At 69.6% G+C, this 93,960-nt stretch carries 89 protein-coding genes (1 of these 89 running past the window's edge); 30 read left to right on the top strand and 59 right to left on the bottom strand.

Annotated features, from left to right (window positions below):
- Positions 1-1,359, top strand: a 1,359-nt coding sequence (locus tag CQ042_RS04850; protein WP_105669219.1) for a thiamine pyrophosphate-dependent enzyme, incomplete at its 5' end; no start/stop codon positions are given.
- A 52-nt stretch (positions 1,360-1,411) separates the two neighbouring features.
- Here CQ042_RS04850 and CQ042_RS04845 read toward each other — a convergent pair.
- Together CQ042_RS04845 and CQ042_RS04840 are read right to left on the bottom strand one after the other, a co-directional pair.
- On the bottom strand, positions 1,412-2,806 hold the full coding sequence (locus CQ042_RS04845; RefSeq protein ID WP_105669214.1) for a dihydrolipoamide acetyltransferase family protein: 1,395 nt from the start codon (positions 2,804-2,806) through the stop codon (positions 1,412-1,414).
- Positions 2,806-4,992, bottom strand: coding sequence for a thiamine pyrophosphate-dependent enzyme (locus CQ042_RS04840; RefSeq protein WP_105669213.1), 2,187 nt, complete (start codon positions 4,990-4,992; stop codon positions 2,806-2,808). The genes CQ042_RS04845 and CQ042_RS04840 overlap by 1 nt, the downstream gene beginning before the upstream one ends.
- A 120-nt stretch (positions 4,993-5,112) precedes the next feature.
- On the opposite strand from CQ042_RS04840, the gene CQ042_RS04835 reads away from it, so the two are divergent.
- The 3 genes from CQ042_RS04835 to CQ042_RS04825 are packed head-to-tail and all read left to right on the top strand — an operon-like array spanning position 5,113 to position 7,717.
- Positions 5,113-5,661, top strand: coding sequence for a VOC family protein (locus tag CQ042_RS04835; RefSeq protein ID WP_105669211.1), 549 nt, complete (start codon positions 5,113-5,115; stop codon positions 5,659-5,661).
- A complete protein-coding gene (locus CQ042_RS04830; RefSeq protein ID WP_105669209.1) occupies positions 5,658-6,332 on the top strand; it encodes a GntR family transcriptional regulator in 675 nt (224 codons plus the stop codon). The genes CQ042_RS04835 and CQ042_RS04830 overlap by 4 nt, the downstream gene beginning before the upstream one ends.
- Positions 6,329-7,717: an NADP-dependent succinic semialdehyde dehydrogenase gene (locus CQ042_RS04825; protein ID WP_105669208.1), complete on the top strand. Its 1,389-nt coding sequence runs from the start codon at positions 6,329-6,331 to the stop codon at positions 7,715-7,717. Before CQ042_RS04830 ends, CQ042_RS04825 begins: the two co-directional genes overlap by 4 nt.
- 55 nt (positions 7,718-7,772) lie before the next feature.
- Here the strand turns inward: CQ042_RS04825 and CQ042_RS04820 are convergent, their stop codons facing one another.
- The 17 genes from CQ042_RS04820 to CQ042_RS04740 form a co-directional block, all read right to left on the bottom strand.
- The gene (locus CQ042_RS04820; RefSeq protein ID WP_219844807.1) at positions 7,773-8,549 is read right to left on the bottom strand and encodes a FadR/GntR family transcriptional regulator; all 777 of its coding nucleotides are present in this window, start codon (positions 8,547-8,549) and stop codon (positions 7,773-7,775) included.
- 85 nt (positions 8,550-8,634) lie between these two features.
- On the bottom strand, positions 8,635-10,284 hold the full coding sequence (locus CQ042_RS04815) for an amidohydrolase (RefSeq protein WP_181157440.1): 1,650 nt from the start codon (positions 10,282-10,284) through the stop codon (positions 8,635-8,637).
- A 25-nt stretch (positions 10,285-10,309) separates the two neighbouring features.
- Positions 10,310-11,341, bottom strand: a complete 1,032-nt coding sequence (locus CQ042_RS04810) for an ABC transporter ATP-binding protein (protein WP_105669205.1) — start codon at positions 11,339-11,341, stop codon at positions 10,310-10,312.
- A 3-nt stretch (positions 11,342-11,344) separates the two neighbouring features.
- Complete coding sequence (locus tag CQ042_RS04805) at positions 11,345-12,337, bottom strand: ABC transporter ATP-binding protein (protein WP_105669203.1); 993 nt, start codon at positions 12,335-12,337, stop codon at positions 11,345-11,347.
- Positions 12,334-13,224 (bottom strand): ABC transporter permease, encoded by an 891-nt coding sequence (locus CQ042_RS04800; RefSeq protein WP_105669202.1) that lies wholly within the window; start codon positions 13,222-13,224, stop codon positions 12,334-12,336. Before CQ042_RS04800 ends, CQ042_RS04805 begins: the two co-directional genes overlap by 4 nt.
- Complete coding sequence (locus tag CQ042_RS04795; protein ID WP_105669200.1) at positions 13,224-14,180, bottom strand: ABC transporter permease; 957 nt, start codon at positions 14,178-14,180, stop codon at positions 13,224-13,226. The genes CQ042_RS04800 and CQ042_RS04795 overlap by 1 nt, the downstream gene beginning before the upstream one ends.
- Positions 14,177-15,832, bottom strand: a complete 1,656-nt coding sequence (locus CQ042_RS04790) for an amidohydrolase (protein WP_105669199.1) — start codon at positions 15,830-15,832, stop codon at positions 14,177-14,179. The genes CQ042_RS04795 and CQ042_RS04790 overlap by 4 nt, the downstream gene beginning before the upstream one ends.
- 22 nt (positions 15,833-15,854) lie before the next feature.
- On the bottom strand, positions 15,855-17,474 hold the full coding sequence (locus CQ042_RS04785) for an ABC transporter substrate-binding protein (protein ID WP_105669198.1): 1,620 nt from the start codon (positions 17,472-17,474) through the stop codon (positions 15,855-15,857).
- 137 nt (positions 17,475-17,611) lie between these two features.
- Positions 17,612-18,472: an enoyl-CoA hydratase/isomerase family protein gene (locus CQ042_RS04780; protein WP_105669197.1), complete on the bottom strand. Its 861-nt coding sequence runs from the start codon at positions 18,470-18,472 to the stop codon at positions 17,612-17,614.
- Positions 18,473-18,523: 51 nt separating this feature from the next.
- Complete coding sequence (locus CQ042_RS04775) at positions 18,524-19,429, bottom strand: NAD(P)-dependent oxidoreductase (protein ID WP_105669195.1); 906 nt, start codon at positions 19,427-19,429, stop codon at positions 18,524-18,526.
- Positions 19,430-19,487: 58 nt separating this feature from the next.
- Positions 19,488-20,837 carry an amidohydrolase family protein gene (locus CQ042_RS04770; protein WP_105669194.1) on the bottom strand — a complete coding sequence of 450 codons (1,350 nt, stop codon included), beginning with the start codon at positions 20,835-20,837 and terminating at the stop codon, positions 19,488-19,490.
- Positions 20,838-20,994: 157 nt separating this feature from the next.
- Entirely contained in the window at positions 20,995-22,350 is a 1,356-nt protein-coding gene (locus CQ042_RS04765) for an amidohydrolase family protein (RefSeq protein ID WP_105669192.1), read from the bottom strand.
- Between the two features lie 14 nt (positions 22,351-22,364).
- The gene (locus CQ042_RS04760; protein ID WP_181157439.1) at positions 22,365-23,990 is read right to left on the bottom strand and encodes an ABC transporter substrate-binding protein; all 1,626 of its coding nucleotides are present in this window, start codon (positions 23,988-23,990) and stop codon (positions 22,365-22,367) included.
- Between the two features lie 127 nt (positions 23,991-24,117).
- Entirely contained in the window at positions 24,118-25,749 is a 1,632-nt protein-coding gene (locus tag CQ042_RS04755; protein WP_105669189.1) for an ABC transporter substrate-binding protein, read from the bottom strand.
- A gap of 263 nt (positions 25,750-26,012) precedes the next feature.
- Positions 26,013-26,639, bottom strand: a complete 627-nt coding sequence (locus CQ042_RS04750) for a DUF1684 domain-containing protein (protein ID WP_105669187.1) — start codon at positions 26,637-26,639, stop codon at positions 26,013-26,015.
- Positions 26,636-27,475 (bottom strand): sugar nucleotide-binding protein, encoded by an 840-nt coding sequence (locus CQ042_RS04745; protein ID WP_105669186.1) that lies wholly within the window; start codon positions 27,473-27,475, stop codon positions 26,636-26,638. The genes CQ042_RS04750 and CQ042_RS04745 overlap by 4 nt, the downstream gene beginning before the upstream one ends.
- Positions 27,476-27,523: 48 nt before the next feature.
- Positions 27,524-27,985 (bottom strand): MarR family winged helix-turn-helix transcriptional regulator, encoded by a 462-nt coding sequence (locus CQ042_RS04740; protein ID WP_105669185.1) that lies wholly within the window; start codon positions 27,983-27,985, stop codon positions 27,524-27,526.
- 115 nt (positions 27,986-28,100) lie between these two features.
- On the opposite strand from CQ042_RS04740, the gene CQ042_RS04735 reads away from it, so the two are divergent.
- Positions 28,101-29,297: an MFS transporter gene (locus CQ042_RS04735; protein ID WP_105669184.1), complete on the top strand. Its 1,197-nt coding sequence runs from the start codon at positions 28,101-28,103 to the stop codon at positions 29,295-29,297.
- Positions 29,298-29,332: 35 nt separating this feature from the next.
- Entirely contained in the window at positions 29,333-30,295 is a 963-nt protein-coding gene (locus CQ042_RS04730) for an NADP-dependent oxidoreductase (protein ID WP_105669183.1), read from the top strand.
- Positions 30,296-30,377: 82 nt separating this feature from the next.
- Here the strand turns inward: CQ042_RS04730 and CQ042_RS04725 are convergent, their stop codons facing one another.
- Positions 30,378-31,130, bottom strand: coding sequence for an IclR family transcriptional regulator (locus CQ042_RS04725; protein WP_181157438.1), 753 nt, complete (start codon positions 31,128-31,130; stop codon positions 30,378-30,380).
- Positions 31,131-31,226: 96 nt separating this feature from the next.
- Here CQ042_RS04725 and CQ042_RS04720 point away from each other — a divergent pair, with 96 nt between their 5' ends.
- From CQ042_RS04720 to CQ042_RS04705, 4 genes are all read left to right on the top strand, one after another.
- On the top strand, positions 31,227-32,408 hold the full coding sequence (locus CQ042_RS04720; RefSeq protein WP_105669179.1) for an aminotransferase class V-fold PLP-dependent enzyme: 1,182 nt from the start codon (positions 31,227-31,229) through the stop codon (positions 32,406-32,408).
- Positions 32,405-33,148, top strand: a complete 744-nt coding sequence (gene pepE, locus CQ042_RS04715) for a dipeptidase PepE (RefSeq protein WP_105669177.1) — start codon at positions 32,405-32,407, stop codon at positions 33,146-33,148. Before CQ042_RS04720 ends, pepE begins: the two co-directional genes overlap by 4 nt.
- Positions 33,148-34,092 (top strand): DUF1177 domain-containing protein, encoded by a 945-nt coding sequence (locus CQ042_RS04710; protein WP_105669175.1) that lies wholly within the window; start codon positions 33,148-33,150, stop codon positions 34,090-34,092. The genes pepE and CQ042_RS04710 overlap by 1 nt, the downstream gene beginning before the upstream one ends.
- A 67-nt stretch (positions 34,093-34,159) precedes the next feature.
- Positions 34,160-35,794 carry an OPT/YSL family transporter gene (locus CQ042_RS04705; protein WP_105669173.1) on the top strand — a complete coding sequence of 545 codons (1,635 nt, stop codon included), beginning with the start codon at positions 34,160-34,162 and terminating at the stop codon, positions 35,792-35,794.
- 69 nt (positions 35,795-35,863) lie between these two features.
- Here the strand turns inward: CQ042_RS04705 and CQ042_RS04700 are convergent, their stop codons facing one another.
- Both CQ042_RS04700 and CQ042_RS04695 read right to left on the bottom strand, forming a co-directional pair.
- Positions 35,864-36,514: an MIP/aquaporin family protein gene (locus CQ042_RS04700; RefSeq protein WP_105669171.1), complete on the bottom strand. Its 651-nt coding sequence runs from the start codon at positions 36,512-36,514 to the stop codon at positions 35,864-35,866.
- A gap of 152 nt (positions 36,515-36,666) precedes the next feature.
- Positions 36,667-38,280 (bottom strand): acyl-CoA dehydrogenase family protein, encoded by a 1,614-nt coding sequence (locus CQ042_RS04695; protein ID WP_219844806.1) that lies wholly within the window; start codon positions 38,278-38,280, stop codon positions 36,667-36,669.
- Between the two features lie 112 nt (positions 38,281-38,392).
- Here CQ042_RS04695 and CQ042_RS04690 point away from each other — a divergent pair, with 112 nt between their 5' ends.
- Positions 38,393-39,781 (top strand): APC family permease, encoded by a 1,389-nt coding sequence (locus CQ042_RS04690; RefSeq protein ID WP_105669169.1) that lies wholly within the window; start codon positions 38,393-38,395, stop codon positions 39,779-39,781.
- Positions 39,768-40,031, top strand: coding sequence for a multidrug transporter (locus tag CQ042_RS04685; protein WP_105669167.1), 264 nt, complete (start codon positions 39,768-39,770; stop codon positions 40,029-40,031). The genes CQ042_RS04690 and CQ042_RS04685 overlap by 14 nt, the downstream gene beginning before the upstream one ends.
- Positions 40,032-40,064: 33 nt before the next feature.
- On the opposite strand, the gene CQ042_RS04680 is transcribed toward CQ042_RS04685, so the two are convergent.
- The 3 genes from CQ042_RS04680 to CQ042_RS04670 form a co-directional block, all read right to left on the bottom strand.
- Complete coding sequence (locus CQ042_RS04680; protein ID WP_105669165.1) at positions 40,065-40,640, bottom strand: isochorismatase family protein; 576 nt, start codon at positions 40,638-40,640, stop codon at positions 40,065-40,067.
- A 74-nt stretch (positions 40,641-40,714) separates the two neighbouring features.
- Complete coding sequence (locus tag CQ042_RS04675; protein ID WP_105669163.1) at positions 40,715-41,731, bottom strand: magnesium and cobalt transport protein CorA; 1,017 nt, start codon at positions 41,729-41,731, stop codon at positions 40,715-40,717.
- 37 nt (positions 41,732-41,768) lie between these two features.
- A complete protein-coding gene (locus CQ042_RS04670) occupies positions 41,769-43,055 on the bottom strand; it encodes a serine hydrolase domain-containing protein (protein WP_105669161.1) in 1,287 nt (428 codons plus the stop codon).
- Between the two features lie 97 nt (positions 43,056-43,152).
- Between CQ042_RS04670 and CQ042_RS20670 the strand changes: the two genes are divergently transcribed.
- Positions 43,153-43,482, top strand: a complete 330-nt coding sequence (locus CQ042_RS20670) for a DUF2470 domain-containing protein (RefSeq protein WP_105669299.1) — start codon at positions 43,153-43,155, stop codon at positions 43,480-43,482.
- 72 nt (positions 43,483-43,554) lie between these two features.
- Positions 43,555-44,202 (top strand): heme oxygenase (biliverdin-producing), encoded by a 648-nt coding sequence (locus CQ042_RS20665; RefSeq protein ID WP_105669159.1) that lies wholly within the window; start codon positions 43,555-43,557, stop codon positions 44,200-44,202.
- Positions 44,203-44,243: 41 nt separating this feature from the next.
- Here CQ042_RS20665 and CQ042_RS04655 read toward each other — a convergent pair whose 3' ends face one another.
- Positions 44,244-45,629 (bottom strand): ATP-dependent RecD-like DNA helicase, encoded by a 1,386-nt coding sequence (locus tag CQ042_RS04655; protein WP_181157451.1) that lies wholly within the window; start codon positions 45,627-45,629, stop codon positions 44,244-44,246.
- 114 nt (positions 45,630-45,743) lie between these two features.
- On the opposite strand from CQ042_RS04655, the gene CQ042_RS04650 reads away from it, so the two are divergent.
- Positions 45,744-46,814 (top strand): hypothetical protein, encoded by a 1,071-nt coding sequence (locus CQ042_RS04650; RefSeq protein ID WP_105669155.1) that lies wholly within the window; start codon positions 45,744-45,746, stop codon positions 46,812-46,814.
- 21 nt (positions 46,815-46,835) lie between these two features.
- On the opposite strand, the gene CQ042_RS04645 is transcribed toward CQ042_RS04650, so the two are convergent.
- From CQ042_RS04645 to CQ042_RS04635, 3 genes are all read right to left on the bottom strand, one after another.
- Positions 46,836-48,770 (bottom strand): cytochrome c oxidase assembly protein, encoded by a 1,935-nt coding sequence (locus CQ042_RS04645; protein WP_105669297.1) that lies wholly within the window; start codon positions 48,768-48,770, stop codon positions 46,836-46,838.
- A 165-nt stretch (positions 48,771-48,935) separates the two neighbouring features.
- Positions 48,936-49,223, bottom strand: a complete 288-nt coding sequence (locus CQ042_RS04640) for an HU family DNA-binding protein (RefSeq protein WP_017203554.1) — start codon at positions 49,221-49,223, stop codon at positions 48,936-48,938.
- Positions 49,224-49,387: 164 nt separating this feature from the next.
- Positions 49,388-49,987 (bottom strand): TetR/AcrR family transcriptional regulator, encoded by a 600-nt coding sequence (locus CQ042_RS04635; protein WP_105669154.1) that lies wholly within the window; start codon positions 49,985-49,987, stop codon positions 49,388-49,390.
- A gap of 153 nt (positions 49,988-50,140) precedes the next feature.
- Here CQ042_RS04635 and CQ042_RS04630 point away from each other — a divergent pair, with 153 nt between their 5' ends.
- Entirely contained in the window at positions 50,141-50,968 is an 828-nt protein-coding gene (locus CQ042_RS04630) for an alpha/beta hydrolase (protein WP_105669152.1), read from the top strand.
- A 190-nt stretch (positions 50,969-51,158) separates the two neighbouring features.
- On the opposite strand, the gene rpsN is transcribed toward CQ042_RS04630, so the two are convergent.
- From rpsN to CQ042_RS04590, 8 genes are all read right to left on the bottom strand, one after another.
- Positions 51,159-51,464: a 30S ribosomal protein S14 gene (rpsN, locus tag CQ042_RS04625; RefSeq protein ID WP_017829734.1), complete on the bottom strand. Its 306-nt coding sequence runs from the start codon at positions 51,462-51,464 to the stop codon at positions 51,159-51,161.
- Between the two features lie 3 nt (positions 51,465-51,467).
- The gene (gene rpmG / locus CQ042_RS04620) at positions 51,468-51,638 is read right to left on the bottom strand and encodes a 50S ribosomal protein L33 (RefSeq protein WP_017203558.1); all 171 of its coding nucleotides are present in this window, start codon (positions 51,636-51,638) and stop codon (positions 51,468-51,470) included.
- The gene (rpmB, locus tag CQ042_RS04615; protein WP_017203559.1) at positions 51,638-51,874 is read right to left on the bottom strand and encodes a 50S ribosomal protein L28; all 237 of its coding nucleotides are present in this window, start codon (positions 51,872-51,874) and stop codon (positions 51,638-51,640) included. Before rpmB ends, rpmG begins: the two co-directional genes overlap by 1 nt.
- A gap of 141 nt (positions 51,875-52,015) precedes the next feature.
- On the bottom strand, positions 52,016-52,726 hold the full coding sequence (locus tag CQ042_RS04610) for a DNA-3-methyladenine glycosylase (RefSeq protein ID WP_258132031.1): 711 nt from the start codon (positions 52,724-52,726) through the stop codon (positions 52,016-52,018).
- A 145-nt stretch (positions 52,727-52,871) separates the two neighbouring features.
- Positions 52,872-54,788 carry an Ig-like domain-containing protein gene (locus CQ042_RS04605; RefSeq protein ID WP_258132026.1) on the bottom strand — a complete coding sequence of 639 codons (1,917 nt, stop codon included), beginning with the start codon at positions 54,786-54,788 and terminating at the stop codon, positions 52,872-52,874.
- Positions 54,778-55,587, bottom strand: a complete 810-nt coding sequence (locus CQ042_RS04600) for a TIGR03943 family putative permease subunit (RefSeq protein WP_105669148.1) — start codon at positions 55,585-55,587, stop codon at positions 54,778-54,780. The genes CQ042_RS04605 and CQ042_RS04600 overlap by 11 nt, the downstream gene beginning before the upstream one ends.
- Positions 55,588-55,591: 4 nt before the next feature.
- Positions 55,592-56,632 (bottom strand): permease, encoded by a 1,041-nt coding sequence (locus CQ042_RS04595; protein ID WP_181157437.1) that lies wholly within the window; start codon positions 56,630-56,632, stop codon positions 55,592-55,594.
- Entirely contained in the window at positions 56,629-57,045 is a 417-nt protein-coding gene (locus CQ042_RS04590) for a Fur family transcriptional regulator (RefSeq protein ID WP_045263847.1), read from the bottom strand. The genes CQ042_RS04595 and CQ042_RS04590 overlap by 4 nt, the downstream gene beginning before the upstream one ends.
- Before the next feature lie 278 nt (positions 57,046-57,323).
- Between CQ042_RS04590 and CQ042_RS20270 the strand changes: the two genes are divergently transcribed.
- A complete protein-coding gene (locus CQ042_RS20270) occupies positions 57,324-57,917 on the top strand; it encodes a CAAX protease (protein ID WP_146115343.1) in 594 nt (197 codons plus the stop codon).
- Positions 57,918-57,943: 26 nt separating this feature from the next.
- Here the strand turns inward: CQ042_RS20270 and CQ042_RS04575 are convergent, their stop codons facing one another.
- The 7 genes from CQ042_RS04575 to CQ042_RS04545 form a co-directional block, all read right to left on the bottom strand.
- Positions 57,944-58,804 carry a metal ABC transporter permease gene (locus CQ042_RS04575; protein ID WP_105669291.1) on the bottom strand — a complete coding sequence of 287 codons (861 nt, stop codon included), beginning with the start codon at positions 58,802-58,804 and terminating at the stop codon, positions 57,944-57,946.
- Between the two features lie 14 nt (positions 58,805-58,818).
- Positions 58,819-59,652 (bottom strand): metal ABC transporter ATP-binding protein, encoded by an 834-nt coding sequence (locus CQ042_RS04570; RefSeq protein WP_105669142.1) that lies wholly within the window; start codon positions 59,650-59,652, stop codon positions 58,819-58,821.
- On the bottom strand, positions 59,649-60,707 hold the full coding sequence (locus CQ042_RS04565) for a metal ABC transporter solute-binding protein, Zn/Mn family (protein ID WP_105669140.1): 1,059 nt from the start codon (positions 60,705-60,707) through the stop codon (positions 59,649-59,651). Before CQ042_RS04565 ends, CQ042_RS04570 begins: the two co-directional genes overlap by 4 nt.
- Positions 60,708-60,762: 55 nt before the next feature.
- Entirely contained in the window at positions 60,763-62,454 is a 1,692-nt protein-coding gene (locus CQ042_RS04560) for a glycoside hydrolase family 13 protein (protein WP_105669138.1), read from the bottom strand.
- A gap of 86 nt (positions 62,455-62,540) precedes the next feature.
- Positions 62,541-63,419, bottom strand: a complete 879-nt coding sequence (locus CQ042_RS04555; RefSeq protein ID WP_105669136.1) for a carbohydrate ABC transporter permease — start codon at positions 63,417-63,419, stop codon at positions 62,541-62,543.
- A complete protein-coding gene (locus CQ042_RS04550) occupies positions 63,419-64,354 on the bottom strand; it encodes a carbohydrate ABC transporter permease (protein WP_258132025.1) in 936 nt (311 codons plus the stop codon). Before CQ042_RS04550 ends, CQ042_RS04555 begins: the two co-directional genes overlap by 1 nt.
- Positions 64,351-65,670, bottom strand: a complete 1,320-nt coding sequence (locus CQ042_RS04545; protein ID WP_105669134.1) for an ABC transporter substrate-binding protein — start codon at positions 65,668-65,670, stop codon at positions 64,351-64,353. Before CQ042_RS04545 ends, CQ042_RS04550 begins: the two co-directional genes overlap by 4 nt.
- Positions 65,671-65,770: 100 nt before the next feature.
- On the opposite strand from CQ042_RS04545, the gene CQ042_RS04540 reads away from it, so the two are divergent.
- The gene (locus CQ042_RS04540; RefSeq protein ID WP_105669132.1) at positions 65,771-66,991 is read left to right on the top strand and encodes an ROK family protein; all 1,221 of its coding nucleotides are present in this window, start codon (positions 65,771-65,773) and stop codon (positions 66,989-66,991) included.
- 202 nt (positions 66,992-67,193) lie between these two features.
- Here the strand turns inward: CQ042_RS04540 and CQ042_RS04535 are convergent, their stop codons facing one another.
- From CQ042_RS04535 to CQ042_RS04520, 4 genes are all read right to left on the bottom strand, one after another.
- The gene (locus tag CQ042_RS04535) at positions 67,194-68,540 is read right to left on the bottom strand and encodes a dihydrolipoamide acetyltransferase family protein (RefSeq protein ID WP_105669130.1); all 1,347 of its coding nucleotides are present in this window, start codon (positions 68,538-68,540) and stop codon (positions 67,194-67,196) included.
- A 28-nt stretch (positions 68,541-68,568) separates the two neighbouring features.
- On the bottom strand, positions 68,569-69,534 hold the full coding sequence (locus tag CQ042_RS04530; RefSeq protein ID WP_181157449.1) for an alpha-ketoacid dehydrogenase subunit beta: 966 nt from the start codon (positions 69,532-69,534) through the stop codon (positions 68,569-68,571).
- Positions 69,535-69,545: 11 nt separating this feature from the next.
- Positions 69,546-70,688 carry a thiamine pyrophosphate-dependent dehydrogenase E1 component subunit alpha gene (locus CQ042_RS04525; protein ID WP_105669126.1) on the bottom strand — a complete coding sequence of 381 codons (1,143 nt, stop codon included), beginning with the start codon at positions 70,686-70,688 and terminating at the stop codon, positions 69,546-69,548.
- 116 nt (positions 70,689-70,804) lie between these two features.
- Complete coding sequence (locus tag CQ042_RS04520; protein ID WP_105669124.1) at positions 70,805-71,872, bottom strand: histidinol-phosphate transaminase; 1,068 nt, start codon at positions 71,870-71,872, stop codon at positions 70,805-70,807.
- 82 nt (positions 71,873-71,954) lie between these two features.
- On the opposite strand from CQ042_RS04520, the gene CQ042_RS04515 reads away from it, so the two are divergent.
- From CQ042_RS04515 to CQ042_RS04505, 3 genes are read left to right on the top strand one after another with little or no spacing between them, the layout of a single operon-like run.
- Positions 71,955-72,161, top strand: a complete 207-nt coding sequence (locus CQ042_RS04515) for a ribbon-helix-helix protein, CopG family (RefSeq protein WP_055866625.1) — start codon at positions 71,955-71,957, stop codon at positions 72,159-72,161.
- 3 nt (positions 72,162-72,164) lie between these two features.
- Complete coding sequence (locus CQ042_RS04510; RefSeq protein WP_105526034.1) at positions 72,165-72,545, top strand: type II toxin-antitoxin system death-on-curing family toxin; 381 nt, start codon at positions 72,165-72,167, stop codon at positions 72,543-72,545.
- A gap of 34 nt (positions 72,546-72,579) precedes the next feature.
- On the top strand, positions 72,580-72,984 hold the full coding sequence (locus CQ042_RS04505; RefSeq protein ID WP_105669122.1) for a phage holin family protein: 405 nt from the start codon (positions 72,580-72,582) through the stop codon (positions 72,982-72,984).
- 9 nt (positions 72,985-72,993) lie between these two features.
- On the opposite strand, the gene CQ042_RS04500 is transcribed toward CQ042_RS04505, so the two are convergent.
- Genes CQ042_RS04500 through CQ042_RS04485 form a run of 4 tightly spaced genes read right to left on the bottom strand, consistent with a single transcriptional unit; the run spans position 72,994 to position 75,225 of the window.
- Positions 72,994-73,395, bottom strand: coding sequence for a PIN domain nuclease (locus CQ042_RS04500; protein ID WP_181157436.1), 402 nt, complete (start codon positions 73,393-73,395; stop codon positions 72,994-72,996).
- Complete coding sequence (locus CQ042_RS04495) at positions 73,392-73,610, bottom strand: type II toxin-antitoxin system VapB family antitoxin (protein ID WP_105669118.1); 219 nt, start codon at positions 73,608-73,610, stop codon at positions 73,392-73,394. The genes CQ042_RS04500 and CQ042_RS04495 overlap by 4 nt, the downstream gene beginning before the upstream one ends.
- Positions 73,611-73,648: 38 nt before the next feature.
- On the bottom strand, positions 73,649-74,965 hold the full coding sequence (locus CQ042_RS04490; protein ID WP_105669116.1) for a hypothetical protein: 1,317 nt from the start codon (positions 74,963-74,965) through the stop codon (positions 73,649-73,651).
- The gene (locus tag CQ042_RS04485) at positions 74,962-75,225 is read right to left on the bottom strand and encodes a hypothetical protein (protein WP_105669114.1); all 264 of its coding nucleotides are present in this window, start codon (positions 75,223-75,225) and stop codon (positions 74,962-74,964) included. Before CQ042_RS04485 ends, CQ042_RS04490 begins: the two co-directional genes overlap by 4 nt.
- Positions 75,226-75,431: 206 nt before the next feature.
- Between CQ042_RS04485 and CQ042_RS04480 the strand changes: the two genes are divergently transcribed.
- Positions 75,432-75,881 carry a low molecular weight protein-tyrosine-phosphatase gene (locus tag CQ042_RS04480; RefSeq protein ID WP_374954460.1) on the top strand — a complete coding sequence of 150 codons (450 nt, stop codon included), beginning with the start codon at positions 75,432-75,434 and terminating at the stop codon, positions 75,879-75,881.
- Positions 75,882-75,904: 23 nt separating this feature from the next.
- A complete protein-coding gene (purB, locus tag CQ042_RS04475; RefSeq protein ID WP_105669112.1) occupies positions 75,905-77,287 on the top strand; it encodes an adenylosuccinate lyase in 1,383 nt (460 codons plus the stop codon).
- Positions 77,288-77,362: 75 nt separating this feature from the next.
- Here purB and CQ042_RS04470 read toward each other — a convergent pair whose 3' ends face one another.
- Entirely contained in the window at positions 77,363-78,730 is a 1,368-nt protein-coding gene (locus CQ042_RS04470; RefSeq protein WP_105669286.1) for an alkaline phosphatase family protein, read from the bottom strand.
- 370 nt (positions 78,731-79,100) lie between these two features.
- Between CQ042_RS04470 and CQ042_RS04465 the strand changes: the two genes are divergently transcribed.
- Positions 79,101-81,308 carry a PQQ-binding-like beta-propeller repeat protein gene (locus tag CQ042_RS04465; protein ID WP_181157434.1) on the top strand — a complete coding sequence of 736 codons (2,208 nt, stop codon included), beginning with the start codon at positions 79,101-79,103 and terminating at the stop codon, positions 81,306-81,308.
- On the opposite strand, the gene CQ042_RS04460 is transcribed toward CQ042_RS04465, so the two are convergent.
- Positions 81,298-82,299 (bottom strand): Lrp/AsnC family transcriptional regulator, encoded by a 1,002-nt coding sequence (locus tag CQ042_RS04460; RefSeq protein WP_105669109.1) that lies wholly within the window; start codon positions 82,297-82,299, stop codon positions 81,298-81,300. The genes CQ042_RS04465 and CQ042_RS04460 overlap by 11 nt on opposite strands.
- Before the next feature lie 169 nt (positions 82,300-82,468).
- Here CQ042_RS04460 and CQ042_RS04455 point away from each other — a divergent pair, with 169 nt between their 5' ends.
- From CQ042_RS04455 to CQ042_RS04435, 5 genes are read left to right on the top strand one after another with little or no spacing between them, the layout of a single operon-like run.
- Complete coding sequence (locus CQ042_RS04455; protein WP_181157433.1) at positions 82,469-83,845, top strand: ABC transporter substrate-binding protein; 1,377 nt, start codon at positions 82,469-82,471, stop codon at positions 83,843-83,845.
- The gene (locus CQ042_RS04450) at positions 83,842-84,801 is read left to right on the top strand and encodes a carbohydrate ABC transporter permease (protein ID WP_105669107.1); all 960 of its coding nucleotides are present in this window, start codon (positions 83,842-83,844) and stop codon (positions 84,799-84,801) included. Before CQ042_RS04455 ends, CQ042_RS04450 begins: the two co-directional genes overlap by 4 nt.
- Complete coding sequence (locus CQ042_RS04445) at positions 84,798-85,667, top strand: carbohydrate ABC transporter permease (protein WP_105669105.1); 870 nt, start codon at positions 84,798-84,800, stop codon at positions 85,665-85,667. Before CQ042_RS04450 ends, CQ042_RS04445 begins: the two co-directional genes overlap by 4 nt.
- Positions 85,664-87,052, top strand: a complete 1,389-nt coding sequence (locus CQ042_RS04440; protein ID WP_105669103.1) for a Gfo/Idh/MocA family protein — start codon at positions 85,664-85,666, stop codon at positions 87,050-87,052. Before CQ042_RS04445 ends, CQ042_RS04440 begins: the two co-directional genes overlap by 4 nt.
- Positions 87,049-89,241 carry an alpha-N-acetylglucosaminidase gene (locus CQ042_RS04435; RefSeq protein WP_105669101.1) on the top strand — a complete coding sequence of 731 codons (2,193 nt, stop codon included), beginning with the start codon at positions 87,049-87,051 and terminating at the stop codon, positions 89,239-89,241. The genes CQ042_RS04440 and CQ042_RS04435 overlap by 4 nt, the downstream gene beginning before the upstream one ends.
- Here CQ042_RS04435 and CQ042_RS04430 read toward each other — a convergent pair.
- The 3 genes from CQ042_RS04430 to CQ042_RS04420 form a co-directional block, all read right to left on the bottom strand.
- Positions 89,192-90,625 (bottom strand): MFS transporter, encoded by a 1,434-nt coding sequence (locus CQ042_RS04430; RefSeq protein WP_105669099.1) that lies wholly within the window; start codon positions 90,623-90,625, stop codon positions 89,192-89,194. The genes CQ042_RS04435 and CQ042_RS04430 overlap by 50 nt on opposite strands.
- Before the next feature lie 76 nt (positions 90,626-90,701).
- Entirely contained in the window at positions 90,702-91,070 is a 369-nt protein-coding gene (locus CQ042_RS04425; protein WP_105669097.1) for a hypothetical protein, read from the bottom strand.
- Positions 91,067-91,717 (bottom strand): acyl-CoA synthetase, encoded by a 651-nt coding sequence (locus CQ042_RS04420; RefSeq protein ID WP_105669095.1) that lies wholly within the window; start codon positions 91,715-91,717, stop codon positions 91,067-91,069. Before CQ042_RS04420 ends, CQ042_RS04425 begins: the two co-directional genes overlap by 4 nt.
- A 305-nt stretch (positions 91,718-92,022) precedes the next feature.
- Between CQ042_RS04420 and CQ042_RS04415 the strand changes: the two genes are divergently transcribed.
- On the top strand, positions 92,023-92,946 hold the full coding sequence (locus CQ042_RS04415; RefSeq protein ID WP_105669094.1) for a hypothetical protein: 924 nt from the start codon (positions 92,023-92,025) through the stop codon (positions 92,944-92,946).
- Here the strand turns inward: CQ042_RS04415 and CQ042_RS04410 are convergent.
- Positions 92,934-93,773 (bottom strand): sulfurtransferase, encoded by an 840-nt coding sequence (locus CQ042_RS04410; RefSeq protein ID WP_105669092.1) that lies wholly within the window; start codon positions 93,771-93,773, stop codon positions 92,934-92,936. The two genes, CQ042_RS04415 and CQ042_RS04410, sit on opposite strands and share 13 nt — an antisense overlap.
- Positions 93,774-93,840: 67 nt before the next feature.
- A protein-coding gene (locus CQ042_RS04405) for a zinc-dependent alcohol dehydrogenase family protein (RefSeq protein WP_105669090.1) crosses the window boundary here: on the bottom strand, positions 93,841-93,960 show its 3' portion. 900 nt of this gene lie beyond the right edge of the window; 120 of the gene's 1,020 nt are visible here — the last part of the coding sequence; its start codon lies beyond the right edge, outside the window — the gene reads right to left on this strand; the stop codon is at positions 93,841-93,843.

Here is a 93,960-nt window from a genome sequence, read left to right as displayed (position 1 = left end):
CTGTCGACCGCCTGGGCGACGAACTCCCGGGTGCTGCTCCTGTGCGGACAGATCCCGACGACCTCCTACGGGCGCGGCAACGGCGCCCTGCACGAGATCCCCGACCAGAGCGGCATCCTGCGCTCGCTCACCAAGTGGCACGCCCGCGCCCGCAGCACCGAGGAGATCCCCCGGCTGGTGCACGAGGCGATGCGGCAGCTGCGCTCCGGGCTTCCGCGCCCTGTCGCGCTGGAGATCGCGCCCGATCTGCTCTCCGCAGCGCGGGAGGCCCTGCTGGTCTCCACACCCGCCGCGCCCGCGCACGCACCACTCGACCCGGCGGCGATCGCCGTGATCGCCACGGCGCTCCGCGATGCCCGGCGACCGCTCATCTGGGCCGGCGGTGGAGCCCGCGGTGCCCGCGCGACCGAGGCCATCCTGCGCCTCTCGCGTCTGGTCGACGCTCCGGTGGCCATGTCGATCAACGGTCTCGGCGCGATCCCCGGCGATGACGAGCGGGCCGTCCCGCCGCTCGCCGGGCGCGCGCTCGCCGAGGAGGCCGATGTCGTGCTGGTGCTGGGCAGTCGCTTCATGAAGCTCGAACAGCAGGTGCCGGTCGCCGCGGGGGCCCGCGTGATCCTCGTGGATGCCGACCCCGAAGCGTTCCGCGAGCCGAGGCGTCCGTGGCTGTCGTTCCTCGCCGACGTCGGTGTCGCGGCGGCGGGGATCGCGGATCTTCTCGCGCAGGAGGACCCCGTCGAGCGGCGCGAAGCTCCGCGACGTGCCGCGTCCGCACGCGCCGACGCCGATGCGCGCCTGCACGCGCTCGAGCCGCAGCGGAGACTGCTCGACGCGATCAGACGGGCGCTCCCGGAGGACGGCATCATGGTCGGCGAGTACACGCAGATCTCCTATGCGGCACCGCTGTTCTTCCGCTTCCCGACGCCGGAGAGCAACATCACCCCCGGTTACCAGGGCACGCTCGGCTACGGGTACGCGACGGCACTCGGCGCGAGCGTCGGAGCGCCCGGCCGCCCCGTGGTGTCGGTCAACGGCGACGGCGGGTTCGGTTGGAACCTGTCGGAGCTCGCCACCGCACGGCATCACGGCATCCCCACGATCGCGATCGTGTTCGACGACGGGGAATACGGCAACGTCGCACGCGACCAGAAGGCGATGTTCGCCGGGAGGACGGCGGGCACCGCCCTCACCAACCCGGACTTCGTGGCTCTCGCCGACGCGTTCGGCGTCTCCGCCTCGCGCGCCGAGACTCCCGACGAGCTCGAGAGCGCGATCAGGGCGGCCATCGACGCCGGCGGCCCCGCGCTGATCCACGTCCCGGTCGGCCCGTTCGCCTCACCCTGGCCGTTCCTGCTGTGACGAGGCTCCCGACCGAGGCCGCACCTCCTGGCGGCCTCGGTCGGGCGAGGGGTCAGTCGACCAGGATGCGCATCGGATCCTCGATGATCGCGGCGAGCGCGGCCATCCACTGCGCCGCCACCGCGCCGTCCAGCACCCGGTGATCTCCGGACAGCGTCACCGACATGACGGTCGCGATCGCCAGACCGCCGTCACGGACCACCGGCTGCGGTGTCGCGGCTCCCACGGCGAGGATCGCGGACTGCGGCGGGTTGATGATCGCGGCGAACTCGTCGATACCGTACATCCCGAGGTTCGAGACCGTGATCGTCCCGCCGTCCAGATCTCCCGGTTGGATGCGTCCGCTGCGCACGCGCTCCACCACCGCGACGGTCTGGGCGGCGAGCGCACCGACCGAGAGGCTTCCGACGTCGTGGAGCACCGGGGTCATCAGCCCCCCGTCGAGAGCGACGGCGATGCCGACGTCGACCGTGCGGAATCTCCGGATCGCCCCGTCGATCCAGATCGCGTTCGCCTCGGGAACCGCGCGGTGCGCGAGGGCGACCGCCTTCACGATCAGATCGTTCACGGAGACGCGCGCGGTGCGGTCGCGGTTGACGTCCGCCCGCAGTGCCAGCAGTGCATCGATCTGCAGTCGTCTGGTCATGTAGAAGTGGGGCACGGACGACTTGCTCTCGGTGAGCCGTCGCGCGATCGTGCGCCGCATCGACGACGCCGGGATGTCCTCGTAGCCGCCGCGGCCCCCCGCGGTCACGGTGGCCGTGGCGACCACCGCGGTCGGGTCCGGCGCGGCGGCGACCGCAGGCGCCGAGGCGGCGGTCGTCGTCTCGGGCGGCGCGAGGACGGGGCTCGGGACCGGATCGGCGGTCGGGGCCGGCAGCCGGTCGAGGTCCCGTCGGACGATGCGCCCCTCGGGGCCGCTTCCCGCGACGGCGGCCAGGTCGATACCCCGCTCCGCGGCGAGGCGGCGGACCAGGGGCGTCGCGAGCCTCCGTCCGCCGATCGCCGGGAGGGACGACACCGGGGCGGAGGGCGGAGCGGGCGTCGGGGCGAGCGGTGCCGCGACCGGCTCCGCATCGGCTGACTCGGCAGCGCCGGGTTCCGCGGCAGCGCCGGGTTCCGCGGCAGCGCCGGGTTCCGATGCAGTGCCGGGTTCCGCGGCGATCCCCGCCTCGGACAGCAGGAGCGCGAGTTCCGCGTCCCCCTCCCCCGGGCCGAGGATCGCGACGATCGGCGAACCGACCGCGAGGTTGTCCCCCTCGGGGGCGAGGAGCCGCGCGATGCGACCCTCGAACTCGGAAGCGAACTCGACCACCGCCTTGTCGGTCTCGATCTCGGCGAGGGGATCGCCGACCGCGATCTGCGTGTCCTCCGTGACGAGCCACGTCTGGATGGCCGCTTCGAGGGCCCCGGCGAGGACCTCTGGCATGCGCACCAAGACGGCCATCAGCGCGCTCCGATCTCGCGGGCGATGCGCTCGAGCGCATGCACGATGTCGGACGTCTGGGCGATCGCGGCCGCCTCGAGGACCCGGGAGATGTTCGGTGATGCCTCCTGGCCGGTCACCCGCTCGATCGGATGGTCCAGCCAGTCGAACAGGCGCCGCTGCAGCTCGTCCGCCAGCCACCCGCCGTAGGAGGTGCCGATGGCTCCCTGCTCGACGATCAGCACGGCGCCGGTCTTGCGGACGCTCCGCTCGATCGTCGCCCAGTCGAGCGAGGCGCGATCCAGCCAGCGCAGATCGATCAGCTCGGCGTCGACACCCGATTCGGCGATCGCCTGCTCGGCCTTCCCGGTCATCGACAGGTAGCTGATCACCGTGACCTCGGACCCCTCGCGGCGCACCGCGGCCGTGCCCGGCGGGATGATGTAGTCCAGGTCGCCCTCCGGCACGCGATCGGCGGTGCCGTAGAGGTCGACGTGCTCGATCACGAGCACCGGATCGTTCAGGGCCAGTGCGGCGTTCATCAGCCCGACGTAGTCGGCAGCGGTCGACGGGGCCACGATGCGCCATCCGGGGCTCGTGGCGAAGATGCCGGCAGGGTCCATCAGGTGCTGCTCGCCGTAGCCGGTGCCCATCGCGATCTTGGTGCGCAGCACCAGCGGCACGTCGTTGTCGCCGCCGAACATGTGCCTGGTCTTGCCGATCTGGTTGAAGACCTGATCGGCGGCCACCCAGAGGAAGTCCGGGTACATGAACTCGACCACCGGACGGAATCGTCCGTCCAGGGCGAGGCCGCCCCCGATGCCGGCGAAGGCGTTCTCGCTGATCGGAGTGCCGAGGATCCGGTCCCCGTACTTGCGGACCAGGCCCTTCGTCGCCCCGTTCGTGCCGCCGTTGAGACGGTGCACGTCCTCACCGAGGACCACGATGCGCTCGTCCTCCTGCATCCGCCGGTCCATGACGCCGGCGACCGCGTCGATGAACTTCAGGTCGCGCCAGCCGCCGGTGTGCCGGATCGGATCCTGGGCGTCGAGGCCGTCGAGCTCGGAGCCGTCCCCGCGCAGCCCGTGGTTCACCGTGGCGGGGTCGGGCCAGAGGTTCGCCCGGATGCGCCGCTTGCCCGGCTCACCCGGAACAGGTTCGAGGAGCTCGGACGCGATACCGGTCAGCGCCGAGGCCGCCTGCTCCCGCATGCTGTCGGCCTCGGCGGGCGAGAGGATGCCGGCGCGGCCGAGTTCCCGCTCCATGCGGGCGATCGGGTCGCGATCGCGCCAGGAATCCTCCTCCTCCTTCGTGCGGTAGCCGAAGGCGCTGCCGGGGTAGGGGCCGTTCTGGTGGAAGTACCGGTACACCTCCGCCTCGATGACCGCCGGCCCTTCGCCGGAGCGCATGCGCTCCGAGGCTTCGAGCGTCGCCAGGTGCACGGCGAGCGGGTCCATGCCGTCCACCCGCCACCCGGGGATGCTGAAGCCCTGCCCGCGCACGGCGAGACGCTCGTCGGCGGAGGATTCACGCACGTGGGTCGACACGGCGTAGAGGTTGTTCTCGATGAAGAACCCGAGCGGGAGCTTCCACGCCGCCGCGATGTTCATGGCCTCGAGCACCGAGCCGATGTTCGCGGCACCGTCGCCGAAGTACGTCATCGTGAGGTCGCCGGTGCCGGACCGGCGTTGGGCGAGCGCGTTGCCGGCCGCGAACGGGACGCCGCCGCCGACGATGGCGTTGGTGCCCAGCGCACCGGCCTCGAGCAGCTGCAGGTGCAGCGATCCGCCACGCCCCTGCAGGTAGCCGGGGGCGAGTCCGAGGATCTCGGCGAGCGTGCGGTAGAGCACTTCCCGCACGTCCGGGGTGACCAGGGCCTGTGGATCCAATGCGCCGCCGCTGACGTGCCCGATCACCTTGGCGAGGAACTGGTGGTGGCCGCGATGCGACCCGTTGACCCCGTCCGCCGATCGCAGCGAGGCGATGGATCCGACCGCGCCGCCTTCCTGTCCGATGCTGGAGTGCGCGGGACCGTGCACCAGCGACTCGCCGGCGAGCTCCAGCACCGTCTCCTCGAACGCCCGCACCAGTCGGAGCTGTCCGAGCATCGTCAGCAGCAGCCCGGGGTCGGCCGCCTTCCAGTCCGCCGGGGTGCTCTGCAGCTCGATCCAGGGCACGTTCGTGTCCAGCCGCTTCCTCTTCGCCATGGGCCTCTCGTCTTTCTCGGAGTCGTCCTCGACCCCATGAATGAATCCAATTACGGACTTGTCGGGATCATTGTGCCCCAGATCTAGCGAATTGGCTATGCCACTGGATACAATCGAGCCATGACCTCCCCACCCCGGCCGGGGATCCCCGGCCTCCGCGGCACCGAGCACATCGGCTTCACCGTTCCCGACCTCGACGAGGCCGAGAGGTTCTTCGTCGACGTGATCGGGTGCGAGCTCGTCTACCGGCTCGGGCCCTTCGTCCACGAGGACGACGACTGGATGCGCGAGCGCATCAACGTGCATCCGCGGACGATCATGCGGGAGCTGCGGTTCTTCCGTTGCGGCCACGGACCGAACTTCGAGATCTTCCAGTTCGAGCCGGCGGACGGACAGAACCCGATCCCGCGCAACAGCGACATCGGCGGCCATCACCTCGCCTTCCAGGTCGATGACATCGACGCGGCGGCGGCGCATCTCCGGCGCCGCGGTGTGCGCGTGCTCGGAGACGCGCCCTGGGCGAGCTCCGGTCCCAGCGCAGGTCAGCGGTGGCAGTACTTCCTCTCGCCCTGGGGGATGCAGCTCGAGCTGGTGAGCTTCCCCGACGGCAAGGCGTACGAGGCGAGTTCGCCGGTGCGGCTGTGGCAGCCCGATCGGCCGGCCGAATGAGCGGGAAGCACGGCGAGGCGGCGATGCGCATCGCCGCCGAGCTGCGGCGATCGATCCTGGCCGGCGAGTACGAACCCGGCGACCGCGTGCGACAGGAGGAGCTCGCCGAACGGCTCGGCGCCAGCAGGGTGCCGGTGCGGGAGGCTCTGCGAACCCTGTCCGCGGAGGGTCTGGTCACGCTGGTCGCCAACACCGGCGCCTGGGTCTCCGAGCTGACGGCGGCGGAGTGCGACGAGCTGTATCGGATGCGCGAGCGCGTCGAGCCGCTCCTGCTCGAATACAACGTCCCCCTGCTGACGGCGGGCGACCTCGACCGGCTCGCGGATCTGGCGCAGCGGATGCGCACGGTCGGCGACGTGGAGGAGTTCCTCCGCCTGGACTGGGAATTCCACTCGCTCACCTACAGCCGCGCCACCACGAGCGTGCTCGACGCCACGGTGCAGCAGCTCTGGAACCGCACCCAGCACTACCGGCGGGCGTTCGTACGGCTTTCCGACCCGCGCGACGACCGGAGCATCCACCTCGAGCACGAGCTGCTGGTGGAGGCCCTGCGCCGTCTCGACGCCGAGGAAGCCGGCTCCGTGCTCCGCATCCACGTGCGTCGCACGCGCCTGGAACTGGGGCAGCGCCCCGAGGTCTTCACAAAGAACGGACGAGGAGGAGCAGCATGACGATCGCCACCGTCAACCCCGCCACCGGCGAGCTCATCGAGGAGTTCATCGCGCACGGCCCCGACGTGATCGATGCACGGCTGGCAGCCGCGACGGAGGCGCAGCGCGAACTCGCCCGCGCCTCGTTCGCCGAGCGCGCGGTCTGGATGAAGCGCGCCGCCGACATCCTCGACGACGACCAGGAGATGCTGGCGCGTCTGCTCACGCAGGAGATGGGCAAGACCGTCGCCTCCGCCCGTGCCGAGGTCGCCAAGTGCGCCTCCTCGCTGCGCTTCTACGCCGACCACGCCGAGGGGTACCTCGCACCGACGACGCTCGACGACCCGCAGGCCGCGGGGGCGGTGCGGGCCGGGACCGTCTACCGCCCGCTCGGCGTCGTGCTCGCCGTGATGCCCTGGAACTACCCGCTGTGGCAGGTCATCCGCTTCGCGGCGCCGGCGCTGATGGCCGGCAATGCCGGCCTGCTGAAGCACGCCTCGAACGTGCCGCAGTCGGCGCTCTACCTCGACACCCTGTTCGGACGGGCGGGGTTCCCGGAGGGTGCGTTCCGCACCCTGCTCATCCCGTCCGGTGCGGTGGAGGCGCTGCTCGCGGATCCCCGCATCGCCGCCGTCACCCTCACCGGCTCGGAGCCTGCAGGACGCGCGGTCGCCGCCACGGCGGCCGCGCACATCAAGAAGTCCGTGCTCGAACTCGGCGGCTCCGACCCCTTCATCGTGATGCCCAGCGCCGACCTCGACAGGGCGGTCGCGGTCGCGGTCACCGCACGCACGCAGAACAACGGCCAGTCCTGCATCGCGGGCAAGCGGTTCATCGTGCATGAGAGCATCCACGACGAGTTCCTCGAACGGTTCACCCGTGCGATGTCCGCGCTGGTGCTCGGGGACCCCGCGGAGGAGACCACCGACCTCGGCCCGCTCGCGACCGCGTCGGGACGCGAGGAGCTGGCCGCCCTGGTCGACGACGCGCGCGCCCGAGGGGCCGTCGTCCATACGGGCGGCAGCACTCCCCCCGGCGCCGGCTGGTTCTACCCCGCCACCGTGCTGAGCGGGATCACTCCCGAGATGCGACTCGCGACCGAAGAGGCCTTCGGCCCGGTGGCGACCGTGTGGTCCGCCACCGATGTCGACGACGCGATCCGGCTGGCCAACGCCACCGACTTCGGCCTCAGCTCCGCGGTGTGGACCGAGGACGAGGACGAGCGCGCCCGCTTCATCGACGAGATCGAGGCGGGGGCCGTGTTCATCAACGGCATGACCGCCTCCCATCCGGCGCTCCCCTTCGGAGGGATCAAGAACTCCGGCTTCGGACGCGAGCTCGCCGCCGAGGGCATCCGCGAGTTCTGCAATCTGAAGACCGTGTGGGTGGGGGCATCCCCGGCATGACGAAGGACCGCGACGGGAGGCGCTCGCCTCCTCGTCGCGGTCGGGGGGGATCGGATCAGGGGTGCGACGCCGCCGCGAGGTGCTGGGACATCACGTAGTGGTGGTGCAGGACCGCGACCTTGCCCGCCTCTTCATCGCGGTTGCGCATGGCGGCCACGATCGGATCGTGCAGCGCCGCCATCGCCGAGACCTCGGTGCTGCGCAGCCACCGCGGCGTCGTCTCCTCCTGGATCCAGGTGCGGTACTCGTAGTTGATGAGCGTGGCATGGACGCTCTCGAACAGCGAGGCCAGATAGGGATTGTGCGAGGCGCGGGCGACGGCGGCATGGAAGTTGGTGTCCGCGCTCATCCAGGCCGCGGTGTCACCGGCGGAGTCGCGCAGCTGCTGCAGAGCGAGCTCGCACTCGACGATCTCCTCTTCGAGGCACTCCTCGATGGCCCGGGTGATGCTCATCGTCTCGAGCCACAGGCGCAGATCAGCCAGGTGCTGCACCGAGCTCTGATTCAGCTCGAGCATGAGGTCGACCGACGCCGCCAGCCCGTCCTCCGGGCGACGGGTCACGTAGGCGCCGGAACCGCGACGCGACTCGACCAGACCCTTGGTGACGAGGATGCGGATCGCCTGGCTCACGGTCGGCCGGCTGGTCTGCAGCGCCTGGGCGAGATCGCGCTCCGAGGGCAGGCGCGCGCCCGCCTCGAGGTCTCGCGAGACGATCAGCTGCTGGATCTTCGAGGCGATGTCCTCGGCGGCGCTGCCGCTGTCGGACAGCGTCGGGACGATGCTCGCCATCGCCGTCATCAGCTGTTCGATGGACTCATCCTTGGATCTCACGTGTTCATCCCTCCCCGGCGGTATCCGGCCAGCGTATCCGTGAACGCCTCGACTCCGCGTGATATCGGCTGCGGCCCGGTGATCGTCAACGGAGCGCCCCCGACTCCCACACCGTGACGCCGCCGAGCAGCGTGAGGTCCGAGGTGATCAGATGGATGCGGTCAGCCGGCACGTCGAAGTAGTCCGCGGAGAGCACCGCGAGGTCGGCGAGCTTGCCCGGCTCCAGGCTTCCCCTGTCCTGCTCCTCGAACGTGCTCCAGGCCGCCTGCAGCGTGTAACCTCGCAGCGCCTCGAGCCGGGTGTGCAGGTTCTCCCCGCGCAGGGTCTCGGTGCCGCGCACGGTGAGGCCGGTGACGAACCACTCCAGGCTGACGAACGGGTTGTAGTTCGCGACGCGCATGGCGTCGGACCCCAGCGCGAGCGGGATCCCCGCGTCGAGGAGCGCGCGCACCGGCGGGGCGGCGGCGATCCGCTCCTGCCCCCATTGCGCGATCGCGGCCTCACCGGACAGCCGCATCAGGGACTGCATGCTCACCCCGGCCCCGAGACGGCGGAATCGGGGGATGTCCTCCACCTTCACCGGCTCGGCGTGCACCATCATCCAGCGCAGCCCGTCGATCGGATGCTGCTCGTGGACCTGCTCCCACACGCGCAGGGCGAGATCGTAGAAGTCGTCCGAGTGCACGTGCAGCTGCACCGTCCACCCGCGGGCGGCCGCGTCCGCGAGGATCTGGCGCATCTCCTGCTCCGCGCCCTCCGAGATGTCGCCGGAGATGCCGAACCGATCGTGGCTCCGCCACAGGATCACCTCCCCGAGACCGGCCACCCGCAGGATCCCGTCGCCGAACCCGGGCTGCTCGAATCGGATGTACCCGGCGAAGTCCGCCTGCTCCGTGCCGTCCTGGGTGGCGTGCTTGAACAGCCGGATGCGCGTCTTGAGCAGCCCGCGCCGCCAGGCCGCGTACATCGCGCCGTAGGACTCCGGACCGGAGTTGACGCCGCCGCCGTCGACGACGCCGGTCATGCCGAGGCGCGCGAACTCGGTCGACAGCGCCGCGGTGGAGGCCACCTGCTCCTCGAACGTCGGGGCCGGGAGTTGGCGATAGAACCAGCTCATCAGCGCGATGCCGAAGCCGCGGCCCGTGAGCGCGCCCGTCTCGTCCCGCTCGAAGTGCCCCACCCCCGCGGTGCGCTTCGCCTCGGCCTCGACCCGGGCGACGACCTCGTCGTCGAGCGCCATGCGCTGCATGGCGAGGGTGTTGAGCTGGGCGTACTCGTAGCGCGTCTGCACGTAGACCGGATGCTCCGGCGCGGCCGCATCCAGCTCCGCCCTGGTCGGCCCGCGCCCCTGCGGGAACTGGCCGTCGTGCCATCCGCCGACCACACGGATCCAGGTGCCGGCCGGCTGACGCTCCGCCTCCGCGCGGACCATCGCCAGCGCCTCGTCGAGGTCGTAGACGTTCTCCCAGCGCAGCTCGTCGTTCCAGGTGCGTCCCGCACGCAGAGCGTGGATGTGCCCGTCGATCAGCCCGGGGATCACCCGGCGCCCGCCCAGATCGACCACTGCGGTGGCGGGCCCGGCCAGCGCCTGGATCTGCGCGGTCGAGCCGACGGCCGCGATCCGGTCGCCGGTCACCGCGAGGGCCTCGGCCTCCTGCGGCGTCGAGGTGCCGTCGGCGAGGGTGGTGACCTTTCCGTTGACGAGGATGGTGTCGGGGTGCAGCAGCGGGCTCATGGGGTCCTTTTCGAGTTCGGCGAGGTCAGGCGACCGCGGAGGCGACGGGCAACGGGGGACGCGTGCCGTCATCGGCGACGAGGTGGCAGGCCACCTCGCTCGTGCGACCGCTGTCGCGGGTGACGGTGCGCAGTTCGGGTGCGGTCGTCCGGCACAGCTCGGTGGCCAGGGGGCACCGGGGATGGAAATGGCATCCGGACGGCGGATCCATCGGCGACGGGATCTCCCCCCGCAGCGGGATCCGCTCCCGCTCCCGCTGCTCGACGGGATCGGCCAGCGGCGCGGCCGCGAGCAGCACATCGGCGTACGGATGCAGGGGTCGCTCGAAGAGGTCGCGCCGGTCGGAGACCTCGACGATGCGTCCCAGATACATCACCGCGATCCGGTCGGCGAGATACTCGATCGCCGAGAGGTCGTGGCTGATGAACAGGCAGGCGAAGCCGAGGTCCTTCTGCAGATCGGCGATCAGGTTGAGCACGGAGGCCTGCACCGACACGTCGAGCGCCGAGGTCGGCTCGTCGGCCACCAGGAGGTCGGGGCCCGCCGCGAGCGCCCTGGCGAGGCTCACGCGCTGCCGCTGCCCCCCGGAGAGCTCGTGCGGGAAGCGCGCGGCGGTGTCCGGCCGCAGTCCGACCTGTTCCAGAAGCTCGTGCACCCGCTCCTCGACCTTCGCGGAGGGCACGATGCGGTGGATGCGCAGCGGCTCGGCGATCGCGCTGCCGACCGTGCCCCGGGGGTTGATCGAGGAGCCCGGGTCCTGGAACACGATGTTGAACCTCTTGCGGAGCCGCCGGAGCCGCCGCCGTGACAGCTTCGACATCGCGACGCCGTCGATCTCGACCTCGCCCGCGGTCGGCTTGATCAGCGACACGACCATCTTCCCGATCGTCGACTTGCCGGAGCCGGACTCTCCGACCAGCCCGACGATCTCGCCGCGGTGGATGGTGAGGTTCACGCCGTCGACGCTGCGCACGGTTCCGCCGTGCACGCGGTAGTGCTTGACGAGGTCCCGGACGACCAGGACCTCCGGGCGGTCGTCGGTGGTGTTGTCGGCCATGGGTCAGGCCCCTTTCTGCAGGAGAGCGCCGGACTGCGGATGCCAGCAGGACACCGAGTGCCCGGCGCCGTCCACGGGTTCGTGCACGGGCCGCGCCTCACGGCACAGGTCGGTGGCGAAGGCGCACCGGTCGGCGAACGAGCACGCGGTCGCGACGGCGCGCAGCACCGGCACGTTCCCGGAGATGCCGCGCAGGCGATCGGTGGTGGCATGCTGCCCGCGCTGCGGGACGGCTTCGAGCAGCCCGCGGGTGTACGGATGCGTCGGGTGCTCGAAGAGCTCGACGACCGGCGCCTGCTCGATGCTCTTGCCCGCGTACATCACCACGACGCGATCGGCGATGTCGGCGACGACCCCCATGTCGTGGGTGATGATGATGACCGCCATCCCCAGCCGGTCGCGGATCTCCTTCAGCGTCTCGATGATGCCGGCCTGCACGGTGACGTCGAGTGCCGTCGTCGGCTCGTCGGCGATGAGCAGCTGGGGGTCGCAGGCGATGGCCATCGCGATCATCACGCGCTGACGCATGCCGCCGGACAGTTGGTGCGGGTACACGCCGAGCCGCTCGCGGGCCGCGGGGATGCCCACGATCTCCAGCAGCTCGACGACCCGTTCCCGCGCGGCGCGCTTCGACATGCCGAGGTGCTTGCGCAGCGTCTCGGCGACCTGCGTGCCCACCGTCATCAGCGGGTTGAGCGCGGTCATCGGATCCTGGAAGATGTAGGCGATGTCGCGTCCGCGCAGTTCGCGCAGCTTCGACTCGGAGACGTCCAGCAGGTCGGTCCCCCGGTAGCGCACGCTGCCGGTCACGTCTGCGCCTTCGGCCTGCAGACCCAGCAGGGACAGCACACCGACGCTCTTTCCGCATCCCGACTCCCCCACGATCGCGAGGATCTCGCCCTCGCGCACCTCGTAGTCGAGCCGGTCGACGGCGACGACGGGTCCGGCCGCCGTGTCGAATGTGACACTCAGCCCTTCGACCTCGAGCACGTTCATCGTCTGCGTCCCTTCGGGTCCAGGGCGTCGCGCATCGCGTCGCCGAAGAGGTTGAATGCGAGGGTGATGAGGATGATGGTGAGTCCGGGGAAGACCGCCATCCACGGTCCGGTCTGCAGGAACGGCTGCGCGTTCGACAGCATGGTTCCCAGCGAAGGAGCCGGCGGGCGGATTCCGAGTCCGAGGAACGACAGCGCCGCCTCGCCCAGCACGGCGTGCGGGATCGACACCGTGATCTGCACGAGGAGGGCGCTCGAGGCGTTCGGCAGGATGTGCCGGAACAGCACGCGTCCGTCGCCCGCACCGGCCGCGACGGCGGACTGGACGAAGTCGAGTCCGCGCAACCGGAACACCTCGCCGCGGATCACGCGGGCGAATCCGGGGATGCCGCCGACGGCGAGGGCGATCATGGCGTTGGTGGCGCTCGGTCCCAGGATCGCGGCGAGCCCGACCGCGAGGATCAGGTTCGGGAACGCGAGCATGACGTCGAGGAAGCGCGCGATGGGCGAGTCGAGCTTCGGGTAGTAGCCGGCGATCAGTCCGAGCGGGACGCCGACGAGCGCGGCGAGGAGCACGGACAGCAGGCCGATCTGCACGGAGGCGCCGATGCCGTACATCACGCGCGAGAGCTGATCGCGGCCGAGTTCGTCGGTGCCGAACAGGTGGGCGAACGACGGGGGCTGCAGCAGCGCCCCGAAGTCGGTGGCCTCCGGCGAAGCCGGCGCGATGATCGGGGCGAGCACCCCGATCATCACCATGAGGATCGCGAGGATCAGCCCGACGAGTCCCGAAGGACGCTGCAGTGCGGTGCGCAGGACCCGCCAGCGCGCCGCCCGCTTCGCCCGCGCGGGTGCGACGGGGCGGGGAATGGGTGTGGTCAGGCTCATCAGTGGGCCTCTCCTCGAACGCGGATACGGGGATCGATGACCGAGTAGACGACGTCGGTCAGCAGGTTGATCAGGATGTATCCGGCCGCGACCACCAGGATGACCCCCTGGATCAACGGATAGTCGCGGGTGAAGATGGCATCGAGGGTGAGCTTGCCCAGGCCGGGGATCACGAACACCTGCTCGGTGACGACGGCACCGGAGATCAGGAAGCCCAGCTGGAGGCCGATGATCGTGACGACCGAGATGAGGCTGTTGCGCAGCGCGTGCCGGAACACGGTCTCCCCGGGCGCGAGCCCCTTGGCCTTGGCCGTGCGCATGTAGTCGGCGCTGAGCGATTCGAGCATGGCCGCTCTCGTCTGCCGGATGATCACGGCCGCCATGCCGGTGCCGAGGATGATCGACGGCATGATCATGTGCTCGAGGTTCTCGTAGACGCTCTCCGACATCGGGACGAAACCGGAGGCGGGGAGCCACCCGAGAACGACCGAGAACAGCAGGATCGCCATGAGGCCGAGCCAGAAGCTGGGGACGGACAGTCCCAGCAGGGCTGCGGCGTTGACGAGCCACTCGGCGGGCTTGCCCTGGCGCACCGCCGCCAGGATCCCGAACAGGATGCCGACGACGACCGCGACGATCATGGAGAGCAGCGCCAGCTCGACCGTGACCGGGAGGGCTCGACTGATCACCTCCGTCACAGGGACGCCGCTGGAGGTGGAGCGGCCGAGGTCGCCCTGGACCAGCTGTCCCAGATAGCGGACGAACTGCACGGGCAGCGGCTGATCCAGACCGTAGAGCTGGCGGATCGCCTCGATCGAGGCGGGGTCGCCGTCCTGCCCGGCCATCGCCGTCGCCGCGTCGCCGGGCAGTGCCCGGACGCCGAGGAACACGACGACGACGGCCAGCAGGAGCGTGATCAGCGCCTGGCCGGTGCGGTTGAGGATGAAGCCGATCATCCCTGCCCCGGCTCGGCTGCGGGCACGAGGCCCTCGGGGTCCCAGATCGGCTCTCCGCTGAGCAGTGTGAGCGCGGAGGTGATGTGCCGCACCTCCTCCACCGGAATGGTGAAGTAGTCCGCGGAGAGCACGGCGAGGTCGGCGAGCTGACCGGGGACGAGACGTCCGCGCAGGTCCTCCTCGTGTGTGAACCAGGAGCCGCCGTGGGTGTAGCCGCGCAGGGCCTCCTCCCGGCTGATCAGGTGCGGGGCGAGCAGCGTGGGCGTTCCCGTCACGGTCAGCCCCGTGAGGAACCACTCCAGGCTCGACCAGGGGTTGTACGAGGCGACGCGCATGGCGTCGGATCCGAGGGCGACCGGCACCCCCGCGTCGAGGATGTCACGGAGCTCGGGCGAGCGGGCGACGCGCTCCTCGCCCCACACCGCGATCGCCTCTTCGCCGTTCAGGCGCAGCAGCGACTGGAACATCATGCCGATCCCGAGCCGCTTCAGACGGGGGATGTCCTCTGCGTACGTCGACTCGGCGTGCACGAACCCCCAGCGGAGCTCGTCGATCGGCGTCTCGGCGTGGATCTCGTCCATCACGTCGAGCAGACGCAGGAAGTACTCCCGCTGGTGCACGTGCACCTGCACGGCGAACCCGGCCTTGGCGAAGGCGTGCAGATAGGCCTTCGTCTCCGACATCGCCTGATCGGAGATGTCGCCCGGCTCGGCGATGCGGTCGTGCGAGCGGTACAGGATGACCTCTCCCATACCGCTGACCCGCAGCAGGTCGTCGCCGAAGCGCGGGTGCTCGAATCGCACGTAGCCGGCGTAGTCGTCGTCCTCCGTGCCCTCGGCGGTCGCGTGCTTGTAGAGGCGCACCCTGGTCTTGAGGTCGCCGCGGCGCCAGGCCTCGTGGATGGGGCCGTACGCACTCGGGCCGGTGTTCACGCCGCCGCCGTCGATCGCGCCGGTCATGCCGAGACGCGCGAACTCGATGGACAGCGCCGCGGTCGATGCGGTCTGCTCCTCGAAGGTCGGGGCGGGGAGCTGGGAGTAGAACCAGGTCATCAGCTTCATGCCGTCGCCGCGCCCGGTGAGGGCACCGTCCGCATCGCGCTGGAAGCCCTGCGGGTCGGGGCTGGCGGCGACACCGGCCTCGTCGAGACCGAGCTCCTCGACCCCGCGGGTGTTGAAGACGGCGTAGGTGTACTGCATCTGCACGTACACGGGGTTCTGCGGGGCCGCCCCGTCCAGTTCTTCCCGGGTGGGACCGCGCCCCCCGGCGAACTGGCGCTCGTCCCATCCTCCGATCACGCGGATCCAGCGTCCCGGTCCGATCTCGGCGGCCCGTGCGGAGATGGCGGCGAGCCCGTCGGCGAGGTCGTACACGTCCTCCCAGCGCACCTCGTCGTTCCAGGTGCGTCCGGCGCGGACGAAGTGCACGTGCGAGTCGATGAGACCGGGGACGACCCGGCGTCCGTGCAGATCGACGACGCGCGTGGCCGCTCCCCGATGCGCCTGCATGGCCGCGTCGCTTCCGACGGCGAGGACCGATCCCCCTCGAATGGCGATCGCGGTGGTCTCGGCGGGAACCGCGTCGTCCGAGCTGAGTGTGCTGATGAGACCGTTGCGGAGGATGAGGTCGGCGTCCGGAACTGCGGAGGTCATGGTCTTGGCCTTTCTGAGGGGGTTATTCGGAGAGGAATCCGGCGTTGCCGACGACGACGCTGCCGTTCGGACGGAAGCGGACGCCGGTGACGGATTCGCCCATGCCGACGATGTTCGTCGGGCGGATCAGGTAGATGAAGGGCATGTCCTCGTCGAGGATCTGCTGGATCTCGTCGTACGCGTCGATCCGGGCGTCCTGATCGCTGCTGGAGCGGGCGTCGATGAGCAGCCGGTCCACCTCGGGGTCGGAGTACTTCGACATGCTGCGGGGGCTGTCGCTCATCGCGAAGAGGCTGATGTTCGCATCCGGGTCGATCCGGCCCGACCAGGTGTTCATGTAGAGCTGGAAGTCGCCGCCGTAGCCGCGGTCGACGGTCGTGGTCGACTCCTGCACGTCGAGCACGATCTCGAAACCGGCCTCGGCGGCCATCTGCTGGATGACCTCGCCCATGCGCCGGAACTCCGGCTGCTGGTTCATCATCAGCTCGACGCGGATGGGCGTCTCGACACCGCTCTCGGCCACCAGCCCCTTCGCCTTCTCGATGTCGGGCCCCGGGCAGGCGAGCGTGGTGTCGCTGGCCAGAGGGCTGCTCGGAGCCATGAATCCGCAGGCGGGTTCGAACGCACCGCTGAAGACGGCCGCGTTGATCGCGTCCCGATCGATCGTGAGCGCGAGCGCCTGCCGGAGCGCGGCATCCGCGGCGACGGGCGAGTCGATGTCGGCGGCATCCCCGGGTGCGCCGCCCACATTCCCGACGTTGAACTCGAGGTTGTAGTAGCCGATGCTCGGGAACTGCTCGACCACCACGTCCGACGCCGGCTCCAGGACCGCGAGCGAGGTCGCGTCCGCCTTCTCCATGACGTCGATGTCGCCGGAGAGGAGGTTGGTCGCCCGCACGCTGGTGTCGGGGATGATCTTGTAGATGATCTCGTCGAGGTGCACCTGGGCGCTGTCGTAGTACTCCTCGTCGGCCAGGAGTGTCACGCTGTCCTGCGCGACCCTGGTGCCGAACTCGAAGGGACCGACGCAGACGGGGTGCTGTTCGAAGGCGGCGGCGTCCTGGAAGGCCGTCGGCGAGAGCATGATGCCGGCGCGATCCGTGAACATGACGTCGAAGACGCCCTGCGCGACGGGCTCGTCGAGGTGCATGCGCACGGTGTGGTCGTCGACGACCTCCACGCTCTCCAGCGCGTCGAGCTCGTTGGTGCGCTGGGATCCCTCGGCAGTGAGGTTGCGCTCCAGCGTCGCCTTCACGGCGGCGGCGTCGAAGGGGGTGCCGTCCTGGAAGAGGACGCCTTCGCGCAGCGGGACGGTGACCACGGTGCCGGTCTCGTCGAATTCGGGCGCCGCGGCGGCGAGCTGCGGATACACCACCCCGTCGGCGTCCACGTTGTAGAGCAGCTCGCACATCGTGTTGTAGATGGTCACGGAGGTGAAGGTCGAGGCGAACGTCGGATCGAGATTGCCCGGTTCGGCGTGGATGCCGACGCGGAGGGAGCCGCCGTCGACGATCTCTCCGGCGGCGGACGTCGTCTGCGGCGTGTCCGCGGCGGGTGTGCATGCGGTGAGCGCGAGCGCGCCGGCGGCGATGACGGCGAGGGCGCTGACCCGGTGGGGGGCGCGGGGTGCGGAAGCGGACATGGGGACTCCTGAAGCGTCGTTGCTGCGGGACGTGAAAGCTGTGGGGGACGGGGATGCCGTACGGAGTGCTCAAAGTGGCATAGCCACTATAGGACGCCGGGGTCCCCGCGTCAAACGCGCGGGACCCCGGCGCGGGGTCAGTCGAAGTTGTTCCGACGGCCCTCGCGGACGTAGGTGCCGTTGCCGGCGATGTGATCCTTCGAATGGATCGACGCCTGCTTCGCCAGGTGCCCGAACATCTGGATGCCGAAGCCGCCGTCCAGGTCCTCCAGCACGCGCCGCTTCCACGGACGCCGGATGATCTGCGTCGTCAGTCGGCGCGTCACCCTGGGCTGCTTCATGATGTGGTCGGCGATCCGGAAGGCGCGCTCGCGCAGAGCCTCGCGCGGAAGGATCTCGTTGACCATCCCGTACTCGAGCGCCGTCGGCGCGTCGATCGCCTCACCCGTCAGCAACGCATACGCGGCGCGCTTGGTGCCGAGCAGCTCCTGGAACGCGTTGTGGATCCCGTCGCCGGGCACCGAGCTGATGTCGTAGTGAAGGTCGTACAGACGAGCCTCCTCCGCCATCAGGGTGATGTCGCACATCAGCACGATCTCGGAGTGGAAGCCGTGGCCGTTCAGGATGCCGATCGTCGGGATCTCGAAGTCGTTGACCAGCGAGCTCACATTGATGCGCCCGTCCTTGTACGCGTACTCGTACGCCCAGTAGGGAAGGTCCTCCTCCTCGAGGGCGAACCCCTCCGGATCCGAGTCCATCATGAACTCGTCGCCGGTGCCGGTCAGGATCATCAGCTCGTTCTTCGGATCCGAGGCGACGATCTTGAGCATCTGTCCCAGCGCGCGGTGATTCTGCACGCTGAGCTGCACCGGCCCGCCGAGGGTGTGCAGCTGGACCCAGATCACGCCGTCGTCGCGGCGCTCCATGTGGAAGAAGTCCTTGAACTGCTCGCTGTAGTCCTCGAACCGGGGAGGATCGACGAATTCCTGCAGTGACATGTGTGTTCCTTTCGATTCACGCGCATCGCGTCGTCGCGGTGCGCACGGAGGTCAGTCGCCCTGGGGCTCCAGGTGCATGCCGCTCGAAGCCGCCTGCACCTCGAACAGCGACAGGAAGTCCTTGTCGCGGTAGCCGCGGCCGATCGCCGCCTGGATGAGCTGCAGCACGCTCGCGGCGAGGGGCATCGTGACCTCTTCGGCGCGCGCGGCTGCGAGGCCGAGATCGAAGTCCTTGCGCAGGAGCTCCGTGGTGAACGTCGGCGTCCAGTCCAGCGACAGCATGTCGGCGGTGCGGCGCGTCACCCACGGCGTCGCCAGCACGGTGTTGTTCATGAACTCGAGGAAGGCCGCACGGTCCACCCCCGACTTCTCGGCGAGGGTCGTGACCTCGCTGATGGACTGCACGATGAGCCCCAGGTACAGGTTGTGGCAGATCTTCACCAGACGCGCCTGCTCCTGCTCACCCGCGTAGACCGCGGCCTTGCCGATCGTGGCGAGCACGGGCTCCGCGCGGTCGAAGACCTCGCGCGGCCCCGAGGCGACGAACAGCGCCTCTCCCCCCTCGACCATGTGCGGGTTGCCGCTCACCGGCGAGGCGAGAAAGCCCACGCCGGCCTCGTTGACGGCTGCACGCACCGCGGCGGAGGCCTCGGTGTTCACCGTGGAGCAGTCGACGATGATCTGCGGCCGGTCCTCGGCGGAGAGCAGGCCGCCGTCGCCGAGGACGATCTGCTCGAGGTCCTTCGGCGTCGAGACCATCACGAAGACGATGTCGTTCTTCGCCAGATCCTGGACCGTGTCGGCGACGGTGGCGCCCTTGTCGACCAGGGCCTCGGCCTTGGACCGGGTGCGGTTCCACACGTCGACCGCGTAGCCGCTCTCCAGCAGGCGGGTGATCATCACCGAGCCCATCCGGCCCGCGCCGAGCCAGCCGATGGTGGGTCTGTTGTCAGTCATCTCTTGTTCTCCTTCAGGATGCGGTCGTGGTGTCGGGGGAATCGTGGGGCGAAGCCGGTCAGGCTGCGCCGTGCAGCAGGGCGAGGGCGTTTCGGCGCACGCGGCGCCCGGTCTCGCGCAGCTCGTCGTCGTCGATGCCGACGAGGATGCCGTCGCGCTTGCGCACCTCGCCGCCGATGATCACGGTCTCGACCTGTTCCGCCGGTGGTGCTCCCAGCACCAGATAGGCGGCGGGATCGGCGAGTGCGCCGTCGACGTCGCGCGGCCGGATCACGACGAGGTCGGCGAGAGAGCCGACCTCGACCGTGCCGAGCCTGTCGCCCAGCCCGATCCCGTGCGCACCACCGACGCTGCCGGCGCGCAGCACGCCCTCGAACGTGAAGGTCGGAGGGTCCAGTTCGGCGTTGATCGGCATCCGCACCGCATCGCGCAGCTCCTGGCCGTCGTGATACGTCACGGCCAGGAAGATCGACTTGAGCTCGGCGCGGAGGTCGAGCGGCGTGAACAGCGCGCTGTCGACGCCGAAGCTGACCCGCACGCCGCGCTGCACCCCGCGTCTGGTCGGCGTCATCGAGCGACCGGAGAGCATCTCGGCACCCGGCGTCACCGAGAGCACGGTGCCGGTCTCCGCCATCGCGTCCAGCTCCCGATCCGTGATCGCGTTGGAATGCCCGGACACGATGTCCGGACCGAGCAGGCCGCGCGCATGCAGCCGGGCGATCTCGCCGGCGACGTTCTGGTGGAACGTCATCCGCGCGCCAATGGATCGGGCGAACTCGATCTCGGAGACGAAGGTCTCGAAGAGGTCGTCGCTGGGCGTGGGGAGACCGATGCCGATGTCGACCAGGGCGGAGTCGGCGACCTTGGGCTGGGCGCGCAACGCGACCAGGCCGTCGAGACGTCGCCGCCGCGCCTCCTCGAAGTCCGCCCGCTCGGGCGGCGCGTTGGTGCCGTAGTGGACGACGGTGCGCAGCCCGGCACGCAGGTGCGCGTCGACGGCGGCCTCCAGATGATCGGTCGAGGCGTTGGAGCCGTGCAGGAAGTCGACCGCTCCGGTCACGCCGTGCGCGATCATCTCGTACGCGGCGGCGAGCGCGGCGTCGCCGGTGTCCTGCGGCGTGTAGCCGTCGCGGATCCGGTGGAACACCCGCAGGTAGTTCTCGCCCCATTTGCGCTGCATCTCGGAGCGCATGGCGTACTGCCAGGTGTGGATGTGCGTGTCGACGAGCCCGGGGGCGACGATGGCGTCGTGCGCATCGATCACCTCCGCGCCGGCGGTGTCGAGGTCCGTACCGATCGCGACGATCCGATCACCCTCGACACGGACGTCGGTCCCCCGACGCAGCGTGGACTCGTCATCCAGGGTGACGACGTCTCCGCCGCGCAGCACGATGGCCTGTGCACCCATTCGGCTCTCCTCTCCTCTGCCTCCTCGGAGATCCCGAGGGGCGCATCGATGAAGGCCGGGGCCGACATCATCGTCTTGTCCTGCAATCGTGTCACAGTTGGCTTAGCCACAATAGTAAGTGGCTAAGCCAACTGGAGTCAAGCGCCGCGTGTGCGGATCAGGACTCCTGGAGCACGCGCATCGCCCGCTGCCGCGCGCGATGGTTCATCTCGGCGAGCTCCTCCGGGTCGATCCCAAGGAGCTTCCCGTCGCGCTTGCGCACGACGCCGCCGACGATCACCGTCTCGACCTCCTGCGCCGGCGGTGCCCCCAGGAGCAGGTGGGCGGTGGGGTCGTCGAGCGCCGGATCCGGATCGGCCGGGCGGATCACGACGACGTCGGCGAGCTGGCCGACCCGCAGCTCGCCCAGTTGCCCCTTCCGGCCGATGGCCTGGGCGCCGCCGACCGTGCAGGCCCGCAGGACGTCGTCGTAGTCGACCGTCGCCGGATCGAGCTCCGGGTCCACCGGCATCCGCAGCCCGCGGTAGACGTCGTCCCCGTCCAGCGTCGTGAGCGAGTTGAACACCGCCTTGAGGTCCGTCCGCAGGTTCAGCGGCGTGAACACGGGTGAGTCGACGCCGAAGGCCAGCTGCACCCCCTGTCGGAACGCCTTCCGGGTGGGCATCATCGACTTGCCGGAGAGCGACTCCGACTGCGAGGTCACGCTCATCACCACGCCGGCCTCCGCCATCCAGTCGAGCTCGCGCTCGCTGATGGGGTTGGAGTGCACGACGACCAGATCGTCGCCGAGCAACCCCTGCCGGTGCAGGGCGGCCACCTCGCCGTAGTCGTTCTGGTGGATCGTGATCATCATCCCGCGCTCCCGGGCGAACGCGAACTCCTCCGTGACGCGCTCCATCCGCTCCATGGCCGGGTTCAGCGACGCGAGCACGATGTCGAGCGTCGAGGACTCCACGACGCGAGCGTCGGCACGGAGCCGGTCGATGTCCGCCAGTCGGCCGGCACGCGCCTTCTCCCGGTCGGCTTCCGGCCGATCGGCGCTCATCGTCATCGAGTAGCCGAGGCCGATGCGCATCCCGGCGCGGCGGTGCGCATCGATCGAGGCATCCAGGTGCTCCGGGGTCTGGTTCGCGCCGTGCATGTAGTCCAGGGCGCTCGTGACTCCGAGATCGAGCATCGCGTACGCGGCACCGAGCGTGGCGTCATAGGTGTCCTGCGGCGCATAGCTCGGCCGCATGCGGTAGAGCTTGTCGATGTATTCGGCACCCCACTTGCGATAGAGCACCCCGCGCCAGGGGTACTGCCAGAAGTGCAGGTGCGAATCACTCAGGCCCGGCGACACGATCGCCCCGGCGGCGTCGATCACCTCGGCGCCTCGGGCGTCGAGGTCGGGTCCGATCTCGGTGATGATCCCGTCCTCGATGCGCACGTCGGCGCCGCGGTGCACGGTGCGCTCCGCATCGAAGGCGGCGACGTGTCCGCCGCGGATCAGGAGGGAGTTCTGCTCGGTCATCGTCGTGCTCCTTCTCACTCGGCCAGGTATCCGGCGAACGCCGGGGCCGGGGCACCGGTGAAGCGGAACTCGAGCCCGCCGATCGTGTCGCTGTAGGCGTTGATGTGCTGCGGGCGCAGCAGGAAGACCAGCGGCATGTCTTCGCGGAGGATCGCATCGATCTCCGCGTACAGGGCGGCGCGCTTGTCCTGGCCCACCTCGGACCCGGCCTCCGCGAGCAGCCGATCGACGTCGGCGCTGGCGTAGCGCCCGTAGTTGGAGGGATCGGTGCTCTGCACGAAACGGCTGATGGTCGGATCGGCCCCGCCCGTCCAGGTGCCGAGATAGATGTCGAAGTCTCCGTCCTGGATCATCGAGATGGATGCCGTCGACTCCTGCGGGTTGAGCTCGAGCTCGAAGCCGGCTTCCGCCACCATCTGCTGCACGGTCTCCGCCATGCGGCGGTACTCCGGGGAGTTCGAGAACACCAGGCTGGCCTTGATCGGCAGATCGACACCCGACTCCTTGAGGAGCTTCTTCGCCTCGTCCAGGTCGGCCGGGGCGCACTCGAGGGTCGACGCGGTCGCCAGCGCCTGCTGCGGGGCCATGAACCCGCAAGTCGGCGTGTACATCCCGTTGTAGACGATCGTGTTCAGCGCGTCGCGGTCGATCGCGAGCTCGAACGCCTGGCGGACCTTCGGGTCCTTCACCCACGGCTTGTCGAGCTCCCCCGCGGGCTGGGAGGCGCCGGCCGTGTTGCCGAGGTTGAACATGAAGTAGTCGTGCCCGGTGCTCTGCTGCGTGTGCACCTCGACGCCGGGGGTCGTCTCCAGGGTCGCGGCGTCGATCGTCGACACACGGTAGATGACCTGGAGGTCTCCCGAGCGCAGGTTGGTGGTGCGGACGCTGGAGTCGGGGAGCACCTTGTAGACGATGCTGTCGAGGTGCACCTCGTCGGCGCGATAGTAGTTCGGGTCCTTGACGAGGGTCACGTTGTCCTGCGCGACGCGGCTGTCGAAGGCGAACGCTCCGACGCAGACCGGATGCTGCGAGAACGCGTCGTCCCCGGCGGCGAGCGCGGTCGGGGAGAGCGGGATGCCCGTGCGGTCGGCGAACGTGTCGTAGAAGGCGCCCTCGGGCATCGGCGAGTCGAAGGTCAGGGTGACGGTCGTGGCGTCGACGGCTTCGACCGCCGTGAGGTTGGTGAGGTCGATCGCACGCTGCGAACCGGGAGCGGTCTGATAGCGCTCGAGCGTCGCGGCCACCGCCGCGGCGTCCATCGGGGTTCCGTCGGCGAACGTCACGCCCTCGCGCAGCGTGACCGTGGCGACCGTGCCGTCCTCGTTGAAGGAGACGGGCTCCGCGGCGAGCTGCGGGAAAGCCGCGCCGTCCTCGTCGTACTGGAAGAGCCGGTCGCACATGGACTGGTAGATGATCGAGCTGGTCAACGTCACCGCGAAGGTCGGATCCAGGTTTCCCGGGTCCCCGGAGACGCCGAAGTCGAGGGTTCCTCCGTCGGTGAGCTCCGCATCGGCCGACGGAGCCGGCTTCGCGGCGGCGTCCGCGGCGGTGCAGCCGCTGAGGGCCAGGAGTGCGACGATGGCACTGCCCCCGATCGCGAACGCCCGTCGACTTCTCCGGCTGTGACTGTGGTGGAACATCTGTGTTCTCGCTTTCCGGGTGACACCCGAGGCAACAATTGGCTTAGCCATTAATGTACACACTCTTCTGCGTACGCAGAAGAATGACCGGAGGGGTGGCTGGAGCACGCGCACCCCTCCGGAGCTTTCACTCGCCCGTGTCGACGTATCCGGCGAAGGCGGGCACCGCGGTGCCGGTGCCGCGGAACTGCATCCCGGAGAGGTCGGCGCTGGAGGCGCTGATGTGCCCGGGGCGGATGAGGAACACCATCGGCAGATCCTCGCGCAGGATCTCGTCGATCTGCTCATAGATCGCCGTCCGCTCGTCGGTGTCCATCGTCGTCTCGGCCTCATCGAGAAGGCTGTCGACCTCCGGATCGTCGTAGCGACTCCAGTTGGACGGATCGTCGCTGCGGACGAAGCGGGAGATGGTCGGGTCGATGAATCCGGTCCACGTGCCCAGATAGAGATCGAAGTCTCCGCCCTGCACGCTCTCGATCGACGCCGTCGACTCCTGCGGGTTCAGCTCGATGCGGAAGCCGACCTCGTTCGCCATCTGCTGGATGAGCTCGGCCATGCGGCGGAAGTCGGGAGAGTTGCTGAACGTGATCGTCCCCTCGACGGGAAGGTCCACCCCAGCGCCCTCCAGAAGCTTCTCGGCCGCCTCCGGGTCGTATTCCGAGCAGGCGAGGAGCTCGTCGCTGGCGAGCGGCGACTGCGGAGCGATGAAGCCGCAGGCGGGCTCGAACGCATCGCTGTAGACGACCTTGTCGAGCGCCTCGCGGTCGATCGCCATCTCGAAGGCGTGCCGGACGTCCGGGTTCTGCGCCCAGGGCGAGTCGATCTCTCCCGCGGGCTGCGCGGCACCGGCCACGTTGCCCATGTTGAAGGCGATGTAGTCGTGACCCTGGCTCGGATATTCCGTGACCACCAGCGACGAATCCGACTTCAGAGTGGCGAGGTCGATCGGCGAAGCCCGCATGATCACCTGCAGGTCTCCGGACTTCAGGTTGGTCAGCCGCACGCTCGAGTCGGGCAGGATCCGATAGATCAGCTTGTCGAGGTGCACCTCGTCCGCGCGGAAGTACTGGTCGTCCTTGACCAGGGTGACGTTGTCCTGCGCCACGCGGCTCTCGAACTTGAACGGCCCGACGCAGACGGGAGACTCCGCGAAGGCCGCATCCCCGAGGGTCTGCACCGCGGTGGGCGACGTCTGGATGCCGGCACGCCCCGCGAGCTTCTCGTAGAAGACGCCCTCGGGGGTGGGCCCGGTGAAGTGCAGACGCACGGTGAGGTCGTCGACGACCTCGACCTCGGAGATGAATCGGAGATCGGCGGCGCGCTGCGACCCCGGCAGCGTCTGGAAGCGCTCGATCGAGAACTTCACGGCGTCGGCGTCCAGCGGAGTGCCGTCGGCGAACAGCACGTCCTCGCGCAGGGTCACGGTCGCGCTGCCGCCGTCGTCGGCGAACTCGGCGAAGTCGGCGGCGAGCTGCGGGAAGACGGTCGACGTGTCGTCGGCGTTGAACAGCTTGTCGCACATCGACTCGTAGATCATCGAGCTGGTCAGGGTCAGCGCGAGGGCGGGGTCGAGGTTTCCGGGGTCGGCGTGGACCCCGACGGCGACCGTGCCGCCCTCCACGAACGACACCTGCTCCTGGGGAGCGGGCGAGTTCTGGCTCTGCTCGCCTCCTGGCGCGCATCCGGCCAGCAGGACGATCGCGGCAGCGGCCGCGAGAGGCGGCATCCATCGTCTGCGCGACGTAGAATCACTCTTCATCGGGTACTCCTCAACTTCATTGTTGGGTGGGTGTGGTCCGGGCCGAGCGTCGGGGGATTTCCCGCTCGGACTGGACTAGCCAATATCATAAGCACTCGATACGTCACGTCAATGGCCAAGCCACTATCCGTTACCAGTTCGTCGTCATTCCGGTGCAGGTGCGGATGCTGCGGAACTTCTGCACACGAGGAGGCCTAGCCACCTCTCGCCTTGTCGGGGCGCGGGAAGCTCTGGTCGGGCGTCGGACGCCGTGCGGAATCGCGTCAGCCGCGGACCAGCTCCCCCACCGGAATCGCCTCGGTGAAGTCGTTGCCCGGCGGCGCCAACGGGCAGGCCCAGGCCGGGTCATAGGCGCACGAGGGGTTGTAGGCGAAGTTGAAGTCGAGCACGATCGTCCCGCGTTCCGCATCCGATCCGAGGTCGGCGCCCTTGATCGTGTCGATCAGGTAGCGTCCGCCACCGTACGTCCCGCCGGGGCGACCGGCCAGGGCATCGCGCACCGGGACGAAGAGCCCTCCCCCGTACGACGTCAGGCGCCAGACGTCGAGGGATCCGAGCGCCGGGATCTCGACCCTGCCGACGCGGTCGAAGGCCACGACGCCATCCGTCCCGGTCGCGAACTCGAATCCGCCGGGCTCGGCTGACAGGATCGGCAGGTCGAAGCGCCAGTCCGGGTCGTACGAGGCGATCGACAACCCCTCGAACAGCGGTCGGTCCTGTGGCAGCAGCGGGGTCGCGGGATGCCGCAGCATCAGGTCGTCCCGCTCGATCCGCCAGAGCTCGTGCGCCTCTTCGGGAGAGTCGGCGATCCGCACCGCGTCGTAGAGAGCGAACACACGGCGCCGCCAATCAGCGACCTCGACAGCGGCACGTGCGGCAGGATTCGTCATGCGCCCAGGCTACGGGTGGGGCCGGGGGCCTCGGCGATCATCTCCGCGTAGCCCGCCTGATACGTCGGGTATTCGAGGCTGCCCAGCAGAGACCGCAGCAACGCGCCGTCGTGCACGAGCCCACCGGGAAGGGCCGAAGGATCGTCGGGCGGGACCTCCACACCCAGCGCCCGCGCCAGGAAGACCACGACCTCGCCGAGCGGCGCGGGGGCGGCGTCCACGGCATGCACGAGGCGAGGAGGCTCTGCCATACCCAACAGCGCATCGAGCGTCCTGACCAGATCCGTCTCATGGATCCGGTTCGTCTGGCGCCGGTGGTTCACCGGTGCACCCTCGCGCACCTTCCGCAGGAGGAACTCGCGGCCGGGTCCGTAGATCCCCGCCGGCCGCACGACGACGGCGTCGAACAGTTCGATCGCCGCCTTCTCGCCGTCGTACAGCCCTGCAGAGCGCGGGGTCGTCGGGACGGGTTCGTCGGACTCTGTGACCGGATGCGCGATGCGGGCCCCCTCGAACACCCCCGTGGACGACACGAACACGACACGCGAGGGCACGGCGGGAAGAGCCTCCGCGAGGTGCGTCAGCGCCGCGCGGGAGGCGGTCACGGTATCGCCGGGCGGAAGAGTGACGAGCATCGCATCGACCGCGGGCAGCGGTGCCGCGAGCGGTCTCGACAGATCGGCCCGGATCCCGACGACGCCCGCGGGCAGGGTGCCATCGCTGCGCCGGAGTGCGACGATCTCGTCCCCCCGTTCGAGAAGTCGCGGTGCGAGCCTCGCGGCGAGCTTCCCGTATCCGACGAAGAGGATGCGGCGGGGCGATCTCGTGTCGTTCATCCCCCTCAATCTCCCATATCGGGATGCTCAGGGGTGAGGCTCCTCGGCTCAGCCCGCGGCGAGCGCCGGCAGGGCGACGCCGTGCAGCGCCTCGACCACGGGTGCCAGTTCCGGCTGCGCCGCCGCGTCTTCGAGCACCTGCTCGAGGGTGTCGTCGTGGATCGGGTGGGCGCGCTCGTAGAGCTCACGGCCTGCGGGGGTGAGCTCGGTGTAGATGCCACGGCGGTCGTCGACGCAGAGGATGCGGGTGAGGAGCCCGCGGTCTTCGAGGCGGTTCACGAGCCGGGTCGTGGCGCTGGGGCTCAGGGCCGCGGCGCGGGCGAGCTGCTGCATGCGCATGTGCCACCCGTCCTGTCGGGCGAGCGCGTCGAGCACGGTGTACTCGACCACGGACAGCTCGACGGCCTCGGCAAGGCTGCGTTCGAGCGCGGTCTCGATCAGGCCATGCAGGGCGGCGAGGGTCCGCCACCCCTGGGCGCGCACCTCGACCGCGTCGTCACCGATACCCATGGCCATCCTCCGAAATAGTTGCTTGCGCTGGATACTTGCGTGTGCAATCATTATGCTTCGACGCGCAATATGCGGCGTCTGCAAGTATCCCCACCAATGTACCAGGAGAATCGTCATGCCTCTAGGACTGATCGCCCTCGCCATCGGGGCGTTCGGCATCGGACTCACCGAGTTCGTCATCATGGGCCTGCTGCCCGAGGTCGCCCACGACTTCGGTGTCACCGAGTCCGCCGCCGGCTGGCTCATCTCCGGCTACGCGCTGGCCGTCGTCGTCGGCGCGCTCGTGCTCACCGCCGCGGCCACCCGGCTGCCCAAGAAGCCCGTGCTGCTCGGCCTCATCGTGCTGTTCATCATCGGCAACGTGCTCACCGCCCTCGCCGACGACTACGGCACGGCGATGCTCGGCCGCATCATCGCCGCGCTCTGCCACGGCGCGTTCTTCGGTATCGGATCGGTCGTCGCCGCCGGCCTCGTCGCCCCCGAGAAGAAGGCCGGCGCCATCGCGATCATGTTCACCGGCCTCACCGCCGCGAACGTCTTCGGCGTGCCGTTCGGCACCTTCCTCGGCCAGGAGCTGGGCTGGCGCTCGACCTTCTGGGCGATCTCCGGCATCGGCGTGCTGGCCTTCATCGGCATCGCCGCGCTCGTGCCGCGTCTCCCCCGCCCGACCGCGCAGGTCAGCCTCCGCAGCGAGCTCGCCGCCTTCCGCTCCGGTCAGGTGTGGTTCTCGCTCGTCGTCACGATCCTCGCGTTCGGCGGGATGTTCGGGGCCTTCACCTACATCGCCTACACGCTCACCGAGGTGAGCGGCTTCGCGAGCTCAGCCGTGCCGTGGCTGCTCGTGCTGTTCGGCGCCGGACTCGTGCTCGGCAACTGGCTGGGCGGACGCCTCGCCGACCGCGCGATCGACCGCACCCTGGTCGTCTTCATCGCCGCACTGGTGGTCGTCCTGGCCCTGTTCTCGGTATCGGCGCAGTCCGGAATCGCCACGATCGTCGCCCTGTTCCTGATGGGCGGCTTCGGATTCGGCACGGTGCCAGGGCTGCAGAGCCGCGTCATGCGCTACGCGGGCGGAGCTCCCACCCTGGCCTCAGGCGCCAACATCGGCGCCTTCAACATCGGCAACGCGCTCGGCGCCTGGGCCGGCGGAATCGGCATCTCGGCCGGGCTCGGCTACACCGCCCCGATCTGGATGGGGGCGATCCTCACCGGCATCGCGCTCGTCGTGATGGTCGTCGCGGCCGCGCGTGCCCGGGGCGTCCACACCGTGGCCGCGGAGGAAGCGCCCACCGCGTCCGTCGGCGTCGGCTGACGTCCGCCGCGCTCTCCCGCTCCTAGGCTGACCCCATGACACCGGAACCGGCGGACACCGCATCGAGACGCGTCGTGTTCCGCCGGTTCGGCGGGCCCGAGGTGCTCGAGATCGAGCGTCGCGCCATCCCCCTTCCCGCGCCCGGCGAGGTGCTCGTGCGCGTCGCCGCAGCCGGGGTGAACCCCGTGGACTGGAAGCTCTTCAGCGGTCAGCCGATGCACGACCCTTACGAGCGGAGCCTGCCATCGGGCAACGGCTACGACTTCTCCGGCACGATCGAAGGCCTCGGTGACAGCGTCGACGGATGGCGGATCGGCGAGGCCGTGTTCGGCGGGCTGCGCTATCACGCGCAGGCGGATCACCTCGTGATCGATCCTGCCCGGCTCGTCCGCGTTCCCGTCGGCCTCTCGCTCCCGGAAGCCGGCGCTCTCAACGTCACCGGCCGCACGGCGGTCGCGAGCGTGGCGTCGCAGCGCATCATCCCTGGCGACGTGGTGCTGGTCAGCGGCGCCGCCGGCGGCGTCGGCATCCTCACCGCCCAGCTCTGCGCGCGGCAGGGCGCACGCGTCCTCGGGACCGCCGGTCCGGGCAACCACGCACTGCTGCGTCGACTCGGGATCGAGCCCCTGTCCTACGGCGACGGTCTCGCCGACGCGCTCCGCATCGCCGCACCGGACGGGATCACGACCGTGCTCGACACCGTCGGCCACGGCACGGTCGACCTGGCCCTCGCGCTCGGCGTTCCGGCGGACCGGATCAACTCGATCGCCGACTACGACGCCCGAGCACGGCATCCGATCCGTGGCGTCGGCGGGGCTTCCGCCGGGGCGTGCGAACTCCGCGGGATCGCTCAGCTGATCGCCGACGGCGCCGTGGAACTGCCGATCGACTCCGTGCATCCGCTGGAGGACGTGCGCGAGGCGTACACGCGGTCGATGTCCGGCCATGCGACCGGGAAGATCGTGCTCTCGACGACTCCCGCGGGTCCGATCAGCTGACGGTCGCGGCGACGAAGGTGGGAGTCATCACGATCACCCGCACCGCGCCGCACCGCACCTGTCTCCGCCGCGGGCCAGCCGGTCACACCTCGCGGGTCAGCAGACGCCCGAGCTCGCCGGTGGCGGCGAGGAGGGCGTCGACGAGCGAGGGGTGCACGACCAGCTCCGACAGCGAGGAGAGCGCGATCGCCCCGAGCGGCTCCTTGCCCATCCACACCGGTGCGGCCAGCGCCGAGACGTTCGTGTCGTACTCGCCGCGAGAATGGCAGTACCCCCGGGCACGGATGTCGAGGAAGTCCTCCTCGAGCTGCTTCGGATCCGTCTTGGTCTCCGCCGTGAAGCGCGCCATCGGTCGCTCGCCGATGAAGCGCGCCCTCAGGTCGTGCGGCAGCTGCGCGTAGTAGGCCTTGGAGATGGCACCCGCATGGGCGGGGAACAGCTCGCTGGCCATCGGATAGTCGCGCAGCGGGCCTTCGGCGCCGTCGATCGACAGCACGACGCGCATGTGGGCGTGATCGGGTACGGCGAAGGTCGTGTTGAGGCCGGTGTCGTGCGCCAACCTCTCCAGCACGGGCCGGGCGAGGCTGCCGAGGGAGGCTGCGCTCCGCCAGGCGCGTGACAGGTGCAGCACCGAGGCGCCGAGACGGTAGGTGCGGGTCTCGTCGTCGCGGCGGAGGAAGTGCTGCTCGGCGAGCGTGGCGATGGTCCGCTGCGCCGTCGAGGTCGAGCACCCCAACAGTGCCGCCAGCTCGGTGACGCTCAGCGAGTGGCGCGCGCCGTCGAACAGACGGAGGGTCTCGAGGGCACGGGTCACGCTGCCCAGCTGATCAGCCATGCCCTCATCATCCCGCATAGCGGGATGAGTATTGTCCCCACGTCTCCGCCCCCGGAATCTTGCTTCAGCAGTACCCCGACGAAGTGGAAAGAGACCATGCTTCCCGACGACCTGGCAGATGCCGCCGTGCCCCCCTCCGCGTATTTCGACACCGCTGCCGCCGCACCCCCCGTTCCCGAAGCCGTGGACGCGGCGGTCGCGTACCTCCGGCGCACGGCCGTCGAGGGGCCGTATCTGCCCAGCCTGCGCCGCGAGGTGTACGAACGCATCGAGCAGGTGCGCGCCGCGGTCGCCGGTTTCCTGCACGCGCAGCCCGAGGAGATCGCCTTCACCCGCAACGGCACCGAATCGATCAGCCTGGTCGCCCGCGGCATCCGGTGGCAGCCCGGAGACGAGGTGATCGTCCCGGATACGGAGATGCTCAGCAACGTCGCGATCTGGCGGATGCTGGAAGCCGAGGTCGGGATCCGCGTGGTCCCGTTCGCGGCAGGGGCCGATGGGATGCTCGACCCGGAGCGTCTGGGCGCAGCGATCACGCCCCGCACGCGCCTGATCACCTTCGTCGCCCTCTCGAACGTGACCGGGGCGACGCAGCCCGTCGCCGAGATCTGCCGGATCGCCGCCGCGGCCGGTGTGCTCACCCACGTCAACGCGGCACAGGCGATCGGCATGCTCCCGCTCGGCTTCTCCTCATGGCAGGCGGACTTCGTCTCCGCGTGCAGCCGGAAGGGACTTCGCGGCATCGAGGGCTCCGGCATCCTGGCCGTGCGCCGCCACCTCGTCCCTGACCTGGTCCCCGCGCTGGCGGGATGGTGGAACGCCACACAGGAGGACGGCTCGATCCGTCTCCCCGACACGGCCAGGCGCTTCGAGGCGGGATCGCCGAACGTTCCCGCGATCCTCGCGCTGGGCGCGGCCGTCGAGGTCGCCGAGCGCCTCGGGATCGACACCATCCACGCGCGCGTCGTCGAGCTGACCGGAGCCGCCGTCCGCGGCATCCGCAGCATCCCCGGGGCGGAGGTCTACGGACCTTCGGACGAGAACCGGCTCAGCATCATCCCGTTCAACGTCGCAGGGGTGGATCCGCGCGAGCTCACCGACCATCTCGAGAGCCGCGGCATCATCATCGAGGCCGGCCACTTCATGGCCACTCCGATCCTGACCTCCTACGGCATCTCGTCGATGGCCAGGGCGTCCGTGCACTACTTCAACACCATCGACGAGATCGACCGTCTCGTCGCAGAGATCACGGCGTTCGCCGGAAAGGAATCAGCATGATCCGCGCCCTCCTGATGAGCAGTTCGCGCAAGGACGACCTCGGATATCTCGAGCACGCCGCAGACCAGCTCGCCCTCGTGCTCGGCGCGCAGGAGGGACGGCCGACGCCGACGCGGGCCGTGCTGATCCCCTACGCCGCCGTGTCGACGTCCTTCGATGCGTACGAGTCGCTCGCCGCACCGGCGTTCGCCGCCCACGGGGTCGAACTCACCTCCATCCACCGGCTGGACGACCCGATCGAGGCCGTGCGCGAGGCGCAGGTCATCGCCGTGGCGGGAGGCAACACGTTCGCGCTGCTGCACCGGCTCGCCGCCGCGGGGCTGCTCGACGAGATCCGCCGGCGCGTCACGTCCGGCGACGCCGCGTACGTGGGATGGAGCGCGGGGACGAACGTCGCCACCCCGTCGATCCGCACCACCAACGACATGCCGATCGTCGAACCGCCCTCGTTCGCGGCGCTGGGCCTCGTCCCCTTCCAGATGAACCCGCACTTCATCCCCGGCAAGCCCGCAGGCCACAACGGCGAGAGCAGGGAGGAGCGGCTGGGCGAGTTCCTCGCGCTGAACCCCGCCGAGGAGGTGCTCGCGCTCCGCGAGGGCTGCGCGCTGTGGGTCACGGGCGATCACGCCCGCATCCTCGGCGATCGTGAGGGACTCGTGTTCCGCCACGGCGCCGAGGCGCGTGCCCTCCCGGTCGACGAGTCGTTCCGTCTCGACGAGATCCGCGGGGCGGTGCGCTGATGGGTGCCCGAGAGATCCAGGAGGTCACCGAGCTCATGGACGACCCGCGGCTGGACGGCGAACGGATCGCCGCGCTGCTGCGGAGCGTCGGTGCCGCACGGGCGCAGATCGCGATCACCCCCGTCCCCTACGAAGCGCCGGAGGACACCAGCCGGATGTGCGACTTCGTGAGGGTGGTGCTCCCGGGCACGGAAGGGACCCTCGCAGGCGGGAGTGCGCCGACGCTCGGCATCGTCGGGCGTCTCGGAGCGCAGCAGGCGCAGCCGGACCGGATCGGCTCCGTCTCGGACGCCGACGGCTCCACGGTCGCGATCGCCGCCGCGCTCCGACTGCTGCGGCTGGCGGAAGCGGGCGTGCAGCTGCGCGGAGACGTCATCGTCACCACGCATATCGCCACGCATGTGAGCATCACCCCCCGCGAGCCGGTCGACTTCATGGGCATGCCCGTGTCATCGGCGACGCTCAACGAGTACGAGGTCGACACGGCGATGGACGCGATACTGTCGATCGATGCCTCCAAGGGCAATCGGCTGATCAACCATGCCGGTGTCGCCATCTCGGCCACCGCGATGCAGGGCTACCTGCTTCCGGTCGCCCCCGGGCTGCTGACGGTGCTCGAGTACGCGACGGGAGCCCCCGCACGCACGTTCCCGCTCGCACAGCAGGACATCACGCCGTACGACAACGGCTACCGCCACTTCAACTCCATCATGCAGCCGACCGTCGCCACGAGCGCTCCGGTCGTCGGCGTCGCACTCACGGCCGCGTCCGTCGTGCCCGGATCCTCCACGGGGGCCAGCTATGAGCCGGCGCTGCTGGAGGCGACCCGCTTCGTGGTCGAGACCGCGAAGCAGTTCACCGAGGGACGCCTGTCCTTCTACGATGCCGACGAGTACGAGAGCCTCGTCGCCCGGTACGGGAGCCTCGCCCGGTTCCAGAGCTGAACACCGCCCGCTGAGGGGCAACCGCGGGCGATGAAGCCCGCGTCGGCATTCTGCAGAAAGTCCGTCAATGACACACTCACCATCCACAGAGCAGGAATCCGTGGAGGCCCACCCTCGCGCGTTCCAACCGCTCACCCTCGTCGTCACGATCGTCCTGAGCGTCCTCGGCGCCGTGATCGGGGTCCACCTCATCACGACGCTGGGCATCTCGGCGAACACCAGCGTCATCGGCGCCGTGATCGCCATGCTCCTCGGGCGCATCGCGTTCTTCGGCTTCGCGAAGTTCCGCAGCAAGCACCGGCAGAACCTCATCCAATCGGCGATCTCGGCGGCCACGTTCGCCGCGGCCAACGGCATCCTCGCCCCCATCGCGATCCCCTGGGCCCTCGGCAGACCGGAGCTGGTGTGGCCGATGCTGCTGGGCGCCTCGCTGGGCGTGCTCATCGACGTGTTCATCCTCTACAAGGCGTTCGGCTCGAAGTTCCTGCCGGCGTCGGCGGCCTGGCCTCCCGGCGTCGCAGCGGCCGAGACCATCAAGGCCGGGTCGGAGGGCGGTCGGCGCGCACTCATCCTCGTGGGCGGAGGCGTGGTCGGCATCGTCGGCTCGCTGTTCGCCCTCCCGATGTCCGCGGCCGGGGTCGCGCTGATCGGCAACGTGTGGGCGCTGCTGATGTTCGCGGTCGGGCTGATCATCTCGCAGTACGCTCCCGCCCTGCTCGGCGTGAACCTGGGGGCGCTGTACATCCCCCACGGCGTGATGATCGGCGCCGGGGTCATCGCGCTGCTCCAGGTGGTGTGGATCATCGTGGGCGCACGCACCAGACGGCAGCGCGCCGAGGAGGTGCGTCAGACGGCGGCCATCCAGCTGGACGAGACGCTCGACTACACGATCTCGGGTCGCCGGCTCGGTCGCGCATTGGCCACCGGGTACGCGGCCTTCGTCGCCGGGGCGCTGCTGATCGCCCTCATCGGAGGCGCGGCGTCCGAGCTGTCGATCCCGGCGCTGATCGGGTTCGTGCTGTTCGCCGGCTTCGCCGCGATCGTCCACGAGCTGATCGTGGGGCTCGCGGCGATGCACGCGGGATGGTTCCCCGCCTTCGCGGTGACGCTGATCTTCCTGATCGTGGGCCTGTTCCTCCAGATGCCGGAGGTTCCGCTGCTCATCCTCGTCGCCTACTGCTCGGCGACGGGACCGGCATTCGCTGACATGGGCTACGACTACAAGGCCGGCTGGATCCTGCGCCGGGAGGCGCGCCCGTGGAAGGCGTACGAGCTCGCCGGTCGCCGCGAACAGTTGAAGGCATCGCTCGTCGCGATCGTCGTCGCGATCGGCGTCGTGGCCATCTCCTGGCAGGGGCTGTTCGAGGACGGCAAGATCCCGCCGTCCTCGACGGTGTTCGCCGACACGATCTCGGTCGGCATCTCCGATCCGCAGGTGGCTCTGACCATGGCGCTGTGGGCGATCCCCGGCGCGCTCATCCAGTTCCTCGGCGGATCCAAGCGCCAGATGGGCGTGCTGTTGGCGACGGGTCTGCTCGTGGCCACCGCGAACGCCGGCTGGCTGGTGCTGGCGGCGCTGGTGGTGCGCGTGGCGTGGGTGAAGCACCGCGGCGAGAAGGGCGAGCAGGAGATGGCGCTGGTCGGCGCCGGGATTATCGCCGCCGACTCGCTCATGAACGTCGGCAAGGCCATCAGGTTCTGACGTCGGCGCCGCCGAACGCAGAAGCGCCGCGCCCGAACAGGGCGCGGCGCTTCTGCCTTGCGGCGAGGATTACTCGGCGGCGGCGATCTTCTTCGCGTCGTCCGTGTTGAGCACGCGGAAAAGGATCGCGGCGATCACGGCGCCGACGACCGGGGCGACGATGTAGAGCCACAGCGAGCTCCAGTCGAAGTGCCCGCTGACCGAGAGACCGAGTGCGACGGCCGGGTTGAAGCCGCCGCCCGAGATCGAGCCGACGGTGGCCGCACCGACGAACACGGTGGCACCGATCGCGAGACCGTAGAAGGAGTTGCCCGCGGTGTCCTTCGAGGTGGCCGTGTTGAGCACGACCCACACCAGGATCAGCGTGAACAGCGCCTCGACGAGGAACGCCGGACCGACCTCGATGACCATGGCCTTCTCGCCGACCGGCCACACGGCCATGCTGACGAGCGCGGCCACCGCGCCACCGACGAACTGGGCGATGAGGTAGGCGATGAAGTCGGCGACGCTGAGGCCGCCGCGCAGGAACACGCCGACCGAGACGGCCGGGTTGAGGTGGGCACCCGAGATGTGACCCGTGGAGAACACGAGCACCATCAGGGTGAAGCCGATCGCGAGCGGAGTCAGCGGGCTGCCGCTGTTCACCGCCGCGATGATCGCGAGGACGAAGAGGAAGGTGGCGACCGCTTCTGCGAGCGCCTTACGTGCTGTACCGGTCATGAGAGAGCCCTTTTGTCTGGGGATTCGAGAGAGAGGAAGCCACCCGTTTGCCCGCGCACCCCGGCCGACGCACCCCTCGTGCGGCACCGACGCTATCGCTGCGCGTTCCGGAATATCGGGAGGCCGCGCGGAAATTCTGTGAATTCGCTGAATCAGGCGCGAGCGGCGATCGCGGCGACGGCCACGCCCGGCGGGAGCGCTCCGAACAGGCCGGGGACACCACCCAGGCGCGCGGCGATGAATCCCTCCGCCACTTCCGACGGAGCCGTCCGCAGCAACTGCGAGGCGGACAGCGTCAGGGCGAGCGCCTCGACGAGACGACGCGCCGATGCCTCCGGCGCTGGATCCTCCGCGAGTCCCCGGACCAGCGCCCTGGTTTCCTGGAGATGCCGGTCGAAGCGCGGATCCGCTCCCCGCACGGTCGACACCTCGGCGTCGAACGCCTCCAGCGACTCCGGCTCACGGGCGATCGCGCGCAGCACATCCAACGCGATCACGTTGCCGGAGCCCTCCCAGATCGCCATCACCGGCTGCTCGCGGTACCGCATCTCCAGCGGCCAGTCGGTCGTGATGCCGTTGCCGCCGAGACACTCGAGCGCTTCCGCCGCGTGGGCCGGAGCACGCTTGCACACCCAGTACTTCATCACGGCGGTCGCCAGCCGGCGGAAGGCCGCGTCCTGCGCGGAGGCATCGACGTCGTAGGCGCGCGCCAGCCGCAGCGCGACGGCGGTGCCGGCCTCGACCTCGAGCTGCAGGTCGGCGATCACGGCGGTCATCGCCGGCTGATCGATCAGCGTGCGCCCGAACGCCGATCGGTGCCTCGCATGCCAGGCAGCCTCGGCGACGCCCTGCCGCATCCCGGCGAGGGAACCCAGCATCGAGTCGAGCCTGGTGCGGGTGACCATGTCGATGATGGTGCGCACCCCGCGCCCCTCCTCGCCCACGAGCGTCGCCTCCGCCTGCTCGTACTCCACCTCGCTCGACGCGTTCGACCGGTTGCCCAGCTTGTCCTTGAGCCGCTGGAACCGCAGGCCGTTGCGGGAGCCGTCGTCGAGCAGCCGCGGCATCAGGAAGCACGACAGCCCGCCCGGTGCCCGCGCCAGCACGAGGAAGGCATCCGACATCGGGGCGGAGCAGAACCACTTGTGCCCGGTGAGTGCGTATCGCCCGCCGCCGAGCGGCACCGCGGCGGTGGTGTTCGCCCGCACGTCCGATCCCCCCTGCTTCTCGGTCATCGCCATGCCGAACAGCGCACCGGGCTTGCCCGGGCGCAGCGCCGGGTCATAGGTGCGCGACAGCAGCCGCGGCATCCATTCCTGCGCCAGTTGCGGATGCTGCGCGACCACCGGGACCGCGGAGTGCGTCATCGACACGGGACAGGCATGGCCGGGCTCGACCTGCGCGTAGAGCATGAACGTGGCGGCCCTGACCACGCTCGCGCCGGGATGCGGATCGGCGAACGCGGCGGTATGCGCCCCGTCGGCGACGGCCGCACCGATCACGCGATGGTAGGCGGGGTCGTACTCGACCTCGTCCAGGCGGCGCCCCCAGCGGTCGTGCGTGTGCAGCACGGGCTCGTTGCGGTTCGCCCGCGCGGCGTCGTCCTGGAAGGCAGCCGACCCGACGCGGCGGCCGGTGGCGTGCAGCGCCGCGCTCGCCCCGTCGGCGCCCTGCTGCCGCACGGCCTCGACGAGCGCGATGTTCGCCCCGAACTCGTCGATGTCGACGCGCGGCGGGGCCTGGTTGAAGACGGTGTGGGTGCTCACGATGCTCCGGATCAAATCACGGATGCCGCTGCCGGGGCAATGGCCTGCGCCGGTCCGGATCGGCGCTGTCAACCCCGTGGCCGGTGCTCCCGCAGGCCCGTAGCGTGCAGGGATGACGACCGAGACCGCGCCGCGCGCCGACGATCCGACCCGGCTGCGGCGGGCCATCACCGGCCCTCTCCTCTTCGCCTTCATCCTCGGCGATGTGCTGGGTGCCGGCATCTACGCCCTCATGGGTGTGCTGTCCGCGAAGGTGGGAGGGATGCTGTGGGCGCCCCTGCTCCTGGCGCTGCTGCTCGCGCTGCTGACCGCAGGCTCGTATGCGGAACTCGTCACCAAGTACCCCCGCGCCGGAGGAGCGGCCGTATTCGCCGAGCGCGCTTTCCACAGCCCCCTGGTGTCGTTCCTGGTCGGCTTCAGCATGCTGGCGGCGGGCGTGACGAGCGCGGCCGGACTCGCCATCGCCTTCGCCGGCGACTACCTGGGGACGTTCTTCGACCTGCCGACCATCCCGGTCGCCATCGTCTTCCTCGCCGTGGTCGGCCTGCTGAACGCGCGCGGCATCCGCGAATCGATGGGCGCCAATCTCGTCATGACGGCGATCGAGCTCAGCGGCCTGGTCATCGTCGTCGTCGTGGTCGCGCTCTTCGTCGGGGGCGGGGGCGGAGACGTCTCCCGTGTCGTCGAGGCACCGGAGGAGGCGAACGTCGCCGTCGCGGTGCTCTCCGGAGCGGTGATCGCCTACTACTCGTTCGTCGGCTTCGAGACCTCCGCGAACATGATCGAAGAGGTGAAGGATCCTCGCCGCACGTATCCGCGGGCTCTCTTCGCCGCGTTGTTCACGGCCGGCGCCGTGTACGTCCTCGTGGGGCTCGCGAGCTCGATCGCCCTGCCCGCCTCCGAGCTGCAGGACTCGAGCGGCCCGCTGCTCGCGGTCGTGGAAGCCACCGGCGTCAGCATCCCCTCCTGGCTGTTCAGCCTGATCGCTCTCGTCGCGGTCGCGAACGGCGCCCTGCTGACGATGATCATGGTCAGCCGCCTCACCTACGGGATGGCCGAGCAGAACCTGCTGCCCGCGGTGCTCGGGCGCGTGCTCCCGAAGCGGAAGACACCGTGGGTGGCGATCCTCGTCACGACCCTCGTCGCCATGGGCCTGACTCTCGTCGGCGATCTGGCCACCCTCGCCGAGACGGTCGTCCTGCTGCTCCTGTTCGTCTTCCTCAGTGTGAACGTGTCCGTGCTCGTCCTGCGGCGAGACCACGTCGCGCACGACCATTTCCGCGTGTGGAGCTTCGTCCCCGTCCTCGGCGCCGCATCGTGCGTCCTGCTCCTCACCCAGCAGCGCCCGGCCGTCTGGCTCTTCGGTGCGATCCTGCTCGCCGTCGGCGGTGTGCTGTACGTGCTCGCACGATGGAGCAGGAAGCACGCGGAGAAGCGGAACGGCCACCACCCCGACGGCGACGCCGTCGACGATCAGAAGGAGACCCATGAGCACGCCTGAGAACACCCCGGACCACACACCCGACGACGGGATGACGAGCGCCGAGAAGCGTCACGACCAGCTCACCGCGGCGCCGGATGCCACGGAGGCCGATGCCGCGCCCCGCATCGAGGTCAGCGAGCACGACGGCAACACCCGCATCGACATCGCTCCGGAGGCACCGGTGCGTCCGGGACCCGGGCCCGGGATGCCCGAGGCCGACACCGAGGACGACACCACGGCCGACACCGCGGACGACAACGCGGACTGACGCGCTCGATCGAGAGAGTGCGGGGACGGGCGCCTACCTCGCGACCGCTCCGACCCGTTCCCGCGTGCTCGTGATCGTGGCGAAGCCGCGCGCCGCGAGGATGCTCTCGGTGCGGCGCATGATGTCCTCCCCGGAGACGGCGGCGAGCGCACCCCGCTCCGGGATGGCCGAGGTCGTGGTCGCATCCGTGACGAACTCGACGTCGAACCCGAGATCGGCGGCCACGCGCGCCGTGGTCTCGCAGCACTGCTCGGTGCGGATGCCGCAGATCACGACGCGGCCGACGCCGGCCCGGCGCAGCTGCTCCTCGAGATCGGTCGACCCGAAGGCGTTGATGGTGGTCTTCACGAGGGCGGGCTCGGACTCCCGCGGTGCGAACCGGTCGATCACGCGCACGAATCCCTGTGCAGGGTCGAACACGCCTCCGCTGCCCGGCTCGGAGTGGGTGATCCACACCACCTGGTCTCCGGTGTCGCGGGCGTGGGCGACGAGGAGAGCGATGTTGTCGAGCACCGCGGGGTTCGCGGTGCGCTCCCAGTCATCGCTTCGTCGACGGAACGACTCCTGCGCGTCGATGACGAGCAGAGCCGTGGCGGTGGGTGTGTTCATGCGCTCATCGTGCCCGTCACGTCGAACCGGGACAAGATGCCGCACGGCCAGTGTTCGCAGGGATCCGGACAGTCCTACAGCCAGCCCTTGCGCTTGAACGCCGCGTAGAGGCCGAAGCCGAGGGCGATCATCAGCCCCACCGCCATGGGATAGCCGAGCATCCAGTGCAGCTCCGGCATGTGATCGAAGTTCATGCCGTAGATCGTGCCGACCAGCGTCGGGGCGAACAGGATCGCCGCCCAGCCCGAGATCTTCTTGACCTCGTCGTTCTGGCGGATGCTGAGCTCCGTCATCCGCCGCATCTCCTCGTTCTGCCGACGCGCGACGATCGTCGACTCCACCGTGAGGGCGTTGTCGAGCACGGTGCGGAACGTCGTCGCGCGGTCGCTCACGCGCAGTGTGTGATCGAGCACGTCGCGGAGGTACCGCAGCAGCTCCTCGCTCACGTGGTACTTGTCCGACCCCCGCAGCAACGCCTCCAGCATGCCGGACAGCGGCTGCGTGGCGCGCTGGAAGTCGATGACCTCCCTGCCCAGGTCGTAGATGCGCTGCGTGGCATCGGTGTCCTCTTCGAACAGCTGGCTCTCGATCTCGTCGATGTCGTTCTCGAGTCCGGCGAGAACCGGTGTGTACTCGTCGACGACCTCGTCGAGGATGGCGTACAGCACGGCCTCGGGACCATGGGCGAGCAGCGCGGGGTCGGCCTCCAGCCGCCGCCGGACCCGGCCCAGGTCGGGGGACTCCGCGTGCCGGATCGTCACCACGAAGTCGGGGCCGACGAGCACATGCACCTCGCCGAACTCGACCTCCTCGACGTCGTCGAGATAGCGGGCCGGGCGCAGCACCATGAACAGCACCTCGCCGTAGCGCTCGAGCTTGGCGCGCTGGTGACCGGAGAGCGCGTCCTCCACGACGAGGGCGTGGATGCCGAACTCGTCGGCGACCTCGCGGATCTCCTGCTCACTCGGCCGGTAGAGGCCGATCCACCCCATGCCGCCGCGCTCGCGCATGCGCTCGAAGGTCTCGCTGAGACTACGCGGATTCTCGGTGCGGACGCCGTCCACGTAGATCGCATTGTCGATGATCGCCATCGTCGCTCCTTCGCGCGGCCGCCCGCTCAGGCCGGGATCACTCCGCGGCCGGGGGCGCCACGCAGGGGATCGCGGCGTCGATGATCGCCTGGTGGTACTGCTCCGCGGTGAACGGGAGGCCGAACTCCGGCGCCGTCTGACCGTCGGCGGCAGGTGCCTTCGATGCGATCGCGGCGAGCTCCCAGGAGAGCTGCTGGGCGAACTGCGCACCCGTCGTCGAGTTGTTCAGCACGACGGCCACCGTGAACCCGGTCGCCGGGTCGGAGTATGCCGCCGTGGCGTAACCGGGAGCCCAACCGTGCTGACCGATCATCGACCCGACCAGATAGGCGCCTCCGGTGGACTGGTACCAGGACGGGGCGCCGTCGGCGGCCGGGAGCGGGGCGCCGAAGCGATCCGGCTTCTCCTTGGTACGCAGCGCCTGCGTGGCCTCCGCCTGGGCGTAGCGACCGAGTTCGGTGATCGTGGACACCGCACCGGAGTCCGTGAAGCCGGAGCTCGCCGAGAGGGTCGTGATGTCGACCGGGGCGGCGCAGTCGTAGCCGCCTTCGACCGGGTTGAGGTAGTGGCCGTTCAGCACGGGGCCGGTGCCAGGAGCCGCCGGCGCCGATCCCGGAAGCGAGGTGTTCGGGAGGTCGAGGGGCGCCGAGACGTATTCGGCGATGAGCTCGGATGCCGTCTTCCCCGAGGCGCGCTCGAGGGCGAGGCCCAGCAGCAGATAGCCGGCGTCCGAGTCGCGGTAGGCCGTGCGCGGTGCCAGTCGTTCCCGTGCGAGGCCGTAGCCGGCGAGCTCCAGCGGTGCCCAGATGCGCTCAGGAGTGTTCAGCCAGGCCCCCTTGACGGTCTCGTCGGACGAGCCCGCACCACTGGTGCCGTTGCACAGGTCGACGAGCGTGACGTCTTCCATGTCGGCGACGCCCGAGACGTAGTCGGGGACGAGCGCGTCGAGCTCGACCGTTCCCTCGTCGGCGAGGGCGTAGAGGACGTCGCAGGTCATCAGTCGGGTGACGTCGGCGATCCGGAAGGACATGTCGGTCGACAGCTCCCCGGTGCCGTCCCGCTCCTGCGTGCCGATCCCGGTCACCCAGCTTCCGCTCCACGGTGCCCACACGCCGACGATCGCGCCCGAAGCGCCGGAGGCGGCGAGCGCGTTGTCGACGGCGGCCTGCATCGCGGCGACCGTGTCGTCCGGGAGCGGCCCGTCGACCTGAGCCGGTGGTGTGTACGAGAACGAGTCTTCGGGCGAGCATCCGGTGAGGACGAGAGCGAGCACGGCCGCAGTGGCCGTTGCGGCGCGCCACCGGCGCGACGAGAGAAGCTGCATGGAAGGAACCCCCGAGGACGTGTCTCCCGAGTCTAGAGCGCGGATGCTGAAAGTCGGCCCCGCGACGGGCCTCTCGCCCGTGCGTAGAGTTGTGAGCGTGCCCCACGCCTTCGATTCCGATGTGATCACCGCCGTCCTCCGCCACATGAACGGCGACCACACCGACGACAACCTCCTCATCGCTCGCGCGTTCGCCGAGCCGTCCGGTGTCACCCCGTCCGGTGCCGAGATCACGGATGCCGTGATGACCGGGTTCGACGGGGACGCCGGGGTGTGGGACATCACACACGGCGGAGTCGTCTCCGAGCTGCGTGTCCCGTGGCCCGGAGGACCGATCACGGAGCGTCCGGCCGTCCGCCGCGAGGTCGTCGCCCTCTACGACGCCGCGTGCGCGCGTCTCGGAGTCGAGCCCCGCCCGCACGCCTGAGACATCACCGGAGCGACGACGACCGGGATTCCCGACTTTCGCATCAGGTAAGGCGAGCCTTACACTGAGGGAATGTCCGAGATCCTCTCCTTCTCCGCCGCCCTGCGCGAGCGCTCGTCCGGATCGCATTCCCGCAGCGAGACCGCCGGCTTCATGTCCGACCTGCTGAAGGGTGAGGGCTCACGCGAGGACTACATCTCGCTCGTCGCTCAGCATTACTTCATCTACGAGGCCCTGGAGGGTGCCGGCGAGCGCATGCGCCAGGATCCGGTGGCCGCCGTCTTCCTCAGCGACAAGCTCACGCGCCTGCCGGCGCTCGAAGCCGACCTCGAGTTCCTGCTCGGCGCCGACTGGCGCGCGCAGATCGTTCCGCTGCCGACCACGCAGCGCTACGTCGACCGCATCCGTCAGGTCGGGGCCACCTGGGCCGGCGGCTTCGTCGCGCACCACTACACCCGCTACCTCGGCGATCTGTCCGGCGGCATCTTCATCGGCCGCGTGATGGCCCGACGCTTCGGCTTCGAGACCAACGGCATCGGCTTCTATCTCTTCGACGACATCGCCGACCCCTCCGCCTTCAAGGACGTCTACCGCGAGCAGCTCGATGCCGCCCCCTGGGACGACGCCGAGCGCGAGCGCGTGATCGACGAGGTTCTGCTCGCCTACCGCTTCAACACCGAGCTGTTCGAAGACCTCGACCGCGCCCGCGCCGCCGCCTGAACCGGGTTCGCCCGCCCGAGGGAAGCCGGGCCCGAGGGGACTCAGGCTTTCGGGAGCTCGGGCGTCGACGCCGCGAGCCAGGCGTCGCGCATGAACCGACGCACGTCTTCGTCCACGCGGATGTCGCGAGGACGCAGCGCCCGCGACAGGTACAGCCCCTCGAGCGAGGTCAGCCTGCTGAGGGCGACATACGTCTGCCCCGGTGCGAACGCCCCGGAGCCGAGGTCGATGATGGCGCGCTCATAGGTCTTGCCCTGCGACTTGTGGATCGTGACCGCCCAGGCCAGCCGCAGCGGGAACTGGGTGAACTCGGCCACCACGTCGCGGGAGAGCTTCTTCGTGTTCTGGTCGTAGGCGTACCGGAATCGTTCCCAGACGGCGGGTTCGACATCGACCTCCTCACCGTCGATGTCGACGCGCACCGCGCTGCCGAGGATGCGCGTCACCGTGCCGATGGTGCCGTTCACCCAGCGAGGAGGCTCCCCCGACATCGCCGTGTCGTTGCGCAGGAACATCACCTGCGCTCCGACCTTCAGCTTCAGCTCGGACTCGGCTGGCAACGAGGCCTCGCCGCGTCCGAAGTCGCCGCTGACCTCGGCGCGCGCCGTCTGCTCCTTGCCCGGCAGCGCCGCGAGGTGGCGGCTGTTGATGCTGTTCACGATGTCGTTGCGGGTGGCGAGCGTGATCATCGGCACCTCACCCGGCTCCGGCTCCGGCGGCGTGCGCGCGCCCTGCGTGTTCAGCACCCCGGCGATCTCGGCGGTCACCCGGCCGTAACGCACGGCGTTGAGCATCGACTTGAACCCGTCATCGGACTGCCGATGGATCTGCACGAGCTCGCGCACGTGCAGTTCTGCGCGCGTGTCGACCTGGAACAGGCCCTCCTGGTCGGAGATCCCGGATCCGCCGGCCCACACCTTCGCATCGAAGAACCAGAACGAGCGGTAGTGGTCCTGCACGTAGCGGGCCTCGTCGCCACGCGGCGGAACGGGGGCGAGCTGGTAGGGGTCGCCGAACATGACCACCTGCACCCCGCCGAAGGGCTCGCCGCGACGCCCCCTGGCCTGACGCAGCGAACGGTCGATCGCATCCATCAGGTCGGCGTTCACCATCGAGATCTCATCGATGACGAGCGTCTCGATCGCGTTCAGGATGCGCCGGGTCGCATCGTTCTGGTCGATGTCGGCGTCGCCGATCAGTCCGATCGGCAGGCGGAACAGCGAGTGGATCGTCTGACCCTCGACGTTGAGCGCCGCGACGCCGGTGGGTGCGCAGATCGCGATCTGCTTCTCGGTGTTCGCCGCGAAATGCTGAAGCAGCGTCGACTTCCCCGTGCCGGCTCGCCCGGTGATGAAGACGTGCTCGCCGGTGTCTTCGATGAGTCGGAAGAGCTCTTGCTGCTCCTCGGACAGGGCGGGAAGGGACACGGCACTCACAGGGGCAGCAGGCGGAAACGGGGCGCCACCCATGCTACGTCCCTCCGCCGGAGCACGGCCGCCGACGCTCGGCGTCCCCTCAGGACGCCCTCCTAGACTGACGCCATGGTGCGTGACCGGAGGAGCGCGCCCAGGCGCGCGCGCCTGGGGGTCGATCTGGCGATGCTCGCCGTCGTCGGCCTCGTGCTCGTCGCCGCTCTCGGCGCCGGTGGCGCCACCCTCTACCAGCAGTTCTACGGCCCCTCGGCGTTCGTCGTCCGCTATCTCGATCTGCTCTCCTCGGGTCGCGCGGCCGACGCGCTCCGCGTGCCCGGCGTCGCGATCGACCGCGAGACCCTCGAGAAGGCCGGCATCGACCCGGCGGCGTCCGAGGCGATGCTCCGCCGCTCCGCACTCGCGCCGCTCACCGATGTCGAGGTCGAGTCCGAGAAGCCCGCCGACGGGGGCACGGCCGTCACCGTCAGCTACCAGGCGGCCGGCCATCCCGGCACCAGCACGTTCCTGGTCGCGCAGGACGGCTGGGCCGGCGTGACCCCCAACTGGCGCTTCACCACCAGTCCTCTCGCCGTCGTCGAACTGACGGTGCGCGGTGCGGACAAGTTCGCGATGAACGGGTTCGAGGTCGACCGCCGCCAGGTGTCGAGCGATGGCGTGGACGCCGCCGCACTCGACCCGCTGCCCCTGCTCGTGTTCACTCCGGGGCTGTACTCGGTGACGGTGGACACTCCGATCTCGACCTCATCCGGTCAGGGGGTGCTCGCCGACACCCCTCTCGCGGTCACGCCGCTCGACGTGCAGACGACGCCGACGGACGAGTTCATCGATGTCGTGCAGGAGCGGGTCGAGGACTTCCTCACCAAGTGCACCGCTCAGGAGGTGCTCCAGCCGACTGCGTGCCCGTTCGGCATCCGGGTCACGAACCGCCTGTCCTCTCCGCCCCAGTGGTCGATCGCGGCGCAGCCGCAGATCACCGTCGCCCCGGACGGCGGGCAGTGGCAGATCCCGACCACGAATGCCGTCGCGCACGTCGACGTCGAGATCCGCTCCCTGTTCGACGGCTCCGTCGAGCCGCTGTCCGAAGACGTGCCGTTCCAGCTCAACGGCACGATCTCGATCCTGCCCGACGGGTCGGCGGCGATCAGGGTCGGCTCTCCCGGCGAGCCCCCCGTCGACTGACGGAGCCGGGTTTCGCCGCGGTCAGCGGCCTCCGCGCTCCTCGCGCCTCTGGTCGCGCTCGGCGAGGGCGGCGAGCTGGGCGTTGTACTCCTCGAGCTCCGCGTCACCCGTGCGGTCGGCGTGCCGGTCACGCCGACGCTGCAGCTTGGTGTCGCTGCGACTCCACTGGATGGCGACCGTGATCGCGAGGATCAGGGTCGGGATCTCGCCGATCGACCACGCGATGCCGCCGCCGACGTACTGGTCTTCCATCGGACTCGCGCCCCAGTCGCGGCCCATCGCCCCGAACCAGTCGGCGACCATCAGCCCCTCCTGCATCATGATCGCGATGCCGAAGAAGGCGTGCATCGCCATGACGGCGATCAGGGTGATGAGGCGTCCGGGGTAGGGCAGCCGGTAGGGCACCGGGTCGGCACCGATCAGGCTCATCACGAAGAGGTAGCCCGAGAGCAGGAAGTGGATGACCATCCACTCGTGACCGAGGTGCTCGTACATCGACCAGCGCACGAGGTCGGTGAAGTAGAAGGCCCAGAGGGACAGGATGAAGATCGCCGCCGCGACGAACGGGTGCGTGACGACACGGGCGAACGGCGAATGCACGGCCCACATGATCCACTCGCGACCGCCGCGGGTGCCGTCGTCGCGCTTGTGGATGGCACGCAGCGCGAGCGTGATGGGCGCACCCGAGACCATCAGCAGCGGGATGGCCATCGACAGCATCATGTGGCCCATCATGTGGATGCTGAACAGGTACTCCTGGTAGGCGTTGAGCGGCCCGCTGGTCACCCAGACCAGCATCAGCATCCCGAGCACCCAGAACACGGTGCGATGGATCGGCCAGCGGTCGCCGCGCAGCCGCAGGCGTCGCACACCGGCGAGGTAGAAGAACAGGCCGAAGCCCGCAGCCACGAGCCAGAGCACGTCGAAATCCCAGGCGGTGAACCAGCGCTCGAGTGTCAGCTCCGGAGGCAGGGTCGCGCCGGTCAGGATCTGCGCGGGGGTCTGCGCGAAGGCGGCGGTCTCGCCGGTCGGCGGAGGGGTGCGGGCCAGCGCGGCGGCGGCACCGGAGGCGAGGCCCATCAGGGCGACCTCGCAGAGGATCAGGAGCCAGAACCAGCCCGCGGCACGGGGTCCTGCGAGCTTGGGGATGAGGCGGATGCGATACCAGGCACCCAGCAGTCCCATCCCGCACAGCAGCACGACCTTGGCGAGCACGATCCAGCCGTACGGGGTCGCCCACAGTGCATCCCAGCTGCCGACGGCCACAGTCGACCGCGTGACGCCGGACACGGCGACGACGGCGAACGCGGCGATCGCGAGCGACGAGTAGCGGCCGACCAGCCGCGCGGCGTCGACGTCGCCCCTCCCCCGCAGCAGGATGAGGAGCAGGAGGCCGCCGAGCCACACCGCGGCGCCGATCGTGTGCAGGAGGATCGAGTTGACGGCGATGTTGTGCCCGGCCAGGTCTCCGGCGTGGCCCTGCGTCGCGAGCGGCAGGAAGGACGCGGCCGCGAGCAGCGCGGTGAGGAGCGTGGGCGTCCACGAACGCCAGGCGAACGCGAGCACCGTGATGACCGCGCCGCAGAGCGTGGTGATGAGCCAGGACTGACCGAGCGGCAGTTCCAGCAGGAATCGGCCGAGCTGCGTGCCGAACTCGCGCTCGAGCGTGAGCTTCGGGTTGAAGGCGGCCATGAACGCGAGGAACCCGGCGAGACCCGCGGAGACGGTGAAGACCGCGGCGCCGATCGAGGCGATGTTCAGTGCCGCGTCGAAGGATCTCTCCCCCGCGCGGAGGCCGAACAGCGCGAGCACCAGCGAACCGAGCATGACGGCGCCCGCGATGTTCATCAGGAGCTTGGCGACGGGGGTGCCCCAGAGCACGAACGGCCCGGGGTCCTGCAGGAGCGGCGGCTTCGCGCCACCGCCGACGAGGAGCGCGAGCACGAGTGCGACCATCGCGGCGACGAGGAGGATGACGAGCCCGGCGACTCGATACGCCGATATCCGACTCGTCGACTCGCTGCGGGAACTCACCCCTCCAGCCTAGGCGCGCCCGGCGGGGAGAAAGCACGAAGGCCGCCCCCGTCGGAACGGGAGCGGCCTTCGAAGAGGTGCGGTCGATTACTTGACGGCAGCCTTGAGCTTGGAGCCAGCGGTCACCTTGACGCGCTTGCCGGCCGGGATCTTGATCTCGGCGCCGGTCTGCGGGTTGCGGCCCGTGCGAGCAGCGGTGTCGACCTGCTCGAAGGAGATCCAGCCCGGGATGGAGACCTTGCTGCCCTTGGCAACGGCGTCGGAGACCGTGGCGAACAGCGAGTCGAGGACACCGGAGACGGTGGCCTGGCTCTGGCCCGTGGCGCTTGCGATGCTCGCGACGAGCTCGGTCTTGGTGATGGACTTGTCAGCCATGTCATCCTCCAGCGACGAGATCCCGTCGCATCGTTGTGGGTGTCGGAGCGGATGCTCCTGGTCTAGTGACCGCCTCGAATGTATCAACGACCACCCGCATTTCCGCGTCATTTCGCGGGTTTTGGGCAATTACTGGGCGTGTCGCGTCACTTTCGTCACTCCAGTCACAGATTCCGACCCTCTCCGCGGGGCCGGTGCGCGTCGATCACCGCGCCGGCGGTGCGCTCGAAGGCGGGCGCGACGCGGTCCTCCCCGTCGAGATATCCGCCGACCAGAGCGGCATCCCGCAGCAGGACGAGGGAGGCGGCGACCTCCTCCGGACGCTCCAGACCGGCCGAGGCGGCGACCGCCTGGAGGGTGGAGCGGAACCACTCCCTGTGCTCGTCGATGAGCCGGCGCACGGCTCCGTCGGCATCCGGATACTCCGCCGCCGCGTTGATGAACGGACACCCACGCGTATGGCGTTCGCGGATGTCGGCGGCGATGCCCTGCACCACCGCGTCGAGCAGCGCATCGGGATCGGTGACGGCGTCTCCCGCCTGCGCGAACATCGCCCGCAGCATCTCGTCCTCGTTTCCGAGGTATGCGAGCACGAGGTTCTCCTTGCCGCCGAACTGCTTGTAGAGGGTCGCGCGGGTGACCCCGGCCTCCTCGATCACCCGGTCGACGCCGACCGTGTGGATCCCCTCCGCGTAGAAGAGGCGGGTGGCCGCATCGATCAGCCGGGAACGGGCGGGGCTGGGGCGTTTCGTCGTGGTGTTCATGATCTGTCCTCCCTCATCGTGGCATCCGAACCGCGGCTTCCGATCGACGACTTCACGACTTTCGGGAATACGTTGCGGTAGATAGAACGTTCGGTCTACTATCAGAGTAACGCACTCCCGGACCGCGGGAGCCGAATCAGAGAGAAGAAGAACATGAACACCACCGACAAGACCCCCATCGTCCTGATCCACGGCCTGTGGATGACACCCGCGAGCTGGAGCACCTGGGCCGAGCGCTTCCGCGCGCAGGGTCACGAGGTGATCGTCCCGGGGTGGCCCGGCATCGACGACCGCTCCGTCGAAGACGTCCGCCGCGACCCGTCTGCGCTCAAGGGCATCGGCCTGACGCAGATCGTCGACCACTACGAGCGCATCATCCGCGCCCTCCCCGTCAAGCCGATCATCATGGGCCACTCGTTCGGCGGTGTGATCACGCAGATGCTCGCCGACCGCGGCGTCGGCGCCGCCTACGTCGGGGTCGCCCCCGGACAGACCGCAGGCATCACGACCCTCCCGCTGTCGACGCTGTGGACCGGCACCCCGATCCTCTCGAACCCGTTCGGTCGCAACGGCGCCAAGCCGCTCTCGAAGCGCCACTTCCACTTCACGTTCGGCAACGATCTGAGCCGCGCCGAGTCCGACCGCTTGTGGGAGGAATCGGCGGTGAACTCCTACAACCGGGTGTTCTTCGAGGGCGTCGCCTCCGCGTTCGACGAGAAGGGCGGCGTCACGCACGTCGACTACGCCCGCACCGACAGGGCTCCCCTCTATGTGATCACGGGCGAGATCGACCATGTCGTGCCGCCGGCCATCGGTCGCGCGATCGTGAAGAAGTACCTCTCCTCCGGCAGCCCGTCCGTCGTGGACTACAAGGAGTACCCCGGACGCACGCACCGGCTGGTCAGCCAGGACGGCTGGGAGGAGATCGCCGACGACGCCCTCGGCTGGGCCGTCGCACACACCACGACTCCCGTCGCGTGACGCGCGCGTTCAGGCGCACACGCGAGATGCGCCCCGCGGGTTCAGGCGAACACGCGAGAACAGGCATCCTCATGGCTGACTCGCCTGATGCCACGCGTTCGCCTGAGCCGGCGCGGGAGCGCGCGAGCCGGAGGACGCGAAAGGGGCGAGGATCCGAAGATCCTCGCCCCTTTCGGCTGTCTGCTGAGACTTACCAGCTCGACTTGGTCACGCCGGGCAGCTCGCCACGGTGCGCCATGTCACGGAAGCGGACACGCGAGATGCCGAACTTCGTGAGGACACCACGGGGGCGGCCGTCGATGACGTCGCGCGAACGCACGCGAGCCGGCGACGCGTTGCGCGGCAGCTTCTGCAGGCCGACGCGTGCGGCCTCGCGGGCCTCGTCGGTGGCGTTCGGGTCGACCAGGGTCTTCTTCAGCTCGGCGCGACGCTCGGCGTAACGCTCGACGATGACCTTGCGCTGCTCGTTGCGAGCGATCTTGCTCTTCTTAGCCATTGATCAACGCTCCTCTCGGAATTCGACGTGCTGACGGATGACCGGGTCGTACTTCTTGAGCACGAGGCGGTCGGGGGTGTTGCGGCGGTTCTTCTTCGTCACGTACGTGTAACCCGTACCTGCCGTCGACCGCAGCTTGATGATCGGACGTACGTCCTGAGCCTTCTTGGCCATTAGAGCTTCACACCCTTCGCCTGGAGGTCCTTGACCACGTTCTCGATGCCGCGGACGTCGATCACCTTGATGCCCTTGGCGGACACGTTGAGCGTGATCTTACGACCGAGCGACGGCACGAAATAGGTCTTCTTCTGCACGTTCGGGTCGAAGCGGCGCTTCGTCCGGCGGTGCGAGTGCGAGACGTTGTGACCGAAGCCGGGAACTGCTCCGGTCACCTGGCACACTGCTGCCATGATGGTGACTCCTTCTCTACCGTGAGGCCAGATGGCCCCACCCAAGATCCCTTGTCTGCACGCGACCCCGCCACGCCCGATCTCTCGGTCACTGAGGGGGAAGCACGCGAACTGCGCACAGGAGTGTGCGCAGACAAAGAGTCAGTTTAGCACGGGTGGCGTGCCGAGCGCTGCGGCCTCGGCCGCTCCACGCCCCCACCGGAACGGCGACACCGTCGGATCCGCGTCGATCCAGAAGCGCCAGGGGAACGCCCCGGTCCCGGCGACTCCGGCCACCCCGACCCGCGGACCGGATGCGACGTCGCTCCGCTGCGCGCCCAGCCAGAGCTCGGCGTGTGCGCCGTGCCGCTCCTCGCCCGTGATCGCATCGATCCCGTCATGCAGCGGATGGCGCAGCCCCACAGCCTGGCCGAGACGACCGGGACCGCGCGCGAGGTCGCGCAGCGCGATGCGTCCGAGAGGCAGGTCCACTCCGCGGCGACGCGCTGCGGCATCCTCGCCGACCACCACCTCTCCCGCCCGCAGCAGAACGCCGTCCCCCTGCCCCTCCGGCCCGCACACCACGTTGACGCAGGAGTGGATGCCGTGACTCAGATACACGTACAGGTGCCCCGGCTCCCCCCACATCGTGGCGTTGCGCGCCGTGCGCCCCATCCGGGCGTGCGATCCGGGATCGGGGATCTCCCCCGTACCCTGCCCGTGGTACGCCTCGACCTCGGTGATACGCAGGCGCACCTCGACCGGAACGCCATCGGCCGACGTCGCGACGAAGGTGCGCAACTCGCCCCCGAGGAGGCGGGGGGCGACGTCGACGGCGGAGGCACCCAGCTCGGCCCTGAGGGCACGGCGCAGCGCGCCCGGTGAGGACGTTTCAGCACCGCGCGTCAGGTCGGAACCGCGGGAAGTCTCAGAACCGCGGGGAATCTCAGAACCGCGGGGAATCTCAGAACCGCGGGGAATCTCAGAACCGCGGGAGGTGCCGGCGCCGCGAGACATGTCAGAACCGCGGGGCCGTCTGGCACCAGGAGGCGTCGAACCCGGTGAGGGCGACGAGCTCCTTCCCCGAGTCCATGTCGATCAGGTGCGTCTCGACCGCCTCGGGCAGCGGCAGCTGCATCCCGTCGTACGGGTTGTTCGCCAGATCGGGCGCGATGACCACGGCCGCGTACTGGCCGCTCGGCGACGCGCACGCCTGCAGGATCGAGTCGGTGGAGGCGACCTCGACGAGCGGGGTCGCCGCGCCGTCGTCGTCGACACGGATGACCGCCTGCCCGATCGGGAGACCCGCCTCGTCGCGGGCGACGACGTGGCGGAGCGTGCCACCGGGATACGGGGTGATCGAGGTGGCCGCGCCGTAGTCGGGATCGGATGCCGGGAGCGGCTGCTCCGACCCGTCAGCGAGGTTGAGCTCGACCACCGCGCCGTCGAGCCGTTCGACGATCGCCGTGTACGTGCCGCGCGAGATCCCCTGGATCGTGGCAGCGAGGCCGAGGGACTGGACGCCGGCATCGCTCGAGCGGTCGAGGAGAGAGAGCGCGCCGTCGAAGTCGATGAACAGCACCGCGGCACTGTCGGGCACGAACTGCCAGACGAAGACGCTGGCCTCCACGCCGGCGACCTCGATGATCTGCGGTTCGTCATCGCCGCTCAGCGACTGGGTCACGAGCACGCTCGCGCGCCCCTGGGTGTCGCTCAGCTCGCGATCGGAGTAGCTGTAGCCGACCAGTCCGCCGCGCTCGGAGACCTGGACCGCGCCGACGTTGCCCTCGCCGGGCAGAGGCAGCTCGCGCTGATCCGTCCCGTCGCGATCCATCACGAGCAGATGTGAGCCGTCGTCCTCTTCGACCGCGACGACGAGCTGCGTGGACGTCGCCCGGAAGTCGTTGATCCTGTCGTGCTCGAAGACCGCGACGGCCTTCTCACCGCCGAGGTCGGTGAGGAAGATCTTGTCCTTGCCCTCGACGTCGCGGCGCAGCAGGAAGATGTGGGAGGCCGGCGTCTCGAAGCTCGTCGTCAACGTGGTCGACGGGCCGCCGCCGGCACCGACGACGTCCGCCACGCGAACCGTGTACGTGGTCGAGTCGTCGAGCGGAACGGTGAAGCGGACTCCGACGCCACGGCCGGAGGCATCGACCGTGAAGGGCACGGCCGGCTCGACGGTCACCTGCGCCGGATCGATCTCGGCGAGCGCCTGATTGGCGGTGAGGATGATCCGGCTCCCGGAGGACTCGATCGCCTGCGCGGCGTCCACCTGGACGTCGCTGAGCCGCGGCCCCTGCAGCAGGCTGGCGATGCCCAATCCCGTTCCGACCAGGACCAGGACGCCCAGGACCGCGCCGATCGTGAGCAGGAAGCGGCGGCGGTTCGGGGGCGCACCGCCGGTCTGCTCTCCGGAGGGGATGCGGGCGTGCGGGAGCGCGGGAGCGGCGACACCGGACGTCGCGGTCTCGGCGGCTCCGGTGGGAGCGGCGCCGGCGGGCACGTCGATGACCGGCGCGGCGCCGACGAACACGGGCTCAGGGGCGACGGGGACCGCGGGGAGCGCGGTCGCCTCGGCATCCTCCCGCGCGGCAGCCTCGAAGGCGGCCATCTTCCGGGCGGCTGCCTCCTGCTCCGCGACCTCACGGTCACCGGCCTCGCGGACAGCGGCATCACGGACAGCGGCATCACGGACAGCGGCTTCGCGAACGGCGGCTTCGCGATCAGCGCCGTCGCGGACCCGGGCATCACGATCGGGGGCCTCACCCGCACCGGCATCCGGTTCGTCCCCGTGCGGTGCGGCGTGCTCCGGCGTCTCGATCGCGCGATCGATGCGTTCCGCCTCCGCCGCCTCGGCAGCCTCCCTGGCCGCCCGCATCTCCGCGCGGGTCCGGGGGACGGCGGGCACCTCGGGACGCTCGTCGTCAGTACTCATACGGGTCTCCCGGCTCGTCGATCGCGACGACGTCGCTCGGTTCGATGCGGAGCTTGCCGTCGGCGTCCGCGCGCACGGTTCCCGTGATCTCGACCCACTGCCCCGTCGCGTACTCGCCCGCATCCACAGCGACCGGCAGGAGCGCGGTCTGCGCGTCGATCACGCAATGGGTGATGACGAGGCGGGTGAGGTTCACGGCGTCATCGTCCGAGCCGTCCGGCGTCACGAAGCCCGTGAGCTTCACGGCGGCACCGTCGTAGGCGGCGGTGTTCGTCGCCGCGGCGAACACGCTGGCCCAGTCGCCCACGCCGAAGGTCGAGGTGTCGGCCACGCCGAGCGCCACCGTGTCGGCGCCTGCGAACAAGGCGCTCTGCTCCCCCGCGCGCGACATCGCGAGCTCGACGGACAGGGATGCCGGGGGGAGCACGAGTCCGGCGACGACGACGCCCGAGGCGATCACGCCGCCCGCGACCGCGCCGACGCCGGCGAACGTGCGGCGGGAAGACGCTCGCGCCGTACCGGCATCCGCGTCATCGACCGTCTCCGCCACCGGGCCGTGATCATGCCCGTGGTCGCCCTCTTCGCCGAGCGGGAGGGTGCACGACCAGATGGCTCCGGCCAGCGTCACGACCGCGGCGGCGCAGGCGAACCACACCGACTCGGGGCTGATGTAGAGGTTGAGGCGCCCGGTGAGGCCGAGGCCGAGCGTGACGACCGAGATCACGGCGGCGAGCCCCACACCCAGCCAGCGGGTGCCGAGTGCGCGGACGCGGGCGGCGGTCTGCTCAGACCGCGCCATCTGCTCAGACAAGGACGTTCACCCCGATCCCGATCGCGAAGGCCGCGGCGAGCACGATGCCGACGATCCCGACGAGTGTGCGCCCGGTGAACGTGGTGCGCATGAGCGCGAGCATCTTGATGTCGACGAGCGGTCCGACGAGCAGGAAGGCGACGATGGCTCCCGAGGAGAACGTCGAGGCGAACGACAGCGCGAAGAACGCATCGACGTTCGAGCAGATCGCCACGGTCATGGCGAGCACCATCATCGCGACGATGGACAGCACCGGGTTCGAGCCGATCGCCAGCAGCCACTCCCGCGGGATCAGCACCTGCACGGCTCCGGCAAGTGCCGAACCGATCACGAGCGCGGGCATCACGGCGCGCAGCTCGATGAGGAACTGGGTCAGGCTGCGGCGCACGGGCGTGCCGGGTTCGTGCGTGACGCGGTCGCAGGTGTCGACGAAGCGCTGGGTGAGCATGCCGTCGGGGTCGGGGTGGCGGCTGTAGATCCAGCCGATCAGGTTCGCGATCAGGTAGCCGCCGACGAGGCGGGCGACGAGGATGCCGCCGTCCCAGCCGAAAGCCGCGTGCGTGGTGAGGATCACGATCGGGTTCACGATCGGCGCCGCGATGAGGAACGTCATCGCCTCGGCCGGAGCGAGCCCGCGCATCATGAGCCCGCGGGCGAAGGGCACGTTGCCGCACTCGCACACCGGGATCAGCATGCCCAGCAGCGACAGCACGGCACGGCGGGCCCAGGCGCGCTTGGGCAGCCACCGGTGGATGACGTCGGCGGGGAGCCACACCTGCACCACGATCGACAGCAGCACCCCGAGGATCACGAACGGCAGCGCCTCGATGAGGACGCTCAGCGCGAGGGTGAGTCCGTCCTGCGCGCGGGTGGGCAGCGAGGCGGGGAACAGCGTCGGCAGGAAGGCGTCGATCAGGAACAGCGCGGCGATGATCGCGGCACCGAGCCCGACGCCGATCCATGCCGATCGCGGCGAGGGTGCCGGGCGATGGGAGTGGCCGTGACGGGTCGCCGTTGCTGCGGAGGAGCTCACGCGGACGCGGCCCTCTCGGCGTCGCGCTTGTTGGCGCACGGCGTGCACAGCCCGAAGATGTCGACCACGTGGGCGGCCTCCGTGAAGCCGTGCAGTGCGGCGGTGCGGTGCGCCCACTGCTCGACGTCCTTCGCCTCGATCTCGACGGTCAGACCGCAGGATCGGCAGATCAGGTGGTGATGGTGGCCCTGCGTGGTGCACGCGCGATAGAGCGCCTCACCTTCGGGGCTCTGCAGCGAGTCGGCGTCTCCGGATGCCGCGAGCCCGGCCAGTGCGCGGTACACGGTGGCGAGGCCGATGCCGGTGTTGTCGTCGCGCAGCGAGGCGTGCAGGCTCTGCGCGCTCACGAATCCCCGCGCGTCGGCGAGTGCTTCGCGCACGCGTTCGCGCTGCCAGGTGTTCCGCTGAGCCATACGAAGAGTCTAGGCCGCGGGGGTTGGCGAGGGCTGGGAGTGGATCTCAGCGCAAAGCGAAAGCCCCGGGTCAGTTTCCTGATACCGGGGCTTTCAAAGTCGTGGCCCGAGTAACGTACTGAATCAACAGCATCGGTCATCAAGGGCTCTCGCTGTCTCTATTCTAGACGAACGGATAGGTCTTGTCACCCGATCGCGATTCTTGGGTTACCGCATGGTTGTCACCGGGCCGGTACGCAAAGTACCTGAGTGCAGCTCGCGGAGATCACGACAAGGCATTGCAGATCTACGAGTGGAACGCTCGTCTCTCCGCCGCGTTGCTCCATGATCTTGGACATCTGGAAGTTGGCTTGAGGAACGCGTACGACTGCGCACTCCTCTCCCATCCTGCTGTCGCCGGTGACGACTGGATCAAACCCGATGTCGCCGTGTTTTTGCTCCCGCAGCACCTCACCACGGACGAACATGGCGTGGCTCAGGATAAGAATGCCACGCCACGCAACGCGATCAAGCAGGCTCGAAAGTACGCCAAGTTCTCCGAAGGAAACGGAGTACACCGAGGCAAGGTGATCGCCGAGTTCATGTTCGGGTTCTGGTCGTACCTGACTGACAGCCTCCATGAGAAGACGCTCTGGGTTCCCGCCCTCCATAAGGCATACGCCCCCGGCACGGATCGTGCCAAGATTCACGCTGCACTCGACGACCTGCGGGATGTCCGGAATCGGCTCGCGCACAACGAGTCCACCTACGATCGGCATCCCGAGAACCTACGGCGAAGCATCGTTTTTGTTGCGAGAAGCCTCTCAGAGCCGCTTCGGGGACATATCGTCGCCCACAGCACAGTAACCGAGGTGCTCAGCTCCGCGCCCTGACGAGCGGCGCCGCCGACACGCAAGCCTCAGGCCCGCACACGACGCACTCGGGCACGGGCGCGCTGCACGATCCAGCACACCACGTAGATCGTGAACGACAGGGTGGTGATGTAGGGGCTCACCGGCAGCGTGCCGGCGAGGGCGAGCAGGATGCCGCCGACCGCCGAGACGAACCCGAACAGTGCGGACAGCAGCGGCACGGCGATCGGGCCGGCGGTGACGCGCATCGCCGCCGCGGCGGGCGTGACCAGCAGCGCCATCACCAGGAGCGCCCCGATGATGTGCACGCTCACCGCGACGATGAGTCCGAGCAGCACCATGAACAGCAGGCTCACCGCCCGGGTCGGCACTCCACGCGCGGCGGCCGATTCCGGATCGAGCGAGTCGAACCGCAGCGGGTTCCACATGACCAGCAGTCCGAGCAGCACGACCATGCTGATGCCGATCAGCCAGCCGAGGTCCGGGCTCGAGACCGAGACGATCTGCCCGGTGAGCAGGCTGAAGCGGTTCGCGCTGCGGCCGTCGTAGAGGGAGAGGAACAGGATGCCGAGGCCGAGGCCGAACGGCATGAGCACGCCGACGATCGAGTTGCGATCCCTGGCCTTGGCACCGAGGATCCCGATGAGGATCGCCGCCACGAGCGCGCCGCCGAGGGATCCGGCCACGACGCTGCCGCCGAACAGGAGCGCGGCGGCGGCGCCCGCGAACGAGAGCTCGCTCACTCCGTGCACCGCGAACGCGAGGTCGCGCTGCATCACGAAGACGCCGATGAGCCCGCCCACGATGCCGAGCACGGCACCCGCGATGATCGAGTTCGAGAGCAGGGCGACGAGCTCGCCGTAGTCCTGGAACGAGAAGACGTCGCTCCAGTCGACCAGGGGCACCATGCCCAGTGCGGCGCTCATGCCGCTCCTCCGTGCTCGTGGTCGCCGTGGTCATGGTGGGGCTCGGCATCCGGAACACCGACGACGACCAGCCGGTCGCCCGCGCGGAGCACGAACACCGGAGTGCCGTAGAGGTCGGTGAGCACGCGCGTCTGCAGCACCTCGTCGGGGGTCCCGAGCAGGAACCGTCCACCGGCGATGTAGAGGATGCGGTCGACCCGGCCGAGGATGGGGTTGATGTCGTGCGTGACGAACAGCACCGCCGCCTCGCGCTCGCGACGCTGGCGGTCGATGATGTCGGTCACGGCGAGCTGATTCGCGAGGTCGAGGTTCGACAGCGGCTCGTCACACAGCAGCAGGGCGGGCTCGTCCGCGAGAGCCTGCCCGACCCGAAGCCGCTGCTGCTCACCGCCCGAGAGCAGTCCGACCCGGCGATCGGCGAAGTGCGAGGCCCCGACCGCGTCGAGCAGACGGTCGACCTTGGCCCGGTCGCCGCGGTGCGGGATGGGGAAGCCGAAGCGACTGCCCTGCACGCCGAGGGCGACCAGGTCACGCGCCCGCATGCTGGTGTCGGGGGCGAGCGAGCGCTGCTGCGGGATGTACCCGATGCGGGCGTTGCCGCGATGCACGGGCTCCCCTGCGACGCGGATCGTCCCCGACGACAGCGGCTGCAGACCCAGGATGCTGCGCAGCAGGGTGGTCTTGCCCGATCCGGAAGGACCGAGCACCGCGATGAACTCCCCCGGCTCGACCGTGAGGTCGAGTCCCGACCAGAGTTCGCGATCGCCGCGGTGGAGTGCCGCGTCGGAGATCTCGAGGACGGGTGTCTCGCGCTGTGCGGCGCCGCTCACGACTGGACGGCGGCGGCGAGGCTCTGGATCGCGTCACTCATCCACTCAGAGTACGACGATCCGTCTTCGAGCAGCTCCGTGAAGGCGACGACGGGGATGCCGGCGTCCTTCGCTGCCGTCTCGACGCGCTCGGTCTCGGCTCCGCCGGTCTGGGCGTTCGTCAGCAGTGCGGTCACCTGGCCGCTGCCGATCACGTCGAGCGCCTGGAGCAGCACGGCGGGGGCGACATCCGTGCCCTCCTCGACCGACTCGGCGAATCCCTCGGGGGTCACGTCGGTGAACCCGGCGGCGGCGGCGAGGTAGCCGGGCAGCGGCTCCGTGATGAAGACGTTGACGCCCGTGGCGTCCGCCTTGAGGGTCTCGAGGTCGGTCTCGAAGCCCTCGAGGTCGGCGGTGAGCTCGGCCGCATTGGCGGCGAACTCCTTCGCACCGTCAGGGTCGAGCTCGGACAGCTCATCGGAGATCGCCTCGACGACGTGGACCATGGTGTGCGGGTCGAACCAGACGTGCTCGTTGAAGCCCTCGATGTGGTCGTGACCCTCGTGGCCTTCCTCGCCCTCACCCTCGCCCTCGCCCTCGGCATGGTCGTGGTCGTGGGCTTCTTCCTCGGGGGCATCGCTTTCCGCGGGGGCATCGGTCGCCGACTCGTCGGCGTGGTCGTGGTCGGCCTCGTCCTCATGCCCCTCGTTGCCGGGGAAATCGTGCGAGTACTCGACGGCCGTGACGACGTGCGGGTCTTTCGCATCCTGCAGCAGCGTGTCGATGAAGGCGTCGTATCCGCCGCCGTTCTCGATCACGAGGTCGGCCTTCTGCACGGTCAGCCGGTCACGGGCGCTCGCCTCGTAGGAGTGCGGGTCCTGCGAGGCCGAGGTGATGATCGATTCGACCTCGACGCGGTCTCCGCCGATCTGCGCGGCGATGTCGCCGTAGACGTTGGTGCTCGCGACGACCGTGATGGTGCCGTCGTCGCCCTCTCCCGCGGCGGGGGCGGAGCATCCGGCCAGCGCGAGAGCGGCGACGGATGCGAGGGCGAGGGCGACGACGGGCTTCTTCATGCCCTCACTCTAAACGTTAATGAGAACCATTATCAAATTGGACTGACGAGACGCGCTACCCGAGCAGGGCCGCCGGGGCGATCCAGGCCGTCGTCTCGCCCGACAGCGCAGAGCCTTCGAGCGGGGCGCTCGCCAGCACCACGTCGGCGGCGTCCGCGCCGAGATCGAACGGCCCGCTGCCGAAGTTCGTCACGATCTGCCACCCGTTGGGGCGGGTGAAGCGCAGCACGTCGGCGCGACCGGTGTCGATCCACTCCAGCACCTCGTCGGTCTGCAGCGGATGACGCAGGCGCAGAGCCTCGCGATACAGCGACAGCGTCGATGCGGGATCGGCCGCCTCGACATCCGCCGCATGGTCGGCGAACCACTCGGGCTGCGGCAGGTGTGCGGGCGCCGCACCGAACCCGAAGGAGACGCCGTCGGCGCTCCACGGCAGCGGCACGCGGCATCCGTCCCTGCCGAGACCGTCGAACTCGGCGCCGCGGAAGAACGCCGGATCCTGTCGCTGTTCCGCGGGGATCTCGGCCACCTCGTGCAGCCCCAGCTCCTCGCCCTGGTAGAGATAGGCGCTGCCGGGCAGCCCGAACAGCAGCAGCGAGGCCGCCTTCGCGCGACGGAGGCCGCGCTCGCGATCGAGCATGTCGGCGGGCCCCCCGGCCGCGACCCACTCGGTCCCCTGCTTCACGGCACGGCCCTGCAGCGGGGCGAGCCCGTAGCGGGTGGCGTGGCGCGTGACGTCATGGTTCGAGAGCACCCAGGTCGTCGACGATCCGGTGCGCCGCGCCTGCTCGAGGTTGTCGACGATGATCTCGCGGAACTGCGCCGCATCGAAGTCGGCGACGAGCAGATCGAAGTTGAACGCCTGCCCCAGCCCCTCGGCCGACGCATAGCGTGCGCGGCGCTCGGGAGTGTCGACCCAGGCCTCGGCGACCGCGGTGCGGGGCGGGTCGTACTCGTTGAAGACCGTGCGCCATTCGGCATAGATCTCATGCACATCGTCACGGTCGATCAGCGGGTGGTTGCCCGAGGTGCGGTCCATGGTGTCGAGTTCCGCCCGGGACGGCAGCGGCTCGCTGAGGTCCTTCGTGAGCATGTGCGCGACATCGATGCGGAAGCCGTCGACCCCGCGGTCCGACCAGAAGCGCAGTGTCGTGAGGAAGTCCTCCCGCACCTCCGGGTGGTCCCAGTTGAAGTCGGGCTGCTCGGTGGCGAAGTTGTGGAGGTACCACTGCCCGTCTTCGACCCGCTCCCACGCGCTGCCGCCGAACACCGACACCCAGTCGGTCGGCGGCTCCGAACCGTCGGGGCCGGCTCCCTCGCGGAAGATGTAGCGCTCGCGCGCCGCCGAACCTCGACCTGCGGCCAGCGCCTCCTGGAACCAGGCGTGCTGGTCGGACGAGTGGTTCGGCACGATGTCGACCACGACGTGGATGCCGCGGGCGTGCAGAGCCTCGACCATCGCATCGAAGTCGGCGAGGGTGCCCAGGCGCGGATCCACGTCGCGGTAGTCGGCGACGTCGTAACCGCCGTCGGCGAGCTCCGAGGGATAGAACGGGCTGAGCCAGACCGCGTCGATGCCCAGCTCGGCGAGGTAGTCGACGCGCGACACGATGCCGGGGATGTCGCCGAGTCCGTCGCCGTCCGCGTCGGCGAAGCTGCGGGGGTAGATCTGGTAGACGGCGGCCTGACGCCACCACGCTGCGGTCTTCTCGGCTTCGCGGGTCTCGGTGAGAAGCGAATCGGTCATGAGGGGTGGTGCTCCTTCTTTCTTGCGGGTGGTTCTCTTCTTGCGGGTGGTTCTTTTCTTGCGGGTGGTTCTCGCGGTGTCGCCGTCTAGCCCTTGACGGCACCCTGGGTGACGCCCTCCATCACGAAGCGCTGCGTGAAGAGGTAGGCCAGGATGGCCGGAGCCATCGCCATCAGATACGAGGCGAACGACACGTTGTAGTTGTTGCTGAACTGGTTCTGGAACAGGTTCTGCCGTACCGGGAGCGTCTGCAGCGCCGGATCGGAGATGATGAGCGACGGCATCATGAAGTCGTTCCAGGCATAGAGGAAGGCGAAGATGCCGACCGTCGCGCTCATGGGGGCGAGCAGCGGGAAGATCAGCTTCCAGAACGTCTGCCACGTCGTGGCGCCGTCGATGCGGGCGCTCTCCTCCAGTTCGATCGGGATCGACCGCAGGAACGCCGTGAACAGCAGCACGCTGAAGCTCAGCTGGAACATGGTCGCCAGGATGATCACGCCCAAGGGGTTGTCGAGCCCGAAGCGTCCGGTGAGCTGGATCTGCGGGAGCGCGACGACCGGGAACGGGATGAACATGGCCGCGAGCAGGTAGAAGAACGAGTAGCGGAACAGACGCCGGTCCCAGTTGCGCACGATCGCGTAGGACGCGAAGGCGGCGAGCACGATCGTCGCGGTCACGGTACCCGCGGTGACGAGGAGTGAGATGCCCGCGCCGACCGGGAACTTCGTGAGGTTCCACGCCTCCACGAATCCGTCGATGCTGAACGGCGCCGGCAGGGAGAACGCGTTGCCGTCGACCGCCTGATCCGTCGTCTTGAAGGCCATCGAGAGGGTGACGTACAGCGGCAGGAGAACGGTGACGGCGCACAGGATCAGGATGATGGTGCCCGACCAGTTCACCCGCTCCATGCGCGTGCGGGGCTTCTTCCCCGAAGCGGTCTGGGTGGTGATCGTCTGCGTCGACATCAGAGTGCGTTCCTTCCGCGCGTCAGCGACAGCTGGAGGAGGGAGATGAGCACGGCGACGATGAAGAAGATGGTCGCGTTGGCCATCTGATAGGCGTAGTCGCCGCCGTTGAAGCCCGCGATGATCGTCATCGCGACGCTGCGGGTGGAGGTGCCGGGGCCGCCGTTGGTGAGTCCGACGATGATGTCGTAGGCGTTCAGGAAGCCCTTGAATCCGAGGATCACGTTGATGACGACGTATCCCGCGACGAGCGGGAGCGTGATGCGCGTGAGCTGCTGGGTCTTGCTGGCGCCGTCGATGCTCGCCGCCTCGTACACCTCGCCTGGCACCGACAGGAGACCGGCGATGTAGATCAGCAGCGTGCCGGGCACGGCCTGCCAGGCGGTGACGACGACGATCGCGATCCACGCGAGGTCGGGGTTGGCGAGCAGGCTCGTCTCGAGCCAAGGGATGCCGGCTGCAGCACCCGCCGCCGGGAGCGAATTCGAGAACAGGAAGTTGAAGACGTAGGCGATGATGATGCCCGAGATCACCATCGGGATCACGAAGATCGTGCGCAGACCCGTCTTGAAGCGGATGCGCGAGGTGAGGCCGACGGCGAGCAGGAACGCCACCACGTTGACGACGACGACCGTCGCGATCGAGAAGCCGAACGTGAACAGGTAGCTCTGCAGGATCGCCGGGTCGCTGAACATCGCGATGTAGTTCGTGAAGCCGTTGAAGCTCCATTCGCCGATGCCGATCGAGTCGGTGAAGCTGAAGAAGATGCCCATCACGCCCGGCACCGTGATCGCGAGCGTGAAGATCACCAGCGTCGGCAGCAGGAACAGGTAGTAGATGGGCTCGACGCGGCGGGTGTGCCGCCGCAGCTTCCGATCGCCGCCGGTGACGATGAGGGTCGTGCTGTCCGAGGCTGACGTGCGTGTGGTGGTCATGATGCACCCTCCTCACCGGCGGCGGTGTCTTTCGTCGAGGGGATCGGAGCGCGGAAGGCGATGCGAGCCCAGTCCGCGTCCATGGTGCGCAGGATGGAGGTGGGAGAGGCGCCGAGCACCATCGCCTGCGCGTAGTTCATCATCGGAAGCGTCTTGGGAACGAGCACCGAGGGGCCCTGATAGATCTGCCCGTCGTCGTAGTACGGGATCATCCCTTCGATGCGCGGGTCGTCGGGGGCGGGGGCGCCCTTCGTCGGGGTGAACCCGAGCTGCGAGGCGTTGTACTCCTCGATGTTCTGCGGTTCGTAGAGGAACTCGAGGAAGTCGCGGGCGGCCTCCTGGTGACGTGACCCCTCCGGGATCATCGCGGCGAGGTCCATGTTGACGCGCACACCGAGGTCGGCGGGGTCGTCGGTCATCGGCAACGGGAAGGTGCCGAGCTGCAGATCGGGTGCGGTCTTCGCGATCTCGCTGAACGCCCACGGGCCCTGCAGGTACATGGCCGCCTCGCCCTTGCCGAACGCGAGGTTGCCGTCGCCGTAGCCTCGGCTCGCCGCATCCTCGTTCGTGTAGTCGTCGGCGAGCTGCAGCATCCGGTCCATGGGCTCGGCGAAGTCCTTCTCGAACGAGACCGGTGCGTCCGGACCGACGTCGGTGCCCTCTTCGGCGAGCGCGTCGAAGAACTCGATCACGTCGACCGATCCGCCGGCGGTGTAGTCGTACCACCCCTGTCCGACGGTCCAGTCGTCCTTGAACGTGCCGTAGAAGGGATCGATGCCGGCGGCCTTCAGCTGCTCGCAGACGGCGATGAGCTCGTCCCAGGTCTGCGGCACCTCGAGACCCTGCGCGTCGAAGATCTCCTTGTTGTAGATGACGGAGGCGGCCATCACCGAGTACGGCAGCGCGCTCGTGCGCCCCGCGCAGGAGCCGTACTGGTCCATGAGCGGCTGCAGGTCGTCGCGGATGCCCGCCGCGGCGTCGGTGCCTGCGAGATCGGTGAGGGCGCAGCGCTGCACAAACCGGGCGATCTCGTAGTTGTAGTTCGCGAGCATGATGTCGGGCGGATTGCCACGCACGAAGCTGGCGGAGACGACGTCGACGCCCGAGGTGTCGATCTCGACCTTCACGTCGCTCTGGGAGGAGTTGTACTCGGCGACGAGTTCGGTCATGAACTCGATGGCTTCGCGCTTGCTGAAGGTGAAGCGGATGGTCTCCGCCCCGGAGCCGGCTGCGCAGCTCGTGAGGGCGGCCCCGACCAGCGTGAGCCCGAGGGCCCCGGCGATCAGCCGCACCGCGCGTGTTCGTTTGACAGACACCGTCGTCCTTTCGATGCATAGATCCGCAAACTAAATCTAGTGAGCGAATTTACTCTGACGAACGGTACTCTCTCATTTGGGCGACAGGAAGGCAAGGGGCGTGACAGAAGTCTCCGCGGGACTCGGCACGGGCCGTGCGAGCGTCGGCGCCGTTCTCGACTTCGCGTGGAGCGCGGGAGAGTTCACCGCGACGGATGCCATGACGAGCACCTCTCTGACGCGCTCCACCACCATCGATGCGATCGACACCCTGGTCGGCGCGGAAGTGCTGCGCGAGCTCCCCAACGCCCGCATCGCCGGCAGCTACCGGTCAGGACGCCCCGCCAGACGCTTCGTCCTCTCCCCCGATCTCGGCGTCGTCGTCGGGATCGACGCGGGCGACACGCACCTCGCGGTCACCGTCGCCGACCCGCTCGACAAGACGCTCGTGCACCACCGCGTCGCCGTGGACCAGAAGCAGTCGGCTGCCGCCCGCCGCGCCCTCATCATCGAGAATCTGGGCGACGCCCTCGCGGAATCCGGCGCCTCCCGCGATCAGGTGCTCGCCCTCTGCGTCGGCGTCGCCGCGCCGGTCGACCGCGACGGCGTCTCGCCGCCGCACCCCGACGGTTTCTGGGAGCGCACCAACCCCGGTCTCGCCGAGGCACTGCGCGACTGGGCGCCCGTCGTCGAGATCAAGAACGACGCCCAGCTGGCCGCGGTCGCCGAAGGTGCGGTCGGCGCGGCGATCGGATGCCGGGACTACGTCGCCCTGCTCTCGAGCGAACGCTACGGCGGCGGAGTCGTCGTCGACGGCCATGTGCTGCACGGCGCGCACGGGGGAGTCGGCGAAGGCGTCGTGTTCGACCACATCGTCGGCGTCGGCTCCGCCAACGGGCTGCCCTACTCCGTGCAGGACACGGCGCGGGAGATCGTCGCCGCGGAGGAGGCACCGCGTGCCGGCGCTCTCGGTCGCCTCGTCGACGAGGAGCGCATCGACCCGCGCCTCGTGCTGACGCTCGCGGCCTCCGGAGACGCCGATGCGCTGCTCGTGGCCGAGCGCGTCGGCGCCGTGGTGGCCCGCATCGTGGGCGTACTCGGCAGCATGTACGACCCGGCGCGCGTGATCGTGTGCGGGGCCGTGGCCGAGAGCGTCGAACCCGTGCTCGCCGCCGCCCGCCGCATCCTCCCCGAGGAGCTGCACCTGCCCGCACCCGAGATCCTCGCATCGACGCTCGGCGCCGAGGTCGTGTCGGTCGGCGCCGTCGCCACCGCGCGGCGTGCGGCCAGGGAACGGGCCGTCCCCCGCCTCGCCGAACAGCGCCTCACCGCGAGTACGTGACGCGGGACGCTCGCTGCGAGGACAGGCAGACGAGCGAGAACAGGCATCCTGCCGCCCGAGCGGCCTGATCTGAGGTGATCGCCTGCTCCAGCGCGGCCCGGACTCTGACATGAGACCACTCGACGGCTGCAGACGACGTCGGTCCACCTGGGACGTCCAATATCAGTCCACGAGCAGTGCGGTCAGTCCACCAGCAGCGCGGTCAGTCCACGAGCAGCGCGGGCTCCTCGAGCACGGAGGCGACGTCGGCGATGAAGCGGCTCATGCCGTCGCCGTCGATCACCCGGTGGTCGAACGAACCGGCGACCGTGGTCACCCACCGAGGGCGCACCTCGCCGTCGACGACCCACGGCTTCTGGCTGATGGTGCCCATCGCCACGATGCCGGCCTCGCCGGGGTTGATGATCGGGGTGCCAGCATCCATCCCGAACACACCGATGTTCGTGATCGTGATCGTGCCGCCCTGCTGATCGGCCGGCGGGGTCTTGCCCTCGCGCGCCGTGAGCGTCAGACGGTTCAGGGCCCGCGCCAGATCCTTCATGCCGAGGTCCTGCGCGTCCTTGATGTTCGGCACCAGCAGGCCGCGCGGGGTGGCGGCGGCGATACCGAGGTTCACGTAGTGGCGCACGGCGATCTCGGCTCCGGCTTCGGTCTCGATCCAGGCAGCGTTCACCATAGGGGTGCGGCGCGCAGCCCAGATCACGGCGCGAGCCATGATCAGCAGCGGCGAGACCCGGATGTCGGCGTAGTCGGGCGAGGCCTTGAGGCGCTTGACGAGCTCCATCGTGCGGCTGGCGTCGATCTCCTTCCACACCGTCACGTGCGGGGCCGAGTACGCGCTCTGCACCATCGCCGAGGAGGTGGCCTTGCGCACGCCCTTCACCGGGATCGACTCGGTGCGGTCGTCGCCGGCGGCAGAGGGCCGGGTCGCGGTGAGGCCGCGTGCGAGTCCTGCCGGAGCAGCCTGCGGCGCGGGCACGGTCTCCTCGCGCACCGTCCCCCACTCGGGGGTCTCGATGTTGCGGAAGACGCTCGCCTGCGAGGCGTGCTTCATGACGTCGTCCCGGGTGACCTCGCCGTCAGCCCCGGTCGCGGCGACCGTGGTGAGGTCGACGCCGAGGTCGCGCGCGAGCTTGCGGATCGGGGGCTTCGCGATCACACCGACCGAGGAGCGCACGGGACGCTCGGCGGGGCGCTTGCGACGCGAGGTGGCACCGCCGCCCGTGCCGTAGCCGACCAGCACCGAGCCACCACCCTCCTCTGCGGCGGGGGCAGCGGGAGCCTGAGCTGCCGGAGCACCCGCGGCGGGCTCGGTCACGAAAGTGATGATGGGAGTGCCGACCTCGACCGTCGCGCCCTCGTCGACGAGCAGCTCGCCCACCACACCCGCGTACGGCGACGGCAGCTCGACGAGCGACTTGGCCGTCTCGATCTCGCAGACCACGTCGTTGATCGCGACGGTGTCGCCTGGCGCGACCTTCCAGGCCACGATCTCGGCCTCGGTCAGGCCTTCCCCGACGTCGGGGAGGGTGAAGTTCTGCGTGCTCATGACGAGTCCTTTCGGCCGAGCGGGGATGTCAGTAGGCCAGCGAGCGATCGACGGCCTCGAGGATGCGATCCGCATCCGGGAGATACGCGCCCTCGAGCTTCGCCGGCGGGAACGGGGTGTCGTAGCCGGAGACGCGCAGCACAGGAGCCTCGAGCGCGTAGAACGCCCGCTCCATGACGGTCGCGGCGATCTCACCGCCGATGCTTCCGAAGCCCTGCGCCTCCTGCGCGTAGACCATGCGTCCGGTCTTGCGCACCGAGTCGAGGATGGGCTCGTAGTCGACCGGCGACAACGAGCGCACGTCGACGACCTCGCAGCTCGTGCCCTCGGCCTCGGCGAGCGCGGCAGCCTGCAGCAGCGTGGTCACCATCGCACCGTGTCCGACGAGGGTCACATCACTGCCGGTGCGCACGACGCGCGAGGAGTGCAGCGGGACGGCGGAGGCGTCGAGCTCGACCTCGCCCTTCTGCCAGTAGCGACTCTTCGGCTCCATGAAGATCACGGGGTCGTTCGACGCGATCGCCTCCTGGATCATCCAGTACGCGTCGTTGGGCGTCGAGGGCGAGACCACGCGCAGGCCGGGGGTGTGCGCGAAGTACGCCTCCGGGCTCTCCTGGTGGTGCTCGACCGCGCCGATGTGTCCGCCGTAGGGGATGCGGATCACGATCGGCATGCTGATCGCACCCTCGTGCCGGTTGGTGAGCTTCGCGAGCTGCGTGGTGATCTGGTCGAACGCGGGGAACACGAATCCGTCGAACTGGATCTCGATGACCGGGCGGTACCCGACCATCGCCATCCCGATCGCGGTGCCGACGATCCCGGACTCGGCGAGCGGGGTGTCGAGCACCCGCCGGTCGCCGAAGTCGCGCTGCAGGTGCTCCGTGACGCGGAAGACGCCACCGAGCTTGCCGATGTCCTCGCCCATGAGCACGACCTTCGGGTCGTTCTCCATGGCCTTGCGCATCCCCGCGTTCAGCGCCTTGCTGAGCGGCATCGTCTCGAGGGTCACTGCGCTCCTCCTTCGAACGACGTGCTTTCGAACGACGCTTCGTACCGTGCGCGCCAGGCCTTCTGCTCGTCGATCAGCGGATGCGGTTCGCTGTACACGTGGTCGAACATCTTGTCGGCGCTGGGAGAGGTGAGGACGACACTGCGGGCGCGCAGGTCCTCGGCGGCATCCGCGGCCTCGGCCTCGACATCGGCGAACAGCTGCCCCGAGGCCCCGCGGCCTTCGAGGAACGCGCGCATCCGGACGATCGGGTCGCGACCGGCCCAGTACTGCTCCTCGTCGCTGCCGCGGTACTTCGTCGGGTCGTCGCTCGTGGTGTGCGCGCCGAGCCGGTAGGTGACGGCCTCGATCGCCTGCGGACCGTTGCCGGCTCGGGCCTCGTCGAGAGCTGTGCGGGAGACCGCATAGCTGGCGAGCACGTCGTTGCCGTCGACCCGGACGCTCGGGATGCCGTAGCCGGCGCTGCGCTGCACCAGCGGAACACGCGACTGCGTGGACACCGGCACCGAGATCGCCCACTGGTTGTTCTGCAGGAAGAAGACGGTGGGCGCCTGGTAGCTCGCGGCGAAGACCATCGCCTCGTGCACGTCGCCCTGGCTGGAGGCGCCGTCGCCGTAGTAGGTGATGACGGCTTCGTCACGCTCGACGTCGCCGGTGCCGGTGCGGCCGTCGAAGACGAGGCCCATCCCGAAGCCGGCCGCGTGCAGCACCTGCGAGCCGAGCACGAGCGTGTACAACCGGGTGTTGCCGTTCTTGGGGTCGGTGGGGTCCCACCCGCCGTGCGAGACGCCGCGCATCAGCTTGATGATGTCGACCGGGTCGACGCCACGGATGCGGGTGACGGCGTGTTCACGGTACGAGGGGAAGATCGTGTCCTGGGCACGAGCCGCACGACCGGAGCCGACCTGCGCCGCCTCCTGCCCACGGCTCGGCGGCCACAGCGCCAGCTGCCCCTGCCGCTGCAGGTTGGTCGCCTGGGTGTCGATCGCGCGGATGACGACCATGTCCCGGTAGAACTGCTCGAGCTCCGCATCGCCGATCGCCTCGATCAGCGGAAGATATCGCTCGGCGGCGGCGGACGGCGCGTACCGTCCGGTCTCGTCCAGAACGCTCACAAGGGGTGTCTCGGGGGTGCTCACGGTCTCACGCTACCGGCGTCGGCATGCCCCGTCACGCATACCTAGGACGCCCTCGTAACTGCCCGGGATCCGGAGAAAACCGCGGGAAACCGCCCGAAGCCGGCCGAGACGACGGTTCAGCGGGCCGAGGCGGCGACGTCGAGCACGCGGCCGATCGACGCTTCCTCACCGACGGAGATGCGGATGCCGGCGCCGGAGAACGGACGGACGATGAGGTCGTTCTCGACGAAGGCGGCGGCCACCTCGTCGGTGCGCTCTCCTGCGGGCAGCCAGACGAAGTTCGACTGGGAGTCGGGGACGTCCCAGCCCTGCGCGCGGAGACCCTCCACGAGGCGGCCTCGTCGCTCGACGATCACGGCGACGCGCTCCAGGAGCTCGGGTTCGGCATCCAGGCTCGCGATCGCGGCGTTCTCGGCAGCAGATGTGACCGAGAGCGGGATACCGGTGGTGCGGGCGGCGTCGAGCACCTTCTCGTGCCCGATCGCATAGCCGACACGGAGGCCGGCGAGACCGTAGGCCTTCGAGAAGGTGCGCAGCACCACCACGTTCGGGTGCCGCTCGAACACGCGCTCGGCGAGACCGTCGATCGCGTCGGGCGCCGTCACGAACTCGGCGTACGCCTCGTCGAGGATGATCAGGATGTCGTTCGGGACACGCTCGACGAAGGCGGCGAACTCGGCCGACGTGATGATCGGACCGGTCGGGTTGTTGGGCGTGCACAGGATGATCGCGCGGGTGCGGTCGGTCACCGCATCCGCCATCGCGTCGAGGTCGTGGCGGGAGTCGGCGGTGAGCGGCACCTGCACGCCGGTCGCCCCGGCGACGAGCGGGAGGCTCGGGTACGCCTCGAAGGAGCGCCAGGCGTAGACGACCTCGTCGCCCACCGACGCGGTCGCGAGGATCAGCTGATGCAGGATCGAGACACTGCCGGAGGCGACGTGCACCTGGTCGGGCTCGACGCCGTAACGGGCACCGAGCCGCTCGCGCAGCCGGCCGGCCGTGGCATCCGGGTAACGGTTGATCGGCGTCGTGCCCTGCAGCGCTTCGAGCACCGACGGGAGCGGATCGAACGGATTCTCGTTGCTCGAGAGCTTGAACGCGTCCGGCCCTGCCTGCTTGCCCTGGCGGTACGGCGCGAGAGCGGCGATGGCGGGACGGATGCGGGGCAGGATCGGCTCGGTCACGAGGTCGAGTCTACGAGGGGCACCAGGCGGCGGGCTCGGACGCGGCCTATCGAGGCGTGACGGGTGATGATACCATTCTGGTATGGCGATGACGGTGCGACTCCCGGAAGAACTCGATGCGCAGCTCGAGGCGATCGCGCGCGCCCGGCATACTTCGAAGCATGCGGTGATCATCGAGGCGGCGGCGCGGTTCGCGAACAGCGAGTCGAAAACAGACCGCGTGCTCTCGATCGCCGACGAGGTGACCGAACGCTACGCCGAGACCCTCAAGCGACTCGAAGACGCCTGAGCGATGGCGACGGAATACATCGAGCCGGAGCAGGCCCTCGCCCTGATAGCGAAACTCGGACTGCACGTCCGTGACGAGGGGTTGCTCTTCTCCGCGCTCGCTCGCCCCTCAGCGGGGATGTTCGGAGTCGATGCCTATCCGTCCTTCGCAGAGAAGGCCGCGGCGCTGATCAGTTCGGTCGCACAGAACCACGCGCTGTTCGACGGAAACAAGCGGATCTCCCTGTACCTCACGTTCATCTTCATCCGACTCAACGGATACGAGGTGACGTTCACGAACGACGAGGCATTCGACTTCGTTCTCGACGTCGCGCAGAGCCGTTTGGATCTGAACCAGATCGCACAGGTCATCACCGCACACATCGTGGAAGACACGGCAGGCTGACACCGTCGGGTGTCCGTGGGACACTGGTCGGACTATGCGCTTCATCATCCGCGTCGTCGTCAATGCCTTCGCCCTCTGGGTCGTCACGCTGATCCCTGCCCTGCAGGTCGTGATCACCGCCTTCCCGCCCGGCGAGACGCTGCAGCTGGTGCTGACCCTGCTCGCGGTGGCCGCGATCTTCGCGCTCGTGAACACGATCATCGGCACGGTCGTGAAGATCGTCGCCTTCCCGCTCTACATCATCACGTTCGGGCTGATCGGCTTCCTGATCAACGGGTTCCTGCTGTGGCTGACCGCGTGGATCACGAGCGGCTTCGGCTGGGGTCTCACGGTCGGGGACTTCTGGTGGGGCGTGCTCGCCGCGCTCATCATCTCGATCATCAACGGCCTCTTCGGCTTCATCCTGCGCCCGCAGAGCAAGCGCCAGCGCCGCGACTGAGCCTGCGCCTCACGCCCGCGAGTCGAGGCGAAGCGGACTGATCTCGGCCAGGAACGCGAAGTCACGATCGTCGTGCAGGAGCGACAGCCCGCGACGGATCGCGACGGCGGCTATCAGGCAGTCGGTCATGCTGCGGATCGGATGCCCGTTGACCGCGGAAGCCCGGTAGAGCTCCGCCGCATCCCGGAAGTCGGTCATCGGGGCGAGGGGAGCGAGGAGAAGCCCGTTCGCGAGCGCCTCCACACGTGCGAGCTCCCGGGGCTTCCGCGCGCCGGCCAGCAGCTCCATGATCACGGGCTCCGTGATCGCGAGTTCCGCGCCGGAGCCGATCAGACGGTCAAGACGATCGACGACCGGGGTGTCGACGCCCCGGAGGTAGGCGATCCAGGCGGAGGAATCGACGAGGATCACTCGGTGCTCCACGCGGCCGGAGGGTCGGCGCGCATGTCGTCGAGGTCGCCGCTCCACCCGGTGCCCTTCAGCCCGAGGAGGAACTCTTTCGTGAGAGGAACCCCGACCAGACGGCGAAGGGCGAGATCGACGGCTTCCTTCTTCGTGGAGAGGTCGTACCTGCGCATGACCTCTCGGACGAGATCGTCGTCGAGGTCGATATTCGTACGGGACATACACACACGGTACACCTCGGATACACCAGCCATCCCGGTCATCCCGTCCTCTCGGCGTGGAACTCGATGCGCTCGATCTCCACGGCCTCGCCGAGCTCCTTCCAGTACTCGTCGACGGCCTCGGCACGCGGATCATCCGATGCGTCCAGCATCTCCGCCGTCTCGATGTACGCCTCGAGGCTGTGGGCCTGCAGCATCAGGTCCTGCATGCCGTCATGCGGGTCCCCTTCGCGCGAAGCCGTGAAGCTGTCGGGTGATCCCGTACCCGCAGCGGAACCTCCTGCGGCGAGCGACGACACGACATCGTCGGTGTGGCGGAGCTGGATCAGGGTCTGATCATCTCCCAGCGTCGGCTCGGTGGGGCTCCCCGCGGTCATCTGCATCGACACGTCGAACTCGCTCTCCATCGCGAGGTGGGCGGCGATCATCCCACCTTGGGAGTAAGCCACGACGTCGACCTGATCGCCCGGCTTCGCCCCCGTCGCGGACAGTGCGTCGACCGTGGCCTGATACGACGCGGACGCACGGCCCTGATAGAGCTCGGTGTTCGACTTCATGTCCCACGGTTCCGCTTCTCCGGCCTGCCACGGGAGCGAGTTGTGCGTGCCGGAGATGTACGCCACATAGCGGGTGGCACCGCCCGCCATGGTGTACTTCTCGACTGCCACCTGAGCCCCCGCTCCGGGCATCCGTCGAAGCGCGGCGGCGGAGCCCTGCGGCGCGCTCGGAGTCGACGACTTCACGGGTGTCACCCGCACGGGGTCGGCCGTCCCTTTCAGCGTCAACCCCGGTCGGACCTTCCCGAGCCCCGACCCGACACCGACCAGCACGCCGGCGGCGAAGAGCGGGGAGAGCGCTCCCCCCAGGTCGTACTGCTCGTCGAGCCCGTCGAAGCGATGCTCCTCCCAGTGCGCCGTCAGCCAATCCGCCATCGTCCCGAGCCGCTCATCATCCGCGATCAGCGTGTCGAGCCGAACCCGGGCCGCGTCCGACGCCGCCGCGTCGGTGAGGGCGAGCAGCTCCGCCCGCGCCCGCAGCTCGACCACCTCGAACGCATCCGCCATGAGCAGCGTCCCCGTGCAGGCGTTCTCGATCTCCGCCTGCAGGGCGCCGAGCCGCTCGCCGCTCCGCTGCAGCGCACCGACATCGACGTGCAGCGCCGTTTCCGCAGAGGAGGAGACGAGCGCCAGGGCGCGATCGATCGCCTCCCGAGCTTCCTCGTACCGCCATGCAAGCCTCCGCAGACGAGCGCCGAGCTCCCGCAGCTGCTCGGTGTCGACGGCGATCGCCCCGCCGTGATCGATCTCCAGGTCCTCGTCACCCGCCGACGCCCGCGCGCTCGCGCTTACGCTCATCTCGCACCTCCTGCCCCCAGCTCCCACTGCCTCACCTCGAGGTCGCCGATCTCTCTTCCGGTGTCGTCGCGCAGCCGCGCGAGCAGCTCGTTCAGCGCACGGAAACCCTCGGATCGCCAGCAGGAGGCGTCGACGAGCGATACCAACGTCGCGCGCGTCTCCTGCAGCGTCGACATCGCATCCTCGACCTCGCGACGCGCCATGATCCGCCCCCACCCGGGAGAGGAGGCGACGGACTGGTCAGGCGCGAACGAGTACATGGCCCCAGCATCCGGGATCGCCGACGTCTCGCCCCGACAGGGACGCGCAACCGGTGGAGAGGGAGGGGCTCTCTCCGGGTGTGCAGGGATCGCGCGGGACGCGCGTGCTGTGCAGGAGGGCCGAGGCCGGGCAGAATGTATCTGTGACATCCCCGGATCCCTTCCGCGTGATCTTCGTCTGCACGGGGAACATCTGCCGCTCTCCCATGGCCGAGGTCGTCTTCCGCGACCTCGCCGAAAGGCAGGGACTCGGCCCCCGCATCGTCTCGCGCAGCGCCGGAACCGGCGACTGGCATCTCGGCGAGCGCGCCGACCACCGCACGATCGACTCGCTGGCCCGTCGCGGCTACGACGGCTCCCAGCACCGCGCCCGCCAGTTCACGGCGGCGGCGTTCGCGGACAACGATCTCGTCGTGGCCCTCGATCGCACGCACGAGCGCATCCTGCGGGAATGGGCGCACGATGAGGACGAGGAGGGCAAGGTCACGCTGCTGCTCGCCTTCGACCCGAACGCCTCGACCCACGACGTGCCCGACCCCTACTACGCGGGCGCGGAGATGTTCGATTCGGTGCTCGGTATGATTGAGGCGGCGACTCGGGGCCTGTTCCGCCAGCTCGAACCCGCTCTGCGTCTCCCCCGCACGCCCCGCATCTGAGGGGCCCGATCAGGAGGACTCCCCTGACTTTCCAGCCCTCGCTCCCGCCGCAGCCCCTGAGCCCTCTCGACGGTCGCTACCGCGGCGCCGTCACCGGTCTCGCCGACTTCCTGTCCGAGGCGGGCCTGAACCGGGCACGCGTCGAGGTCGAGGTCGAGTGGCTGATCGCGCTCACCGACCGGTCGCTGTTCGAGACGTCCCCGCTGTCGGACGCCGACAAGGATCGCCTGCGCGCCCTCTACCGCGACTTCGGGCAGGCCGAGATCGACTGGCTCTCCGAGAAGGAAGCCGTCACCCAGCACGACGTGAAGGCGATCGAGTACCTCGTGCGCGACCGCCTGTCGACGCTGGGTCTCGACGCGATCGCCGAGCTCACGCACTTCGCCGCCACGAGCGAGGACATCAACTCCGCCTCCTACGCCCTCACCGTCAAGCGCGCGGTCGAGGAGGTCTGGCTCCCGGCCCTCGACACCGTGATCGCGAAGCTGCGCGAGCTCGCGGTCGAGCACGCCGACGCCCCGATGCTCTCCCGCACGCACGGCCAGCCCGCCACGCCCTCGACCATGGGCAAGGAGATCGCGGTCTTCGCCTGGCGCCTGGAGCGCGTGCGCGGCCAGATCGCCGCCTCCGAGTACCTGGCGAAGTTCTCCGGCGCGACCGGCACCTGGTCGGCGCACCTCGCGGCCGACCCCGACGCCGACTGGCCCACCATCGCCCGCGAGTACATCGAGGGCCTGGGGCTCGGCTTCAACATCCTCACCACCCAGATCGAGTCGCACGACTGGCAGGTCGAGCTCTACGACCGCGTGCGTCACGCCGGCGGCATCCTGCACAACCTCGCCACCGACATCTGGACCTACATCTCGCTCGGCTACTTCGCGCAGATCCCGGTCGCCGGCGCCACCGGCTCGTCGACGATGCCGCACAAGATCAACCCGATCCGCTTCGAGAACGCCGAAGCAAACCTCGAGATCTCGAGCGCCCTGCTCGCCTCGCTCGGCCAGACGCTCGTCACCAGCCGCCTGCAGCGCGACCTCACCGACTCGACCACGCAGCGCAACATCGGCGTCGCATTCGGGCACTCGCTGCTCGCACTCGACAACCTGCGCCGCGGCCTGAATGCGATCTCGCTCTCGCGCGACGTGCTGCTGGCCGACCTCGACGTGAACTGGGAGGTGCTCGCCGAGGCCATCCAGACCGTCATCCGCGCCGAGGTCGTCGCCGGCCGATCCACGATCACCGACCCGTATGCCCTGCTCAAGGAGCTGACCCGCGGTCACCGGGTGGGCGCCGCAGACCTCGCCGCCTTCGTCGAGGGTCTCGAGATCGGCGACGCGGCCAAGCAGCGCCTGCTCGCCCTGACCCCGGCCACCTACACCGGCATCGCGGAGCGGCTCGCGAAGTAGGAAGCAGCACGCTCGACGTCGGGCCCGCACCGCGAACAGGTGCGGGCCCGACGTCGTCTCCGGGACGCGCGCGGCTCAGGGCGTCGCGAAGACCTCGCTGAGCACACGACCCTCCGCGCCCGACGGCGCATCGATCCCCAGGAGCGCCGCGACCGTGGGAGCGATGTCGACGTGCCGCGGGGACGAGGCGACCTCGTGCGGGCGCACCCCCGCTCCGGCCAGCACCAGCGCGGTGCGGGCCGTGCGCGAGGTGCCGTGCACACCGGACACCCCGTCGGAGGGGGCGGCACCGAGACTCCACCCCTCTACCGGCTCGATCACGAGCTCGCCGTACTTCGCCGACATGTGCATGGCGCTCTGCTCGGCCTCGTCGTAGACCTCGGAGATGCCGGGCATCGCGGCGACGGCAGCCTCGATGATCGCGGCGGCGTCGGGATCTCCAGCCGCGTCGCCCACCAGATGCAGTGAGCCGACACCGCCGACCACGATGACCGCGTCGGTCCCCGGCTGGGGTGCCTGCCCGGGGTTCAGCATCTCGGGCTGATAGCCGGTGGCGGAGATCGCCGCGAGCAGCTCATCGCGCAGCCCCTGCGTGAACGTCTCCATCCCGTGGTCGCCCGTCACGACGAACGCGGTGCGTCCGAAGATGCCCGCATCCTTGGTCGCCTGGACGATCCTGCCGATCTGCGCGTCGACCTCCGCGATCGCGGCCGGCATCCCCGGTGCGTCCTGCCCGTCCGCATGGCCGAGGGCATCGAGCTTGTCGCAGTACACCGCCATCAGATCGGGGATCCCCTGCATCTGCACCGGCACACCGGCGCTGACCACGGGGCGCCCCTCCAGCACCGCGATGACATCGTCGGCACGACGGGCGCAGTCTCCACCCGGCTGCGTGTACAGCCCCGCGGCGTCGCCGAACGCGACGCCGTGGTTCTGCACGATGAACCATTGGGACGACAACACCGTGCCGCCCTGGTCTCGGACGGCCTGAGCGATCGTGGGCACGGCCAGGTCCCGCTGCTGCCCCACGGCGACACCGCCCACGGGGTCGTACCAATACGCCGCATTGCCGTGCGACGCCGGCCACGCACCCGTCGCGATCGACGACCACGACGGATTGGTGATCGAGGTCATGACCCCGGTGGATTCGCTGATGCCGCCATGATTCGCCAGGGCCTTCAGGTGAGGCATCGCGGCGCCGTCGAGGTAGTCGATGTCGAGGCCGTCGAGCGCGATCAGCACGACATGGTCGGCGCGGGGGTGGGTCGCTCCGTGCCCCGCCGTCGCCTCGCCGGCCAGGGAGGCAGCGGCCGGGGAGGCAGCGGCCGGGGAGGCAGCGGCCGGGCCCGCTCCCAGCGCGCCGACCGCCAGCGTGGACGCGGCGAGCAGGGCGCCTCCTACCGCCGCGAAACGGGTCCTTCGTGTCGTCGTGGGCCTGGCCATCGTCGTTCTCCTCGCATCAGTCGTCCCGCCGGTCGTCGTCGACCCGCTGCGCTCGACGGTGTCCGCTCCTCGGGATGCGGATCAAGGTCTCGGCCGCGCACTGCAAGGAATCGCCGGTTGCACCGGCGGAGATGACGGATTCCCGCACCATGCCGCACGGCGGTCCGCGTCCCGCTTCCCGCGTCCCGCTTCCCGCGTCCCGAGTCCCGAGTCCCGAGTCCCGCGAGAAGACCGTCGCGCGTCGGATGACGAATTCTTGCGCGAGGGCCGATCCACCTATCGAAACCTCCCAATCCCGAGCAGAGAGATGGCGGCCGATCCCCATTCGCGATGGGGTGCTCCTCACAGCCCACGACGAAGAGGAGCGCACATGGATCACGCAGGACCGAGCCGGATGCCGACGAGCATGCCCCTGACCAGGCGAGGATTCCTCGGCCTCTCGGCCGCGGGCGTCGTGATCGGCGCGACAGGCTGGGGTCCGTGGCCCGGTGGCGGTGTGGGCGCCGCGGAGGCCGGTGAAGAGCCGTTGCGTTTCATCGTCCTCACCGACACCCATGCCAACGAGGACGAAGGGGAGCGCATGGCCAATCTCCGCCGCGTCTTCGCCGCCATCGAGGGAGAGGATCCCGCGTTCGTGCTGCACTGCGGGGACATCACCGACTACGGAAGCGACGAGTCGTTCTCGGCCTACCGCGATCTCGTCCCCGCATCCCTCTGGGATCGACTCCGGCACGTGCCGGGCAACCACGAGATCCGCTGGGACACGAGTGCCCGCCGACGATTCCAGCGATGGTTCGGACCCACCAGCTACGGCTTCGACGCCGGCGGCGTGCACTTCATGGCGCTCGACCCGACGCAGCTGCTGCAGGAGCCCGGCCTGTTCGGCGATGATCTCGCCGCACTCGAGCAGGAGTTGCGCGAGGTCGGCGATCGCCCCTCGATCCTGTTCCTCCACTACCCCCTCGGCGGTCAGAACTACTTCGTCGACGACACCGACGCGCTGCTGCGCACGATCGACCCCTTCCCCGTGCGCGGCATCTTCGCGGGACACCTCCATCGCAACGAGGTCGACCGCTTCAACGGGCTCACGCAGGTCACGGCGATCACGGCGAGGCCCGGTCCGTTCTTCCTGCGCGTGACCGAGAAGTCGGATGAGCACGGGCGCGCACTGCGGGTCGAGCACGTCTCCCTGGGCGCCACCGATTCCGAGCCGCCGACGGTCGCCGTGCTGACCGAGATCCCGCTGACTCCACCGGCGGACGCCCTCGAGGCCATCCGCGTCAGCTCGCGCCCCGGCGCCGAGGAGGTGGCGCTCACCGCGATCCCGAGCGCGCTCGCGACCGCGGTCGACGCCCGGCTCCACCCCCAGGCCGTGTTCGGGACGACGGACGACGGCGCGTGGACCCCTCTCGAACGACGCGGACGATCCTGGCACGGCGCCGTCGACCGGAGGGGGGTCGCACCGGGGCGACACCGGATGCAGGTGCGAGCCTCGGACGCGACCGGCGACCGCCGACAGGAGTGGGTCGACATCGAGCTGCCCGGCCCCACACGCTCGCGTCCCTCGTGGGAGCTGGAACTCGGCGGCCAGCTGCAGGGCGCTCTCGCGGCATGGGGATCGACGGTGATCGCATGCTCGACGTCCGGCCGCGTGGAGGCCGTGGAGGTCCGCGGTCGCCGCCGGCCCCGGACCCTGTGGACGGCGGATGCCGGGGCCGTCCACCGTGGAGCGGCTTTCGCCGCCGGCGGCGAGCGGGTGATCGTGCCGAGCGCCGACGGCCGCCTGCGGGCGCTGGACGCCCGACGGGGAGGCACGGCATGGACGAGCAGCTTCGAGAAGCCCGTGTTGACGACACCGCTCGTCGTCACGATCGACGGCGGAGACGAACGCATCCTCGTCAGCGCCGAGGACACCCTCCGCTGTCTGGACCTGACGGGGGCGACGCTGTGGGAAGCACCCGTGCCCGTGCGCACGGCCGGGCGCGCGGCGTCCGATGGCGAGCGGGTGTACGTCGGAGCAGGCGACGGCCGCGGCTACGCCTACGACCTGCGCACCGGCGCCGTCCTCTGGTCGGTCCTCACCACCACCCGCCCCGACAGGTACCGACAGCTCATCTACGGCCCGTGGGTCGACTGGGTGGAGGTGCTCCCCACGGGAGCCGTGCTCTTCAGCACGGTCACGGAGGGCATCGCCGTCGATCCGCGCACCGGGGTGGAGATCTGGCGCACGCCCGGGAGCTACGTCTTCGCCCCGTCCGTCCCGGTGGCGGACGGCGGCGTGCTCCTGACGTCCGAATGGGGCGTGGTGACGGTCGTCGACCCGGCCACAGGGGTGCAGCGGTGGAGCGCGCAGGCGGTCCCGCGGGTGTTCGACGCCGGCCCGGTTCTCCACCCCCGCACCGGTGCGGCCTGGCTCGTGTCGGTCGGGGGACTGCTCGCCGAGATCCAACCGAGCACGGGTGCGGTGACCGTCGACCGGCAGCTGTTCACCGCCCACACGTTCTCGACGCCCGTGATCGTGGAGGACCATCTGATCGTGGCCGCCCAGGACGGCGTGCTCCGCGGATTCACGATCTGACGGCTCGGGTGCCGGGCGCCTCCGCCCCGTCGCGGAAGCGCCCGGCGCGCTTGACCGAGCGCAGCGCGACGGCGACGTCGGCATGCTGGAGCCCCGGGAGGCCGCCGATCGTGGCGGAGATGAACTCGTAGAGCGCGGCGTCCGACCCCAGCGCGACCTCGCCGCAGAGGTTCCGGTCACCGGTGGTCGCGGCGATCATGAGCATGGACGGATGCTGCGCGAGCATCTCGCCCGCCCTGCCCAGCTGGGTGGGGTTCACGCTCAACGAGATGAAGGCGTTCACCGGCAGCCCGACGCCCTCCGGCTCCACCACCGCCCGCATCCGCAGAGCGCCGGAGGCGAGCATCGACTCGGTGTGGCGGCGCACGGTGACCGGGCTGGCGTCGCACAGCTCGCCCAGCTGCTGCCAGCCGAGCCTGCCGTCGACCGCGAGGGCGTCCGCGATCCTCTCATCGAGCGCATCGAGCCGCACCGACTGCCCGGGGAGCGGATCCTGCCAGGGATCGAGGCGCTGCGAGCGCAGCTGCGCGGCGATCTCCTCAGGAAGCAGCTCGGGCAGCCAGCTGTGCGGTGTCGCGAACCGGCGTACGACCTGGTTGCTCCACACGGCCAGCACCCCGTCCAGCGAGGGGAGCTGCTCGAGCGTGATCGCGAGCAGGTGATCGTTCGAGGTGTAGTTGATCTCCGCGATGCAGTCGACGCTCCCGGTCACCAGCTTCACCGATCCGCACTCCGGCCACGCCGCCAGGCGCTGTGCCGACCTGTTGCCGTCGCCGGGGCGACACCGCAGCCGGACGAACATCGACCGCGATCGGCCCGTCGCCTCACCGTCGAGCACACCGATCACACGAACCGAACCCTCACGGATCAGCCGGGCCACCCGACGCGACGCCGTCGCCTCCGAGGTGAAGGCGGCGTCGCTGATCTGAGAGTTCGTCGCACGCGGGTTTGCGAGGAGTGCGCCGACGATGCGCCGATCGAGATCATCCACGGATCGGAGCTTATCCTCACTTCAACCGCAGGGATAGACGATTCCTTGCATACGAGTGGGCCATCTCACGGGGATCACTCGTTTCACGGGAGGATTGCAGAACCACCTCGGCACCGCCGCCCGGTGGGTCTCCCCCGGCGCCACGCGCCACGACTCGAGGAGTGTTGACTTGACCCGATCGTCAGCGCCGCGCATCGCGGCCCCTCTCGCGGCACTCGCCGCACTGTCCCTGCTCGCCGGATGCTCCGCCCCCGCGGACACCCCGGCGACCGAAGACCAGAGCATCGTGTTCTGGACGCCGCAGACCACTCCGGAGCGGCTCGCCGCGCAGGAGGAGATCGCCGCCGCCTTCACCGAGAAGACCGGGATCGAGGTCGAGGTCGTGCCGATGGCCGGCGCCGACCAGGATCAGGCGCTCGTGACGGGCGCCGCAAGCGGCGACGTGCCGGACGTGATCCTCCACGCGTCGACGCAGACCGGCGCCTGGAGCTCGCAGGGGCTGCTCGACGCCCAGGCCGCCACGGCCGCGGTCGACGCCCTCGGACCCGACACCTTCAACGCGAACGCGCTCGACGCCGTGACCATCGACGGCGAGATCTCCGCCGTTCCCAGTGACGGCTGGTCGCACGTCATCGCCTACCGCACCGACCTTCTCGAGAAGGCGGGGGTCGATGTGCCCACGTCGGTCGAGGAGCTCGCCGAGGCGGCGACGACGGTGAAGGAGAAGCTCGGCATCACCGGGCTCGCGTTCGGCACGCAGGCCGGCACGGCGTCGGCGACGGAGGGCATCCAGTCGCTCTTCCAGAGTGCCGGCTGCGAGCTCGTGACCGACGGCGAGGTCACCATCGACTCCGACGCGTGCACCGAGGCCGCAGAGCAGTTCCTGACCCTGCGGAACTCGTCCACGGCCGGGGACTTCGACGTCACCAGCGCCCGTGCCGCCTACATGAACGGCGACGCGGCGATGCTGCTGTTCTCCACCCACATCCTCGACGAGCTGGCAGGCCTCGACTCGGCGACGCCGGCCACCTGCCCGGAGTGCGCGGCCACGCCGACGTTCCTCGCGGACAACACCGACTTCGTCACCGTGCTCGGCGACGAGCCGCGGCAGTACGGGGCGATCCTCAGCTACGGGATCCCCACCGGCGCCCACACGGAAGCGGCCCAGGAGTACATCGAGTACGTGCTCGACGAGGGCTACACCGACACGCTGGGCGTCGCCACCGAGGGGCGCGTGCCCCTGCGCAACGGCACGGCCGACGACCCCGAGGCCTTCGCCTCGGCCTGGGGTGGACTGGGCATCGGCCCGGCCCACGACCGCACCTCGGCCGAGATCTACGGCGACGACTTCGTCACGAAGATGAGCGAGGGCATCAACTCGCTCTACCTGTGGGGCATGGGCACGGACGACGCGACGCTCGCCGGCCTGGTGTTCAGCCAGGGCGTGCTCGCCAACCAGATCGAGCAGCTCTACAACGGCTCCTCCCCCGCCGACGTGACCGCCGCCATGAAGGCGGCCGTCGAGGAGGTCCAGGCGGGGCTGTGAGCACGGCACCTCTCCGAAACCGTCGGGAGCGGCACACCCGCCGCTCCCGACGGGACGACCGCAACGGACTCCTGCTCACCGCCCCGACCTTCCTCGTCATCCTGCTGGCGTCGATCATCCCGCTCCTGCTCGTGATCGTCTTCGCCTTCAGCGAGATCCGACTCGTCGACATCCCCCGTCTCGGCACGGAACCGATCGACTGGACCCTCGACAACTTCCGACGCGCGATCGAGAACCCGTCGTTCTGGCGCGCGCTGGGCACGACCCTCCTCTACTCGACACTCACGATGATCGGCTCCGTCGGCGTCGGTCTGGTGCTGGCCCTGGCGCTGCGAAGCCCGTTCCGAGGCAGAGGGATCGTGCGGGCGCTGCTGCTCGTGCCGTATGTGCTCCCGCTGATCGCCGCGGTCACGATCTGGCAGACGATGCTCAATCCGCAATACGGGATCGTGAACGCGTTCGGCCGCGAGGTGCTGGGATGGGATCAGGCGATCGGCTTCCTCAACACGTCGTCGGCCGAGGTCTTCGGCGTTCCGGTGCCGCTCTCGCTGCTGGTGGTCGTGGCCTTCGAGATCTGGACGTCCGCGCCGCTCGCGTTCCTCTTCCTCACCGCACGCCTGCAGGGCGTCTCCCCCAGCATCGAGGAGGCGGCGGCGCTCGACGGGGCGAACCGCATGCAGATCCTCTGGCGCATCGTCATGCCCCAGCTCAAGGGCGTCATCCTGCTGCTGTGCCTGCTGCGGTTCATCTGGACCTTCCAGAGCTTCAGCGAGGTGTACCTGCTCACCGAGGGCGCCGGCGGAACGCAGCTCATGGCGCTCAAGGTCTACACGGAGCTCGTCACCCGCGCCGACATCGGCAGCGCCTCCGCGTACGGACTACTCATGTCGGTCGTGCTGATCGCGCTGCTCACCGTGTACGTCTTCGCCACCCGCAGAAAGGTCGACACCGAATGACCCGTCGTCGCTCGCCGCTGCGTCCGCGCCCCGCCGCGATCGTGGGCCGGACCATCCTCATCACCGTCGCCCTCCTGTTCGCGATCGGCCCGGTGCTGTACGGCTTCCTCCTGTCGGTGCGTCCGTACTCCTCGATCGTGCAGGCGCCGCTGGACCTGTTCCCCGCCCTCGATGAGCTCGACTTCTCCGGCTACACCACGGCCATGCTCGATCCCGAGCAGGGCGGATTCGGCCTGGGCCGGTTCGTGCTCAACTCGCTCCTGGTGGGGCTCGGCACCGTGGTCCTGTCGATCCTCGTCTCGATCCTCGGCGCCTATGCCGCCGCACGGCTGCGGTACCGCGGCCGTCGCGGGATGAATGCGATCATCCTCGCCGTCTATCTGTTCCCCGGGATCGTGCTCTCGGTGCCGCTCTTCGTGCTCCTCGCCAGGGCGGGCCTCACGGGTTCGCTCGTCGGACTGTTCCTCGTCTATGTCGCGACCACCGTCCCGGTGTCGATCTACATGCTGCGCAACTACTTCCAGGCGCTGCCGGAGAGCGTGGAGGAGGCCGCCATCGTCGACGGGGCCTCGCTCCCGCAGATGCTGCGCAGCGTCGTGCTGCCCATCGCCCTGCCCGGGGTCGTCGCGACCTCGATCTACGTGTTCATGATCGCGTGGAACGAGTACTTCTACGCGCTGCTGTTCCTCGTGCGCGATCGCGCGCAGTGGACGGCGCCGCTCGGCATCTCGCAGCTGGCCGACTTCAACGTCCCCGTCACCGTGCTGCTGTCCGGATCCATCGCGGTGACCGTCCCCATCGTCATCCTCTTCTTCCTCGCGCAGCGCTATCTCGTCGAGGGACTGACGGCAGGAGCCGAGAAATGAGCACGCCAGACAGACCGCAGCGCATCGTCATCATCGGTGCGGGCGGACGCGGTCGCGACGCCTACGGGCGGTGGGCGCTGGAGCACCCCGATCGCGCCAGGATCGTGGCGGTCGCCGACCCGGTCTCGGAACGGCGCTCGGCACTGGCGGCCGCGGCGGGAGGCGCCCGCACGTACGAGGACTGGCGCGAGGCCGTCGCCGATCTCGCGGTCCTCGAAGCCGACGCGGTGGTCATCGCCGTGCCGGACGCCCTGCACGTCGACGTGGCGATCGCCGTCGCCGACGCGGGGCTGCCATTCCTGCTCGAGAAGCCGGCCGCACCGGACATCGACGAGCTGCGACGACTCGCCGATCACGCCCGCCGCACGTCGTCGGCGCTCGCGATCGGCCACGTCCTGCGCTTCACGCCGTTCTGGAGGTCGGTGAAGCGCATCCTCGATTCGGGTGCCATCGGCCGCATGATCACGCTGGAGATCCGCGAGAACGTCGGCTACTGGCATTTCGCCCACTCCTACGTGCGGGGGAACTGGCGAAGCAGCACGACGTCGGGTCCGATGGCGCTGACGAAGACCTCGCACGACCTCGACATCATCCGCTGGCTGGTGGGCGCAGCGCCCGAGAACGTCTACAGCATCGGTGAGCTGAGCTGGTTCCGTGCCGAGAACGCGCCCGCCGGGGCCCCGGAGTTCTGCGTGCAGGGCTGCCCCGTGGCCGACAGCTGCCCCTTCTTCGCTCCCCGGTACTACGTCGACGCGCTCGCCGACGTGACAGGGCACCCGGTGCATCTGCTCGGCGACGACGTCTCTCCCGCCGGCCGCATGAAGGCGCTGCGCGACGGCGACTACGGGCGCTGCGTGTTCCGCAGCGACAACGATGTGGCCGACCACCAGCAGACGACGATGCGGTTCCCCCGCGGCGTGACGGCCACCCTCACGGCCTCGGCCTTCACCGCCGAGAACACCCGCAACATCACGATCACCGGTTCGGCCGGTCAGCTGTCGGGGCACATGGAGAGCGGCGAGATCGTCGTGGACCTGTTCTCGCCCGCCGGTCGGATGCCGGAGGGACTGCCGCTGGACGCGCATGAGGTCAGCCCGAAATCCGTGCTGGCGCACGAGCGCCACACCCTGCGCGTGGCACTGCCCAACCCCGACCTCGGCGATCATGCCGGTCATGGCGGTGGAGACGCCGGTCTGATGGCCGCATTCGTCGAGGCCGTGCGGCAGGGCGTGGTCGGCACGGGAGAGCTCTCCTTCGAGACGGCTCTCGACAGTCACCTCATGGCGTTCGGCGCCGAGGAGTCCCGTCGCTCCGGTACACCGATCGACTTCGCCTCCTGGGCCGCGCAGATCGCTCTGCCGCTCGACGAGGGAGTCCGCGGATGACGGATCGGATGGTGTCGGCAGTGCTCGCGCTCGTGGAGCGCATCGGCGCCGATCCGACGCACGTACGGGTGGAGGTGGTGCAGGCGGAAGGCGCGCACGCCGCGGTCGCCGGCTTCGAGGCCCGCGACGGGATGCTCACCCTGCGCGGCAGCGACGTGCCGTCGGCGGCGAGCGCCTTCGCCCGCTACCTCCACAGCCAGGGACGTCGCCTGACCTGGGAGGCTCCGCGACTGCAGCCGACCTGGGCACGATGGCCGGACGCCCCGCCGACGGAGGCGAACACGCCGTTCGCCGTCCGGTATCACCTGAACGTCGTGACGCACGGCTACTCCACGCCGTACTGGGACGAGGAGCGGTGGGAGCGCGAGCTGGACTGGATGGCCCTGCACGGGGTGACGCATCCGCTCGTCCTGACCGGGTACGAGTCGGTGCTGGCGGAGACCCTCCGCCGCGCGGGAGTGGATGATGCCGCCGCACGGGCGTGGGTCGGAGGCGCCGCGCACCTGCCGTGGATGTCGATGGGCGGCATGCACGACTTCGGCGGCCCGCTCCCCGCACGCTGGGACGAGCGGAGGATCGCTCTCGCACGTCGCATCCTCGCACGCGCCCGGGAGCTGGGGATGACGCCCGTGCTGCCTCTGCCGGGCGGGCACGTCCCCCGCTCCCTGGCGGGTCCGGAGGCACCCGAGATCGAATGGCAGGGCTGGCGCACCCCCCTGCTCGATCCGGCCTCCCCCGCGTTCGCACGGTTCATGGAGCTCTTCCTCGACACCCAGCGCGCGCTGCTCGGCGACCCCGGACCCGCGCCGGTGTTCGCCGTCGACCCCTTCATCGAGTCGCTGCCCCCGTCGGGCGAGCCCGCCGACCTCGCCGCGGCGGGCGCCGGGGTGCACAGCGCCATCGCTGCCGTGCATCCGCAGGCCACCTGGCTCCTGCAGGGGTGGCCGTTCCACTACCACCGCCGGTTCTGGACGCCGGAGCGGGTCGAGGCGTATCTCTCTCGCGTCCCGCACGAGCGGCTCCTCCTGATCGACCTGTGGGGCGAGCACGCGCCCATGTGGCGTGAGGGTATGCACGGGCGCCGCTGGATCTGGACAGCCGTGCACAACTTCGGGGGACGCTTCGCGCTCTTCGGAGACCTGCGCGGGCTGGCCCGCGACGTGGGCGAGCTGATCGAGTCCCACCCCGACCGGTTGGAGGGCATCGGCGTCGCACCCGAGGCCATCGAGAACAACACCGTGTTCTACGAGGCGGCCTCCGACCTGGTCTGGGGGCCGATGGACGTCGACGCGTGGCTCGCCGACTTCGCCGTCCAGCGGTACGGCGTGGAGGACGAGTCGGCCCGAGAAGCGTGGCGACTGCTCGGCGCCACGCTCTACGGACCCGGCCGCACGCGATCGATCCCCTCCCCGGTGATCGCCCGCCCCTGGAGCGCGAGGGCGCCGTTCGCCACCCAGCGGCTCGCGGGTGAGGCGCTGCCTGCGGGGCCCGCTCGCATGTCGGCCAACATCGACGCCGAGAACGATCCCGCGGTGCTGGGCGACCTCCCCACGATCACGCGCGCCGCACAGCTGCTGCTCTCCCTGGGCGACCGCGCCGTCTCGCGCGACTCTCTGGAGAGGGACGTGGTCGAACTGACCGGGCACGTGCTCGCGCAGAGCACCCGCTACCGGATCCGCGGCGTCCTCGAGGCCTTCGCCACGGGGGATGCCTCCGCACTGCGACGCCATGGAGCCGATCTGCACGAGGATCTGCTCGCCCTCGATCGACTCGCCGCCACGCGGAGCGACTCGCGGGTGTCGACCTGGATCGACCAGGCGCGTTCGTGGGGCGACACCCCCGATGAACGCGAGGCGATGGAGCGGGATGCGCGCAGTCTCATCTCGGTCTGGGGCCACCAGTCCAGTGGGCTGCACGACTACTCCGGCCGGCACTGGGCGGGATTGATCCGCGACCTCTACGCTCCTCGCTGGGCGACCTGGGTCCGGTGGATGGCGGAGGCGGTGGAGCGGCGCGCGGTGCCGGACGAGGCTGTGCTGCACCGCTCGATCATCGCGATCGAGGAGGAGTGGAGGGACGGCAGCGGCTCGGACGACGCCTCGTCCGCCGACCCCCTCGACGTCGCGGCCGTGATCCTCGCTACGCGCGCATCTCTCCCGAGTGCGTCTCCACCTCGTCCTTCGGCATGAATGCGGCCGCGATCAGGGTGAGCACGGCGGTCACGGCGACGGCGACGAACACCCACACGGAGGCGTGGATGATGGTGTCGGGATCGTCAGGACCCGCTCCCTGTGCGATGACGGCGTTGGAGATCGCACCGAACACGGCGACGCCCACGGCGCTGCCCGCCGAGCGCGCGAACGCGTTCATCCCGGTGACGGCTCCGCGCTCGCCCCAGCCCACCGAGGCCTGAGCGGCGATCAGCGTCGGCGCCGCACTCCACCCGAGGCCGAACCCGAGCAGGAACGCGATCACCGCGACCACGTACGGGTTGGGCCAGGAGGCGACCGATGCGAGGGTGATCGCGGCGACCGTCGTGATGCTCATGCCGATCAGCGTGGTGCGACGGAAGCCGATGCGCAGGTACAGGCGTCCCACGTTCGCGGCGGCGAGCGGCCAGCCGAGAGTGAGCGCGGCGACGGCGAGACCCGAGAGCAGTGGGGCGATGCCGGTGGACCCCTCGAGGTAGGCCGGCGCGAAGCTGGTGACGCCGAGCATCAGGGCCCCGATGCCGAGCGACACGATCGTGGTCGTGAGGATGAGCCGTCGGGCGGCGAGGCGCAGGTCGACGATCGGCTCGACGGCGCGGCGCTCGACGAATCCGAAGGCCGCCAGCGCGACGACGCCGATGCCGAAGCAGAGCGCGCTCTGCGCAGAGAGCCATGCCCACGCGTTCCCGCCCTCGAGCATGCCGAGGATGAGCGCGGTCAATCCGATCGTGAGCAGCACGGCACCCGCATAGTCGATGCGGTGCCGCTGCGTCTGCCTCTGCTCCTTGTAGTTGCGCAGCAGCATCCATCCGGCGATCAGACAGAGCGGGATGTTCACCCAGAAGATCCAGCGCCAGGCGTCGAGCTGGGCGAAGACGCCACCCAGCGCCGGCCCCACGACCGACGAGATCGCCCAGACGCTCGCGATGTAGCCCTGCACCTTCGCCCGTTCGGCGACCGTGTAGATGTCGCCGACGATCGTCATCGACATCGGGGCGACGGCTCCGGCGCCGAGACCCTGGACGATGCGGAACGCGATCAGCGCCGGCATGCTCCACGCGAACCCGCAGAGGACGGAGCCGAGGAGGAACAGGGCGATGCCGAGGATGATGATCGGCTTGCGGCCGACCGTGTCGGCGAACCGCGAGTAGATGGGGACGCTCACGGCCTGCGCCAGCAGATACACCGAGAACAGCCACGGGAACTGCTGATAGTCGCCGAGGTCCCGCACGATGCTGGGCACGGCGGTCGCCAGGATCGTGGCATCGATCGCGATGAGGCCGGTGGCGAGCATCAGCGCGCCGAGGACGGGTCCCCGCTCCGACCGTAATCCGATGGAGGCGCGGTCGACGGAGGCAGTCACTACAGGGACAAGCCGTTCCGCCGCGGCGATATTCCGGAGAATGCCGGAAGGCTGCGGGATGCCGGTCCCGTGTCGATCACGAAGCGGCGGGACGGCCGGGCTCGTCGTCGCCCTTCGTCTCGCCCTTCGCCTCGCCCTCGGGCTCCGGGTCGTACAGCACCGGGCGATCGATGGTCTTGGTGACGTCGGCGGGGTCGACGGCGAGGATCAGCATCGCGAGCATCAGCAGGGTGACGATGAACGCCCCACCGCCCACGACCAGTCCCAGGGCGACGGGCGTCAGGCCGTCGTAGGTGCCGTTCGCGATCGCCGTGTTGACGCGAGACGTGAAGGCGCCGGTCGAGACCAGCGTGACGACCATGGCGAAGACGCCGCATCCCAGCGCGATCAGCAGCAGGTGCAGAGGTCGCAGGATGTCCCGACGGGTGGGCTTCTCGTCGCTCATCGCTCTCCTCCGTGCTCCGCGGGAGCGGTGCTGTCATTCGATTCGGAGGCCGCGGCCACGGCATCCACCCGCTTCGGCGTGAGACCGGCGATGCCGAGGAAGACCGCGACGATCGCCGCGTAGCCACCGAAGATGCCGACGCCGAGGATGATGCCGGAGAGCACGAAGGTGCCCGCCTTCTCGATCGTGTACTCCTGCAGGAAGCCGGCGGGGACGAGCAGGAGGACGACCCCGAGCAGAACACCGAGCGCGCCCACCGTGATCGCGTCGCGTGCCAGCATGTCGCCGGTGCGTCGCGCGCGGATGCCGGCGAGGAGCTCGATGCCGCCGCTGACGATCGCCCACCCCGCGACGATGATGAAGAAGAGGTCGTCGGAGCGCCAGGCCGGGATGCCGCTCGCCATGCCGGCGACGATGCCGACCGCCGCGAGGAGCACGTACGACCAGCGCGAGCCCGCGGGGAGCACCAGCCAGGCGGCGAGCACCTGCACGAGGGCGGTGACCAGGACGAAGCCGCTGAAGACGGCGAGACCCACGGCGGCGGAGTGATCAGACGAGAACGTGATCATCAGCGCGGCGACCGCGGCGAACAGAGCGCGCAGCAATTGCACGTGGCGCATGGTGAATGCGCGAGCAGGGGCAGACATGACGGTCCAGAGTCCTCCGGGGTGTTCCCCTCAGTCTACGCGGGGCCGCGGAGCCGCGACGCCGGGAGGCGCGTGGAGCGAGGATTCGTGAAGCCCGGCGGATCTCCCCAGATCGATTGCCGGGCTTCACGACATACGCAGCAAGGGGGGCATCACTGCGTCAGGCCGGTCGTCGCAGGGTCGGGCACCCTGCCTGCGAAGACGGCCAAGTGACCCCACATGCCCACCCGGTCCCCTGAGGTACGCGCGTGCGGTCGTATGCTCACTCTAGAACGGTGGTCTTCACATACCGGAGGGGGTCTGTGATGAGTTTTGAAGATGATGTGCGCCGACCGGGCCCCGACTCCTTCGCGAGCGCCCTGCGCGATGCGATCAACTCGAAGCCGGTGACGCTCTCCTGGCTGCAGCGGCAGCTCAAGGCCCGAGGCAACTTCGTCTCGATGGCCACGCTGAGCTACTGGCGTTCGGGTGCTCGGCGACCGGAAGGCGTGCAGTCGCTCGCCGCGCTGGCCGACATCGAGGATCTCCTCGGGCTCGACGGTGGGGCGCTGAGCCGGCTGCTCCGGACGACCAATCGCACGGGCCCGCTGGGGCCGAACCAGTTCCCGATCGACGAGGAGGAGCTCGAGCTCGCCGTCATCGAGGCATTCCAGGCGCTCGGCGCCGAGTACCCCGACACCTCACGAGAGCTCACGACCCACTCGGTGACGGACGTCGGCCCCGACGGCAACGTCGCCTACAGCATCACGCGCAGCATCGTGCAGTCCACCGTCGGGACGATCACGTCGATCCCGTTCCTGGAGATCACACCCGGCGTCCGCACCCCCGCCCCCGTGCTGACGGCCGTGTCGGGGGGAAGGATCGCGGCGCGCTACTCGCACCCCGACGGCGAGGTGCACGGAGTGCTCTTCGAGCTGGACGTCCCCCTGACCGCGCCGGAGACCGCCATGGTCGAGTGGTCCGCCGAGTATCCGCCCGACTATCCGGAGACACGAGACACCGGCCACGCGCTGGCCCAGAAGGCCAGGGAGCTGCTGGTGTGGACGCGCTTCCACCCCGATGCCATCCCGGATTGGTGCGAAGAGCATGTCGAGACACCGGAAGGCGTGACCATGACCCCGCTGCCGCCACCGCGGGGAACATCCGTGCATCTGGTGCGCAGGGCATTCGGCCCCGGTGCCCTCGCGCTGCACTGGGGCTACGGCCCCCGGGAGGGTCAGCCGGGCTGATCGCCCGTCGCGACCGGACGGCCGGGAGTGTTCGACCACTGGCTCCACGAGCCGGGGAAGACCTTCGCCTCGATGCCGACCTCGTGCAGGATCAGGGCCGTGTGGGCGGCCGTCACGCCGGAACCGCAGTACGCCGCGACCGCCGCGCCCGGGGTCACGCCCACACCGGCGAAGGTCTCGCGCACGGTCTCGGGATCGAGGATGCGGCCCTCCGCGTCGAGGTGCAGCAGGGTCGGCAGATTCCGCGCGCCGGGGATGTGGCCCGCCACCGGGTCGAGCGGCTCGGTCTCACCGCGGTACCGTTCCGGCGCCCGGACGTCGAGCAGGACCCCCGAAGCCGGGAACGCGGCCGCCTCGTCGATCGTCAGCGCGTCCCCGCCGATCTCGCCGAGCACGACATCCCCCTCCTCCGGGAGCACGTCGTCGGTCGCGACCTCGAACCCCTCGGCCCGCCAGCCGCGGATGCCGCCGGCGAGCACGCGGACATCGATGCCGGCCTGCCGCAGCAGCCACCAGGCGCGGGCGGCGGAGATGCCCTTGGCGTCGTCGTAGGCGACGACGGTGTCCCCGGTGCGCACTCCCCAACGGCGCGCCGCGACCTGGAGCACTGCCGTCGAGGGCAGCGGGTGCCGTCCCTCCGAAGGCTCGCCGTGGGTGGAGAGCTCGGTGTCGAGCGAGGCGAAGACGGCGCCGGGGATGTGCCCGGTCAGGTAGTCGTCATGTCCTGCTTCCGGTCGATCCAGTCGCCACCGCACGTCGATCACGCGCACCGGCGCCCCCCGGGTCAGCAGGTCGTCCAGCTCGACGGCACTCACGAAGTCGCTCATGCTGCGAGGCTACCGAGTCGGCGGCGAGCTTCGGCGCGCCGCCGTCTTCTTCCGTCACGATCGGGCGTCAGACCGTGAGCAGCACCTTGGTGGCGCGACGCTCGTCCATGGCCCGGTAGCCCTCCGCCGCATCCTCGAGCGGGAGGGTGAGGTCGAACACCTTGCCCGGGTCGATCTTCCGATCCCA

Origin of the sequence: Microbacterium sp. MYb62, from assembly GCF_002979475.1 — a bacterium.
Lineage (GTDB): Bacteria > Actinomycetota > Actinomycetes > Actinomycetales > Microbacteriaceae > Microbacterium.
The sequence above is the reverse complement of the archived record's forward strand: the minus strand, read 5'-3'. Positions and strand labels throughout refer to the sequence as shown.

Excerpts from the sequence above, each read along its gene's own strand:
- CQ042_RS04845 (WP_105669214.1), bottom strand. The coding sequence starts at position 2,806 with ATGGCCGTCTTGGTGCGCATGCCAGAGGTCCTCGCCGGGGCCCTCGAA.
- CQ042_RS04840 (WP_105669213.1), bottom strand. The coding sequence starts at position 4,992 with ATGGCGAAGAGGAAGCGGCTGGACACGAACGTGCCCTGGATCGAGCTG.
- CQ042_RS04835 (WP_105669211.1), top strand. The coding sequence starts at position 5,113 with ATGACCTCCCCACCCCGGCCGGGGATCCCCGGCCTCCGCGGCACCGAG.
- CQ042_RS04830 (WP_105669209.1), top strand. The coding sequence starts at position 5,658 with ATGAGCGGGAAGCACGGCGAGGCGGCGATGCGCATCGCCGCCGAGCTG.
- CQ042_RS04825 (WP_105669208.1), top strand. The coding sequence starts at position 6,329 with ATGACGATCGCCACCGTCAACCCCGCCACCGGCGAGCTCATCGAGGAG.
- CQ042_RS04815 (WP_181157440.1), bottom strand. The coding sequence starts at position 10,284 with ATGAGCCCGCTGCTGCACCCCGACACCATCCTCGTCAACGGAAAGGTC.
- CQ042_RS04810 (WP_105669205.1), bottom strand. The coding sequence starts at position 11,341 with ATGGCCGACAACACCACCGACGACCGCCCGGAGGTCCTGGTCGTCCGG.
- CQ042_RS04805 (WP_105669203.1), bottom strand. The coding sequence starts at position 12,337 with ATGAACGTGCTCGAGGTCGAAGGGCTGAGTGTCACATTCGACACGGCG.
- CQ042_RS04800 (WP_105669202.1), bottom strand. The coding sequence starts at position 13,224 with ATGAGCCTGACCACACCCATTCCCCGCCCCGTCGCACCCGCGCGGGCG.
- CQ042_RS04795 (WP_105669200.1), bottom strand. The coding sequence starts at position 14,180 with ATGATCGGCTTCATCCTCAACCGCACCGGCCAGGCGCTGATCACGCTC.
- CQ042_RS04790 (WP_105669199.1), bottom strand. The coding sequence starts at position 15,832 with ATGACCTCCGCAGTTCCGGACGCCGACCTCATCCTCCGCAACGGTCTC.
- CQ042_RS04785 (WP_105669198.1), bottom strand. The coding sequence starts at position 17,474 with ATGTCCGCTTCCGCACCCCGCGCCCCCCACCGGGTCAGCGCCCTCGCC.
- CQ042_RS04780 (WP_105669197.1), bottom strand. The coding sequence starts at position 18,472 with ATGTCACTGCAGGAATTCGTCGATCCTCCCCGGTTCGAGGACTACAGC.
- CQ042_RS04775 (WP_105669195.1), bottom strand. The coding sequence starts at position 19,429 with ATGACTGACAACAGACCCACCATCGGCTGGCTCGGCGCGGGCCGGATG.
- CQ042_RS04770 (WP_105669194.1), bottom strand. The coding sequence starts at position 20,837 with ATGGGTGCACAGGCCATCGTGCTGCGCGGCGGAGACGTCGTCACCCTG.
- CQ042_RS04765 (WP_105669192.1), bottom strand. The coding sequence starts at position 22,350 with ATGACCGAGCAGAACTCCCTCCTGATCCGCGGCGGACACGTCGCCGCC.
- CQ042_RS04760 (WP_181157439.1), bottom strand. The coding sequence starts at position 23,990 with ATGTTCCACCACAGTCACAGCCGGAGAAGTCGACGGGCGTTCGCGATC.
- CQ042_RS04755 (WP_105669189.1), bottom strand. The coding sequence starts at position 25,749 with ATGAAGAGTGATTCTACGTCGCGCAGACGATGGATGCCGCCTCTCGCG.
- CQ042_RS04750 (WP_105669187.1), bottom strand. The coding sequence starts at position 26,639 with ATGACGAATCCTGCCGCACGTGCCGCTGTCGAGGTCGCTGATTGGCGG.
- CQ042_RS04745 (WP_105669186.1), bottom strand. The coding sequence starts at position 27,475 with ATGAACGACACGAGATCGCCCCGCCGCATCCTCTTCGTCGGATACGGG.
- CQ042_RS04740 (WP_105669185.1), bottom strand. The coding sequence starts at position 27,985 with ATGGGTATCGGTGACGACGCGGTCGAGGTGCGCGCCCAGGGGTGGCGG.
- CQ042_RS04735 (WP_105669184.1), top strand. The coding sequence starts at position 28,101 with ATGCCTCTAGGACTGATCGCCCTCGCCATCGGGGCGTTCGGCATCGGA.
- CQ042_RS04730 (WP_105669183.1), top strand. The coding sequence starts at position 29,333 with ATGACACCGGAACCGGCGGACACCGCATCGAGACGCGTCGTGTTCCGC.
- CQ042_RS04725 (WP_181157438.1), bottom strand. The coding sequence starts at position 31,130 with ATGGCTGATCAGCTGGGCAGCGTGACCCGTGCCCTCGAGACCCTCCGT.
- CQ042_RS04720 (WP_105669179.1), top strand. The coding sequence starts at position 31,227 with ATGCTTCCCGACGACCTGGCAGATGCCGCCGTGCCCCCCTCCGCGTAT.
- pepE (WP_105669177.1), top strand. The coding sequence starts at position 32,405 with ATGATCCGCGCCCTCCTGATGAGCAGTTCGCGCAAGGACGACCTCGGA.
- CQ042_RS04710 (WP_105669175.1), top strand. The coding sequence starts at position 33,148 with ATGGGTGCCCGAGAGATCCAGGAGGTCACCGAGCTCATGGACGACCCG.
- CQ042_RS04705 (WP_105669173.1), top strand. The coding sequence starts at position 34,160 with ATGACACACTCACCATCCACAGAGCAGGAATCCGTGGAGGCCCACCCT.
- CQ042_RS04700 (WP_105669171.1), bottom strand. The coding sequence starts at position 36,514 with ATGACCGGTACAGCACGTAAGGCGCTCGCAGAAGCGGTCGCCACCTTC.
- CQ042_RS04690 (WP_105669169.1), top strand. The coding sequence starts at position 38,393 with ATGACGACCGAGACCGCGCCGCGCGCCGACGATCCGACCCGGCTGCGG.
- CQ042_RS04685 (WP_105669167.1), top strand. The coding sequence starts at position 39,768 with ATGAGCACGCCTGAGAACACCCCGGACCACACACCCGACGACGGGATG.
- CQ042_RS04680 (WP_105669165.1), bottom strand. The coding sequence starts at position 40,640 with ATGAACACACCCACCGCCACGGCTCTGCTCGTCATCGACGCGCAGGAG.
- CQ042_RS04675 (WP_105669163.1), bottom strand. The coding sequence starts at position 41,731 with ATGGCGATCATCGACAATGCGATCTACGTGGACGGCGTCCGCACCGAG.
- CQ042_RS04670 (WP_105669161.1), bottom strand. The coding sequence starts at position 43,055 with ATGCAGCTTCTCTCGTCGCGCCGGTGGCGCGCCGCAACGGCCACTGCG.
- CQ042_RS20665 (WP_105669159.1), top strand. The coding sequence starts at position 43,555 with ATGTCCGAGATCCTCTCCTTCTCCGCCGCCCTGCGCGAGCGCTCGTCC.
- CQ042_RS04650 (WP_105669155.1), top strand. The coding sequence starts at position 45,744 with ATGGTGCGTGACCGGAGGAGCGCGCCCAGGCGCGCGCGCCTGGGGGTC.
- CQ042_RS04645 (WP_105669297.1), bottom strand. The coding sequence starts at position 48,770 with ATGGTCGCACTCGTGCTCGCGCTCCTCGTCGGCGGTGGCGCGAAGCCG.
- CQ042_RS04640 (WP_017203554.1), bottom strand. The coding sequence starts at position 49,223 with ATGGCTGACAAGTCCATCACCAAGACCGAGCTCGTCGCGAGCATCGCA.
- CQ042_RS04635 (WP_105669154.1), bottom strand. The coding sequence starts at position 49,987 with ATGAACACCACGACGAAACGCCCCAGCCCCGCCCGTTCCCGGCTGATC.
- CQ042_RS04630 (WP_105669152.1), top strand. The coding sequence starts at position 50,141 with ATGAACACCACCGACAAGACCCCCATCGTCCTGATCCACGGCCTGTGG.
- rpsN (WP_017829734.1), bottom strand. The coding sequence starts at position 51,464 with ATGGCTAAGAAGAGCAAGATCGCTCGCAACGAGCAGCGCAAGGTCATC.
- rpmG (WP_017203558.1), bottom strand. The coding sequence starts at position 51,638 with ATGGCCAAGAAGGCTCAGGACGTACGTCCGATCATCAAGCTGCGGTCG.
- rpmB (WP_017203559.1), bottom strand. The coding sequence starts at position 51,874 with ATGGCAGCAGTGTGCCAGGTGACCGGAGCAGTTCCCGGCTTCGGTCAC.
- CQ042_RS04605 (WP_258132026.1), bottom strand. The coding sequence starts at position 54,788 with ATGAGTACTGACGACGAGCGTCCCGAGGTGCCCGCCGTCCCCCGGACC.
- CQ042_RS04600 (WP_105669148.1), bottom strand. The coding sequence starts at position 55,587 with ATGGCGCGGTCTGAGCAGACCGCCGCCCGCGTCCGCGCACTCGGCACC.
- CQ042_RS04590 (WP_045263847.1), bottom strand. The coding sequence starts at position 57,045 with ATGGCTCAGCGGAACACCTGGCAGCGCGAACGCGTGCGCGAAGCACTC.
- CQ042_RS04575 (WP_105669291.1), bottom strand. The coding sequence starts at position 58,804 with ATGGTGCCCCTGGTCGACTGGAGCGACGTCTTCTCGTTCCAGGACTAC.
- CQ042_RS04565 (WP_105669140.1), bottom strand. The coding sequence starts at position 60,707 with ATGAAGAAGCCCGTCGTCGCCCTCGCCCTCGCATCCGTCGCCGCTCTC.
- CQ042_RS04560 (WP_105669138.1), bottom strand. The coding sequence starts at position 62,454 with ATGACCGATTCGCTTCTCACCGAGACCCGCGAAGCCGAGAAGACCGCA.
- CQ042_RS04555 (WP_105669136.1), bottom strand. The coding sequence starts at position 63,419 with ATGTCGACGCAGACGATCACCACCCAGACCGCTTCGGGGAAGAAGCCC.
- CQ042_RS04550 (WP_258132025.1), bottom strand. The coding sequence starts at position 64,354 with ATGACCACCACACGCACGTCAGCCTCGGACAGCACGACCCTCATCGTC.
- CQ042_RS04535 (WP_105669130.1), bottom strand. The coding sequence starts at position 68,540 with ATGAGCACGCAGAACTTCACCCTCCCCGACGTCGGGGAAGGCCTGACC.
- CQ042_RS04530 (WP_181157449.1), bottom strand. The coding sequence starts at position 69,534 with ATGCCGCTCAGCAAGGCGCTGAACGCGGGGATGCGCAAGGCCATGGAG.
- CQ042_RS04515 (WP_055866625.1), top strand. The coding sequence starts at position 71,955 with ATGGCGATGACGGTGCGACTCCCGGAAGAACTCGATGCGCAGCTCGAG.
- CQ042_RS04510 (WP_105526034.1), top strand. The coding sequence starts at position 72,165 with ATGGCGACGGAATACATCGAGCCGGAGCAGGCCCTCGCCCTGATAGCG.
- CQ042_RS04505 (WP_105669122.1), top strand. The coding sequence starts at position 72,580 with ATGCGCTTCATCATCCGCGTCGTCGTCAATGCCTTCGCCCTCTGGGTC.
- CQ042_RS04495 (WP_105669118.1), bottom strand. The coding sequence starts at position 73,610 with ATGTCCCGTACGAATATCGACCTCGACGACGATCTCGTCCGAGAGGTC.
- CQ042_RS04490 (WP_105669116.1), bottom strand. The coding sequence starts at position 74,965 with ATGAGCGTAAGCGCGAGCGCGCGGGCGTCGGCGGGTGACGAGGACCTG.
- CQ042_RS04485 (WP_105669114.1), bottom strand. The coding sequence starts at position 75,225 with ATGTACTCGTTCGCGCCTGACCAGTCCGTCGCCTCCTCTCCCGGGTGG.
- CQ042_RS04480 (WP_374954460.1), top strand. The coding sequence starts at position 75,432 with ATGGCCGAGGTCGTCTTCCGCGACCTCGCCGAAAGGCAGGGACTCGGC.
- CQ042_RS04470 (WP_105669286.1), bottom strand. The coding sequence starts at position 78,730 with ATGGCCAGGCCCACGACGACACGAAGGACCCGTTTCGCGGCGGTAGGA.
- CQ042_RS04465 (WP_181157434.1), top strand. The coding sequence starts at position 79,101 with ATGGATCACGCAGGACCGAGCCGGATGCCGACGAGCATGCCCCTGACC.
- CQ042_RS04445 (WP_105669105.1), top strand. The coding sequence starts at position 84,798 with ATGACCCGTCGTCGCTCGCCGCTGCGTCCGCGCCCCGCCGCGATCGTG.
- CQ042_RS04440 (WP_105669103.1), top strand. The coding sequence starts at position 85,664 with ATGAGCACGCCAGACAGACCGCAGCGCATCGTCATCATCGGTGCGGGC.
- CQ042_RS04435 (WP_105669101.1), top strand. The coding sequence starts at position 87,049 with ATGACGGATCGGATGGTGTCGGCAGTGCTCGCGCTCGTGGAGCGCATC.
- CQ042_RS04425 (WP_105669097.1), bottom strand. The coding sequence starts at position 91,070 with ATGAGCGACGAGAAGCCCACCCGTCGGGACATCCTGCGACCTCTGCAC.
- CQ042_RS04420 (WP_105669095.1), bottom strand. The coding sequence starts at position 91,717 with ATGTCTGCCCCTGCTCGCGCATTCACCATGCGCCACGTGCAATTGCTG.
- CQ042_RS04415 (WP_105669094.1), top strand. The coding sequence starts at position 92,023 with ATGAGTTTTGAAGATGATGTGCGCCGACCGGGCCCCGACTCCTTCGCG.
- CQ042_RS04410 (WP_105669092.1), bottom strand. The coding sequence starts at position 93,773 with ATGAGCGACTTCGTGAGTGCCGTCGAGCTGGACGACCTGCTGACCCGG.